This window comes from Clostridium sp. UBA7339 (genome assembly GCF_002470865.1).
Classification (GTDB): Bacteria; Bacillota; Clostridia; order Clostridiales; family Clostridiaceae; genus Clostridium_J; species Clostridium_J sulfidigenes.
In genome coordinates, this window is sequence record NZ_DKPI01000012.1 from 392,479 (window position 1) to 489,505 (window position 97,027).

At 29.8% G+C, this 97,027-nt stretch carries 92 protein-coding genes and 1 pseudogene (1 of these 93 cut by a window edge); 87 read left to right on the forward strand and 6 right to left on the reverse strand.

The features are described from left to right. From thrC to B2S02_RS13700, 12 genes are all read left to right on the forward strand, one after another. Positions 1 to 872, forward strand: partial view of a threonine synthase gene (thrC, locus tag B2S02_RS13645; protein ID WP_346846568.1) — the 3' portion only. The gene continues 367 nt to the left of window position 1, outside the view; 872 of the gene's 1,239 nt are visible here — the last part of the coding sequence; its start codon lies beyond the left edge, outside the window; its stop codon occupies positions 870 to 872. A 43-nt stretch (positions 873 to 915) separates the two neighbouring features. Next, positions 916 to 2,394, forward strand: coding sequence for a pyridoxal-phosphate dependent enzyme (locus B2S02_RS13650; protein WP_346920887.1), 1,479 nt, complete (start codon positions 916 to 918; stop codon positions 2,392 to 2,394). Between the two features lie 153 nt (positions 2,395 to 2,547). Next, positions 2,548 to 5,187 (forward strand): selenium-dependent xanthine dehydrogenase, encoded by a 2,640-nt coding sequence (xdh, locus tag B2S02_RS13655; RefSeq protein WP_346920888.1) that lies wholly within the window; start codon positions 2,548 to 2,550, stop codon positions 5,185 to 5,187. Positions 5,188 to 5,261: 74 nt separating this feature from the next. Beyond that, the gene (guaD, locus tag B2S02_RS13660; RefSeq protein ID WP_346846571.1) at positions 5,262 to 6,542 is read left to right on the forward strand and encodes a guanine deaminase; all 1,281 of its coding nucleotides are present in this window, start codon (positions 5,262 to 5,264) and stop codon (positions 6,540 to 6,542) included. A gap of 57 nt (positions 6,543 to 6,599) precedes the next feature. Next, a complete protein-coding gene (locus B2S02_RS13665) occupies positions 6,600 to 7,184 on the forward strand; it encodes a TetR/AcrR family transcriptional regulator (protein ID WP_346846572.1) in 585 nt (194 codons plus the stop codon). Positions 7,185 to 7,316: 132 nt separating this feature from the next. After that, complete coding sequence (locus B2S02_RS13670; RefSeq protein ID WP_346879194.1) at positions 7,317 to 8,156, forward strand: FAD binding domain-containing protein; 840 nt, start codon at positions 7,317 to 7,319, stop codon at positions 8,154 to 8,156. A 33-nt stretch (positions 8,157 to 8,189) separates the two neighbouring features. Then, a complete protein-coding gene (locus tag B2S02_RS13675) occupies positions 8,190 to 8,657 on the forward strand; it encodes a (2Fe-2S)-binding protein (protein WP_346846574.1) in 468 nt (155 codons plus the stop codon). A gap of 13 nt (positions 8,658 to 8,670) precedes the next feature. Further along, positions 8,671 to 9,918, forward strand: a complete 1,248-nt coding sequence (locus B2S02_RS13680) for a xanthine dehydrogenase family protein molybdopterin-binding subunit (RefSeq protein WP_346920889.1) — start codon at positions 8,671 to 8,673, stop codon at positions 9,916 to 9,918. Between the two features lie 19 nt (positions 9,919 to 9,937). Continuing rightward, a complete protein-coding gene (locus B2S02_RS13685) occupies positions 9,938 to 10,888 on the forward strand; it encodes a xanthine dehydrogenase family protein molybdopterin-binding subunit (protein WP_346846576.1) in 951 nt (316 codons plus the stop codon). Positions 10,889 to 10,995: 107 nt separating this feature from the next. Further along, positions 10,996 to 11,538 carry an ECF transporter S component gene (locus B2S02_RS13690; RefSeq protein WP_346846577.1) on the forward strand — a complete coding sequence of 181 codons (543 nt, stop codon included), beginning with the start codon at positions 10,996 to 10,998 and terminating at the stop codon, positions 11,536 to 11,538. Positions 11,539 to 11,780: 242 nt separating this feature from the next. Beyond that, positions 11,781 to 13,706 (forward strand): ABC-F family ATP-binding cassette domain-containing protein, encoded by a 1,926-nt coding sequence (locus B2S02_RS13695; RefSeq protein WP_346879193.1) that lies wholly within the window; start codon positions 11,781 to 11,783, stop codon positions 13,704 to 13,706. 41 nt (positions 13,707 to 13,747) lie between these two features. Beyond that, entirely contained in the window at positions 13,748 to 16,066 is a 2,319-nt protein-coding gene (locus B2S02_RS13700; protein ID WP_346920890.1) for an ATP-dependent DNA helicase, read from the forward strand. A gap of 84 nt (positions 16,067 to 16,150) precedes the next feature. Here the strand turns inward: B2S02_RS13700 and rbr are convergent, their stop codons facing one another. Next, a complete protein-coding gene (rbr, locus tag B2S02_RS13705) occupies positions 16,151 to 16,690 on the reverse strand; it encodes a rubrerythrin (protein ID WP_035133587.1) in 540 nt (179 codons plus the stop codon). Positions 16,691 to 17,906: 1,216 nt separating this feature from the next. Here rbr and B2S02_RS13710 point away from each other — a divergent pair. The 22 genes from B2S02_RS13710 to B2S02_RS13815 all read left to right on the forward strand — a co-directional run bounded on the left by B2S02_RS13710 (position 17,907) and on the right by B2S02_RS13815 (position 42,368). Continuing rightward, positions 17,907 to 19,013 (forward strand): DegT/DnrJ/EryC1/StrS family aminotransferase, encoded by a 1,107-nt coding sequence (locus tag B2S02_RS13710; protein WP_346879356.1) that lies wholly within the window; start codon positions 17,907 to 17,909, stop codon positions 19,011 to 19,013. A 103-nt stretch (positions 19,014 to 19,116) separates the two neighbouring features. After that, entirely contained in the window at positions 19,117 to 19,713 is a 597-nt protein-coding gene (locus B2S02_RS13715) for a sugar transferase (protein WP_346846580.1), read from the forward strand. A gap of 15 nt (positions 19,714 to 19,728) precedes the next feature. Further along, entirely contained in the window at positions 19,729 to 20,415 is a 687-nt protein-coding gene (locus tag B2S02_RS13720; protein ID WP_346876943.1) for a YveK family protein, read from the forward strand. Continuing rightward, positions 20,415 to 21,143: a CpsD/CapB family tyrosine-protein kinase gene (locus B2S02_RS13725; protein ID WP_346879189.1), complete on the forward strand. Its 729-nt coding sequence runs from the start codon at positions 20,415 to 20,417 to the stop codon at positions 21,141 to 21,143. The genes B2S02_RS13720 and B2S02_RS13725 overlap by 1 nt, the downstream gene beginning before the upstream one ends. A gap of 87 nt (positions 21,144 to 21,230) precedes the next feature. Beyond that, positions 21,231 to 21,908, forward strand: coding sequence for an acetyltransferase (locus tag B2S02_RS13730; RefSeq protein WP_346846583.1), 678 nt, complete (start codon positions 21,231 to 21,233; stop codon positions 21,906 to 21,908). Further along, a complete protein-coding gene (locus B2S02_RS13735) occupies positions 21,874 to 23,022 on the forward strand; it encodes a glycosyltransferase family 4 protein (RefSeq protein WP_346879187.1) in 1,149 nt (382 codons plus the stop codon). The genes B2S02_RS13730 and B2S02_RS13735 overlap by 35 nt, the downstream gene beginning before the upstream one ends. A 65-nt stretch (positions 23,023 to 23,087) precedes the next feature. Further along, the gene (locus B2S02_RS13740; protein WP_346920891.1) at positions 23,088 to 24,194 is read left to right on the forward strand and encodes a glycosyltransferase family 4 protein; all 1,107 of its coding nucleotides are present in this window, start codon (positions 23,088 to 23,090) and stop codon (positions 24,192 to 24,194) included. 57 nt (positions 24,195 to 24,251) lie between these two features. Beyond that, entirely contained in the window at positions 24,252 to 25,148 is an 897-nt protein-coding gene (locus tag B2S02_RS13745) for a glycosyltransferase family A protein (protein WP_346846586.1), read from the forward strand. Between the two features lie 13 nt (positions 25,149 to 25,161). After that, a complete protein-coding gene (locus B2S02_RS13750) occupies positions 25,162 to 26,247 on the forward strand; it encodes an EpsG family protein (protein WP_346846587.1) in 1,086 nt (361 codons plus the stop codon). A 20-nt stretch (positions 26,248 to 26,267) separates the two neighbouring features. Next, positions 26,268 to 27,428, forward strand: coding sequence for a glycosyltransferase family 1 protein (locus B2S02_RS13755; protein WP_346846588.1), 1,161 nt, complete (start codon positions 26,268 to 26,270; stop codon positions 27,426 to 27,428). Continuing rightward, a complete protein-coding gene (locus B2S02_RS13760) occupies positions 27,400 to 28,590 on the forward strand; it encodes a glycosyltransferase (RefSeq protein WP_346876939.1) in 1,191 nt (396 codons plus the stop codon). The genes B2S02_RS13755 and B2S02_RS13760 overlap by 29 nt, the downstream gene beginning before the upstream one ends. An 88-nt stretch (positions 28,591 to 28,678) precedes the next feature. Next, positions 28,679 to 29,791, forward strand: coding sequence for a polysaccharide pyruvyl transferase family protein (locus B2S02_RS13765; protein ID WP_346846590.1), 1,113 nt, complete (start codon positions 28,679 to 28,681; stop codon positions 29,789 to 29,791). A 10-nt stretch (positions 29,792 to 29,801) separates the two neighbouring features. Next, positions 29,802 to 30,992, forward strand: a complete 1,191-nt coding sequence (locus B2S02_RS13770) for a glycosyltransferase (protein ID WP_346876938.1) — start codon at positions 29,802 to 29,804, stop codon at positions 30,990 to 30,992. A 51-nt stretch (positions 30,993 to 31,043) separates the two neighbouring features. Beyond that, entirely contained in the window at positions 31,044 to 32,234 is a 1,191-nt protein-coding gene (locus B2S02_RS13775; RefSeq protein ID WP_346846592.1) for a glycosyltransferase, read from the forward strand. 29 nt (positions 32,235 to 32,263) lie between these two features. Then, positions 32,264 to 33,451 (forward strand): glycosyltransferase, encoded by a 1,188-nt coding sequence (locus tag B2S02_RS13780; RefSeq protein ID WP_346846593.1) that lies wholly within the window; start codon positions 32,264 to 32,266, stop codon positions 33,449 to 33,451. Further along, positions 33,417 to 34,364, forward strand: coding sequence for a glycosyltransferase family 2 protein (locus B2S02_RS13785; RefSeq protein ID WP_346920892.1), 948 nt, complete (start codon positions 33,417 to 33,419; stop codon positions 34,362 to 34,364). Before B2S02_RS13780 ends, B2S02_RS13785 begins: the two co-directional genes overlap by 35 nt. A gap of 10 nt (positions 34,365 to 34,374) precedes the next feature. Next, the gene (locus B2S02_RS13790) at positions 34,375 to 35,178 is read left to right on the forward strand and encodes a glycosyltransferase family 2 protein (RefSeq protein WP_346920893.1); all 804 of its coding nucleotides are present in this window, start codon (positions 34,375 to 34,377) and stop codon (positions 35,176 to 35,178) included. Positions 35,179 to 35,344: 166 nt separating this feature from the next. Continuing rightward, positions 35,345 to 36,166 carry an ABC transporter permease gene (locus B2S02_RS13795; RefSeq protein ID WP_346846596.1) on the forward strand — a complete coding sequence of 274 codons (822 nt, stop codon included), beginning with the start codon at positions 35,345 to 35,347 and terminating at the stop codon, positions 36,164 to 36,166. Positions 36,167 to 36,176: 10 nt separating this feature from the next. After that, a complete protein-coding gene (locus B2S02_RS13800; RefSeq protein WP_346920894.1) occupies positions 36,177 to 37,457 on the forward strand; it encodes a polysaccharide ABC transporter ATP-binding protein in 1,281 nt (426 codons plus the stop codon). A 101-nt stretch (positions 37,458 to 37,558) separates the two neighbouring features. Next, complete coding sequence (locus tag B2S02_RS13805) at positions 37,559 to 38,476, forward strand: phosphodiester glycosidase family protein (RefSeq protein ID WP_346879182.1); 918 nt, start codon at positions 37,559 to 37,561, stop codon at positions 38,474 to 38,476. 183 nt (positions 38,477 to 38,659) lie between these two features. Then, complete coding sequence (locus B2S02_RS13810; protein ID WP_346879181.1) at positions 38,660 to 39,889, forward strand: nucleotidyltransferase family protein; 1,230 nt, start codon at positions 38,660 to 38,662, stop codon at positions 39,887 to 39,889. 91 nt (positions 39,890 to 39,980) lie between these two features. Next, entirely contained in the window at positions 39,981 to 42,368 is a 2,388-nt protein-coding gene (locus B2S02_RS13815) for a right-handed parallel beta-helix repeat-containing protein (RefSeq protein WP_346920895.1), read from the forward strand. Positions 42,369 to 42,419: 51 nt separating this feature from the next. Here B2S02_RS13815 and B2S02_RS13820 read toward each other — a convergent pair whose 3' ends face one another. Further along, the gene (locus B2S02_RS13820) at positions 42,420 to 42,671 is read right to left on the reverse strand and encodes a hypothetical protein (RefSeq protein ID WP_346846601.1); all 252 of its coding nucleotides are present in this window, start codon (positions 42,669 to 42,671) and stop codon (positions 42,420 to 42,422) included. Between the two features lie 311 nt (positions 42,672 to 42,982). On the opposite strand from B2S02_RS13820, the gene B2S02_RS13825 reads away from it, so the two are divergent. The 4 genes from B2S02_RS13825 (at position 42,983) to B2S02_RS13840 (ending at position 45,136) form a co-directional block, all read left to right on the forward strand. Further along, positions 42,983 to 43,213 carry a hypothetical protein gene (locus B2S02_RS13825; protein ID WP_346879179.1) on the forward strand — a complete coding sequence of 77 codons (231 nt, stop codon included), beginning with the start codon at positions 42,983 to 42,985 and terminating at the stop codon, positions 43,211 to 43,213. A gap of 101 nt (positions 43,214 to 43,314) precedes the next feature. Continuing rightward, on the forward strand, positions 43,315 to 44,256 hold the full coding sequence (locus tag B2S02_RS13830; protein ID WP_346920896.1) for a hypothetical protein: 942 nt from the start codon (positions 43,315 to 43,317) through the stop codon (positions 44,254 to 44,256). 105 nt (positions 44,257 to 44,361) lie between these two features. Beyond that, entirely contained in the window at positions 44,362 to 44,688 is a 327-nt protein-coding gene (locus B2S02_RS13835) for a lasso peptide biosynthesis PqqD family chaperone (protein ID WP_346846604.1), read from the forward strand. Next, positions 44,663 to 45,136 carry a lasso peptide biosynthesis B2 protein gene (locus B2S02_RS13840; protein WP_346846605.1) on the forward strand — a complete coding sequence of 158 codons (474 nt, stop codon included), beginning with the start codon at positions 44,663 to 44,665 and terminating at the stop codon, positions 45,134 to 45,136. The genes B2S02_RS13835 and B2S02_RS13840 overlap by 26 nt, the downstream gene beginning before the upstream one ends. Positions 45,137 to 45,197: 61 nt before the next feature. Here the strand turns inward: B2S02_RS13840 and B2S02_RS13845 are convergent, their stop codons facing one another. Then, positions 45,198 to 46,991 (reverse strand): ABC transporter ATP-binding protein, encoded by a 1,794-nt coding sequence (locus tag B2S02_RS13845; protein WP_346846606.1) that lies wholly within the window; start codon positions 46,989 to 46,991, stop codon positions 45,198 to 45,200. Positions 46,992 to 47,227: 236 nt separating this feature from the next. On the opposite strand from B2S02_RS13845, the gene B2S02_RS13850 reads away from it, so the two are divergent. The 27 genes from B2S02_RS13850 to B2S02_RS13980 all read left to right on the forward strand — a co-directional run bounded on the left by B2S02_RS13850 (position 47,228) and on the right by B2S02_RS13980 (position 75,754). Next, positions 47,228 to 47,902 carry a hypothetical protein gene (locus B2S02_RS13850; protein ID WP_346876926.1) on the forward strand — a complete coding sequence of 225 codons (675 nt, stop codon included), beginning with the start codon at positions 47,228 to 47,230 and terminating at the stop codon, positions 47,900 to 47,902. A 19-nt stretch (positions 47,903 to 47,921) separates the two neighbouring features. Beyond that, positions 47,922 to 48,572 carry a zinc dependent phospholipase C family protein gene (locus B2S02_RS13855; protein ID WP_346879177.1) on the forward strand — a complete coding sequence of 217 codons (651 nt, stop codon included), beginning with the start codon at positions 47,922 to 47,924 and terminating at the stop codon, positions 48,570 to 48,572. A 241-nt stretch (positions 48,573 to 48,813) separates the two neighbouring features. Further along, a complete protein-coding gene (locus tag B2S02_RS13860) occupies positions 48,814 to 49,881 on the forward strand; it encodes a nitronate monooxygenase (RefSeq protein ID WP_346846609.1) in 1,068 nt (355 codons plus the stop codon). Positions 49,882 to 50,013: 132 nt separating this feature from the next. Next, positions 50,014 to 51,522 (forward strand): DUF1846 domain-containing protein, encoded by a 1,509-nt coding sequence (locus tag B2S02_RS13865; RefSeq protein ID WP_346846610.1) that lies wholly within the window; start codon positions 50,014 to 50,016, stop codon positions 51,520 to 51,522. Between the two features lie 186 nt (positions 51,523 to 51,708). Next, entirely contained in the window at positions 51,709 to 53,097 is a 1,389-nt protein-coding gene (locus tag B2S02_RS13870; protein WP_346920897.1) for an MATE family efflux transporter, read from the forward strand. Positions 53,098 to 53,250: 153 nt separating this feature from the next. Next, a complete protein-coding gene (locus B2S02_RS13875) occupies positions 53,251 to 54,276 on the forward strand; it encodes an asparaginase (RefSeq protein ID WP_346846612.1) in 1,026 nt (341 codons plus the stop codon). A 111-nt stretch (positions 54,277 to 54,387) separates the two neighbouring features. Further along, on the forward strand, positions 54,388 to 55,158 hold the full coding sequence (locus tag B2S02_RS13880; RefSeq protein WP_346876921.1) for a copper homeostasis protein CutC: 771 nt from the start codon (positions 54,388 to 54,390) through the stop codon (positions 55,156 to 55,158). 150 nt (positions 55,159 to 55,308) lie between these two features. Next, positions 55,309 to 56,112: a polysaccharide deacetylase family protein gene (locus B2S02_RS13885; protein WP_346876920.1), complete on the forward strand. Its 804-nt coding sequence runs from the start codon at positions 55,309 to 55,311 to the stop codon at positions 56,110 to 56,112. A gap of 222 nt (positions 56,113 to 56,334) precedes the next feature. Further along, positions 56,335 to 57,006 (forward strand): GntR family transcriptional regulator, encoded by a 672-nt coding sequence (locus B2S02_RS13890; protein WP_346846615.1) that lies wholly within the window; start codon positions 56,335 to 56,337, stop codon positions 57,004 to 57,006. A 242-nt stretch (positions 57,007 to 57,248) separates the two neighbouring features. Beyond that, the gene (gene citD / locus B2S02_RS13895; RefSeq protein WP_346876919.1) at positions 57,249 to 57,533 is read left to right on the forward strand and encodes a citrate lyase acyl carrier protein; all 285 of its coding nucleotides are present in this window, start codon (positions 57,249 to 57,251) and stop codon (positions 57,531 to 57,533) included. A gap of 12 nt (positions 57,534 to 57,545) precedes the next feature. Then, on the forward strand, positions 57,546 to 58,454 hold the full coding sequence (locus B2S02_RS13900; RefSeq protein ID WP_150842466.1) for an aldolase/citrate lyase family protein: 909 nt from the start codon (positions 57,546 to 57,548) through the stop codon (positions 58,452 to 58,454). After that, the gene (gene citF / locus B2S02_RS13905) at positions 58,447 to 59,997 is read left to right on the forward strand and encodes a citrate lyase subunit alpha (RefSeq protein WP_346920898.1); all 1,551 of its coding nucleotides are present in this window, start codon (positions 58,447 to 58,449) and stop codon (positions 59,995 to 59,997) included. The genes B2S02_RS13900 and citF overlap by 8 nt, the downstream gene beginning before the upstream one ends. 118 nt (positions 59,998 to 60,115) lie before the next feature. After that, a complete protein-coding gene (citS, locus tag B2S02_RS13910; protein WP_346876918.1) occupies positions 60,116 to 61,462 on the forward strand; it encodes a citrate/sodium symporter CitS in 1,347 nt (448 codons plus the stop codon). A gap of 110 nt (positions 61,463 to 61,572) precedes the next feature. After that, on the forward strand, positions 61,573 to 61,776 hold the full coding sequence (locus B2S02_RS13915; RefSeq protein ID WP_150842468.1) for a hypothetical protein: 204 nt from the start codon (positions 61,573 to 61,575) through the stop codon (positions 61,774 to 61,776). Between the two features lie 39 nt (positions 61,777 to 61,815). Further along, positions 61,816 to 62,853: a [citrate (pro-3S)-lyase] ligase gene (citC, locus tag B2S02_RS13920; RefSeq protein WP_346876917.1), complete on the forward strand. Its 1,038-nt coding sequence runs from the start codon at positions 61,816 to 61,818 to the stop codon at positions 62,851 to 62,853. Between the two features lie 123 nt (positions 62,854 to 62,976). Then, positions 62,977 to 64,356: a triphosphoribosyl-dephospho-CoA synthase CitG gene (citG, locus tag B2S02_RS13925; protein WP_346920899.1), complete on the forward strand. Its 1,380-nt coding sequence runs from the start codon at positions 62,977 to 62,979 to the stop codon at positions 64,354 to 64,356. 314 nt (positions 64,357 to 64,670) lie between these two features. Further along, the gene (locus B2S02_RS13930; RefSeq protein WP_346846622.1) at positions 64,671 to 65,147 is read left to right on the forward strand and encodes an NAD(P)H-dependent oxidoreductase subunit E; all 477 of its coding nucleotides are present in this window, start codon (positions 64,671 to 64,673) and stop codon (positions 65,145 to 65,147) included. Between the two features lies 1 nt (position 65,148). After that, positions 65,149 to 67,023 carry an NADH-quinone oxidoreductase subunit NuoF gene (nuoF, locus tag B2S02_RS13935; protein WP_346876915.1) on the forward strand — a complete coding sequence of 625 codons (1,875 nt, stop codon included), beginning with the start codon at positions 65,149 to 65,151 and terminating at the stop codon, positions 67,021 to 67,023. A 4-nt stretch (positions 67,024 to 67,027) separates the two neighbouring features. Next, entirely contained in the window at positions 67,028 to 68,716 is a 1,689-nt protein-coding gene (locus tag B2S02_RS13940) for a [FeFe] hydrogenase, group A (protein WP_346846624.1), read from the forward strand. 5 nt (positions 68,717 to 68,721) lie between these two features. Continuing rightward, positions 68,722 to 68,970 carry a (2Fe-2S) ferredoxin domain-containing protein gene (locus tag B2S02_RS13945; protein ID WP_035133546.1) on the forward strand — a complete coding sequence of 83 codons (249 nt, stop codon included), beginning with the start codon at positions 68,722 to 68,724 and terminating at the stop codon, positions 68,968 to 68,970. Between the two features lie 230 nt (positions 68,971 to 69,200). Next, entirely contained in the window at positions 69,201 to 69,623 is a 423-nt protein-coding gene (locus B2S02_RS13950) for a hypothetical protein (protein ID WP_346846625.1), read from the forward strand. A 117-nt stretch (positions 69,624 to 69,740) separates the two neighbouring features. Next, complete coding sequence (htpG, locus tag B2S02_RS13955; protein WP_346846626.1) at positions 69,741 to 71,606, forward strand: molecular chaperone HtpG; 1,866 nt, start codon at positions 69,741 to 69,743, stop codon at positions 71,604 to 71,606. A 117-nt stretch (positions 71,607 to 71,723) separates the two neighbouring features. Continuing rightward, complete coding sequence (locus B2S02_RS13960; RefSeq protein WP_346846627.1) at positions 71,724 to 72,380, forward strand: response regulator transcription factor; 657 nt, start codon at positions 71,724 to 71,726, stop codon at positions 72,378 to 72,380. Continuing rightward, entirely contained in the window at positions 72,380 to 73,819 is a 1,440-nt protein-coding gene (locus B2S02_RS13965) for a HAMP domain-containing sensor histidine kinase (RefSeq protein WP_346846628.1), read from the forward strand. The genes B2S02_RS13960 and B2S02_RS13965 overlap by 1 nt, the downstream gene beginning before the upstream one ends. 117 nt (positions 73,820 to 73,936) lie before the next feature. Next, positions 73,937 to 74,347 carry a hypothetical protein gene (locus B2S02_RS13970; protein ID WP_346846629.1) on the forward strand — a complete coding sequence of 137 codons (411 nt, stop codon included), beginning with the start codon at positions 73,937 to 73,939 and terminating at the stop codon, positions 74,345 to 74,347. Between the two features lie 153 nt (positions 74,348 to 74,500). Then, positions 74,501 to 75,244 carry an NAD(P)H-dependent oxidoreductase gene (locus B2S02_RS13975; RefSeq protein ID WP_346846630.1) on the forward strand — a complete coding sequence of 248 codons (744 nt, stop codon included), beginning with the start codon at positions 74,501 to 74,503 and terminating at the stop codon, positions 75,242 to 75,244. A 159-nt stretch (positions 75,245 to 75,403) separates the two neighbouring features. After that, positions 75,404 to 75,754, forward strand: coding sequence for a hypothetical protein (locus B2S02_RS13980; protein ID WP_346846631.1), 351 nt, complete (start codon positions 75,404 to 75,406; stop codon positions 75,752 to 75,754). A 121-nt stretch (positions 75,755 to 75,875) separates the two neighbouring features. Here B2S02_RS13980 and B2S02_RS13985 read toward each other — a convergent pair whose 3' ends face one another. Beyond that, positions 75,876 to 78,032: a C25 family cysteine peptidase gene (locus tag B2S02_RS13985; protein ID WP_346920900.1), complete on the reverse strand. Its 2,157-nt coding sequence runs from the start codon at positions 78,030 to 78,032 to the stop codon at positions 75,876 to 75,878. A 720-nt stretch (positions 78,033 to 78,752) separates the two neighbouring features. On the opposite strand from B2S02_RS13985, the gene B2S02_RS13990 reads away from it, so the two are divergent. From B2S02_RS13990 to B2S02_RS14000, 3 genes are all read left to right on the forward strand, one after another. Then, positions 78,753 to 79,574, forward strand: a complete 822-nt coding sequence (locus B2S02_RS13990; RefSeq protein ID WP_346920901.1) for a GNAT family N-acetyltransferase — start codon at positions 78,753 to 78,755, stop codon at positions 79,572 to 79,574. Between the two features lie 102 nt (positions 79,575 to 79,676). After that, complete coding sequence (locus B2S02_RS13995) at positions 79,677 to 80,180, forward strand: flavodoxin family protein (protein ID WP_346846634.1); 504 nt, start codon at positions 79,677 to 79,679, stop codon at positions 80,178 to 80,180. Beyond that, positions 80,177 to 80,815 (forward strand): hypothetical protein, encoded by a 639-nt coding sequence (locus B2S02_RS14000; protein ID WP_346876913.1) that lies wholly within the window; start codon positions 80,177 to 80,179, stop codon positions 80,813 to 80,815. Before B2S02_RS13995 ends, B2S02_RS14000 begins: the two co-directional genes overlap by 4 nt. A gap of 183 nt (positions 80,816 to 80,998) precedes the next feature. Here B2S02_RS14000 and B2S02_RS14005 read toward each other — a convergent pair whose 3' ends face one another. After that, a complete protein-coding gene (locus B2S02_RS14005) occupies positions 80,999 to 81,466 on the reverse strand; it encodes a VOC family protein (RefSeq protein ID WP_346920902.1) in 468 nt (155 codons plus the stop codon). A gap of 125 nt (positions 81,467 to 81,591) precedes the next feature. Between B2S02_RS14005 and B2S02_RS14010 the strand changes: the two genes are divergently transcribed. After that, on the forward strand, positions 81,592 to 81,744 hold the full coding sequence (locus tag B2S02_RS14010; protein WP_167402807.1) for a hypothetical protein: 153 nt from the start codon (positions 81,592 to 81,594) through the stop codon (positions 81,742 to 81,744). Positions 81,745 to 81,865: 121 nt separating this feature from the next. Here the strand turns inward: B2S02_RS14010 and B2S02_RS14015 are convergent, their stop codons facing one another. Then, entirely contained in the window at positions 81,866 to 82,219 is a 354-nt protein-coding gene (locus tag B2S02_RS14015) for a hypothetical protein (RefSeq protein WP_346920903.1), read from the reverse strand. A 346-nt stretch (positions 82,220 to 82,565) separates the two neighbouring features. Here B2S02_RS14015 and B2S02_RS14020 point away from each other — a divergent pair, with 346 nt between their 5' ends. The 18 genes and pseudogenes from B2S02_RS14020 to B2S02_RS14105 all read left to right on the forward strand — a co-directional run. Beyond that, entirely contained in the window at positions 82,566 to 83,198 is a 633-nt protein-coding gene (locus tag B2S02_RS14020) for an HD domain-containing protein (RefSeq protein ID WP_346920904.1), read from the forward strand. A gap of 116 nt (positions 83,199 to 83,314) precedes the next feature. Then, entirely contained in the window at positions 83,315 to 84,088 is a 774-nt protein-coding gene (locus tag B2S02_RS14025) for an MBL fold metallo-hydrolase (protein ID WP_346920905.1), read from the forward strand. A 326-nt stretch (positions 84,089 to 84,414) separates the two neighbouring features. Further along, entirely contained in the window at positions 84,415 to 84,588 is a 174-nt protein-coding gene (locus tag B2S02_RS14030) for a hypothetical protein (protein WP_346885953.1), read from the forward strand. A 20-nt stretch (positions 84,589 to 84,608) separates the two neighbouring features. Further along, complete coding sequence (locus B2S02_RS14035) at positions 84,609 to 85,085, forward strand: NUDIX hydrolase (protein ID WP_346920906.1); 477 nt, start codon at positions 84,609 to 84,611, stop codon at positions 85,083 to 85,085. A 68-nt stretch (positions 85,086 to 85,153) separates the two neighbouring features. Continuing rightward, entirely contained in the window at positions 85,154 to 85,969 is an 816-nt protein-coding gene (locus B2S02_RS14040) for a class I SAM-dependent methyltransferase (RefSeq protein ID WP_346920907.1), read from the forward strand. 155 nt (positions 85,970 to 86,124) lie between these two features. Further along, a complete protein-coding gene (locus tag B2S02_RS14045) occupies positions 86,125 to 87,369 on the forward strand; it encodes an SEC-C metal-binding domain-containing protein (RefSeq protein ID WP_346920908.1) in 1,245 nt (414 codons plus the stop codon). Between the two features lie 326 nt (positions 87,370 to 87,695). After that, positions 87,696 to 88,529, forward strand: a complete 834-nt coding sequence (locus B2S02_RS14050) for a GNAT family N-acetyltransferase (protein WP_346920909.1) — start codon at positions 87,696 to 87,698, stop codon at positions 88,527 to 88,529. 101 nt (positions 88,530 to 88,630) lie between these two features. Further along, complete coding sequence (locus B2S02_RS14055) at positions 88,631 to 89,365, forward strand: MBL fold metallo-hydrolase (protein WP_346920910.1); 735 nt, start codon at positions 88,631 to 88,633, stop codon at positions 89,363 to 89,365. 92 nt (positions 89,366 to 89,457) lie between these two features. Further along, positions 89,458 to 89,925: a hypothetical protein gene (locus B2S02_RS14060; protein ID WP_346920911.1), complete on the forward strand. Its 468-nt coding sequence runs from the start codon at positions 89,458 to 89,460 to the stop codon at positions 89,923 to 89,925. Positions 89,926 to 90,199: 274 nt separating this feature from the next. Continuing rightward, positions 90,200 to 90,988 (forward strand): helix-turn-helix domain-containing protein, encoded by a 789-nt coding sequence (locus B2S02_RS14065; protein WP_346920912.1) that lies wholly within the window; start codon positions 90,200 to 90,202, stop codon positions 90,986 to 90,988. A gap of 119 nt (positions 90,989 to 91,107) precedes the next feature. Next, a complete protein-coding gene (locus B2S02_RS14070; RefSeq protein ID WP_346920913.1) occupies positions 91,108 to 91,635 on the forward strand; it encodes a GNAT family N-acetyltransferase in 528 nt (175 codons plus the stop codon). A gap of 54 nt (positions 91,636 to 91,689) precedes the next feature. Further along, a complete protein-coding gene (locus B2S02_RS14075; RefSeq protein ID WP_346920914.1) occupies positions 91,690 to 92,034 on the forward strand; it encodes a DUF1801 domain-containing protein in 345 nt (114 codons plus the stop codon). A gap of 56 nt (positions 92,035 to 92,090) precedes the next feature. After that, positions 92,091 to 92,993 carry a 4Fe-4S double cluster binding domain-containing protein gene (locus tag B2S02_RS14080; RefSeq protein WP_346920915.1) on the forward strand — a complete coding sequence of 301 codons (903 nt, stop codon included), beginning with the start codon at positions 92,091 to 92,093 and terminating at the stop codon, positions 92,991 to 92,993. Between the two features lie 143 nt (positions 92,994 to 93,136). Then, positions 93,137 to 94,183 carry an NUDIX domain-containing protein gene (locus B2S02_RS14085; protein WP_346920916.1) on the forward strand — a complete coding sequence of 349 codons (1,047 nt, stop codon included), beginning with the start codon at positions 93,137 to 93,139 and terminating at the stop codon, positions 94,181 to 94,183. Then, positions 94,164 to 94,802, forward strand: coding sequence for a nucleoside deaminase (locus B2S02_RS14090; RefSeq protein WP_346920917.1), 639 nt, complete (start codon positions 94,164 to 94,166; stop codon positions 94,800 to 94,802). Before B2S02_RS14085 ends, B2S02_RS14090 begins: the two co-directional genes overlap by 20 nt. A gap of 245 nt (positions 94,803 to 95,047) precedes the next feature. Next, entirely contained in the window at positions 95,048 to 95,509 is a 462-nt protein-coding gene (locus B2S02_RS14095; protein ID WP_346879163.1) for a GNAT family N-acetyltransferase, read from the forward strand. Between the two features lie 70 nt (positions 95,510 to 95,579). After that, a complete protein-coding gene (locus B2S02_RS14100) occupies positions 95,580 to 96,062 on the forward strand; it encodes a GNAT family N-acetyltransferase (RefSeq protein ID WP_346920918.1) in 483 nt (160 codons plus the stop codon). Between the two features lie 410 nt (positions 96,063 to 96,472). Next, a pseudogene (locus B2S02_RS14105) lies at positions 96,473 to 97,027 on the forward strand (hypothetical protein); the annotation flags it as partial.

Here is a 97,027-nt window from a genome sequence, read left to right on the forward strand (position 1 = left end):
AAGCAATAGAACTAAAAAAAGGTATTATGTGTGCAGCATCTACAGGCAATGCAGCTTCTTCTCTTTCAGGATTTGCAGCTTGTATGGGAATAAAAAACTATATATTTGTTCCTAAAAACATTCCAGAGGCAAAACTAACGCAGCTTCTAGTATTTGGAAGTGATGTAATTTTAGTAGATGGTGATTATGATGTAGCATTTGGATTTTGTTTAGAAGCTGTGAATCATTTTGGTTGGTATAACAGAAGTTGTGCCATAAATCCTTACTTAGCAGAAGGGAAAAAAACTGCTGCTTTTGAAATATGCGAGCAATTAAACTTTAAGGTGCCAGACAAAGTAATTATGTCTGTGGGGGATGGATGTTCCATATCTAGTGTATGGAAAGGGTTTAAGGAATTTTATGAACTAGGTTTAATAGATCGGCTTCCAACAATGGTATCAGTACAAGCAGAAGGAGCTAATCCAGTTAATAGAGCTTATAGAAATGGAATAAGAGCATTTAGTTATATACCACCAGTAACTATTGCAGATAGTATATCTGTAGGAATTCCGAGAAATGGATATAAAGCTTTAAATGCTCTTGAGGAAAGCAATGGGATTGCTATTGATGTCAGTGATGAAGAAATTTTAAGTGCAATAACAACCTTAGCAAGGCAGACTGGAGTATTTGGGGAACCAGCAGGAGTAACTAGTTTTGCTGGACTTAAAAAATTAGTTGAACTAGACCAAATAAGAGAAGATGAAACGGTGATTATTGTAGTTTCTGGTAGTGGACTTAAGGATATAAAATCAGCTCAACAGGCAGTTAATAAACCAGAATTAATAAAGCCGGATATGAATAAATTAATTGAATATCTAAAATATTTGTCTTGAATTATAAGTAATTCCTTTATAAAGATTTTGAGGAGGATATAAAATGCATAAATTAATAGATTTAGAAGTTAATGAGGATCAAATTCTAAAAACAGCAGAGAGTGCAAAAGAGAGAAATATAATTATTCCTACTATTGCTCAAATGAAGGATCCAAATAAAATACCACAAGAGATTAAAAATAAACTTGCCGAAACTGGCCTTTGGGATATTGATCCAATCAACTTATTTAGAATATCTTGGTATAATCAGCCAATTAAAGAAGGCGGTTTATATAACACATTACCCAATTATATAGAAATACCACAAGAAATATCAGGAGTTAAAGCTAGGATTTTTGCTATGTCAGGAAAGTTTTTTCCTATAGGAGCTCATAAAGTTGGAGCAAGTTATGCTTGTCTTGTACCAAGACTAGTAACAGGGCAATTTGATCCAAAGTTTCATGAAGCTGTTTGGCCATCAACTGGAAATTACTGCCGAGGAGGGGCTTATAACTCAACATTACTAGGGTGTAAATCAATTGCTATTCTACCTGAGAATATGAGTAAAGAGCGTTTTAATTGGCTTAAGAGCATAGCTGGAGAAGTAATCGCAACTCCAGGATGTGAAAGTAATGTCAAAGAGATCTATGATAAGACTTGGGAACTCAGAAGAACTAGAGATAATGTTGTTATATTTAATCAATTTGGCGAACTTGGAAATCATCTTTGGCATTATGAAGTAACTGGTAATGCCATGGTTTCCATAATAGAACATGAAAAAGGCGATAATGGAAAAGTGGCTGGTATTTGCTTGACTTCAGGTTCAGCAGGTACCTTAGGAAGCGGAGATTTCATTAAAGATAAATATCCAGGAGCTAAACTTGCAGTTGGTGAAGCCCTTCAATGTCCAACACTTTTAAATAATGGTTTTGGTGATCATAGAATTGAAGGTATAGGAGATAAGCATGTACCTTGGATTCACAATGTAAAAAATACAGATATGGTTATCGCGATAGATGACGATGATAGCGTAACTATGTTTAGACTATTTAATGAACCAGTTGGTCGACAATATTTAAGATCCATTGGAGTATCAGAAGAAGTCATAGAAAAACTTAGTTGGGTAGGTATTTCTGGAGCAGCCAATATAATATCTGCAATAAAATTTGCAAAGTACTATGAGCTTGACGAAAATGATATGGTATTAACTGTTCTTACAGACTCAGCAGAAATGTATCAGTCTAGACTTGAAGAAATGAGAAAAGATAGAGGGCATAAATATGAAGAAAAGGATGCTATGGTTGATTATAACAGAAGTATTATAGGTATAAGAACAGATTCTATGGAAGAACTAACTTATGCGGCTAAGAAGAGAATTCATAATTTGAAATATTATACATGGATAGAACAACAGCAATATGAATTAAATGAATTAAATGCTCAATGGTATGACTATGATAATTATTGGGGAAGACTTCATAAAATGGCACCAGAATTAGATAAATTAATAGAGAAATTTAATGAAAAAGTTAAAAACTTATAAGAAATAAAAGTAAATTTTATATCCTTGTAATCAAGCATACATTATAATTTAAATATGCTAGGACCCTGAGTTTATATTATATTTGATGGGTCCTATTCAGCTATATAATATGTTGGTGAATTTATATATTAGTAAATCATTGGGAGGAAATTTATGTATGAGTTTGTGCTAAACGGAAAAAATATTTCATTTAAAGAAAATATGAACTTGCTTGAATACTTAAGGGAAGAAGCAAATTTAACATCAGTTAAAAATGGGTGTGGAGAAGGTGCTTGTGGAGCTTGTATGGTTTTAATAAATGGAGTTCAAGGAAGGGCGTGCATAAATACTCTTGGAAAAATTAATGGTAAAGAAGTACAAACTGTTGAGGGTTTATCAGAATTCGAAAAACAAGTATTTTCATGGTCTTTTTCAAAGGTTGGTGCAGTTCAGTGTGGATTTTGTATTCCAGGCATGGTGATTAGTGCTAAGGGATTATTTAATAGAAATCTAAATCCATCTAAAGAGGAGATAAAAGCTGCTATTAAAGGAAATGTATGCAGATGCACAGGATATGTAAAGATAATAGAAGCAATTGAATTAGCAGCACAAATTTTTCGGCAGGGAAAACTAAATTTTGATTTAGAACGAAACGGTTCTATAGGAAAATCGTTAACAAGAATTGATGCTATGGATAAAATTTTGGGAACTGCTATATATGTTGATGATATGAAGGTTGATGGGCTTGTATATGGTTCCGCATTAAGAACAGAATATCCAAGAGCACTGGTTAAAAAAATTAATATAGATAAAGCTCTAAATCATCCTAATGTTATAACCATATTAACAGCAAAGGATATACCTGGGAATAGATATATTGGACATATTTCAAAGGATTGGCCAGCTTTAATAGCAGTGGGAGAAGAAACTAGATACGTGGGAGATGCTATAGCACTAGTGGCTGCAAAATCAAAAAAGGCTTTAACGGAAATTTTACAGCTTATAGAAGTAGAATATGAAGAGATTGTACCACTAACGAAACCTGAAGTGGCTATGAGATATGATGCTCCAAAAATTCATCCTGAAGGAAATATATATAGAAATGAAAGAGTTATAAGAGGTAATATTGAGGATGCATTAAAAAACTCTAAATATATAGTTACTAATTCTTATTCAACTCCATTCACAGAGCATGCTTTTTTGGAGCCGGAAAGTGCTTTGTCAATGCCGGATGGAGATGGAGTGCTAGTTTATACTGGCTCCCAAGGAATTTATGATGAGCAAAGAGAAATATCAGAACTATTAGGGCTGCCTAAGAAAAAAATAAGGTGTATTAGTAAATATGTTGGAGGTGGCTTTGGTGGAAAAGAGGATATGAGTGTTCAACATCATGCAGCTTTACTAGCATATATTATAAAAATGCCTGTGAAGATTACTTTAAGTAGGAAAGAAAGCATAATAATTCACCCCAAAAGACATGCTATGGAAATTGAAGTAACTACAGCATGTGATGAAGAAGGAAAATTAACAGCTTTTATAGCTAATATAGTTGCCGATACTGGAGCATATGCATCTTTAGGAGGACCAGTATTACAAAGGGCATGTACCCATGCTGCAGGGCCATACAGATGTGATAATGTTGATATCACTGGCACAGCAGTTTATACTAATAATCCACCTGCAGGAGCTTTTAGAGGATTTGGGGTAACTCAATCTGTATTTGCAGGGGAGTGTAATTTAAATCTTTTAGCTGAAAAGGTTGGTATATCAAGCTGGGAAATTAGATATAGAAATGCTGTAGAACCAGGAGATATACTTCCTAATGGTCAGATAGCTGATTCAGGTACAGCAATTAAAGAAACGTTACTAGCTGTAAAAGATAAATATTATGACAATGAAATTGTAGGAATTGCTTGCTGTATGAAAAATAGTGGAATAGGAGTTGGACTTCCTGATATAGGTAGGTGTAACCTAGTCATAAAAGATGGAGTTATTAATGTGAGAACTAGTGCAGCTTGTATAGGGCAAGGCATAGGTACTATAATGACACAGATAATTTGTGAAATTACTGGATTATCACCCAATAAAGTTGCAATAGGTTTTCCTGATACCTTTGATTCACCTAATTCAGGAACAACTACAGCTTCAAGACAGACATTGTTTACAGGAGAGGCTGTTAGGATTGCCACGATGAAGTTTATGGAAGAAGTGATGAAGCAATATAGTGAAGAAAAATTAATAAACTATGCAAAAGAAAGTTGCATAGATCGTAGTATCATTAGAAAATGGCTCTTAAATAATACAGATAAGGTTCTGAATTTTTTAAATGATAGAGAATTTTATGGAGAATACAGGGGAATAACAGACCCGATAAATTCTCCAAAGGAAAATCCTGTTAGTCATGTAGCCTATGGGTATGCAACACAGCTTGCAATACTTGATAAAAATGGTAAACTTAAAGAGATAGTTGCTGCTCATGATGTAGGAAGAGCAATCAATCCTATAAACGTGGAAGGACAAATTGAGGGGGGAGTTGTTATGAGTTTAGGATATGCTTTAACAGAGGATTATCCACTTAATAATTGCATACCTATAGCTAAATTTGGAACTTTAGGTTTATTTAGAGCTCCAGCAGTTCCTAAGATATTACCTATAATAATAGAAAAGAATACTAGTGATTTAGCCTATGGGGCAAAAGGGATAGGAGAAATAACATCTATCCCAACAGCGCCGGCAATTCAAGGAGCTTACTATATGCTAGATCATAAATTCCGAACTAATTTACCTCTAGAAGATACATTTTATAAGAAATAAGAAGAAAAAGAGTTCACTAGGTAGAAAGATTAAATTATAGTTTGAATATGATAATTTAATTAAGGAGGAATGTGATGAGCCAGATTAAAGCAATAAAAGGAAACATTATTTTTACCAAAAACTTTGGAGAATATGAAATAATCGAAAATGGGTATGTGGTACTAGTGAATAAGATAATAAAGGGAGTATATGAAGTATTACCAGAAGAACTTAAAAACGCATTAGTAACAGATTATGGAGATAAATTAATTATTCCTGGTTTTGTTGATTTGCACCTTCATGGACCTCAATTTCCTAATTTAGGGTTAGGATTAGACAAGGAATTAATGCCATGGTTAGAGACATATACTTTTCCAGAGGAAGAAAAGTATTGGGATACAACCTATGCAAAAGATGTATACACTAGTTTAGCAAGAGAACTTTGGAAAAATGGAACTACTAGAAGTTGTATATTTGCCACAGTACATCTAGATTCAACAAAGCTCTTAATGGATATCTTAAACCATTCAGGTCTCGGTGCTTATGTAGGAAAGGTAAATATGGATAGAAATTGTCCGGAATTTTTAAGAGAAGATTCAGTGAAATCTATTGAAGATACGGAAAACTTTATAAATGCATATGGGGATAAGTATGAACGTGTAAAACCAATTATAACTCCTAGATTTGTCCCAACTTGTACTACGAAATTATTAAGAGGATTAGGTGACTTAGCTGAAAAATATAAAATACCAGTACAGTCACACTTAAGTGAAAATAAAGATGAAATAGAATTTGTAAAATCCTTGCATCCAGAGTATAAAAATTATGCCAGTATTTATAAAGATGCAGGGCTTCTTGGTAACCAACCAACAATTATGGCTCACTGCGTATTACTTGAAGATGAAGAAATAGAAATGCTTAGGCAGAATAAAGTGTTTGTAGCTCATAGTCCAAATTCAAACTCCAATTTAGCAAGTGGTATAGCTCCAATTAGAAAATTTATAACTGAAGGAATACCAATTGGACTTGCTTCTGACATATCAGGAGGACATAGCTTGTCTATGTGCAACGTAATAGTAGACAGTGCACAAGCATCAAACATTAAATGGCTTGAAAGTGGAAAAAAAGAAGCACCACTAAATACAGCTGAATTGTTTTATTTAGCAACTAAGGGAAGTGGAAGTTTCTTTGGAAAGGTTGGTAGTTTTGAAAAAGATTACGAATTTGATGCATTAATTATAGATGATAGTTCATTAAAAAGTTTCAAAAAACTATCAATACAAGAAAGATTACAAAAATTTATTTACACAGGAAATCCTAAAAATATCATTAAAAGGTATGTGGCTGGAAAAGTTATAGATGAGCCATATATGTAAATTAAAAACTATATACTTTTAGATGAAATTAGGGTTAAGTGAGAAAGAAGGTTAATCATGGAAAAAGATGTGGATAAGAGGATACTTAAAGCGGCACTTGAAGTAGTATCTAAGGAAAAAATTAGTGGAACTCGTATGCATATAATTGCTAAGGAGGCTAATATGAGCCAAGCTAACCTACACTATCACTTCTCTACTAAGAATGATATTATGGTAGCATTACTTAATAGCATACAAGAGGAGTTTTCTAAGGGTCGTAAGAACTATATAGATACTGAAGCTAAAACTGTTACTGAAAATATTCAAGGGTTCTTTGAACAGAAAAAAGATGATATTTTAATAAATAAAAAGATGGAATATGCCCAAATTGATTATTGGGTTCAAGGAACTGTAAATGAAGAGATAAGGATTATATTTCAAAATACCTTTAATATCTGGAGAAAGAGTATAGAAGAGACTTTTTCTAAAGAAGAACAAGAAGGAATTGATGATAAAACTATGAGAAATATTCCTTTTGTAATGGTATCCTTAATGTTAGGGGCTTCATTACAGTACTTAATCGACGAAGGGAAATTTGATTTAGATGATTATTTTCAAGTTGCAGAAGAGATGATATTAACGGCATGCAACAAAACAAAATAAAATAATGTCATTACAGTAAAATAAGTCTTCTATATATTTAATATAGAAGATTTTTTTAAAAATTATATGTAATAAATTTGAATAAAATGAATAAATTGAATAAATATATATGAATGGGGGTATAGCGTAAAAGTGTTGAAAATTTACAGTCCTAAAACTATAGAAGAAGTTAAAGAATATATGAAAGATCATTCTAATCTTAAACTGTTAGCTGGGGGAACAGACTTAGTTCTAGACTTTAAAAGAAATAAAGTAAAGTGCGAATCCATAGTTTCCTTAGAAAAAATTTCAGATTTGAAAAAAATAGTAGATGATAAGGATGAAATATATATTGGTGCTATGGTGACTTTTAGTGATTTAATTGAAAATAATATTATAAAGGATTACTGTAATTTACTTTTAAATTGTAGTATGTCTATGGGATCACCACAAATTAGAAATGTAGCCACTGTTGGAGGTAACATTGCTAATGGAGGATCAGCAGCTGATATAATACCTTGTATAATTAGTTTAGGAGGAATATTACTTATAGAATCAGAAGAAGCAATAAGAAGAGTAAGTTGCGAAGAATATTTTGAAAATTATAAAGAAGAGAGATTAAAAGAAAATGAAATATTAACTCATATTATTATACCTAAAACACAAAACATAAGTGGCTATTACAAGTTAGGTAAAAGAAATTCTTTAGCCATTTCAAGAGTAAGTGCTGCTGTAAATTTAGAAATAAAAAAAGATAGGATTTGTGCTATAAATATATGTCTTGGAGCAGTTGGAAGATATCCCTTTAGGGCTAAAGAGTTAGAAGAAAGGTCTTTGGGAAAAGATATTAAATGGCTATATTCTGAAGAAGCTTTAGAATATTTAGAAAGTATTGTAGAGAAAAGCATTGAGGGTAGGAAAACTATGCCTTTTAAAAGGGAGGCAATTAAAGGTGTATTTAAAAGAGCCTTAGATAACGCTTTACAGCAGTAGATATAATTTTGAATTATAGAAAAGAGGTATGTTGTGGTAGAAGTAAATATAAAAATAAATGGAATTGAATATAAAAGAAATATAAATAGTATGATGAGACTAATAGATTTTATAAGGGACGAAATTAAGCTAAAAGGAACAAAGGAAGGGTGTGGAGAAGGAGAGTGTGGTGCTTGCACTGTTATTCTAGATGGTAAAATCGTGAATTCTTGCCTTTTACTAGCTGCAACTTTAGATGGTTGCGAAATAATTACTATAGAAGGTATTAGTAATAACGGAATACATCCCATTCAAGAAGCTTTTATGGAGGTAGGAGCAGTTCAATGCGGATATTGTACTCCAGGAATGATACTAAGTGCTAAAGCTATACTAGATAAAAACATAGATGCAACTGAAGAGGAAATAAGGGAAAGTATTTCAGGAAACCTTTGCAGGTGTACAGGTTATGACAAAATAGTTCAAGGCATAATTTTAGCTCAAAGCAAGTTGAAAAATAATTAGAGGAGAGGTTGCAATGGAGTCTGTTGGAAGAGGACTTATAAGGCCAGATGTATACAATAAAGTACTAGGTAAATCGATTTATCCTGACGATTTAGAATTTGAAGGTATGTTATATGCTGGAGTAAAAAGAAGTACAATTCCCTATGGAAAAGTTAAAAATATAAATATGGAAGAAATAAGATCCATGGAATATGTGGAAATGGTCATAGATTATACTATGATACCAGGAGCTATAAGTCATGGTGTTGTATTTAAGGATATTCCTACTCTTGTAAAAGATATAATTAAAAGAGTAGGGGATCCCATAATTATAATAGTTGCTAAAAATAAGGAAGCTTTAAAAGACGCTTTAAATAATGTGAAAATAGAGTATGAAGAGTTTAAGGGTATTTTTAATATTGAGGATGCTTTAAAAGAAGATGCTCCAATTTTAGGTGAAGTAAGTAATTTACTTTATGATTTAAAGATAAAAAAAGGGAATATTGATGATGGATTTGAGGAAGCTAAATATATAGTAGAGAACTGGTATAATACTCCTATGGTAGAACATGCTTTTCTACAGCCTGAGGCATCTGTAAGCAGAGTTGATGAAGAGGGAGTGGTAGAAGTATATGTTGCAACTCAATATCCACATTATGATAGAGAAGAGGTAGCTAGGTGCTTAAATATTGAGGAAGAAAAGGTTAGAATTAGAAATATGACTATTGGTGGAGCCTTTGGAGGTAGAGAAGATATTAATCCACAATGTCACGCGGCAATTGCAGCTTATTTGACTGAAAAACCAGTTAAGGTAGTTTATGATAGAGAAGAATCTACTATATCCCATAGTAAAAGACACCCTATGAAAATTTTTTTAAAAACAGGGGTGAGAGAAGATGGTAAACTTTGTGCGTTAAAAGCTAGAATCTATGGAGATACTGGTGCATATGCTTCATGGGGGATAAATGTATTAAGAAAGGCCGCAGTACATGCTACCGGTCCATATAATATACAAAATGTAGATATAAGAGCCATGGCTGTATATACCAATAATCCATATAGTGGGGCAATGAGAGGATTTGGAGCAACACAATGTCCTATTGCTACAGAAAGTCAGATGGATATGTTAGCTGAAAAGATTGGGATTCACCCACTAAAATTTAGATATATAAATGCTTTTAAAGTAGGAGATAAAACTGCTACAGGTCAAGTGTTAAAATCAAGTGTAGGTCTTAAAAAATGTATAGAAAAGCTTGCAGACCTTGATGGAGTAGAAATTTAAAAGAAGGTGTGAAATTGATATGAAGAACCGTGGTGTAGGGTATGCTACTATATTTTATGGTACTGGGTATGGAAATGGGTTTCCTGATGAATCAAGAGCAACGGCAGAACTTAGGGAAGATGGTGAAATTGTAGTATATGTGGAAGTTTCAGATGTAGGTTCTGGTGGTATAAGTGTGATGTGGCAAATTGCTACAGAAACACTAAATACAGATAAAAATCTAATTAAAGTAATGTATGATAACACTAGCTTTGTAAAAGATAGTGGTACTGCAGCAGCAAGTAGACAAACTTACAATACAGGAAATGCTGTATATGATGCTTGTAAAAAACTTAGAAGTAATTTAAATAAAGGTTTAAGTAGATCAAACGATAACTGTATTCATAAAGAAGAAATAAAGCTCCTTTATAAGCAAATGAAAGAAAAGGGAATTCCGATAAAGACAGAAGGTTATTTTAAAGCAGAAACTTCACAAATTGATATGGAAACTGGTGAAGGTAATCCTTATTGGCCTTATACCTTTGGAGCACAAAAAGTTACTATTGAAGTAGATGATGAAACTGGCAAGGTTGACATAATTGAAGTTATAGCTGTAAATGACGCAGGAAAAATAATAAATCCAGCTTCCGCAGAAGGTCAGGCACAAGGCGGAGTTGCCATGGGAATAGGTTATGCACTTATGGAAGAAATAGAAATAGAAAACGGTTCTATAAAAAATAGAAATTTTTCAAATTATATAATACCAACCAGTAAAGATGTACCACATATAGATACTTATTTTGTGGAGGAATTTGAGGAATCAGGTCCTTATGGAGCTAAAGGAATTGGAGAGCCTGTAATGATACCTACAGCTCCAGCTATATTAAATGCCATATATGATGCAGTAGGAGTTAGAATGTATAGCATACCTGTAATATGTGATAAGTTATTATTAGCGTTAAAAGAAAAAAAAGGTCAAATTTATAACTGATTTAAATAGAAAGTATCCATTGTTTTTTTATAATGGATACTTTCTATTTACAACTGTAACTTTATGATATATACTAATGTATATACAGTACAGGTAGGAGGATAAAAATGAAAACAAATCTAAAAAAGATGGTAATTAGTTCATTATTAATAGCTATGTCTATTATAATACCAGTAATATTTGGGCCTTTTCTTAAGGTATATATACCACCATTCTCTGCAACTTTGGCATCACACGTACCTATGTTTATTGCTATGTTCTTAGGACCTTTTGAGGCTGCAGTAGTTGGAATTGGTTCAGTGGTAGGTTTTTTATTTGCTATAGGAGATCCAATTGTAGCAATGAGAGCATCATCTCATATAGTAGTAGGATACATTGGAGCTAAAATGATTGTGAAAAAAATGTCTTATGGTAAAGTTGTAGCTTTTACAGCACCAATACATGGAATTTTTGAAGGATTAGTAGTACTTATATTTACAGGCAATATAGTTTTATCAATTGTTGTAACAGGAATAGGAACTATAATTCATCACGTTATAGATGGTTTAATTTCTCTTCCAATTATTAGAATAATACAAAAAGGATTAGGAATTAATTTATCTACTATAGGTGAAAAAAAGAAAGAAGAGCCTGAAGATGTAGCGGTATAACACATTTCTTATAGTTTTATTTTATGAAAGTTATATTTTTTAGGATAAATTTGATTAGAAATATAGTATAAAGTTCCTATAAATATTAAATATTAAGTAAAAACCTTTAGATAATAATAGTATCTAAAGGTTTTTATTTCTTTCTCGATTAGGTATAATGTCCATAGGAAAGGTTTTATAAATAGAAGATATTATAAAAAAAATAAATAATTAAACATAGCTAAGAATAGAGGATGATACATATGAATTTAATAACACTTGAAAATATATATAAGAGTTATAGTGAAAAACCATTATTAACAGATGTTAAACTAACCATAACATCAGAAGATAAAGTTGGAATAATTGGTGTAAATGGAGCTGGAAAGTCTACATTATTAAAAATAATTGCAGGAATAGAACAAGAGGATTCTGGTACAATTACAAAGATGAATGGACTGAACATATCTTATTTACCTCAACATATTGAGTTTAATCCAGAGGATAGGATTATGGATCATGTTTTTAATGGTGCCGGGGAAATAATGGAAGTACTAAGAGAGTATGAACATGTATTAGAAGAACTAAAAACCAATAGTGATAATTCAAAGCTGCAACAACAGTTATTTAAGCTTACTAGTAAAATTGACGCATTAGGAGGTTGGCAAATAGAAAGTGAGGCAAAAGCATTACTAACAAAGTTAGGTATAACGGATTTTGATGCTAAAATGGGAAAGCTTTCTGGAGGGCAAAGAAAGAGAGTAGGGCTTTGTAATGTGCTAATAACTCCTTGTGATCTTTTAATATTGGATGAACCTACTAACCACATGGATAATGAAATAATTGATTATATGGAGGAGCTATTACAAAAAAGAAAAGGTGGGGTTATAATGATAACCCACGATAGATACTTCTTAGATAGAATTACTAATAGGATCTTTGAACTAGATAGGGGAGAACTTTATTCTTATCAAGGAAATTATTCTGTATTTTTAGAGAAAAAAGCAGAGAGAATGCAGCTTTTTGAAGCGCTTGAGAGTAAAAGACAAAATCTTTACAGAAAAGAGTTAGCGTGGATAAAAAGAGGAGCTAAGGCGAGATCTACTAAGCAAAAGGCAAGGATTGATAGGTTTGAAGAGTTAAAAGAAACATCCTATAAGATAGATGAAGATAGAATGGAATTAAATACAGCTGGTTCAAGGTTAGGAAAGAAGATATTAGAGCTTGATAATATAAGCAAGGACTTTGGAGACAAGGTAATTATAAAGGATTTTAGTCATATCTTTACTAAGGAAGAGAGAGTAGGAGTTATAGGGAATAATGGTATGGGTAAATCTACTTTATTGAATATTATAAGTGGAAGATTAAGCCCTGATAAGGGAGAAGTTACACAAGGTGAAACTGTTAAGATAGGATATTTTACCCAAGAAAATATAGAATTAGATGGAACTATGAGAGTTATCGAGTATATTAAAGAAATAGCTGAGTATATAACTACAAATGATGGAAGTAAAATTACTGCTTCTCAAATGTTAGAGAACTTTTTATTTGATGGAACCATGCAGCATAGTTTTATATCTAAATTGTCTGGTGGAGAGAAGAGAAGATTATATCTTTTAAGAATACTAATGGAAGCACCTAATGTATTATTTTTAGATGAGCCAACCAATGACTTAGATATTCAGACTTTAACAATTCTGGAAGACTATTTGGATAGATTTAATGGTACGGTAATAGCCATATCCCACGATAGATACTTCCTAGATAGAATTGCCAATAGGATTTTTAGCTTTGAAGGACAAGGAAAGATTTTAGAGCTTGTAGGAAATTATAGTGATTATAAAGAGTATAGGGATATAAAGGCTGAAGAAGAAGTTGCTACATCAAGTACTAACAAAGAAAAGAAATATGATGAAAATAAAAATCGTAAAGAAAAGCCAACTAAATTAAAATTTACATTTAAAGAGCAAAAAGAATTTGATACCATAGATGATGAAATTGAAAAAAAAGAGGAAGATATTGCCACAGTAGAGACAGAGATAAACCAGTGTGGAAGTGATTTTGTAAAGTTACAACAGTTACTGGAAGATCAAAATAGATTAAAAGATGAATTGAATTTTTTATTAGAAAGATGGGAATATCTAAATGAAATTTTTGAAGAGATGGAAACCCAGAAACAAAATAAGTAAGTACTAGGTTTAATCATGGATATACCTTTTAGGAGAAGAATATGATAGAAAATAATATGAGAATATCTGTTAGAAATTTAATAGAATTTATTTATAGACAAGGGGATATTGATGATAGAATAGGGGGTATTGGATCAGCTCAAGAGGGGACTAGACTTCATAAAGTCATACAAAAGGAACTTAAAGAGCAATGTGATGAATCAGAAGAGAAGATCTATATTAATGAGATGTATCTATCAAGAGAGTTATGCTATAAGGAAATAAATATTATTTTAGAAGGGAGAGCCGACGGTGTTATTATTAGTTCACAGAAAGGTAGTAACACTAGAGTTAAAATAATAGAGATAAAGACTACCATGAAGGACTTACTTACACTTGAAGAAAATGAAAACTTTCTTCACTGGGCCCAAGGAAAACTATATGGGCATATCTATTGTGAAGAAGAAAACCTAAGTGAAATAGATATAGATCTTATATATTGTCACAGAGAAAGTTTGCATACAAAGACCTTTTCAAAAACTTTTTTAAGGGAAAAACTAAAGGAATTTTTCAATGAAGTGATGGGCAGGTATACAAGGTGGATTCATCTTCAGAGTAGTTGGATAGAACTAAGAAATAACTCTATTGAAAAGTTAGATTTTCCTTTTAAAAATTATAGGAAGGGTCAAAGGGAACTAGCTATAAATATATATAGAACTATTAAAGAGAAAAAAGATATTTACATTGAAGCACCTACGGGGACAGGAAAAACTATTTCAACAATTTTTCCTGCAATAAAGTCTTTTACTATAAATAATTCAGCTAAGCTTATATATCTTACAGCAAAAAATATTACTAAAGGAGTGGCTGAAAATACCTTAGGCATATTAAGAGACTCTGGTATGAGGCTTAGAACATTAACTATTACTGCAAAAGATAAGATTTGTTTTCTAGAGGAAAGAATATGTAATGGCGATGCCTGTGAATATGCAAAGGGACATTTTGATCGAGTTAATGACGCCATATTAGATATGATAGAAAACAATGAAGTTTTTAATCAACAGATTATTGAGGAGTACAGCAGGCAATTTAAGGTATGCCCTTTTGAACTTTCCTTAGATTTAATTGCTTGGTGTGATTTTATAATAGGTGATTATAACTATTTCTTTGATCCTAAAGCTATGATAAAGAGAATGGCATTTGATGATACACCATATATATTTCTTATTGATGAGGCACATAATTTAGTAGACCGTGGAAGAGAAATGTATTCTGCTGAGATAAAAGAAAGTGATTTGAAAGAATTAAAAAAAGAATTTAAATATAAGAATAAAAAACTAATAGGTATAATAAATAAAATAATTAAGAAACTAAAGGAATATACAATAGGTGAAAAGGGTAATATAGTAATAGATGAAGGACCCGGAGAAATGCTAGTTCTTTTCAGGCTTTTTGCAACAGAAGGTGAAAATTATTTAAAAGAACACATTGGTGAAACCATAGATGAAATATTTTTAAATGTATATTTTTCTTTCTTAGATTTTATTAGAATTGGAGAGTTATTTTCAGAGGATTTTGTACTATACTGTAATAATGAAGATATGGATATCCGGATAAAAATATTCTGTTTAAACCCAAGTAATGTGATAAAACAGTGTATAAAAGGTAATATAAGTAATATATTTTTTTCAGCCACTCTGTCTCCAATGAATTATTTTAAAAATCTACTAGGTGGAGATGATAAAAGTTATAGCATAAAACTTCAGTCTCCCTTTCCACCAGAAAATAGAAATTTGATTCTAAAATATGACATTGATACTAGATACAAGTACAGAGAGAAAAGTTATTACCCAATCTGTAAATATATCAATGAAACTCTAAATAATTATGAGGGAAACTTTTTAGTGTTTTTTCCTTCCTATGAATATATGACAAAAGTATATGAAGTTTACTGTAAGAATTTTAGTGAACATAATATATACTTACAAGAAAGTGTTATGACAGAGGAAGAAAGAGAAGAATTCTTGGAAAGATTTTCTTTGATGGATGTAGATAAAAATAGTAAGGAGAGAACTATAGGTTTTGTAGTTCTAGGAGGAGTATTTTCAGAAGGAATAGATTTAATTGGGGATAGACTTAAGGGAGCGATTATAGTGGGAGTTGGATTACCTAAAATATCCTTTGAAAGAAAATTAATAGAAGAATATTTTAACGAAATAGGGGAACCGGGATTTCACTATGCGTATACATTTCCAGGAATGAACAAAGTTATACAGGCTATGGGAAGGGTTATTAGAACTGAAGAAGATAAGGGTACCATAATGCTTTTAGATAAGAGGTATAGAAGTGAAATATATCAAAAGTTAATGCCTATAGAATAAGACTTTAATATAGAATAAAACATATTAAATAAGGGTATCGAATCTAGAATTAATTCTTGATTCAATACCCTTGTTATTTTAATATTAATAGTTTTTAGCTAATAATTGGAAGTAGCTTTGAGGATGTGCACAAACAGGACATGCATTTGGTGCTTTTTCTCCTTCATAGATGAATCCGCAATTAGCACATTGCCATACCACTTTTTCTTCTTTTTCAAATACTTTTCCGTCTTCAATATTTTTTAATAAAGCTAAATATCTTTCTTCATGCTCTTTTTCAATTTTACCTACACCTTCAAATAAGTTTGCAATTTTATCAAAGCCTTCTTCTCTAGCTTCTTTTGCAAAAGTAGCATACATATCAGTCCACTCATAGTTTTCACCAGCAGCTGCATCTTTAAGGTTTTCCATAGTATCACCTATGCCATCATGAAGAAGCTTGAACCATATTTTTGCATGTTCTTTTTCATTATTTGCAGTTTCAGTGAAAAGAGCAGCAATTTGCTCATATCCTTCCTTTTTAGCTTTTGAAGCATAAAAAGTATATTTATTTCTAGCTTGAGATTCTCCTGCGAATGCTGTTGCTAAATTAGCTTCTGTTTTAGTTCCTTTTAGATTTCCCATCTTTATTCCCCACTTTCTTATTCTATAACATTACCATTAAAAGTAAGTTATTATTTAATAATTATTATTATCTAACAATTTAAATATAGTGTACCATATAAAAAATGGAATGTAAATAATTATAAACAAATATTAACATTTATTTATAATTTCCATAATATTTACACTTATATATTATCATTATGAAATTATATATGAATTTTAACAATAGTTAAATGGTACAATTCTAATGAAAATCTCATACTATACAGAGAATCTATATGTATAGCTTAATAAAATTATAGATTAAAATGATTTATAGTTATTAATAGAGGAAATGTAGAGGTTACTAACATTATACTAGTTGATAAAGTGGATAAAAGATTAGAATTAGTTCCAGAGTGATAGAATATCATTGTCTAATTTTACTTTTTTCAAAATAAGAAAATCTCTGAAACCCTTGAGGCCACAACAAATAGTTAACTATTTATATAGTTTCCTATTAACATATATAAATAGTTTAATATATATCTATTTGTTATATGAAAATATAAATTCTCTCCAAATTCTATCACTTTCATTAAACATAGAGCCTAAAACTAAAGTAGAGAGTAGTGCAACAAATAAATTTTATTAGAGTGTGTCATAGCAATGCTAGGCACACTCTTTTACTATATACTAAAACTTTTATTCAATATTATAAAAGTTTTATTGTAACTTTAGGGTGAAAGAAGAATTTTATTATTAAAATAATTAGTTATATAAAGTAGAAGTATGTATAAATAAGTGCATATACATACAAATAAAGTATCATGCAAAAAGGCATTGTTATTTCCTAGGATAAAAAGACGAAGAAAACTAAATGAAACAAATGTAAAAAAGTGGTAATATTGTAATGTAGAACTATATGTTAATTATTTATACAAAAATAGTGGATTTAATATATAAACAAAAATTTTAATCAGATTTTATAATAATAAAACTTAATATTGATTCGTGGTTAGGGATTTTAATATAAAAGTTTTAAGGAAAAGGAAAGAGTTTTTTACATATTATCCCATGAAAGGAGGCGAAGTATATAGTGGAAAATATGAAAAGTAACAAGGATATTATTCAATCAATAAAGTTCAACAAAATAGATGAAAGTAAAGAAATTTTAGAATTAGCAGAGCAAAATAGGTTTAGTGAAATAATTAATGAAGATAGCAGGAGGAAAATATACCTTTCATCGCCACATATGGGTGAGGAAGAAATTAAGTACGTACTTGAGGCTTTTGATACTAATTGGATAGCACCAATGGGTCCTAATGTAGAGAATTTTGAGAATGAGATAGCAAACTATGTAAAAGTAAAAAGAGGCTTGGCACTAAGCTCTGGAACTTCAGCAATTCATATGGCATTGAAGCTATTAGATGTAAAAAATAATGATTTAGTTTTTTGTTCATCATTAACTTTTGTAGCAAGTTGTAACCCAATAATATATGAAAGAGCTGTTCCAGTATTTATTGATTCAGAACCTGAAAGTTTTAATATGTCTCCCAAAGCATTAAAAAGAGCTTTTGAATATTATGAAGAAAAAAATATGAAGCCTAAAGCGGTAATTGTAGTTCATTTATATGGTCAAAGTGCAGATATGGACGAAATAATAAAAATTTGCAACTTTTATGATGTGCCTATTGTAGAAGATGCTGCAGAATCATTAGGTGCAACTTATAAGGGTAAGCAAACTGGAACCATGGGTGAATTTGGAGTATTCTCTTTTAATGGAAATAAGATAATAACTACTTCTGCTGGTGGAATGCTTGTATCAAATAATATGAATGCCATAGAGAAAGCAAGATTTTGGGCCACTCAAGCTAGAGACAAGGCTAGATATTATCAACATTCAGAGCTTGGATATAACTATAGAATGAGTAATATTTTAGCAGGAATAGGTAGAGGTCAACTTAAAATATTGAATCAACGAATAGCTAAGAAAAAAAGTATTTTTAAATTTTATGATAGAAATTTTAGGAATATTCCGTGGATTGATATGGAAGAAATTTGTGACTATGGAACATCAAATTATTGGCTTAGTGTGATGACTTTATCTAAAGGATGCAAAATTAAACCTATAGATATAATAAAAGCTTTAGAAAAAGAAAATATAGAATCTAGACATGTTTGGAAGCCTATCCACCTTCAACCTTATTATAAAGGATTTAGTTTTTTTAATCACAATGATGTAGGTATAAGTGTATGTGAAGATATATTTGAAAGAGGAATTTGTCTTCCATCAGATACAAAAATGACAATTGAAGATCAACAAAGGGTAATAGATGCTATAAAAAGATTATTTAAATAAAGTTTGGAATTATAAGTAATTTATACTTGGTTAATATAAAATTTAAAAAATAAATTTACATTTAAAAAGACAGAGATAAAATTTAAGAAAGTTCGAGGAGAATATGTTTATAAAAAGAATATTTGATGTTGCTATTTCAATATTAGGACTTATTATTTTATTACCTATGTTAATTATTATAGCACTGATAATAAAGATTAAATTAGGAAAACCAATTTTTTTTATACAAGAGAGGGTAGGAAAAAGGAATAAGATTTTTAAAATGATTAAGTTTAGAACAATGAAAGATATAAAGGATGAAAATGGGAAGGTATTACCAGATGAAAAGAGGCACACAACAATAGGAAAAACACTGAGGGCATTAAGCCTTGATGAAATACCAGAGCTTATAAATGTTATAAAAGGAGATATGAGTTTAGTAGGACCAAGACCTCTTTTAAAAGAGTATTTAAGTTTATACTCACAAGAGCAGTTAAAAAGGCATCAGGTTCTACCAGGAATTACGGGGTGGGCACAAATTAATGGTAGAAATGCTATATCATGGACAGAAAAATTTAAATTAGACATATGGTACGTGTGTAACTGGTCCCTACTTTTAGATTTGAAAATTTTATTTTTAACCATATATAAAGTTATTAAAAAAGATGGAATAAACCAAGATGATAATATTACCATGGAATACTTTAATGGAAGCAATTAAAGGAGGATGAAATTTATGGATGAAAAATTGATAAATTTTGATGAAATAGTATATTTACTAAAGAAAAAAATTTGGATTTTAATATTAATTACTGGAGCTATATCATGTTTAGGTGGTTATAAAGCTTCATTAATGACTACAAGTTATCAAGCTACAGCGAAAATTTACGTTGGTAGAGGAAATAATCTAATGGACTATTATTCTCAGAATGAAATTCAATATTACAATGAATTTATGAATACCTTTAATGAAATAATTAGGGTAGATGATTTTTTAAATGAAACATTGAAAAAATATAAAATTAACAAGTCGTCTTGGGAAGTGAAAAATTCATTAGGGTTTTCTGCATCAGAGAATACACCTATATTTACAGTAACATATAATACTAATGATATGGAGGGAGCAGAACAGGTACTAACAGCTATATGTGAAGAGTTTAATGAGCAAGCAAAAACTATAATTCCAGATGCTAAGCCGAGAATTATAGATAGTAGTAAAGTATATCCCATAGTACCTAATAAAAAGAAGCTAATGCTTATGTACTTCGGAGTTGGTGTAATATTTTCTTTGGGATTAATATTTTTTATAGATTATCTTGATGACACTATTAAGAGTAACTCTAGATTAGAAAAAGTTTTGCCAGTACCAGTATTAGGAAATATACCTAAGCACGAAAAAGGATTTAAGGGAGGAAGAGAGTAATGTTTATATACAATAAAATGCCACATTCTATATCTGCTGAATCTTATAAATCCATACGCACAAGTTTAAAATATTCATCTGTTGATAAAGCAATAAAGACCATTGTAATAACTAGTTCAGTACCAGGAGAGGGGAAATCAACAATTGCTGGTAATTTAGCACTTTGTTTAAGTGAAAGTGGAAATAAAGTTTTAATTATAGATTGTGATCTTAGAAGACCATCTTTACATAAAAAATTTAGGCTTTCTAATTTAAAGGGAATTACGGATTGTTTAATTGATAAAGATAATTTAAAAGAATCTATACAAGAATTTACTTCTGACCTATCAGTAATATCATCAGGTACTATTCCTCCTAATCCTGCAGAAATTTTAGGTTCGAAAACTTTTGAAGGATTTTTAAAAAATATAGGAAGTATCTATGACTATATAATATTAGATACTCCACCGTTACTAGCTGTTACTGATGCCAGCATTCTTGCAGGTAAAGCAGATGCAACAATTATAGTGGTGAAGTACGGTAAAACTAGAGAAAAAGATATTAATTTAGCATATAAAGAATTAAAAAAGGTAAATGCAAATGTAGTTGGAAGTATACTGAATAGTTGCGACATAAAGAGAACAGATTCTTATTATAAATATTATACTAAAGAAAAAAAGAGTTTTCTTAGTATAAAATCAAGAAGAAGAAATTATGAAAAATATAAAACAAAAAAAGTTAATGCTTAAAATATCAAATTAAACATATTAATCTTTGACTTTAAAAATCAATTGTCATAGATTTGTTTTATTAAATGTGAAAAAGAGGAAGTTGCTATGAAAAAAGTTATCATTATAGGAGCAGGAGGAGTTGGAAGAGAAGTTGCATTAATAATAAATCAAATTAATAATTTTAAACCAACTTGGAATATAATTGGATTCCTAGATGATAATCCAACAAATTTAGGGAAAACTTTAAACGGACATAGAATTATAGGAAATGTTGAGTTATTAAATTACATTAGTAAAGACATATATGTTGTTGTAGCTATATCAAACTATAGAGTAAAGAAAGAAATAGTTTCAAAGTTAGAGGGAAAGTTTAAATTCGCAACTTTAATTCATCCAAGAGTATCCATACATGATTTTATGACTGTGGGACATGGGACAATAATATATGAAGGAGCAATTTTAACAACAGATATTAAAATCGGAGAACATGTAATAATAAGTCCTAAATGTGGTATTGGTCATGATTCTATTATAAAAGATTATGTATCCTTGTTATGGAACGTAAATATTTCAGGAGGAGATATTATTGAAGAAGGAGTACTTATGGGATCCTGCTCTACGGTAATTCAAAATTTAAAAATAGGAAAGGGAGCAATAATAGGAGCTGGCTCTGTAGTAGTAAAGGATATCCCAGCTTATAGTACTGCTGTAGGAGTTCCTGCAAGGGTCATAAGGGAAGAGGAAGTTTATGAAAAAGATATTATATATAACAACAGTAAGTAGAACAATTAATGCATTTTTAATTCCACATATAGAAATGTTAATAGATAAAGGATATGTTGTTGATTGCGCATGCTTTATAGATAAACCTATAGACAAGAGATTAATATCCAAAGGAGTTAAAGTATACAATGTACCATTTTGTAGAAAACCTTTAAGTTTAAGAAATTTTAAAGCTTTTTGGAGATTAAGATTTATACAAAAGATAAATAAATATGATGTTGTCCATGTTCATACACCTATAGCAGCATTATACGGAAGAATATTAAAACTTTGGTTTCCTAAAATAAAAATTATATATACAGCTCATGGCTATCACTTTTATAAAGGTGCACCTAAGATAGCATGGTGTATGTTTTATCCTATGGAGAAGCTTATGGCTAGATTTACAGATGTAATAATAAATATTAATAATGAAGACTATGAAATAACTAAAAATAAGTTAAAGCCTAAAATGTGTTACTTAGTTAATGGAGTAGGTATAAATATAGAGGATATTAGACGGACTGAACTAAAGGCAGAAGTGCTTAATATAAAGAAGCTCTCTTTTGATAAAGATGATTTTATAATACTTATGATAGCAGAATTAAATCATAATAAAAACCAACTTCAGCTTATAAAGGCGTTGGAACTTATAAAAGATAAGTATCCAAAGATTAAGGCAATTAGTGTAGGAGAAGGAAATAAGCTAAAAGAGTTAAAAGAGGAAATAGTAAAAAGGGGAATAGAAGAAAATATAAGTTTTTTAGGTTATAGAGAAAACATAAATGAGCTTATAAAAATTTCAGATATAGGGATATTACTCTCCTATAGAGAAGGGTTGCCTAAAAGTATAATGGAGTTTATGTCACATAGGAAAAAAGTTATAGGTACTAATATAAGAGGAATAAGAGATCTTATAGAAAATGAAAGTATAGGTAAGCTAGTAGAAGTGGGAGATTATGAAGCTACTGCAAGAGCTATAGAGGAATATTATCTAGAAGGAGATAGAAGCTTTAATACACCTAAGGAAATAGAGAAATATGATTTAAATAATGTAATAAGTGAGTTGGAGTATATATATGATACTTTAGATTTACAAGACTACTATTTGCCTGAAAAAAATATAAATTTATAAAGCATAACTTATTACTAGAATTTAATAAGTAGCAATGAAAATATATATTGAAGGGATGTAAAAATATGAAAAGGTGTCTTCATATATTACCAATGAATAAGCTAAGTGGAGCTGAAAAAATGGTGCTGCTAATTTGTAAGAATTTAACTAATTATGAGTCGATAGTCCTATGTGGTGGGGACAAGCTTAAAAAAAGTTTTGAGGATAATAATATAAATAGCTATTCCTTAAGTTTTTCTAAGAAGCATATTTTAAAAAATATAAAGTATCTTAAAAATATTATAAGGGATAATGATATAAAAATAGTCCATGCTCATGATAATAATGCTTCAATACATGCTTATTTAGTAAAGAGTATATATGGAGTAGATATAAAGGTAATATCACATATTCATAGTTGCTATCCATGGATAAATAGTAATGGATTAAATAGTAGTATTGATAAGTTATTAAGGCCAAAATATGATTACAATATTACTTGTGGTAAGGTTGTATATGATTTTTATAAAGAAAATACAAATTATCTTAATAGGGAAAAAATATCTATATTATCTAATGCTATGGATGTAGAAGAAATAATAAATTTTAAAAGTAATAAAAGGGCGTGGATAGCTACAAAATATATCATTCCACAGAATGGAAAAGTAATAGGATTTGTGGGTAGATTAGATGAAGAAAAGGGACTTATACCTTTTATAAAAGAATTTGATAAATATAAGGAAAAATTTATAGATACAAAAATTTTCATAATTGGAAGCGGAACACAAGAAGAAGAAATTAGGTCTATGGTAAAAAAATTAGAATTGGGTGAGTTTTTTATATTTACAGGATTCGAAGAAAATGTATATGATTTTTTCCCTATTATAGATGTGTTTTTTCTACCTTCACTTTACGAAGGTCTTCCAATGGTAATACTGGAAGCTATGGCATTTGGAATACCTGTTGTAGCAATGGATGTAGGAAGTATAAGTGAAGTTATAAACTCTCATAGAGGAAGGCTCATAAAGCCAGGAGATTATAGAAGTTTTATGGAAGAATTAAGAAATTTGAAAGAGGATAAACAATTAAGAATTGATCTTGGGAAAAATGGACGTGAATTTATAAAAACCAACTATAATATAAAAAACTACTGTAAGAAAATTGAAAAAATCTATGATAGTATTAGTAAGTGATTTATTTGAAAATAAAAGCAGATATATAAAAAGCATGATTTAGGATGGAGGATATTAATGAAACCAATTTTAACAGTTTTTACGCCAACTTATAATAGAAAAGAACTCATATATAAGTGTTATGAAAGTTTGAGAAGACAGACAAATAAAAATTTCAAATGGTTGGTAATAGATGATGGATCAACAGATGATACTAAAGAGCTGATTATAAATTGGAAAGAGGAAGCAGACTTTCAAATAGATTATATATATAAAAAAAATGGCGGTATGCATAGTGCTCATAATACTGCCTATGAAAATATTGATACAGAACTAAATATATGTATAGATTCAGATGATTATATGACAGATGATGGAGTAGAAAAAATTCTAAAGGCTTGGGAAGAAAGAAAGGCAGAAAATATAGCAGGAATTGCAGCTCTTGATTTATATGAAACTGGTGAGATAATAGGAACAAAGTTTTCAGAAGGATTAAGGGAAGCTACTTTATTTGATATATATCATAAATATGGTATTAAAGGAGATAAAAAACTTATATATAGGACTGAGCTTACAAAAAAATATCCATATCCAGAGTTTGAAGATGAGAAATATGTAGGACTAGCTTATAAGTGTCATAAACTAGATGAGAAGTACAAACTAGCTTTAGTTAATGAACCTGTTTGTATTGTAGAATACATGGAAGATGGGTCTACTAAGAATATGCTTAGACAATACAGAAATAATCCTAAGGGATGGTGCTTCTATAGAATAGAAAACTTAAAGATACCTAATACATCTTTATTATACAGATTTAAAGAATGTGTCCATTATGTATCTAGTAGTTTAATTGTAAAGGATAAGAATTTTTTAAGTGAGGTTCCATACAAAGGGATTATGTTAGCAGCTATTCCTCTGGGATGTATTTTATATAGTTATATAATCTTTAGAACTAGAGATATAAGAAACTTATAGAAAGGAGAAAAAAATGGGAATATATTATGCTACCTTAGCTTCAACTTTTATATTATCATTGCTTGCTAGAATGGCTAATGATAAAAAGTACAAGCTTATAGCTATATTTTGGATTTCTCTTGTAGTTTCGGTTTTAGTATTATTTTCAGGGCTAAGGTCTGGTATTGGAGATACAGGTATGTATAAGCACACCTATAATCTTTTAGTAGAAAATCCTAGTTTTTCTAAAGCTAATGGAGACTATGGTTTTGTCCTATTAAATTTAATTTTAATTCAATTTTCCAATAATCCACAAACTATTGTATTTGTAGTAGCTCTAATAACTCAACTATGTAATGTCTATGTATTAAACAAGTACAGGGGTTATATAGAACTAGAGATATTTATGTATATAGCAGCAGGTTATTTTACAGTTACCATGAATGGACTGAGACAGTGTTTAGCAGCAGCTCTTTTATTTCTATGCGTAAAGTTTATTATAGATGGTAGCTTTAAAAAATACTTATTAAGTGTACTTATAATTTCAACTATTCATCAATCAGCTCTATTTATGATTCCGATATATTTTATAGCAAGATTAAAACCTTGGTCAAAGAAAATATACATGATAATTGGAATTGCTGTATTAGGACTTCTTTTTTATGAGGTGCTAAGCAGTTACTTGTTTAAGATTATAGAAAATACTAATTATGGGTATTATTCAGATTTTGACGAAGGAGGATCAAGTATAATGAGAACCTTTGTAAACATGGTTCCAATTATATTTGCATATTTAAAAAGGAATGAACTAAAAGAAAAGTGGCCACAGAGTAATGTATTTGTTAATATGGCTCTTTTAAATTGCATATTTGTAGCCTTTGGTATGTCAAATTGGATATTTAATAGGTTTTCATTATATTTACAATTATACAACTTTATACTATTGCCGTATATAATACAGAATTGTCTAGAGGGTAAGCAAAGACGAACAATATATTTAGCATTCATAGTGTGTTATCTAATATTCTTTTATAGAGAGCAAGTAATAGGACTTAATATGCAATATAAGAGTGTTTTAGATATAAAATCTATTTTCTATTATACTCCCAATCATAGATGAAAAGTAAGGAGAGATGAGAAATGAAAAGAAATAAGGTGCTTCATATTGTAGGTGGAATGGACGTGGGTGGTACCGAAACTATGCTTATGAATTTATATAGAAAGGTTTATAAGGAGATTCAATTTGACTTTGTTTCTTATTACCATAAGGAAGGCTATTATGATGAAGAAATTAGAAAATTAGGTGGAAGAATAATAAAGTTAGATCCTCCAAGTGAAGTAGGTGTGATAAAATCCGTAATAAATTTAATGAAGATTATAAAGAATGATGATGAGTATAGTGCTGTTCATGCTCATACTTTATTTAATTGTGGAGTTGGAGTATTGGCTGCAAAACTAGTTGGAGTAAAGGTAAGGATATCTCATGCCCATACTACTAAGGATTGTAGTAAAAGTCTAATAAAAAGATTATACATATCCATAATGAAGGGATTAATAAAGGGGTTTTCCACAAACTTTTTGTCATGTAGCGATGCAGCAGGTAAGTATTTATTTGGATACAGTACACTTAAAGATGATAGATACTGTAAATTACCTAATTATATTGATTATGAAAGATTTATTAATAATGAAGGTAGTAGCTATATAAGAAAAAAATTAGGAATAAACAATGATGATATTTTAATTGGAAATGTAGGAAGATTTATTCGTGTGAAAAATCATAATTTTCTAATTAATTTAATGTCAAACTTAGTGAGAATAAATCCTAAATTTAAATGCATTTTAATTGGTGATGGAGACTTAAGGGGGCCTATAGAAGAAAAAATTAAAAAATTAAACTTAGAGAATAACATACATCTGTTAGGTATTAGAGATGATGTGAATAACATACTTAAGGAAATAGATTTATTTATATTACCATCCACCTATGAGGGATTAGGCCTTGTACTTTTAGAGGCACAAGCTTCAGGAGTACCATGTTTAACATCTACAGCTATTCAGCCGGAAGCAGATTTACATCTAGATCTACTTAAGAGATTGAATCTTGAAGCAGGTATAGAAATTTGGAGTAATACAGTAATGAAAATGTTAGAACAATCCAAGGTTGATAAGATGTTAATAAAAAGAACATTTGAGTTTCATGGATATAGAATTGAGGACGTTAAAGGTAAACTATATAAATTATATGGAATAGAATTAGAAGGGAATAAATATGAAAAATGTGCTAATAGCATCCTTTGATATGGAAGTTGGGGGAGTAGAGAGAAGTCTTATAAATATTTTAGAAAGCTTTGATTATAACAATTATAATGTAGATTTGATGTTATATAGACATAAAGGAGATTTTATGAAGTTATTAAGGGGCAAATTTAACATTTTAGATGAGATAGAAGAATACACCACCTTTCGAAAATCTATATTAGAGATATTTAAGGATAAAAAAATTAGTTTAGGATTAGCACGTATTAAAGCTAGAATGGATGCTTCTAAATATGCTAAGAAAAATAGTTTAGAAGAATCTGGGCATGTACAGATGCAGAGGATGTGGCAATTTTCATTGAAATATTTACCTTGTTTAAATAAAGAGTATGATGTAGCTATAAGCTACCTATGGCCACATTATTTTGTAGCTAATAAGGTAAAGGCTAAGAAAAAGATAGCCTGGATTCATACGGATTATTCCTGTATTGATACTGATGTTATAGAGGATATAGAGCTTTGGAATAAATTTGATTCTATAGTAGCTGTATCGGAAGAATGTAAAAATTCCTTTTTAAAGAAATATAACAAACTAAAAAATAAGGTGGTGGTAATGGAGAATATTGTATCTCCAGAGTTTATAAGATTCATGGCTGAAGAAGAAGTGGAAGATGATATAAGTAAAGGAAAAGGCTTTAAGCTTCTATCAGTAGCTAGATTGTCAATGGCAAAGGGAATAGATAATGGAGTTAGAGCTTTAAGAACATTGCATGATAAAGGGTTTACAGATATAAAGTGGTATGTAGTTGGGTATGGGGGAGATGAGGAGATGATAAGAAAGTTAATAAAAGAGAATCATCTTGAGAAAGATTTTATAATACTAGGAAAAAAAATCAATCCATATCCCTATATGAAAGGTTGTGATTTATATGTACAGCCATCAAGGTATGAAGGACGAGCTGTAACTGTTACTGAGGCTCAAATACTAGGAAAGGCTGTAATCATTACTAACTATCCTACGGCTAAAAGTCAGTTAAGAGATGGAGTTGATGGATTAATATGTGATAAATCAGTAGAAGGAATAGCTTCTGGAATAGAAAATATTTACAATGACAGACGTTTAAAAAAGGAAATGGAAGAGTGTTGTGGAAAGAGTAACTATAGTAATATGGAAGAATTAGGAAAAATATATAAGCTATTTTAAGAAAGGGAGAAGATATGGAACCGTTAGTAAGTAGTTTACTCAAAAGAAAAATATGATTTACTATAAATAAAAGATAAGGAATAAAATTATGAAAGTGTGTACAATAACTTGTCATGATGTATATAATCATGGAGCTTCACTACAAGCATATGCATTAATAGAATATTTAAAGCAGATTGGAAATGATGTGGAAATTATTGATTATAAGCCAGATTATTTAAGTGGACATTATAAAATAATTTCAATAGATAACCCTAAGTGGAACAAAAATTATATAACAAAACTTACTTATATAATTTTAAAATTACCATTTAAATTAGAAGCATTGAAAAGGAAGAAAGCCTTTGACACTTTTAAAAATAAATTTATGTCATTATCAAAATATAGATATACATCTAATATACAACTAATAAATAATATTCCTAAAGCAGATGTTTATTTATGTGGAAGTGATCAAATATGGAATTGTTTACGAGATAATGGAAAAGATCCTGCTTTTTATCTCGATTTTGTACCAGATTCTAAAATAAGAGCTTCCTATGCAGCAAGTTTTGCGACAGAAACTATTGATAATAAATACAAAAATTTTGTAAGAGAAAATCTACTAAAATTAGATAGAATATCGGTGAGAGAAAAAAGTGGTAAAAAAATCATTAATGAATTAGAGTTAAAAAAAGTAGAAGTGGTAGTTGATCCTGTATTTTTATTAGATAGAAAAATATGGGATGATATTGGTAATACAGAATTTAAAGATAAATATGTATTAGTTTATGATTTTGATAATAATCCTATTATAAAGAAATTAGCATTGGAAATTTCACATTATAGAAGATGTAAGATATATACTATAAATCACTATAGAGGGTCATATGAGGATAAAAACTTCAAATTCAGTGGACCAGAAACTTTCATATCTTTAGTGAGAAATGCAGAATTTGTAATATCAAACTCGTTTCATGCAGTGGCATTTTCTTTAATATATAAGAAACCTATGGCAATTGTTAGAAGGTTAGAGAATATAAATACAAGGATGAGAGATTTGTTAATTGATTTTAATTTAGAACATAGATATATTGAAAATGACTATATTTTGGATAAATTGTTAGAGGATATAGATTATGCTAAAGTGGATAAAATTTTAAAAGCAAAAATTATTTCTTCAAAAAATTATATAAATGAAGTTTTATCTATCAAAAAGTAGGTGATTAATAGTGAAAAAAGATATATTATTTGTAATTAATTCCTTATCAATCGGAGGTTCAGAAAAAAGTTTAGTTTCTCTTTTAAATGTAATTGATTATTCAAAGTATAGAGTAGATTTGTTAATGCTAAAAAAGGGAGAATCATTAGACAAATATATTCCAAATAAAGTTAATATATTAGATATTCCCAATTTTTATTTATACTTAAACAATGAAAATTACGATAAAACAATAGTTAAGGGATTATTATACAGAATGTGTCGTATAAAATCCTCTATAGATATACGATTAAATAAATTAAAGAGTAAAAAAACTAAAAACAATCAACAAATATTTTATATAAATCAAAAAAATATATTAAAAAGGATTGAAAAGAAATATGATATAGCAATTGCCTTTGCACAAGGATTTCCAACTTATTTTGTGGTAGATAAGATAGATGCAAATAAGAAAATAGCTTGGATAAATTGTGATTACAAAGCTACTACTTATAATAAAGAGTTAGATAAAATGTTTTATGATAAAATTGACAAAATAGTTGCAGTTTCTGAGGCATCAAAAGATTCAATTATAAATGTAAACAAAAATTATACAAATAAAATAGTAGTAATTAAAGATATAGTTAATCCGGATATAATTGTAAATATGGCAACAGAAAAAATTAAAGAAATTGATTCTAATGAAGTGAATATATTAACTGTAGGCAGATTAGTAATAGGATATAAGGGATATGATGTAGCAATAAAAACTGCTAATTTACTAAGAAGTAGTGGTTATAGGTTTAAATGGTATGTTATTGGAGATGGACAAGATAAAGCGAAATTGCAAGATTTAGTTAAAGTATATGACCTTGAAAAATATTTTATATTATTAGGATCTCGTGATAACCCATATCCTTACATGAAAATGTGTGATATATACGTTCAACCATCAAGAAATGAGGGTTTTGGATTAACTGTTATTGAAGCAAAAATCTTGAAAAAACCAATTGTATGTACTAATTTTAATACTTCTAATGAATTAATTAAAAATGAGCAAGATGGTTTAATTGTAGAACAAGATGAAGGACAACTATTAAATGGGATAAAAAAATATTTAGATGACCACAGTTTCAGAGATAAGATCCTTAGAAATCTTAAATCAGAAAGCTATTATAATACAATGAATGAAATATATAAAATTTATGAATTGTTTAAATAGTAACTAAAATATATGAAGTAAGAAATATATTACTATTGTGGATGTGATTAAATGTATAAAATAATATTTATGGTTATTAATATGAACATAGGTGGTACAGAAAAAGCGCTGCTATCGATGATAAGAGAAATGGATAGAACTAAATGGGATATTACTATTCTTATGTTAGAGGAATATGGCGGATTTTTAAATAAAATACCAGACTGGGTTAGTGTTAAGTATGTATATGAATATAAGAGTTTAAAATCATATTTTAATGAGTCACCTTTATCTGTGTTAAAGAAAAATGTAACAGAACATAAATATTTAGAGAGTATCATTATTGCCATCTTATATTTCATCACTAAAATTACTGGGAATCTTAGCTACTATTATAGGTATATCTTTAAAAATATAAAAGCTTTAGATAAAAACTATGATATTGCAGTAGCTTATGCAGGACCTATGGACTTTATAACATATTTTGTAGCAAATAAAATAAACTCAGAAAAAAAAGTACAATGGATACACTTTGATATAGAAAAAATACATTTTAACAAAAGATTAGCATCTAAGCTATATAAAAGTTTTGATAAAATTTTTGTGGTATCCAAAGATGGGTTAGGTAAATTTATAAAGAGTTTTCCTAAGGTAATGGATAAGACCCAAGTATTTTATAATATTCTAGATCATGAGAAGATTAATAGGTTTGCTGATAATGGAGCTTCTTTTAAAGATGATTTTCACGGAATTAGGATTCTTACAGTAGGAAGATTAAGCAAAGAAAAAGGACAAGATTTAACTATACCTGTTTTAGCAAGATTAAAAAGTGAAGGGTATAAAGTACGTTGGTATTGTGTTGGAGAAGGTGGAGCTAAAAGTGAGTATGAGACAATGATAAATAAATTTAAAATTGAAAAAGATTATGTACTATTAGGATCAAGATTAAATCCTTATCCATATATGAAAGATTGTGATATATATGTACAATCATCAAGACATGAAGGATACTGTATAACTTTAGCTGAAGCTAGGTGCTTTAATAATCCAATTATAACAACTAATTTTACTGGAGCCACTGAGCAAATAATTAATGAAGAAAATGGAATTATAGTTAGTGAAGATGCTGATTCCATATATTTAGGGGTTAAAAAGCTATTAGACAATAATGACTTATATGAGGCAATTAGAAACAACCTTAGTAGTAAGATTATAAATACAACAGCAGAAATTGAAAAAATTAGTAGAGTAATTATGAACTGAAAAATGATAGAAGGATAGGAGTAATGCCAGTGAAAAAAGTTCTATTTATGTTAAGCAGTATGAATATTGGTGGAGTTGAAAAGTCCTTGCTTTCACTATTATCAGTTATACCAAAGGATAAATATAATGTTACAATCTTACTCCTTGAGAAAAAAGGCGGTTTTCTAGAATATCTTCCACAGTGGGTAAAAGTAGAAGAAACTAATTGGTTTCAAGATATTAAACCAATTCTTATGGATTCACCTTATGAGACTATAAAAAGTTATATTAAGAAGAGAAAATATCATAAAATTCTTGGATTTTTTTATTCATATTTTAAGAGTAAAAAATCAAATGATAGATATATATATTATAAAAACATACTAAAAAGCATTCCAATGAATATGAAAGAATATGATGCAGCAATAGCCTATGCAGGTCCAACTGAGATAATAGATGCTTATATAACACATAAAATTAAAGCAAAACTAAAAATCTCCTGGGTACATTTTGATATTTCACATCATGAGATAAATAAAAAATTATATACAAAGTTATATGAAAGATTTAATAAGATATTTGTAGTGTCTAAGAATGGAGAGAGAATATTAAATAAGCAGTTTCCAGTTACATCTACTAAATCACAGGTGTTTAACAATTTAGTTTCACATGAATTAATTAAAGACATGGCTCAAGAAAAAATAGATTTTGACAATGGTTTTAAAGGTATAAGAATTTTGACTATAGGAAGATTATCTAAAGAAAAGGGGCAAGATTTGGCAATAAGCGTATTAGATAAATTGAAAAAACAAGGGTATAAAGTAAGATGGTATTGTGTTGGAGAAGGTAATGATAGAGATGAATATGAGAGGCTTATAGAAAATCTTAATCTGAGAAACGATTTTATTTTATTAGGAGAAACTATAAATCCTTATCCCTACATAAAGGCTTCAGATATCTATGTTCAGCCTTCAAGACATGAAGGCTACGGTATAACCATAGCAGAGGCAAAATGTTTAAACAAGCCAATAGTTATTACAAATTTTATTGGATCTAATGAACAGATTGAGGATGGACAGAATGGTTTAATTGCTGAGTGTACTTTAGATAAAATATGCGATAAAATTAAATTTCTTATCGATAATCCAAAAGTTAGTGAGAATTTTTCAAAAGCTTTATCTAGGGAGAAGATAGATACAACATGTGAAGTTAGTAAACTATGTAACTATATTAATTGAAAGGAAAAATAATATGAATCCTAAAATAAGTATAATAGTGCCTGTATATAATGTTGAAAAATATATTCATAAATGTGTTGATTCCATATTAAATCAAACTTTTAAGGAATTTGAACTTATTCTTATAGATGATGGATCAACAGATAGTTCTGGTAAAATGTGTGATGAATATGGTGAATTAGATGAAAGGGTTATAGTGATTCATAAAGAAAATGGAGGACAGTCAACAGCAAGAAACGCAGGTATAAATATTGCAAGAGGTGAGTATATAGGATTTGTTGATAGTGATGATTGGATAGAGGTTGATATGTATAAGATTCTTTATGAAACATGTGTATATAATGATGCTGATATGTGTTTAACTGGTGTAAATGAGGTAGATGAAGGTGGAATTGTAAGATATAAGTATATTCCTAAAGATATAATTTTTAGTGACATTTTAAAAAGAGCACATCCATGGAATAAATTATTTAGAAGAGAGCTATTTTTAAATAATAACTTATTATTTTATGAAGGCAAGTATTATGAAGATTTAGAGTTAATACCTAAGTTATTTTTAAAGTCTAGTAAAGTGAGTGTGGCAAAGCATATAGGGTATAATTATTTGATTAGGTCAGATTCAACAACTGGTAGTAAAAATGAGAAGATATTAGATTTACTTTGGGGATATATTAGAATAAAAGATTACATTATACAAGAAGATTTAAGTATTGATTATAGATATGAGTTTGATAATGGGGTAATATATTTAAAAAGTTTTTATATAGATATACTCTATAGGTATCCTGTAAAATTCTTGTTGAAGAATTTTACAAAAATAAAAAAAAGTCTAAGAAAACTAACTGTTTTTAATTATAAAGATATATTTAAATTTATAATAAATTATATTAGGTTTAAATTTAATAGTTTATAGGTGGGTGTGTATGTGTAAAATAAGTATCATAGTACCAGTATACAAAGTAGAAAAATATATTAATAGATGTATTAATTCAATTCTTAATCAAAAATTTAAAGATTTTGAACTAATACTTGTAGATGATGGTTCACCAGATAATTGTGGTAAAATATGCGATGATTATGCTACAAAGGATAAAAGAATAAGAGTTATACACAAAAATAATGAAGGAGTTTCTTCAGCAAGAAATTCAAGGTTAGATATAGCAAAGGGTGAATACATAGGATTTGTAGATAGTGATGAGTACATACATCCAAATATGTATGATATATTATATAATACTATAATTGATTATCAGGCTGATATTGCATTTTGTGACTATGATATGGTGAATAATAAGAGCATAGAAAAATATGAAATTCCTAAAATATTAAATATAAATAAATTTAATAATGTTGAAGCATTAAATGAGATGCATAAGGAGAATGGAGTTAAGTTTGTTACAGCTTGGAATAAGTTATATCATAAAAACATATTTGAAAATATAAGATATCCTTATGGTAAAATACATGAAGATGAATTTGTAATTCATAAAATATTATTTAATAGTAAAAATACTGTATATATTAACTATCCCTTGTATTATTATTATCAAAATGAAGAGGGAATTACAAATGGTAAATTTACATTAAAAAATTTTGATGCAGCATATGCATATAAAGATAGAATAAAATTCTTTAAAGAAATAAGAAATATTAACTTATATAATAAAGCTCAGTATACATTTGTTTTAAGTTTTTTAATTGCTATAAAAAAGCGTTTAATCTATTGAATATGGATAATACACATATAAAAACATATAAAAAATTATTTGCGTCAGAATTATTATATTTATTAAAATGTCCTTTATTTAGCTTTAAAGAAAAATGTATGTGGGTACTATTTTGTATAAATTCAAATTTGTATAATAAGTACTTACAATTAAAGGGGGAAATACTATGAATGAGGTAATTTTAATAACAGGTAAACCATCTCATAAAAAGAGATTGAAAGAACTGTGGAAATATAGAGAAGTTATAACATTTTTATCATGGAAGGATATTATAGTTAGATATAAACAAACTGCACTAGGGGTACTCTGGGCTATTTTTCAGCCAATATTTTCAATGATAATCATGACATTTGTATTTGGAGGATTAGCAAATATGCCCTCAGAGAATGGGGTTCCTTACGCAATTATGGTGTATTCAGCGCTTTTACCATGGAATTTTTTTTCTGCAGCATTCAATGGTGTATCTAATAGTCTAGTTAATAATGGTCATATGATTAAAAAAATATACTTTCCAAGGCTTACATTACCTATATCTTCTGTGGTTACAGCGTTTATAGATTTTGTTATTTCATTATTAGTTTTATTAATTATAATGATTTTCACTGGATACTTACCTCCAATAAAAATATTATTATTTCCATGTTTTATTATTTTAGCTTTCACAATAGCCTTAGGATTTGGCTTATTTTTTTCTGCACTTAATGTAAAATATAGGGATATAAAATATATAATACCAGTAATATTGCAATTTGGTATGTATTTGTCTCCAGTTGCATATACAAGTTCAGTGATACCAACCAATCTAAGATTAATATATTCCATTAATCCATTAGTTGGAGTGATTGAAGGGTTTAGATGGTGCATTATGCCATCAGCAAGGATATATGTTCCAGCATTAATTTTTTCAATTGTTATTTCATTAATAGGATTAACATTAGGAGTAAAATTTTTTATAAAGTTTGAAGATACTTTTGCTGATGTAATTTAGGAGGATTTATATGGTTCAGGAAGTTTTGAGGGTTGAAGGGATTGGTAAAAAGTATAGGTTGTTATCTAATCAAGATAAAAGTGATACTTTTATCGCTGTTCTTTTAAACTCTATTAAAGGAGCATTTAGTAAGAAGAATAAAATGTCATCTGGTAATGAATTTTGGGCATTGAAAGATATTAATTTTACCGTTAATAGAGGTGAAAGAATTGGAATAATTGGGCATAATGGAGCTGGAAAATCTACTATTTTAAAAGTTTTTTCTAGAATTACACTTCCAACGGAGGGAGAAATTAAAATAAAAGGTAGGATTTCTTCTCTCTTAGAAATTGGAACAGGATTCAATCAAGAATTAACAGGAAGAGAAAATATTTATTTAAATGGGTCTATCTTAGGCATGAAAAAAAAGGAGATAGAGGCTAAGTTTAAGGATATAGTAGAATTTTCAGAAATAGGTGAATTTCTTGATACACCAGTAAAAAGATATTCAAGTGGAATGCATGTAAAGCTTGCATTTGCAGTAGCAGCTCACCTTGATCCAGATATTCTCATAGTTGATGAAGTATTAGCGGTAGGGGACATGAGATTTCAAGAAAAATGTCTAGGAAAGATGGAGGATATAGCAGATGGGGGAAGAACAATACTTTATGTAAGCCATAGTATGAGGACAATACAACAGCTTTGTAGTAGGGTAATAGTTTTAGACCATGGAAAAATTATCTTTGATGGTGATGTAGATGATGGAATAAAAGTTTATATGAATAATAATTTTAATACTACCTCACTAATGAATCTTGAAAACCAAAAAAGGCAATCACATATTATGCAAAGTGCAACTATTATAAGTACGCAAATACTAAATAATAAAGATTGTATATTTACTTCTAAAGAATCTATTACCTTTAAAATGAAATGGAAAGCTGGTAAAGATTTGTTTAATTTAAGACTGAGAGTTGAAGTCTTATTTTCAGATAATACACCAGTTGGTGTAAGCTATTCCAAGCCTTTTGTAAATGCAAAATCAGGCATCATGTATGATGATATATTTAATTTGGATATAAGTACACTAGCTCCAGGAAAATATAGTGCTATATTATTATTAACACAAATGAATCAATATGGTTCATATACCGACGTTGATAGAGTAGAAAGAGCATTGAATTTTGAAATTATACCTGAAGAAAGTGAAATAGAGAAAGTAGCATGGACTCATCGTTGGTGGGGTCATGTATCATTACCAGAGGTTAAGAAAGTTAGCAATACAAATGAAAAAATAACTAAAATAATATAAACAAAAGGACTAATTAGTTTTAAATTAATTGGTCCTTTTGTTTATAATTAACAATAATTGCACATATTTATATTAGTATAAGTATTACAAGGGGAGATATTATGAATGAGAGGAACTCAAAATTATTAAGTAATCTAGATGTTGGAAAGATTATCACAATAATATTATCTGCTATTTTAATAGGGATATTACTATTTTTAGTTGCTAGTTTATATAATTATACTCCATTAAATAGTGAAGTTATTTCTCAGGTAGAGCTTGATGAATTTCCATCTGATACATATGTTAAAATAGATAATGAAACAGGGATTAGGAAGTATGGGTCACCTACAATGATGATCATCATTGAACCTATAGTAAAAGTTAACCCAAACCTTAGATGTTGGATTACAACAGTAAAGATAAAAAATCAAAGTCAGCTTAATTCTGCTTTTTCAGGAGACATTTTTTCCTTAAATATAAAAGAGAAAACATCTTCTATAGCCAACAGGCATAATGCTATTCTTGCTATTAATGGTGCAGCTTGTGGATTTAATACATCAGGATATGTAATAAGAGATGGTGTAGTATACAGAGGTACTGATTTAGATTGTGCTCCATTGGTTATAGATAAGGAAGGAAACTTTAAAATATATGAGTATGGAAAGAAGAATGCAGAAGAATTATTGAGTTTGGGTGCAAGGCATACCTATGACTTTGGTCCAGATCTAATTAAAGATGGTAACATTGTTGATTATGGAGATACATGGTATAAGGAAGATATGCAACCACGCACAGCTATTGGTCAAAAAGGATCATTAGAATATGTAATAATTGTGGTTGATGGAAGAAGTATTAGGTCCAAGGGGATGAGTTGTTATGATTTAGCAATTGAATTTCAAAAGTTAGGTTGCAACCTTGCATATAACTTAGATGGAGGAGGCTCATCTACATTATATTTTAATGGTGAAGTTATAAATGAACCTTCAGATTTTAATGGAGAGAGAAATATTTCAGATATATTATATTTCATAAATTAAATTTAGAGTTATTCAACTAAGGTTGGGTAACTTTTTTAGAGGGAAATATCTAACCATGAAGAATAAAGGTGTTCACATAATTGTAAATATGTTACAATTGTTGTGTAATACATATATTAACATAAATTCAAAGTAAAGGTGAATTATAAAGAACGTAAATTTAATATAGTTAGGAGTGTAATTATGGACAATACACAGAGTGAATTCATAGAATTATTGTCTCATTCAATCAGGGGGAAAATAACATATAGATTATATAATAACGTTAATTGGGATAAAATATTAACTATAGCCCAATTACATAAAGTGGAGGGAATAATTTATTCATCTTTAAGTGAAAAAGATATGATATCACAGCTAGATTGTGAATTGCTAAAAAAGCTTCAGATATCAGTATTTCATACTGGAACAAAACAACTGAGAAATATATATAATTTAGCTAAAATATTTAGTAGGTTTAATGACGAAGAAATTCCTGTAATTGTATTAAAGGGACTAGTGGTAAGGAATTTTTATCCTCACCCAGAACAAAGGGATATGAATGATGCAGATATATTAGTTCATAAAGAAGATTTGAAAAAAGTTAAATGTATTTTATTAGACTTGGGTTATAGCCAATTAGAGGATCATGCTTCATCTCATCATATAGTATTTTATCATTATACTTTTCCTATTATAGAAGTACACTGGCATATTGTTAAGAGAGATGGATTTAGTATTGATCTTGATAAATTTGAAGAAGATGTATGGAATAATTCTATAAAAATTAATGTAGGTAACTCAGAAGTAAAATCTCTTTGCTATGAAGATTTAGCTTTACACCTATGTATGCATATGGCATCTCATTTAGCTGCCAATGGATTTGGGTTAAGACAGCTTTGTGACTTAGTATTATTAGTAGAAAATAAGGGAAATGAAATTTCATGGATAAGTTTCTTAGACAAATCCAAGAAATATGGTTTTGAAAAGTTTAACGTTATAATTTTTTTATTATGTAATAGATTATTTCACATGAAAGTTCCTAATGAATTAATAAATATTAAATTGGATCAAGTAAAATATATTAATTTGCTCATAGATGAAATTTTAAAGGGTGGAGTTTATGGAAAAAAGGACGTGGTAAATGCCTTCGGTAATCAAATTGCTTTTAACTATGAATGTAAAGATAATAATGCCACTTTAGGAGCCATAAAGAGATACATACGTTTTATGTTTCCTAGGGTAGAATATATGTCATATAAATATAATTACGCAAAGATATGTAAAATATTAATCCCTATAGCATGGTTTCACCACTTAATAGCAGGTTTGTTTAGAAAAGAATATTCCTTTATTGAAAAGAGTAAGTTTATAATAAGGGGAGCTTCTATTTCTGTAAAGAAAAATAAATTACTGAAATGGATGGAATTATAGGGTATAGAATTATATCACTAATCCCAATAATTGAATATTATATTATAGGACAAGTCTATAGTATAAATTAAAGTCCAAAGGGAGAAAAGATATGAGTAGTACAGTTACTATAGAATATAGAGATAATGAGACTAAGGCATTAATATACTCCAAAGATATTTATGAAAATGTAAAGACGGGATTATATATATACAAAGCTAAAGATATTAATGGATATACTCCAATAAAAGGCACTATCTTTTTATTTGTGATTTTCTTCATAAAAAATTATACTATAACATTTTATTATAATAAGAAGGATATACCAGAGCCTATTTATGGATGTATAGAAATTAACTATATAAATATTGATACAAATGAAAAATTAATACCTTCTATTAATATAGAGAATATTGATATGGGAGAATATAATTATGAAGCAAAGTCAATAGAAGGTTATGATCTAATTACCGAGAGTAAAGTAAAAGTAATATTAACTATAGAAAATCCCAATGTAGTTATAGATTTCAAGTATAGAAAGAAGGAAAGTACTGAGTATATTATTGATTTGAAATATTTTAATATTAAAAACGATGGAACTTCACCTATAGAAACATCTAAAGGTATTAATAAAGCCTTAGAATTCATGTCATCATCACTAAAGTATAAAAAGATAATCTTTCCAAAGGGTATTTATTTAATAGATGAAAATAATCCAATAGTAATTAAATTAAAAGATATAACTATAGATTTAAATGGTTCTACTCTAAAAATTAACAGTAATGCACTAGAAAGATATTCTATTGTTAGCTTTGAAGATGGAGCAGAAAACCTTATATTTACCAATGGAATTTTAGAAGGAGATAAAGAAACCCATGATTATATTACAGTACCAGGAACTCATGAGTGGGGATGTGGATTAGTAGTAAATGGTGGTTTAGATTGTATTATAGATAATATTTCAGTGATCAATGTACCAGGTTATGGCGTTGCTACTAATAGCGGTAACAATAAAAATAGGTATAATACTGTTTATGTAAAAGATTTTCAGATTGGAGATATAAATCTAAAAGGAGAAATTATTGAAAGTAACATTGTTTCTAGGACTAAAGCTTATAACATTTCAGCTTGTAACGGGAAATTTGAGTTTGGATATACTTTAGGATATCAAGGGTATCCTTATATAAAGCAACCCCAATATATATCTTATTTCTATGATAAAAATAATCAGTTTATTTCTTCAGAGAAGTGCCTTCAGTTTAGAAAGGTTATTATACCAGAAGGAGCAGTCTATGTGAGATTTGTATTTCCACAGATAGATATAGCTAGTAATTTAGGCTATGTAGGTTGGATTAGTAATTTTGAGCCGCCTACTAATATGATTTTAAGGAATTGCAACATTTCAAATAATAGAAGTTTAGGAATTGCATTTTGTGGAGGTCAGCAATGGACTATAGAAAATAATATTTTTGAAAATAATGGAGGTCAAGCACCTGGTTATGCTATTGACTTTGAAGATGGATGGGATCTAATGCAGGATATTAAAGTTGAAAATAATAAATTTATGGGGAATAAATCAGGAGATATAGTTACTTGCGCAGGAGATAATATTATATTTGAAGGAAATGAATTTACAGGAATGGTATATATGTGGGGAAGAACAACTAATTATAAATTTATTAAAAATATATTTAAATCTAATTCTGTAATCTATGAATATTCATCTAAAATTGAAAGTAAAGAAAATCAGTTTATAAATAGTAATTTAAGATTGCAACCAAGAAATACTATAGTGACTGAAAGACCTTATGTTTATGGAGAAACTTTTATAAATAGCAGTATTGATAGAATGACTGAGGAAGATATAATTTTTAATTCAATAGTTACTAGTGATGGAACTATAAATGTGAGAATTGTTGGAAATTTAAAAGATTGCAGTTTGAAAATGAAACAATGCTATTTAAGTGCTGAACTTAATAGTTGTATTATTGAAGATAGCGTTTTAACAGTACTATTAAATGCTTCAATGAATGGATGTATCATTTCCAAATCTATAGTAAGAACCCATGGAAATACAGGAACTATTATTTTGAATAAATGCAAGATAATAGATTGTAACCTTCTTACCCAAACATGGGGAAGTTCAACAGTATTAGAGATTGAGAATAATATTATAGAAATGAGTTCTTCATCTGATGATTTCATAAAGCTGTCAGCAGGAAAAATGAAAAACCTTATATTTAATAATAATGAAGTTAATAATAGCAGTAGTAATTCTGTTTTAAATATGTTTGATACTACCTATAGTAATCCCAACGGAAAAGTTACCTTAAGAGAAAACGTATTTAACCAAAACTCATCTCCGTATATTTTTAGCGGAACTACCATAAAGAAAGGATTATTTGAATTTAATGATATTCGAAATACTATAAATGGAAACGCAAAAATTCTAAATCCAATATATTTTAATAATGAATATTTTGTAATTTATACCGAATAAATAAATATAGATAAGAAGGCATAGGCTTTCTTATCTATATTTATGTTTAACTTATGATGTTGGAATTTGAGGATCTGGAGGAGTTGGTTGAATTTTTTTTGTACATTTTCCATATCCAGTACAAAGATCTAAGCTAAGTAGTTCATAATATTTACAATCTCTTTCCCAAGTTAATGGACAATTATTGCCTGCACCAGCAGGATTTTTACATGCACCTATAAGTGGGTTCCAAAATGTGGGGTTTGTATCTTTAGTCTCAGTAACACTTAAATTTGTTAATTCTGGTTTGTTCCAAGTTTTCATCTTTTCACCTCCCTACTATAATATGTTACTATAAGAGTAAATAAATGTAAATTAATTATATAAATAATTATGATGGATATTAAAGAATAATGCTAGTTTTGTTAATTTAAAAGTAATAGTTTATTAAATACATTATATAAAGTAATTAGAAAAAAGCATGTAATGAATAACAGATTTCATGCAAAGATTTTTATCAAATATAGGTTTAAATAATAAACTCATCTATTGAATCTTAAACAATAAGATGGTAAAATTATACACATAAAACAATATGTGTATATAGATGATATTTAAATAGAAGGAGGAAAAAAATGAAAAGAGAGTGGAAGAAACCAATATTATTACAATTAGCTGCTAGTGATACAAATGAAACTGAATATATTGATTTTTGTAATTGGCAAGAACCAATGAGTATTAAATTTAATAATGAAGATTACACTAATCCTAATATTCAACCTGCTGATCATCCAGATTGGGTGTGGTGTTACAAGCACAATAGATGGCATCCTAAAAATCATGGAAGTGCACCAAAACAATCATAATTTTTGTCCAAGATACCTATATCAAAATAAAGCTTGATATAGGTGTCTTGATTTAAGGAAATATTAGAAACATAGAATGCCAGAAAGGATTTAATGAAAGTATGTATATAGATAAAAAGTATTTCTATAGAGTATATGGACTTAATATAGATTCCAATATAGAAATTCTAGAATTCCCTAAAAGAAATGAAGATTTTATAGATAAAGACATTGTAACTATATTATATGGACAAACTCCCAATAACATTTTAGAAGAAATTAAAGAGGGAAAAAGTATTCACGTAACAAAGGATCATGTTTGGTTTCATATAGACCATGTGGCTACTTATTGTATTGAAAATGGAAATACTGTGATAGTAGATCCCTGTGAGAATTGTGATAAAAGTCTTATGAAAGTTTATATAATGGGAAGTGTCTTAGGGTTTCTCCTACTTCAAAGGGAGTCAACAGCTATTCATGGAGGCACCGTTGTCATAAATGGAAAGGCTATTATATTTACAGGAGAAAGGGGGGCTGGAAAGTCGACATTGACTACAGCACTTGTAAAAAAAGGCTATGATTTTGTAGCAGATGATGTAGCTGCATTAAGTTTTGATAATAAAATAGTCATTGAACCAGGCTTTCCTTACCATAAACTATGCTTTGATGCTTTAGAGAATATGTGTTATGTTAAAGAATCTTATCCTTGCTTTCATGTTGATGGAAAGATAAAGTATATAGTTCCAGATTTTCATGGGTTTTCTAAAGAAAAGTTTCCACTAACAGCAATTTGTGAGCTTGATATGGGTGGGGTTGATAATGTAAGAGTGGAAGAGATAAGGGGAGTAGAAAAGCTTAATAAGATTATTAAAAATATATATAGAAATGAATATATAGGATCTATGGAAGGTATGACTCCTAAGTATTTCAAAAACTGTATAGAGATCGCTCAAAAAGCTAAGTTTTATAGAATTACAAGGCCTAGGGATAAGTACACGGTGGATGATCAAATAGAAATTATTGAGGAGATATTTAAAGAGAAAAAAGGGTTTAGGGATATGTAAATTTTTAAGTTAATTCATATTAATAATTGGAGTTATAGTTACATTTATAAATAGCATAATATTATATGGGTTAAATTTATAATTATATTTGAGAGGATGAGAGAGATGGAGATTAAAGAACTTAAAGTTAAATCTGCTGAAATTAATGAAAACATGGAGATGACACTAAATTCTAAGATTACAAGAAACTCTGATATTGATGCTACAGATTTAGATGGTGAAGTGGTTATGATGAATTTAGAAAAAGGTCAATATTTTATGATGAACCAGGTTGGAAGTAGAATATGGGAGATTATTAAAGAGCCTTCTACTGTTAATAATATTATTAATACATTGCTTGGAGAGTTTCAGGTTGAAAAGAGTCAGTGTAAAGAAAATGTAGTAGAATTTTTAGGAAAACTTAAAAATGCAGAGCTTATCAGTATTAACTAGAAAGATTAGAACCTTTGCTATTTTAGATTGGAGTATTAAGTTGAAATTTCTAGAAGCTTATATATATACAGGAATATATAGGACTTTAATAATCTTTGTACCTTTTAATAAACTTAGGAAGAGATTGGGTAATGTAAAAGAAGAGTCGCCTGATGAGGTAGATATAAATTCATATAGAATAGCGCGAGACATAAAGTGGGCAGTTATTAGTGCTTCACGATATACGCCATGGGAAAGTAAGTGCCTTATTAAAGCTCTTACTGCACAAAGAATGATGAGAGGAAAGGGAATACCAACTACAATTTATCTAGGGGTTAAAAAGAATGAAAAAAATGAGATGGTAGCACATGCATGGACACGGTGTGGGTCTTACTTTATTACAGGTGGAGAGAATAGAAGTGGATATGCAGTGGTAGCTAAATTTTCAACTTTGGGATGGAAAAGATGAATTAGTGTAACATATGAGTAAAGCCACCAATGAAATCCTAAAAATTTCATTGGTGGCTTATTTATTGATTTACTGCAGTTTCTAGTATAACTTTATTCTCAATCTCTTTCAGCGTTCCTTTTTCAAGTTTTAAAATTCTATCACAGATAGGTAATGCAGAAGGTCTATGGGTTATTATAATACAGGTTGGTTTATGTTCTAGTTCTTTTACTGATTTAAGGACATTGAGTTCTGTATCAACATCTAAAGATGAAGTTACCTCATCTAGGATTAAAATTGGTCTTTTTCTTAGTAGAGCTCTTGCTATAGCTAGCCTTTGAGCTTGACCTTCTGAAACTCCACTACCTTTTTCACCTATTAAGGTATGAAAGTTATCTTCTAATTTGTTTATAAACTTCAATGCATAGGCTGCTTTTGCGGCTTCTTCAATGTCATCTGAATTAGCATCATCTTTACCGTAGCGAAGATTATCCTCTATGGTTCCAGAAAAGAGAGTGTTTCCTTGAGGCACATAAGAAATAAGTTCCCTATGATTTCTATTTAAAACTATTTCATCACTGTTTCTTATGTTATAGCTTCCTAGGGTAATTTCTCCTTCATCACAGTGAATAAGCGATAGTAAAAGTCTTATTAAGGTTGTTTTACCTTCTCCAGAGGGACCAATTAAGGCTACAATTTCTCCAGGAGCTATGTTAAAGGTTACATTATTTATTACAGGGTTTCCTTCCCTATAACTAAAGGATACATTTTTAAACTTAATATAGGGAGACTTAAATGACTCGGGAATACTTGGAACATTGACATCTTCAAGAGAGATTTCTTCAATCTCCATAAGTCTTTCAGTAGCTGAGATACACCCTATAAGGGCTGGAAAAGTGTTAGCAAGTCCAGAAATAGGACCTTGAATATTGCTGTAGAGTTGTATCATAGCGGTAAAAGTACCATATGTTCCCAATCCCTTTGAAATGTTTAAAGCCCCCCAACAAAATATAGAGAAATAAGCAATGGTAGAACAAAATCCCATGGACATCCCTGAAAGAACACTAAGTTTAGTATTTCTCATAGCTAACTCATATTTTTTTTTTTGTATTAGATGGAGTTTATCTACATTAAATTTTTCCATACAAAAGGTTTTAACTATCATTAAGTTTTGAATAGATTCTTGAATGAAAGAGCGATATTTTATATCCTCTTCTTGTATTTCTTTATATAGTTTTTTTAGTTTTCTACCAAAGGAACGACTAATTAAAAGCAATATAGGACCTACTATCACTGCTACAATTGCTACGGATGGAGCAAAATAAATAAGAGTAGAAAAGGAAGCTATAAAAGTTACTAGCAGAGATATAATGCTAGGAATAGTACCTAATATTGTTGAAGATATTGTCCCTACATCCGATGTGATTCTAGTAAGCAAGCTAACACTGTGAAATTTTGATTGTTCAATCCATTCACTATAGGTAAGATGTTTATAAAGCTTACTTTGCATACCTTGATTGAGTCTAGTAGATGCCCTAGTACTCATAAATGAGGTAATAGGAGATATGAGCATTCTTCCAAACATTATAGTGGCCATTACAATGAGCCATTGAATAACCGTTGAAGTTTTACCACTAATAGCAGCATCTATAAGAGATTTTGATATTATAGCATTATAAACTCCAATTAAAGATAATGCAGAATTGATTATTATTGTAGAAATAAAAAAAGGAACAATAGGTTTACATTGAGAACTAACCCATTTCATTTTTGCAAAGAGATTTCTAAAATCTTCTTTTGACTCCAATTTTATATATTTATTTAATTTACTTATTCTAATGTATTTAAGATATATGTCCTTTATTGAATTGTTCATATAGTCCTCCTATAGACTTTATTTAATATTAAAGAATTAAATATACTTCAATGAAATAACATGTAAAATATGAATATAAATGTAATAATATGGTAACATAACTAAGCTAGATTTTCAACTTATAAAAAGTTTCTGAAAAATGAAAATTTATTGTAGATAAATGGAATTGAAAACGTTATAATATTTATTAAATAACAAATTTTAAAAGATACAGTAGAAAAGGGGAGAATAATCAAATGAAATTAGGGGATTACTTATGGGGAGGTTTATTACTTTTATGGGCTGCAGTTTTAGTAGTTCCAACAACTAGAGAAGTATTTATGGCTATGACACAAGCATATCCATATATAAGTGGCTTTTTTAAATTCTTTGTTTTAGCTACCATGGGAGACATGTTGGGAGCTAGAATTTTACATGGACAGTGGCAAAAGACTAAAGGATTAATTTTTAAAGCAATTATATGGGGAATAATTGGAATGATGATAACTTTAGCCTTTACACTATATTCAGAAGGAGTGTTAGCTGCACAAGATATAGGCAGATTACCTTTCCATGGCTCAAAGTTTGGACATGCATTTTTAACAAGTGCTATGATGAATATTACTTTTGCACCTTTTATGTTTTTATTTCATAAGTTTTGTGATTTATATATTGATGTTAAATATAGAGGGATGAAAAAGGTAACTATAAATGATTTGGTTAAAGAAATTGATTTTAATATGCTCATAGGGTTTAGTATGTTAAAAACAATTCCATTTTTCTGGATTCCATGTCATACCCTTGTATTTTTAATGCCACCACAGTATAGAGTAGTTGCTTCGGCTTTCTTATCAATAGCTTTAGGTCTTATGATGGCTATAGCCAAAAAGTCTAAAAAAACTATAGTTAATGAACAAGAAGTCGTAGGATAGTACAAGAAGGAGGGGTTTAATGGCAACTTGGATAGCTCATCTTAGAATTGCAGAAAACATATTGAAGAATATGGATGATTTAGATTCTATAGCATTTATACTTGGAAATGTTGGTCCAGATTCTGGAGTTCCGAATGAAGATTGGAGTAGCTTCAATCCACCAAAAAAAATTACTCATTGGATTAATGAAGAAAATAATATAGATGCAGAGAGGTTTTTTGATAGGTATCTAAAAAATAATTTGATGGAATACTCAAAATATTCTTATGTCCTTGGATATTATATACACTTGCTTACAGATATTGAATGGTCTAAGTTTTTCAATGAAAAAAAGAAAAATGCTTTATATAATAAAAAATTAAAAGAGGATGCAAGTTTTATTTGGACCATAAAAAAGGATTGGTATGGATTAGATTTTTTATATTTAGAAAAAAATCCTAATTTTATTTTTCATACTATATTCAAAAATATAGACGAGGTACCGGATTATATAGATTATTTTCCTAAAGGGGCTTTAATGAAGCAAGTTAAGTATATAACAGAATATTATTTAGGAGATAATGAAGAAACTAAGGAGAATTTTATATATCTTAATGAAGAGGAAATGGATAAGTTTATAGATGATACTTCTAAAAAGATAAATGGTATTTTAAAAGGTAAAATTCAATAAATAAAGAAAAATATTAAGAATAAGAGCTATACATATGATTTTATGTTATAGTTCTTTTATTTTTGTATTCCTTTATAAATATAATAGTAGATTTTTTATGAAGAATGAGTTAATTATATATATATTCCACTAGGATACTTATTGCATCAATTATTAAAATGGCTTATAATAAAATAAACTTTGATTATCAAAGTATTTGAAATTCAAAGTAAAATATCTTAATTTGAAAGGTAGTGTTTTTATGAATATAAAAGGTCTTAAGATAGGAAATATATTTGTACCTATGCCTATAATTCAAGGTGGAATGGGGATAGGAGTTTCTAGATCAAAACTAGCATCAGCAGTGACTAATGAAGGAGGAATCGGAGTTATATCTGCAGCACAAGTAGGATATGATGAAGAGGACTTTGAAAGTAATAATTTAGCTGCAAACATTAGAGCTTTAAAAAAACAAATTTTATTAGCAAAAAAAGCTACTGATGGAGGAGTTATTGGAGTTAATATAATGGTCGCTATGAATAATTATAAAGAGCATGTTAAGGCAGCCATAGAAGGGGGTGCGGATATTATAATCTCAGGAGCTGGAATACCAATGGAATTACCAAAGTTAATCAAAGGTTTTTCAGTAAAAATTGCACCAATAGTATCTTCTTTAAAGTCAGCCAAAGTTATTTTGAAGCTTTGGGATAGACATGATAAAGTAGCCCCTGACATGGTTATAGTTGAAGGACCAAGAGCAGGAGGACATTTAGGATTTAAAAAAGAAAATATAAATATGACTGAAGAAGCCTTTGATAAAGAAGTAGTAGATATAATTAATGAAACTAAAATTTATGGAGAAAAGTATAATAAGGAAATTCCAGTAGTAGTGGCTGGAGGTATATACGATGGAAAAGATATAGCTAAATACCTAAAACTAGGTGCAGATGGAGTTCAAATGGCAACTAGATTTGTAGCAACAGTAGAATGTGATGCATCAGAAAATTTTAAGAAGGCTTATGTTGATTCAAAAGAAGATGATATAGTTATAGTAGATAGTCCTGTAGGGTTACCAGGAAGAGCTATATGTAATCCATTTGTAGAGAATACTTTTAAAGGGAAATTGAAAGTGGAAAAATGCTATAGATGTATATCTCACTGTAATCCAAAAGAAACTCCTTATTGCATTAGTGAAGCACTAATAAATGGTGTTAAGGGAAATATGGATGAAGCTTTAGTATTTTGTGGAGACAATGCCCATAGGATAAAAAGTATAGTTACAGTAAAGGAATTAATGGAGGAGTTAAAAGCAGAAATTTTAAATGCATAAAATCCAGAAATAAATCATAAACATCAAATTTAGAATTAACAAAAAAATTAAAAATTTTTAATTTAGGTTTTACTAATGATGAAAATATGTAATAATAATATGTATGTTTTATTATTAGGATGAGGTGTAAAGATGAAAATTGGATTTGATCATGAAAAATATCTGGAAGAACAATCAAAATATATTTTAGAGAGAGTAAATAATTATGATAAGCTTTATCTAGAATTTGGAGGAAAACTATTATTTGATATGCATGCTAAAAGAGTTTTGCCAGGCTTTGATGAAAATGCAAAAATAAAGTTACTTCATAAGCTTAGAGAAAAGGCAGAAATAATTATCTGTGTATATGCTGGTGATATTGAAAGAAATAAGATAAGAGGCGATTTTGGAATTACATACGACATGGATGTACTAAGATTAATTGATGATCTTAGAGGATATGATTTACAGGTAAATAGTGTGGTTATAACTCGTTATAGTGGTCAACCAGCTACTAATATCTTTATAAATAAATTGGAACGTAGAGGTATTAAAGTTTATAAGCATGAAGCTATTAAAGGTTATCCTACAGAGGTTGAAACTATCGTAAGCGACGAGGGCTATGGAAGGAATCCATATATAGAAACTACTAAGCCAATAGTAGTAGTAACAGCACCAGGACCAGGAAGCGGGAAATTGGCTACTTGTTTAAATCAATTATACCATGAGAATAAAAGAGGAAATGCTGTTGGATATTCTAAATTCGAAACTTTCCCTGTATGGAATGTGCCTTTGAAACATTCTTTAAATATTGCCTATGAAGCAGCTACTGTTGATCTTAAAGATGTAAATATGATAGACTCTTTTCACTTTGATGCATACAATGAGGTTGCAGTAAACTATAATAGAGACATTGAGATGTTCCCAGTTATAAAGAGGATTATTGAGAAGATAACTGGAAAAGAATCTATATATAAATCACCAACAGATATGGGAGTTAATAGAGTAGGATTTGGAATTACTGATGATGAAGTTGTTAAGGAAGCTTCTATACAGGAGATAATTAGAAGATACTTTAAAACTAGTGTTGAATATAAAAAAGGATATGTAGATGCAGAGGTTTTTCAAAGAATTAAAATAATTATGGAAAGTTTAAATCTTAAACCAGAGGATAGAAAAGTAGTCATTCCTGCTAGAGAATATTCTAGTAAGCTTAAATTAGAAGCAAACAAAAATGATGCCTGCCCTGTAGTAGCTCTAGAACTTGAAGATGGTACTGTTTTAACAGGTAGAAGTTCAGAGCTAATGGATGCATCTTCAGCAGCTATTTTAAATGCAGTAAAGTACCTAGCTAACATATCTGATGAGATTCATTTAATTTCACCAGTGGTATTAGAACCTATAAAAAGTTTGAAAACCAATGCTTTAGGAAGTAATAATACATCTTTAAATTCAGAAGAAATACTGATTGCCCTTAGCATTTGTGCTGCTACTAATCCTATGGCTCAAGTTGCTTTAGAAAAACTTATAAAGCTTAAAGGGTGTCAAGCTCACTCTACTACTATTCTAAGTACTGGTGACGAGCAAATATTTAGAAAACTGGGAATAGATGTTACTTGTGATGCTGAGTATCCTTCACAAAATTTATTTTATAATATGTAAAATAGTATAAATAAAAATAAATGAACAGTGTATATGATGATGAATTTAAAATCATGAAATATACACTGTTTTATTTAGAAAAAAATATATTTCGACATCCTAAGCTTTTTATAGAAATTTATAGTATCTATGGTATATAATATATATAGTAGTAATAACAAATTTAAATGTGATTTAGGAGGGAACATGGTTAAGAATAAAAGAAATTTTATTTTAAATGATAACTTATACAAAGTAATAGTTGTCTTAGCAATTCCTATTATGATAAATAATTTAATACAAACACTATATAATTTAGTTGATGGATTATGGGTAAGTAAAATTGGATCAGTAGAATTTGCAGCTACAGGGTTTGTTTGGCCAGTTAATTTTTTATTTATATCTATCGGAATGGGCTTATCTATAGCAGGTACATCTATCATTTCTCAGTTTATAGGAGCTGATAAATATGAAGAGGCTAATAAGTATGCAAGTCAGCTTTTGGTAGTATCTTTTTTATCTTCAATACTATTTGCTATAGTAGGATATATAATATCTCCCTTTGTTGTAAGAGTAATGGGGGGTACAGGGGAACTCGCAAGAAATAGTATAATATATCTAAGAATTACCTTCTTAGATATGCCTTTTATGTTTTTATTTTTTAACTTTAACTCCATAATGAATGCAGAGGGAAATACAGTATTTCCAACTGTCCTTAGTGCAATTAGTGCGGTTCTTAATATGATTTTAGACCCAATATTTATATTTACATTTAATATGGGAATCGCAGGAGCAGCTATAGCAACTCTATTGTCAAAGGCTGTTTTAGCAATAGCTGGAATTTATGTATTGATGAGAAGATCATCTAAGGTAAAACCTTCTTTTAAGAACTTTAGATTTGATAGAGAAATAATTAAGAAAATCATATCAGTTGCCCTTCCATCATCTATTGGACAATCTGGTTCAGCCTTAGGATTTATGGCTTTAAATGGTTTTATAGTATCCTATGGCACAGCTACACTAGCAGCTTTTGCTATGGTAAATAGAATTACATCTCTTGTAATTCAACCAGCCATGGGAATAGGAGCAGCCCTTACGTCTATTATAGGTCAAAATCTAGGGTGTAACCAACTTAAAAGAGCGAAGGAAGCCTTTGTAAAAGCCATAAAGCTTACCATCGGTTTTTCTGTTTTAGGGTTAATTGTATTATTAGCTTTTGATAAACAAATCATAGGTTTCTTTATGCAGTCTAAGGATGACATGATGGTAATTTTAGAGGGGATAACATATTTGCAATATATAGCATGGTCTATGCCACTTATGGGTATATTCAGTGTATTGCAAGGGGTATTTCAGGGATCGGGTCATACTAAATATTCTATGGAGATGGAAGTGGGAAGACTTTGGTTTGTGAGACTTCCTATGATATTACTATTCAAGAATTTTACAAATATAGGTTCTGTAGGCATATGGTTTTCTATGAGTTTTAGCAATCTTATAATATGTATTTTTGGATATATAATGTATCGCAAAGGAGCCTGGGAGAAAAATATAATTCATCATAAGGATTGTATAGAATTGAAAGAGGCAAAATAAAGGAATCTATGGGATGAAATCAGAATTAATGTTAAAATATACACATGGGATAAATAATTATCCTATGTGTATTTAATATATATTATTGTTTTATACTTGTCTATATTATTGATAGTGTTTTAGAAGTTAATCACTTTCATAAAATTTTGTGCATTGAGCACAGCGAAAGGAATGAATGTTATTATGGATGAGATTTTAATTGAAGAATATAGGGGAGAACTTTTAGAATGTGTACATAGAGGATATATATGTTGTGTAAATGAAGATGGACAGGTTGTTTACTCTATAGGTGATCCTGGATTTGTAACTTTTATGAGATCATCAGCAAAACCAATACAAGCTATTCCATTAATAAAGAGAGGCATTGATACAAAGTATAATCTTAGTAATAAAGAAATTACAGTTATGACAGGCTCTCATAGGGCAGAACCATTTCATGTTACGGCATTAGAATCTATAATGGATAAAGTCAAGATAGATGAAGATGAACTTATATGTTTACCTACATATCCATTATCAATGAATGCTAAAGAAGAAATACTAAGAAATGGTGGAGAAAAGAGACGAATTTATCACAACTGTTCAGGAAAACATATGGGAATTTTAACTTTATGCACTGATATGAACTGTGATAAAAGGGAATATTGGAATATTAATAGCCCAGCACAACAGGAAATTCTTTCCCACATTTCAATGATATCTGGATATCCAAGAGAACAGATAAAAGTTGGTACAGATGGATGTGGAGTTCCTGTATTTGCAATGCCTATGAAAAATTTAGCTATGGCTTATATGAAGATGGCATGTCCTGACACTATTGGGGATGAGTTAACACGAGATGCTGTAATAAAGCTTACTAAACTAATGAATGAAAATTATGAGATGGTTTCCGGTACTGATTTAATATGTTCATTACTTTTAATGGATGATAATATAGTTGCAAAGGGTGGAGCAAAAGGAGTATATTGTTTTGGACTTAGAGATGAAAGACTTGGATTTTCAATTAAGATAATAGACGGATCAGAGGAAGAATGGCCGCTAATTGTAGCGTCTATATTAGAGCAGATTAATTATAAAAATAAAGATACTATAGATAGACTAAAAAGGGTATTTCCAAGGGTTATTGTTAATGATAATAATAAAGAAGTAGGAGAAAGTATTGTAAGATTTAAGCTATAGCAGATCAACCTATTTTTAATATTAAGTTTACTTAGATAGTTATATATTAATATGTAATTATTTGCAGGAAGTATATTACATATTAAAAGGTTGAGATGGAGGTAATTAATAATGAAAGAAAATGTTTTAGTAGAGATATGTTGTGGTTCACTAGAAGATGTTATAATAGCTAAAAAAGCTGGAGCCCATAGGGTAGAGTTAAATTCAAATATGTTTTTGGGGGGAATAACCCCATCAATAGGTACTATTGAAGAAGCTAAGAAATTAGTAGATATTCCTATTATGGTAATGATAAGACCGAGAGGAGCTGGATTTTGTTATTCTGAATATGAAATTAAAACCATGGAACGAGATATGAAAGCAGCAATTAAAGCTGGTGCTGATGGTATAGTATTTGGAGCATTACGGGAAGATGGTACTCTTGATGTAGAATTATGCAAAAGATTTATGGATATTATAGGAGATAGAGAAGCTGTATTCCATCGTGCCTTTGATGTAGTGAAAGATCCCTTTAAAGTATTGGATACTTTAGTTGATTTAGGTGTAAAAAGAATTCTTACTAAGGGACAAAAAAATACAATAGAAGATGGAGCAGAACTTTTAAAAGAGTTGATAAAGTATAGTAAGGGAAAAATTGAAATACTTCCAGGGGGGGTAAGACCTCATAATGTAAAATGGATGATCGAAACTTTGAAGTTTAATCAGCTTCATGTAGCCTCTTTTACTAGAAGAAAAGATCATTCAACCCAATGCAATCCAAAAGTTTACTTTGGAAGTCCTCTAAATCCAAAAGAGATTGACTATGATATAGCTAATTACGAATATTTAAAAGAAATGTGTGAGAATATAAAAACTATTACTAAAGCTAATTGTATAAAATAGATAAAAATTATTTTTAACAAAGGTTGTTTCATGTTAAATTTGAGACAACCTCTTTTTGTTAATTTAACCTTTAAAATAATAGTATATCTTTATAAATAAGAGCACAATATATATTAAGATAATTAACTATTTATATAAGGAGGATTAGTAATGAAGAAATTAAAATATTCTTCTGTGGTTGTACTTATACTTATATGTATATTTTGTACTTTCAATTTAGCATTAGCTGAAGACAATAGGGAATGTACTGACAAGGAATACTTAAAAAAAATAGTATATCTAACTTTTGATGATGGACCTACCAATAATACTTTAAAGATACTGAAGATTTTAGAAGAAGAAAATGTTAAAGCTACATTTTTTGTTATAGGAGAGCTAGCTAAAGAAAATTCTGATATATTAAAGCAAGTTGAAGGACAAGGGCATGAAATATGTATACACACTTATAATCATAAGAACTGCATCTATTCAAGTAAGGAAGAATATTTAGAAGATTATGACAAAGCTAATAAAGCTATCACAGATGTCCTTGGTCATGAACCTTCAAAATTCATGAGAATGCCTGGAGGGTCTAGCACTACCATTGGAGATAAGGGAACTGTTAGAGCTATTAGAAATGAATTATGTGATGAGGGATTGTACTATGTGGATTGGAATATATCTATTGAGGATGCTCTTTCTACAAATGTGCCTGTAGAAAAACTTTTATCTACCTTTAAAAAGGAGCTTAAAAAAACTTTTATAGATCCCAATACTGCTATAGTACTCATGCACGATGGGGCCTCAAATTCTACAACACCTAAGGCGCTTCCTTATATAATAAAATATTTTAAGGATAATGACTACGAATTTAAGAATTTTGGAGATATATCTGAGGAAGAATTATCTCACCTTTTGAATCAAAGACAGATTAATAAATATAATCAACCAAAGCAAACGGATACTTCAAATTAAGAATCTAATCCTTTAAAAATAATAATTACTTTATATGCATAAGTATTATACTTGATTTAATTTGACAAAGGGTTAAAGGTATGTAATATTTATGTATATAATTAATATTTTTGTATAGTTAAAATATTAATTGGAATGATTTTATTTGTAATGAAAATTTATAATTAAAATAAAGTATGTGTAGTATAGTCACAAATTATTTTATTAAGGATGTAGATATTTATGAGTAGTATTTTAAAGAATTTAGATGATGGAAAAGAAAAATCTATAAGAGAAATAGTTCTTAAAGATCTTCGAACAGCTATATTTACAGGAGATATAAACCCGGGAGATAGATTGATAGAAAATAATATTGCTACAGCTATGGGGGTCAGTAGAACCCCAGTTAGAGAGGCACTAAGACAGTTAGAAAGTGAAGGCTTGGCTGTGAATATCCCTAGAAAAGGCACTATAGTCAAGGGGATTTGTATTGAGGATGCTATAGAGATATATGATATTCGCGAAGTTTTAGAGGGCCTTGCAGTAAGGGGAGCATGTATGCATATTTCTCGAATTGAAATAAGAGAATTGAGAGAAATCATAGAAAATATGAAAAAACTTATTGATACTAATGAAGAAAAGGAATATGTAGAAGTTCACAATAGATTTAATAAAATAATTTTAGATGCTTGTCATAATAAAAGGCTAATATCACAAATGGAATATATATATGAATACTTACAGAGCCTAAGAAAGATTAGTTTAATGACAAAAGAAAGGAAATTAGATGCACTTAAAGAGCATATAGAAATTGTAGATGCTATAGAAGCTGGAGATGAGCAACTTGCTGAAGAAAGAGCAAGAGATCATGTTACGCGTGCTAAAAAATCTTTTCAAAATGCAGTGGTTAAATAGTAGTTTATAAACCATTACCTATAAAACATAAAGAATTGTTAATACTAAAACTGTATTAACAATTCTTTTTTTTATGCTTTGTAGCAAGGTTGAAATTACGAAAATTTTTAAAAAAATATTTAATTTTCTATTGATTTTTATAAATTAATTGTATACACTATAAACAAGATGTATACAAAAAGTATTTAAAGTATGAAAAGGGATACAAAACTATTGAATATTTTTAATCAGGAGGCGTAAATATGGAACTTAAAACAGTAGCTAGTGCTGGCACATTGGAATCCAGTGATATTCAAATTATAATTGAACCTTCAACTGCTGGAATAGAAATTACTCTAGAAAGTACTGTTAAAGCACAATTTGGAGAGGAAATAGAAGCAGTTATCAAAGAAACTCTTAAATCCTTGGGGGTAGAAAGTGCAAAGGTGTTTGCTAATGATAAAGGTGCAATCAACCCTGTAATAAAAAGTAGAGTTCAGACTGCAGTTCATAGATCAGCTGAAAACAAGGAATATAAATGGGTGTAAGGGGAGATTAAGATGAAACTAAGACGTTCGATGCTATTTGTTCCTGGAAATAATCCAGGAATCATAAGAGATGTACACATATACAAACCTGATTCAGTAATGTTTGACTTAGAAGATGCAATTGCTATATCAGAAAAGGATTCTGCAAGATTTTTAGTTCACAATATGTTAAAAAATCTAGGAGATTACTATAAAGAACTGGGTATAGAAACGGTGGTTCGTATCAATGGTTTAGATACAGAATTTTGGCAAGAAGATTTAGCAGCAATAGTTACAGGTGGGGTTGAAGTTGTAAGAATTCCTAAAACTGAAACTGTAGAAGATGTTATGACTGTAGATAGAGAAATAGAAAAAATAGAGAAGGCTTGTGGAAGAGAAATTGGTTCAACAAAGATAATGGTAGCCATTGAATCGGCTTTAGGAGTTATGCATGCCTTTGAAATAGCAAAATCTCCAACTAAAAGGTTAATAGGTATGGCTTTAAGTGGTGAGGATTTTGTAACTAGTATGAAGACAACGAGAACTCCAGAGGGAGATGAGCTTTATGTGGCAAGAGGAATGATTGCTATGGCAGGAAGAGCTTGTGGACTTGAAGTGTTAGATACCGTTTATTCAGATGTAAATAACGATGAAGGATTCCTAAAAGAAGCTAATCTTATTAAGAGAATGGGATTCGGCGGTAAGTCATTAATTCACCCAAGACAAGTGGAGCTTATACACAGTGTATATACTCCTAGTGAAAAAGAAATAGTTAAAGCTAAAAAGATAGTCGATGCTACAGCAGAAGCTTTACGTGAAAATAAGGGAGTATTTACTGTAGACGGTAAAATGGTAGATAAACCAATTATAGAGAGAGCTCAAAGAGTTTTAGAACTTGCTAAAGCAGCGGGGGTTTTAGTTGGAGGTGAAGATAATGAATAATAGAATAAGCAAAGAATTATTAAATAGCATACCGGGATATGAGAATAGAAAGGTTTATGAAACTCCCTTTATTAATCAACCAAAGGGAACTATGGTTGAAAGAGATGGTGAAAATTTAAAAGAGCAAGTAAAGAGAACTAAAGTAGTAGAATCTATAAGAGTTGCTATAGAAAAATGTGAAATTAAAGATGGGATGACTATTTCTTTCCATCATCACTTTAGAGCTGGAGATAAGCTTTTAATGATGGTAGTAGATACATTGGCAGAAATGGGTATTAAAAATTTAAGAGTAGCATCAAGTTCTTTAACAAGTGCTCATGATGGACTTGTAGCACATATAGAAAATGGTGTTGTAAATAGAATTGAAAGCAGTGGTCTTAGAGGAAAACTTGCAGCTGCAATATCTGAAGGAATTTTAGATAAGCATCCAGCAGTTATTCGTTCTCATGGTGGAAGAGCTAGGGCTATTGTAGAAGGAGATTTGAAAATAGATGTAGCATTTATAGCAGCTCCATCTGCTGACTGCATGGGAAATGCCAACGGTGTAAAAGGAAAATCCATATGTGGATCTTTGGGTTATGCAAAGGTAGATGCAGAGTATGCTAATAAGGTAGTTGTAGTAACAGATACTTTAGTTGATTATCCCAACTTCCCACAGAGCATTCCACAAACTAAAGTTGACTATGTAGTTGTAGTTGATGAAATTGGTGATTCAAAGGGGATAATGTCTGGAGCAACTAGATTTACATCAAATCCTAAAGAGCTTTTAATGGCAAAAAGAGTACTTGATGTAATGCTTGCATCTGGAAGATTTGTAGATGGATTTTCTATGCAAACAGGTAGTGGTGGAGCATCTCTAGCAGTTACTCGTTTTGTTAAAGAAGAATTAAAGAAAAGAGATATTAAATTAAGTTATGCCCTAGGTGGAATTACAGGACCTATGGTAGATCTTTTAGAAGAGGGACTTTGTGATACACTATTTGATGTCCAATGCTTTGATTTAAAGGCTGCAGAGTCCATTGGAAAAAATGAAAAACATATAGAAGTTAGTGCAGATTTTTATGCTAATCCATTTAATAAATCAGCTGCAGTTAACAAATTAGATTTTGTTGTCCTAAGTGCATTAGAAATAGATACTGATTTTAATGTTAATGTTATTTCTGGCTCTGATGGAGTTATTAGAGCAGCATCAGGTGGACATAGTGACACAGCAGCTAATGCTGAAATATCAATTTTAGTAGCACCTCTTACAAGAGGAAGAATTGCAACTATAATTGAAAAAGTAACTACTATTGTTACTCCAGGTAGTACAGTAGATGTAGTTGTTACAGATTATGGTGTAACTGTAAATCCAAGAAGACAAGATTTAATCAACAAGTTTAAGAAGGCAGGCCTTCCATTAATAACTATGGAAGAATTAAGAAAAATTGCTGTTAAGCTAATAGGAGTTCCTAAGGAATTAGAGTTTTCTGATGATGTAGTAGCAGTAATAGAATACAGAGATGGAAGTATTATAGACGTAGTTAAAAAGCTTAAAAAGTAAGCTAGATATTATCTTTGATTTGAAAGGTTTAAACAAATAACTTGTTAACCCTATTAGGACTTACTAAAAGTAAGGCCTAGTAATGAAATTATACAATTTAATTTTAGGAGGATTAATTATGCCAGAAAATCTTATTGAAGAAAAAAAAGGTCCCTTTAAAGTATACGGCATGCCGTGGTACATTTTTGCAGGAGTTGCAGTAGTAGTTTTCTTTGCAGCAATCAAAGGTTTTTTACCTAAAAACTCTGTAGGTGCCTTTGCACTATTATACTCAGTAGGTATCCTATTTGCTATGATTGGAGATAGGATTCCAATATGGAAAGAGTATGTTGGAGGAGGTCCAATTCTTGCTTTCCTAGGATCTGCAGCGTTGGTTTACTATGGGATAATACCAGAAGCAAGTGTTGAAGCTGTAAAAATATTCATGGATACCGCAGATTTCTTAGACTTATTTATAGCAGTACTTATAACAGGATCAATATTATCAGTTAATAGGAAGCTACTTATGAAAGCTTTCCTTGGATATATTCCAGCAATATTGGGTGGAGTAATTGCAGCATTTGTATTAGGAGCTTTAGGTGGAGCTATATTTGGTATTCCTATGTCAGAAATAGCTACTAAGTATGTACTTCCAATAATGGGTGGTGGTACTGGAGCAGGAGCAATTCCAATGAGTGAAATTTACTCAAGTGTTACTGGTGGGGATCCAGCAGCATGGTTATCCTTTGCTCTATCAATTCTTACAATAGCTAATATTATAGCTATAATAGCAGCGTCAGTATTAAATAAATTGGGTGAAACTAAAGCTGGAGCTAAATTTAATGGACATGGTGAATTAATAAGAAATGCAGAAGATATATCTAAATTAGAAGAAACTAGAGTAGTTAAAGTTACAGCTAGAGAAGTTGCAGCAGGACTAATTCTTGCCTGTGCATTTTATGTACTTGGAAATATTTTATCAAAAACTTTAATTATACCGGAATTTACGTTAATGGGAATCAATGTTAAAATTGATATTCATAGATTTGCGTGGATGGTTATTTTAGTAGCTATAGCTAATGTAGCTAATATAATTCCATTAGAATTAAAAGAAGGAGCTAAAAAGCTTCAAGGATTTTTCTCTAAACAATTCTTACTAGTAGTAATGGTTGGAGTTGGTATAGCTATGACAGATCTTGGAGAGCTTATAGCAGCATTCAATATAGCTAACGTTGTTATAGCAGGCCTAATAGTCTTAGGAGCAATTCTTGGATCGGGAATTGTAGGATGGTTAGTAGGATTCTACCCAATAGAGACAGCAATTTCAGCTGGATTATGTATGGCAAACCGTGGAGGTTCAGGAGACGTTGCGGTTCTTACAGCAGCAAAACGTATGGATTTAATGTCCTTTGCACAAATTTCTTCTCGTCTTGGTGGAGGAATAATGCTGATATTAGCAAGTATAGCCTTTGGTATGTTCTTCTAAAATCAGATTTTGAAAATAAATATAAAAAGAGTGTTGCTGTCAACACTCTTTTTATATTATGATACAATGTAAGTATCCTATAGTTATAAACTTATAATGGAGTGAAAGATATGAGTAAAAAGAAAAATAGAAAAACAAATAAAGAAATTTTACAAGAAGCTCATGCAGAAGGAATGTTTAGTGAAGCAGAAGAAATATCTAAAGGAAAAAAGAAATATGAATTTAAAAGTGGATTTGATGCTGTGTTTTCAGTAATTATTGTAATTATTGCATTACTAATAATATCCTTTGTAAGAAGATACTTTAACTTATAAAATTAAGATAGGATGTAATTTATTAAATGAGGTGAAGAAATGTATTATAACACTCAAAAAATAAATCTTAATTCTAAAATAGAAGTAAATAGGGTTGAGGAATTTTTAAGGGGATTTGCCCTTAAATATGAAGATGTAGATTATACTTTAATAATAGAGGAAGAGGGAGAAATAATAGCTACCTGTTCTAAGAAAAATAATATCGTTAAATGTTTTGCCGTAAGCGAGGAGCATCAAGGTCAAGGTATATCAAATATACTTATTACTGATATTACTAATAAACTCTTTGAAGAAGACATATACCATAACTTTATTTTTACAAAGCCTTCGAATAATTTTCTGTTTCAAGGACTTGGATATAAGGTAATTGTTGATACGGATAAAGTTAGTTTATTGGAAGCTGGAAATAAAAATATCCATAGTGAGTTGAAAAATATAAAGAAGAGTTATGAATTAAAGGAAGAAGAGCAATATGCTGCGTTAATTATGAACTGTAATCCTTTTACATTAGGACATAAATATATAGTTAAGAAAGCAGCTATGGATAATAAAAATGTTATAATTTTTGTGGTAGAAGAAGAGAAGTCCTCATTTCCATTCCAAGTTAGATTTCAACTAATAAAAGATGGAGTTAAGGAATTTAATAATGTAACTGTAATACCTGGTGGGAATTATATTATATCATCAGCTACTTTTCCAAATTATTTTTTAAGAAAAGATGACGACATTTTAAAAGAATATACTAAAATAGATGGAAACGTCTTTGGAAAATATTTTTGTAAGGAACTAAATATAACTAAAAGATATGTAGGAAGTGAACCTTACTGCAATGTTACCAATACTTATAATGAAACTTTAAGAGAAGTATTGCCTAAGTACGGTGTGGAAGTTGAAATTATAGAGAGATGCGAGATAGAAAATAAAGCTATAAGTGCGTCTAGAGTTAGAGAATTACTTAAAGAAGATAGACTAGAAGAAGTAAGGGAGTTAGTCCCATTAACTACCTATGAATTTTTAACAAGCAGCCTAGGGAAAGATATTATAGAGAAGCTTAAACTTAGAGATTTGCCTCATTAAAATAATAAATATTTCCTATGACAAAAATTGAAGGCTAATTAATAGACAATATAAACATTTAATTTTATCATAGTAAGGAAGGGGAAAAGTGATAGGATAATTATTGCCTATCCTTACATTAATATGGACTATACAGAAATAGATGAATTTTTAAATCATAGAGAAAAGAGAGTATTATATCAAGAACAACTTCTGAGAAATACATCTGGTGGAGTTACTCTTGCCACTGTAAGAGTAAACTATCCTGGTATAAAAAAATCTAATTATATTACAGATAGAATTGCCAAGATAGTTTGTGAGGATATATATTTATTTCATAATAAAAATATAATTTGTAAAGAAATCTATAAGAATAAAGAAGGAGTTATAGGTCATTTCATTTTTAATACTGATAACATTGAAGTAAAAAAGCAACTTATATATATGGAAGAAAATCATATATTAGGCAGATGTGTAGACATAGATGTATATTATCTTGATGATAGTGATCCATTGATGCCGTCCTTGCGTGGAGTATCTAGAAGTGACATAGGCCTAGAACCTAGAAAATGTTTTTTATGTGAAGAAGAAGCTAGAATATGTTCTAGAAGTCAAAAGCATAGTATAGAGAGGATAAAAGAGTATTTTATTAGTAAGTATGAAGAATATACCTGCTATGTAGATAAAAGAGATAGATTGTCCTATGAGATATCTCAACTAGCCCTTAAATCAATGATTACAGAGGTATCAACTATGCCTTCTTATGGATTAGTTTCACCTGTTACAAAGGGGTCTCATAAAGATATGGATTACTATACATTTTTAGAGAGTTGTTTTGCCATAGCACCATTTATAAAGGAAATGGTAGAAGCGGGATATAGCTATGAAACTCCAAAAAATATTTTTAAAGCTATTAGAACTATTGGAATAAAATGTGAAGAGACTATGTTTAAAGTTACTAAAGGTATAAATACCCATAAAGGTATGATATTTTTAATAGGAGTAGTGGCTACTGCGCTAGGTAAAGCTCTATATGAGAAAATATCCTTCAATAAAGTTCAAATTATACTAAAGAATATGTGTGAAAATATATTGGATGATTTTAAAGATTTGCATAAAAAGAAAGACTTAACTCATGGAGAGGCTTTATATTTAAAATATGGCTTTGTTGGAATTAGAGGAGAAATTAAAAAAGGTCTTGAAAATATTTTCCAGGAAATAATACCCAAACATAAAAATTCTAATCTAAAAGGAAATGATTTGTATTCTGAAACATTGCTTATGTTGATTAGTAAAGTAGAAGATAGTACCATTGTGCATAGACAAAATATAGAAAAACTTCGTGAAGTTCAAAGACGTGCCTATGAAATTTTAAACTTGGGGGGCTTCAATAGCGAAGAAGGAATTAAAGCAGCCCATGACTTTGAAAAGCAGTGTATAGACGAAAATGTGAGTCCGGGAGGATCAGCGGACTTATTGGCATTAGTTATATTTTTGACAGAGTCTGAAAGGTTCTTTTCATAAACTTTAACTCGTTACAGATGTAAATTTTTAAAGTAGATATATTTAATTAACACAGGATGTTAAATATATCTACTTTATTTTATAATTTTTTCAAAAATACCTATGGAATATAGAGAATATATAATAATCATATATAGAAATTAATGTAAAATTAAAGTAAATATAAAAAATGCAGGAATAATAGTTTACATATTTAATATAATATATAGAAATTAATTAAAAAAATAATTATTTTTATGTATTGAAATATTTGAAAATTCAGTATAAAATGTAATAGTGATAATAATTTAACAAGCATTGTAGGGGGGAAAACAATGAATACATCCTTTAATTATGAAGAACTAGATGTTATATTAAAAAATCATGGATATAACCCTAGTAGTATAATTGCAATATTACAAGATACTCAGGAGATATATAGATATCTTCCAGAGGAAATATTTCCATATTTCTCTAAAAAATTAGGTATTAGCGAAGCAAAAATTTACAGCGTAGCTACATTCTATGAAAACTTTTCTTTAGAACCTAAAGGGAAATATGTAATAAAAATATGTGATGGAACAGCATGTCACGTAAGAAAATCTATACCAATATTAGAGAAGCTAAGAAGTGAATTGAATCTTTCAGAAAACAAAGTTACTACAGATGATTTAATGTTTACTGTGGAAACGGTTTCATGTCTTGGAGCCTGTGGTTTAGCACCAGCACTAACTGTTAATGACAAGGTTTATGGGGCTATTACTCCTGAGAAGGCAATAGAACTTTTAAATATGCTTAAGGAGGACAAATAATATGCTTCTTAATAGAGAGGATTTAATTAATATAAGAAATACCTATAAAGAAAGCTTTCACAACGAAAAGGTAAAAATTCTTGTATGTGGAGGTACTGGTTGTATAGCAGGTGGTTCATTAGAAATATACGATGAGTTTGTAAGACTAATGAAGGAAAAAGATATAAGATGCGAGGTTAAATTAGAAAAAGAATCTCATGAAAAATCTGTTGGAATTAAAAAAAGTGGTTGCCATGGATTCTGTGAGATGGGACCTCTAGTAAGAATTGAACCATGGGGATATTTATACATAAAGGTTAAGCCACAGGATTGTGAAGAAATTATAGATAAGACTATTGTTTTAGGTCAATGTGTAGATAGATTGGCTTATGAAAAGGATGGTAAGGTTTACAGAACTCAAGATGAAATACCTTTCTATAAAAAACAAACTAGATTGGCATTAGAACATTGTGGTCATATTGATTCTACATCTATAGAAGAATATTTTGCTATAGGTGGATACTCTGCTTTAGAAAAAGTACTATTTGATATGACTTCGGATGAAATTATAAAAGAAATCGATGATTCAAATTTAAGAGGCCGTGGTGGCGGTGGTTTCCCAACTGGCCGCAAGTGGGGTCAAGTAAAACGTCAACCTGAGGGTGAGAAGTACATTGTATGCAATGGTGATGAGGGAGATCCAGGTGCATTTATGGATAGAAGCATAATGGAAGGAGACCCACATAGAGTTATAGAGGGAATGATGATTGCAGCAGTAGCCTGTGGAGCACAGGAAGGATATATATATGTACGTGCAGAATATCCTCTTGCTGTTAGCAGATTAAAGAATGCTATAGAAGAAGCTAAAAAGTATGGAATATTAGGTGAGAACATTCTTGGTACAGGTTTTAGTATGGATATAAAAATCAATAAAGGAGCAGGTGCTTTTGTATGTGGAGAAGGAAGTGCACTAACAGCTTCTATTGAAGGAAAAAGGGGTATGCCTAGAGTTAAGCCACCAAGAACTGTAGAACAAGGATTGTTTGGAAAACCAACAGTGCTTAATAACGTAGAAACCTTTGCTAATGTACCTATAGTAATTGAAAATGGAGCAGATTGGTATAAAACCATGGGTCCAGAGAAGAATAATGGAACAAAAGCTTTTGCATTAACAGGAAACATCGAAAATACAGGACTTATTGAAGTTCCAATGGGTACAACCTTAAGAGAAATAATATTTGATATCGGTGGAGGAATAAGAGGAGGAGCAGAATTTAAAGCTGTACAAATTGGAGGTCCTTCAGGTGGTTGTTTAACAAAAGAACATTTAGATTTACCACTAGATTTTGATTCTTTAAAGAAAGCCGGAGCTATGATAGGTTCTGGTGGGCTAGTTGTAATGGATGAAAATACTTGTATGGTAGAAGTCGCTAGATTCTTTATGAACTTTACTCAAAATGAGTCTTGTGGTAAGTGTATACCATGCCGTGAAGGTACTAAGAGAATGCTTGAAATATTAGAGAGAATTGTAGCAGGTAAAGGTGAAATTGAAGATATTGATTTATTACTAGAACTTGCAGATACAATATCTTCTACAGCTTTATGTGGATTAGGAAAAACTGCAGCATTCCCAGTAGTAAGTACAATAAAGAATTTCCGTAGTGAGTATGAAGCGCATATTATTGATAAGAAATGTCCAACCAAGACATGTCAAAAACTTAAGACTATCTATATAGATGCAGACCTTTGCAAGGGTTGTTCAAAATGTTCAAGAATTTGTCCAGTAGGTGCCATTTCAGGTAAGGTTAAAGAACCTTTTGTAATTGATAAAAATAAATGTATTAAATGTGGTGCCTGTATTGAAGCTTGTGCCTTTAAAGCTATAAAGGAGGATTAATAGAATGAATGAACAATTTATGATTATAGATGACATCCCAGTGGAAATAAAGGGAGAAAAAAATATTTTAGAGGTTATTAGAAAAGCAGGAATAGATTTACCAACTTTATGCTACTACTCAGAGCTTTCTGTATATGGAGCTTGCCGTATGTGTATGGTAGAAAATAAGTGGGGTGGAATTGAAGCTGCATGTTCTACACCACCAAAAGCTGGTATGGAGATATATACTAATACACCTAGATTAAGAAAATATAGAAAGAATATATTAGAATTATTACTTTCAAATCATTGTAGAGATTGTACTACATGTGAGAAAAATGGACATTGTAAACTACAGGAGTTAGCACATCGATTTGGGATAAGACAAGTAAGATTTGACAATACAGCAGAAAAAAGCGAATTAGATACATCATCTTTATGTATAGTAAGAGATAAGAGTAAATGCATACTTTGTGGTGACTGTGTAAGAATGTGTAATGAAATTCAAAATGTAGGTGCCATTGACTTTATAAAAAGAGGAGCAGAGATGAGTGTAGGTACAGTTTTTGACAAACCTATAGCAGAATCAAACTGTGTAGGTTGTGGTCAGTGTGCAGCAGTATGTCCTACAGGAGCTATAGTAGTAAAAGATGATACACAAAAACTATGGAAAGATTTAAGTGATAAAAATACTAAGGTAGTAGTGCAAATAGCTCCAGCAGTAAGAGTTGGAATAAGTGAGGAGCTTGGACAAAAAGATGGAGAAAATGTAATGGGTAAAATCGTTGGAGCTTTAAAGAGAATGGGCTTTGATGAAGTATTTGATACATCTACTGGAGCTGATCTTACAGTACTGGAAGAAACAGGAGAATTTATTTCAAGATTAGAAAATAATGAAAGACTTCCGTTATTTACTTCTTGTTGTCCAGCTTGGGTTAACTATGTAGAAAGAACTTACCCAGAGATGATGAGTAATATCTCAACATGTAAATCTCCTATGCAGATGTTTGGTTCTGTTTTAAAAGAGCACTATAGTCATTCTAGTAAAAGAATAGTTAATGTAGCAATAATGCCTTGTACAGCTAAGAAATTTGAAGCTGATAGAGATGAATTTAAAGTTGATGGAGTTAAGGATGTAGATTATGTTATAACTACTCAAGAGCTTATAGCTATGATAAAGGAAGCCGGAATTGTATTTTCAGAGATAGAACCAGAAGCTGTAGACATGCCATTTGGTGTTAGTAGTGGAGCGGGAGTTATATTTGGAGTTACAGGTGGAGTTACAGAGGCTGTTTTAAGAAGAGTTTTAGATGACAAATCTGTATCTACACTAAGAACTATAGCATTTAATGGAGTAAGGGGAATGTCTGGTGTAAAGGAAACTAGTATTACAGTAAATGACAAGGAATTGAAAATTGCTGTAGTTAGTGGTCTTAAAAACGCTGATGACCTAGTGAAAAAGATAAAATCAGGAGAAGCACATTATGATTTTATTGAAGTAATGGCTTGCCCAGGTGGATGTGTAGGTGGAGCAGGACAACCATTTACTATGTTTGAAGGAAAGCAAAAACGTGGAGAAGGTTTATATGCAGCAGATAAGATGAGTAGCCTTAAACGTTCAGAAGAAAATCCAGTAATGATGTCTCTTTATTCAGGATTATTAAAGGGAAAAGTTCATAAGTTATTACATGTGAATTATAATAGAGGGGAGTAAACGCTGTGGTAAACTTAAGTGTTTGTATAGGTAGCGCCTGTCATGTAAAGGGATCTTATAATGTTATAAATGCTTTTCAACAGAGCATTGAAGAATATAATCTATCTGATAAAGTAGACTTAAAGGCAGTATTTTGTTTAGGTCATTGTTCTGATGCTGTATCTGTAAAAATTGATGACGGAGAAGTATTCAGTGTATCAGGCTTAACGGCAAAGAGTTTCTTTAAAAAAGAAGTATTACCAAGAGTAAAATAAGGTAATAAAACAAGCTAAATGTTAAATTAATATTGAGCCTACACTTATAATAAAGTGTAGGTTCAATATTTTGTAAGTTTTAGTGAGCTATTTTGAGAAGAAGCTCTATTTACTAATAGTAAATAAGTATAACTTCTAAAAAATCTCTGCAGTTGTTAATTAAAATCTATATATGTGATATAATGATGTGCATGTAAAACTTAAGAATTAATTAACAGGAGCTGATATAAATGTATGTATTATTTGGTGAAAATGTAATTCATAATGATGAGATGAAAGAAATAATAGAAAGTAAAACTGATTTTAAAGTAATTAAGGATATGACAAAGGGAACTAAAAGAGAAGATGTTCATGCCTTTTGCTTAAGTGTGAAAATCTCAATCTTAAATGAGATTATAGAAGAAGAATATGATGATTTTAATTTAAGTGAAATGGAAGAGGACGACATTTTTGATGAATATCTCAGTTTAGCAGAAGAGATGGCCTTAGATATGGAAGAGTTTATTCCAGAGGAAGCTATTATAGATGCAAAGGCCTATAAATGGGATCAATCAGATAAAGATATAAAAATTATTGTTATCATTGGAAATGACCAATTAGAAGAAAGAAAATTGAGAGATATAATGAAAAGATTACTAACTCAAGCAGAGTAAATGTGATATTTTTACAAAAAATTCACAATATATTCTTTATTTTATATAGAATTAGGTATAAAATATTTTATACGGTTGAGTATAAAATTTTATTATTTTTGTTTGGAGGAGATATATATGCTTAAAGAGAATGGAAACATTTCAATTCACACTGAAAATATAATGCCGATTATAAAAAAATGGCTATACTCTGATAAGGATATATTTATAAGGGAACTTATCAGTAATGGTTGCGACGCTATTAATAAATTAGAAAGACTAGTGACCTTTGGAGAAGCAACTGTGGAGAAGTCTAAATACGAAGTTACTGTATCCTTAAATAAAGATGAAAAAACTATAAAGTTTATAGATAACGGTATAGGAATGACTTCAGAGGAAGTAAAAAAATATATTAACCAAGTAGCTTTCTCAGGAGCTGAGGAGTTTTTATCTAAATATAAAGATAAGATTGATGAAGGAAAAGGCATAATTGGCCATTTCGGATTAGGGTTTTATTCAGCTTTTATGGTATCAGAAAAAGTTGAAATTGATACTTTATCTTATAAGGAGGGCGAAGAAGCTGTTAAGTGGATTTGTGAAGGCGGTACAGAATATGAAATTGAATCTTCTGAAAGAACTTCTAGAGGAACAACTGTTACTCTTTATATAAGTGAAGATAGCAATGAATTCTTAGATTATTATAAATTAAGGCAAATTATAAAAAAACATTGTAACTTCTTCCCTGTTGAGATTTATCTAATAGATGAGAATGAGAAAAAAGATGATAAGGATTCAGAGAAGGATATAGAAAAAACTCCTTTAAATGATACAAAACCATTATGGATGAAAGCTCCAAAGGATTGTACAGATGAAGAGTATAAAGAGTTCTATAGAAAAGTCTTCAATGAATATAATGATCCGCTATTTTGGATTCATATGAATGTAGACTATCCATTTAATTTAAAAGGGATATTGTACTTCCCTAAATTAAAACATGAATTTGAAGCTACAGAAGGAGAAGTGAAACTTTATAATAAGCAAGTTTTTGTGGCAGATAACATAAAAGAAGTTATTCCTGAGTTTTTACTTTTATTAAAGGGTGTTATTGATTGCGAAGACATTCCTTTAAATGTATCAAGAAGTTTTCTACAAAAGGACAGTAATGTATCAAAGGTTTCTAGACACATTGTAAATAAGGTAGCTGATAAACTTACATCTCTATTTAAAAATCATAGAGATGAGTACAATGACTTTTGGAAAGATATAAATATTTTTATTAAATATGGTTGTCTAAGAGATGAAAAATTCTATGACAAGGTTAAAGATATACTAATTTTCAAAACTACTAATGGAGACCATGTAACATTAAAACAATATCTAGAAAACAATAAGGAAAATCATGATAAAAAAGTTATTTATGTTAATGATGAAAAGCAACAGTCTCAATATATTAAAATGCTAAAAGACAATAACTTAGAAGCTGTGATTTTAAATACCACACTAGACAGTCATTTTATTACTTTAATGGAGAGTAAAGAGGAAGGAGTACAATTTAGTAGAATTGACTCTGACTTAACAGAAATATTAAAGGCTGATGCAATAGATGAAAGTCCTGAAGAGAACAAGGCTATAGAAGAGATATTTAAGAATTCTATAAATAAGGAACAACTAAAAATCTCTATAGAGCCTATTAAAACAGAGGAAGTTCCTGCTATGATTACTCTATCAGAACAGTCTAGAAGAATGGCTGAAATGAGTGCGATGTTTGGAGGAGGGGATATGTCAATGTTCCCTAAAGAAGAGACTTTAGTTGTAAATAGTTCAAATCCATTAATTAAAAAATTATTTAATTTATCTAAAGATGAAAATAAAAAAGACTTGGTTAATGATATTTGTAACCATGTGTATGACTTAGCTATGATAAGTCATGGACAATTAGGTGCTGATGAAATGTCTGATTTCATAAAAAGAAGCAATGATTTACTTGGAAGATTAATTAACTAGAGGTACCTAATAATTGTAATGATGAAGTGTATGTCCTAAAATAATTTGGGGACATACACTTTATTTTATACTATAATGGTATAAAATAAAAATGATATATTATATTAGGAGGTTTCAATGAAAATTTTAGTTGCTGATGATGATGAGAGAATTTTAAGACTTATTGCGGATTATTTAACTTTTAATAAATTTGAAGTAGTTACTGCAAAAGATGGTAAACTTGCTTTAGAGAACTTTGATGATACCATTGATTTAGTAATTTTAGATGTTATGATGCCTATTTATGATGGATGGATTGTATGTAAAGAGATTAGAAAGATATCAGAAGTACCTATAATTATATTAACGGCTAAAGATAGTGATTTAGATGAACTTTTTGCCTTTGATATAGGAGTGGACGACTATGTATCTAAACCATTTAACATAGCCCTATTACTTGCTAGAGTTAATAGACTTTTAAAAAGTAAAATTATTAAGGCGGGAAGCATTGTATTTAAAGGGATTGAAGTAAACGAAGAAAGTCACATGGTAAAAATAGACGGTAAGGAGAAAGAACTAAATCCGAAAGAATATGAACTATTGCTTTACTTTGTAAAAAATGTAAATAAAGTAATAAGTAGAGAAACGCTACTAAGAGTTATATGGGATGAAGATTACTTTGGTGATACTAGAACTGTAGATACTCATATAAGTCGGTTGAGAAATAAATTGGAAGATTATAATAAGTATCTAAAGACCATAAGGGGTTTTGGATATAAGTTTGGAGAAGTATGATGAAATCAATTAAATTAAAGTTATTTTCTGGTATAGTTCTCATATTCAGTATTTTTATCTTAGGGATTGCAACCTATGGAGTCACATATAAAGACTTTTTTCAAAGGGAAAAGTTAATGGAAATGAATGAAGTAATTGAAGAAATTAAAAACTATATAGATAAAGATTATGATAATAGAGTTGATGGGAAGTTAGAAGGACTTTCAGAGAAGTATAGTGTTCAAATAGATATAAAAGATGCACTAACATCAGAGAGCAGATTTTCTAGCCATAAAATGGGTAAAAATAATATGATGAATGGGCAGCATAGGTTTGAAGTTATAGAATTTATAGGTGAAAAAGAAGGAGTAAGTGAAACCATAACTCTTGATAGATCTACAGGTGTAGAGTTCTTAACTGCTGTAGGAAAAAATGTATATACTTACGAAATAACTGTTAAAACACCAATTACTGTTATTGATGATGCAGTAAATAAATCTATGAAGCTTTTATTTATGATAATGGTACCTGTTGGATTTATAGCACTTTTTATAACAGCATTATTTTCAAGACAATTTACTATGCCAGTAATAGAAATAACTAAAAAAACTAGAAAAATAGAAGAGCTAAGCTTTTGTGAGGATTTAAATATAAAGAGTATTGATGAAATAGGAATACTAGCTAAAAGTGTTAATAATTTATCCCATAAAATAGAAGAAACCTTAAAAAATCTAAAAGAAAAGAATTTAGAGTTAGAGACTATGATGAATAATGAAAAGAAAAATCAATTAGCTCGAAGGGAATTTGTGTCATCTGTATCTCATGAACTAAAAAGCCCTATAACTGTTATTTCAGGTTATATTCAAGCACTTCAAGAAGGTTTTATATCTTCAGAAGAGGATAGAAAATATTATTTAGATGTAATAGGTGGAGAAACAGAAAGATTAGGTATCATAGTCAATGATCTTTTAGATTTATATAAGCTAGAATCAAATACCTTTAAATTAAATAAAAAAGAAGTAAATATAAATAGTTTGATAAAAAAAACTCTAGAGAAAAATAAATTTAGATTCGAAGAAATGAACATAAATCTTAACTTTACGGAAGGTGAAAATATTACTATTATAGTGGATGAAGTTAGATTAGAGCAAGCAGTACAAAATTATATTAATAATGCCCTTAGCCATGTAGATGAAAATAAAATAATAGATATTAATCTAAAAGTAATTGAAGATAATTTAGTAATCTCTGTGTATAATAGTGGCAGTAACATTGAAGATGATAACCTTACTAGGATTTGGGAAGGGTTTATAAGGGTAGATAAGGTAAGAAACTATAAAGAAAAACGCCTAGGTTTAGGTTTAGCCATAGTGAAACAAATAGTAAATCTTCATGAGGGTACCTATGGGGTAAAGAATAGGAAGCATGGTGTGGAATTTTGGATAAGCTTAAGGTTATAAAAATGTATATTTATTTTAATCTAACTATTAGATTGTTGTAACATTAATGTAACATTCCTTTGTTATTATAAAGGTGTAAAGAAAATAAAAAATAATTAATGAAGGGAAGGATTTAATATGAAAAAATCAATGATAGCTTTAGCACTAGTAGGAGTAATTACCGCTTCGGGAGCAACTATGGCCTTTGCGGAGGAAAATTTAGGAGGAGCTTTTAGAAATGGTGGAGCTACACAGGTTCAAAGCTTAGTAGAAGAAGGAAAGACTTTAGAAGATGCAAAGAAAATTATGCTACAAGAGAAATATGAAAGAGTAGATGCTGCGGTAGAAAGAGGAACAATAACTGCAGAAAGAGGAGAAGAAATTAAAGCTGAAATGGCTGAAAATAGTGCTACTTGTGATGGGACTAGCATGAATAGAGAAAACAAGGAAGGCTATGGACTTAATCAAGGCTTAGGTAATGGTGCAGGTCAAGGTAGAGGAGCTGGCCAAGGAAAAGGTGCTGGTAGAGGAAATTGTATAAATAACTAAATTTATTATTTAGGTAGATAATATTATAGGAAGGATAGATATATTTATATAAGTATATCTACCTTCCTTTTTTCTATAATATTTCTTTACATTAGTTTGGATAGTTATGGTAAAATATTGTATATATACTACGACTATGAAGGAGATAATAATATGAAATGTGTAGTTATTCATGGTAGCCCAAGAAGAGGAAATACGTGGAATGTATTAACTCTAGTAAAGGAAGAAATGAGAAAAAGTTTAGACATAGAGTTTATTGATATTGAGCTAAGAAAAGAAAATCTTCCCCTATGTATAGGATGTTTTAATTGCATTTATAAGGGCGAAGATAAATGTCCTCACAAAGATATTATGAGTAAAATTATGAAAGAAATTAAAGAAGCAGAAGCACTAATAATTACTTCTCCTGTATACTCTATGCAAATAAGTGGATTACTAAAAAACTTTATAGATCATATGTCTTACAATTTCCATAGACCAAGTTTATTTACAAAGAAGGCTTTAATAATAACCACCACAGCTGGCGCAGGTCATAAGGATGCTGCAAACTATGTGAGAAGTGTTTTAAACTACTGGGGATTTAATCATGTTCAAACTTTACCAATTGCTTATAGAAGTAGGGAACTTACAGAGAAAAATAAAAAAAAGGTATTAGAGTGTGGAAAAAAATTTAGTGAGGAATTAAAATCTAAAAAGATTCATAAACCTTCCTTAAAATCAGTAGTTATGTTTAACCTTTGGAAAGCCATGTCAAAGGAGAAATATGAAGAAGGAAGTGCAGACTATGATTACTGGCATAGTGAAGATATGAGTAAAGGTGTATTCTCACCTAAAGTTCCTATTGGTATATTAAAAAAATTAATGGGAACAATTATTTATGGGTTAATGAATAAATAAGGTATGTATAAATATATAAAAAGTGGAAAATAATATATGAAAGATATAAGAATTTAGCTTGAACTATAACATGATAAGTACTATAATATGAATACATTATTTAATAATGTATTCATATTATAGTTATTAAATAAAAAATCCGCGGTTGGGGTGATGGTTTTGGATATAGAAATTGAAGATATACTTGTAAAGCTGTTAGAAGGTCAAACAAGACTTGAGACAGAAATTAATGGTGTTAAAAGTGAGATAAAGAAAAATTCAATAAAAATTGAAGCTATAGAAAAAAATATAGATATGATTGTAGAAGTACAAAGTTCACATAGGGAACAAAATGAAAGTTCATTTAAAAGCACAGATTTAATAATAGAAGAGAAGACAGACTTAATTGAGAAATCAATAAAAAACATTTCTAAAAATGTTAAAGAAGTAAAAGAAAGCATAGAAGTATTAAAGGACATGACAGGTAGACATGAAGTAGATATTAACATACTAAAACGAAGGCCGGTATAGATAAAAATTTAATGACTTCATTAATAACCATTTTATTAATTTAAGATAGTTATTTTTTATGGCTAAAATATAGATTAAATACTAAGGGGGTGCTACAAGCACCCCCTTATATATTATAGATTTAGTTAGCTATAGGATAACTTGCATTTAGGTTATATTTTGTAGAAGTACTATGAGCACCATTATATCCAACAACTTTAAGATAGTATGTGCCTAGTGTACGTGCTGAATAAGAAATGGATTCATTTGATGTTGAGCTTTTAGTAGAAGAGGCTACTCTTTTTCCTGATGAGTTATAGAGGTATAAGTCATAGTCATATGGTAGATTTGTTAATGTTGCAGAGATAACACCAGATTTGTTAGTTGTTACTTTATAATAATCAACGTCTGTATTTGAATATATATATGAACTATAATCTACACCACTATTTATAGTATATGCTTGGGAAGTAGAATCGTTTGGTTCATATGGGTCTGCTGGTTCTTCTGGATCTGTAGGGTCTGTTGGATTTGTAGAGTCTGGTAGGATTTGTATAGATGGGTCACCGAATAATGTCCAAGTGTTGAAGGTTAACAAATCACTGCTTGTACCGTTATCTAGCATTCTAGTTTCACCAGAGTAACACAAGCCGCCTAGTGACACCCTACTGTTGTTGCAAAGTAAGTCAATTATTCCGTCTTGACCATTCATAGGAGGTATCCAAGGTTGATTTACTGTTGACATTAATGTTCCTATTGCACCTATTGGGTTTCCGTTACTATTCTTTGAGCGAAGCCAAGTTTCTGCAAAACAAGTACCGCTTTGGAATTTACCACTTACACAAGAAACACTTATAATAAAAGGAAGTTGTCCTGGGTTTTGAAGATTTTTTATATTGGTATTGCTGAAGCCTGTTGTTACCCAGTAATTTTCAGCACCGTGTCCACAATAATTTATTATACCTCTGCCTTGGTTTAGACTATTAGTAACAGAAGAAGCTGATGCACCTGGATCGTATATACTATCCACTTGAGTATAACCTGCATTTAGAAGTTTACTCTTTATACTATCCATTTGTTGTATATCTGTTTCTCCAGAACCTTCATCTGATGCTATACCAACGCCTTTTTTAAACCATGCAGCTGTATTATAACCATTTTGTTCAAACTCAATAGATCTTTGTACTTGAGTTTCAACATCTGCAATACTTTCTGCAGAAAAACGGCCTACATATATGTCAGGATAATCATCTGAACCTGCAACCTTTGTATAAGTAGGATCAGAAACCCCTGTAGAGTAAGTAGGAGAGGATACATGTGCATAGTCACCTACAAGAAGTACATAAGTTAATTCAGGGTGTTGATTGTAATAGTTTTGTATATAGTTTTTTATTTCAGTTGGATTATTAGATGATGATACTGTAGACATATTTACTAATGTAGTGTTTATTCCTCTGGAGTTTTTCCAATTAATAAAGGAATTCATAGCACTACTAAACTGATCATAGGATATGATAAGCATAGAGCCTGTCTCTGAAGGATTATTCATTAAACGATGAGTAGGAGTTTTTAAATTACTGTAGTTAATAAATGTGTTTGAATAAGCAGGTTCGAAATCAGAAGTGGTTTTATTAGACCTTGAAGTGGTAAGTGAATTTACTGATGATTTACCATCTGTTATTATTTCTACAGTTACAGATTTATAAACTCTTAAAGTTTCATTTTTAGGTTTATATTGAAATGCATTTAGTGTAATAGTTGTCCCTCTTAATTCTCTCATTATGAAAGGTTCACTAAAAGAAACTAATTCTGAAGGATAAAAGTTTTTATTTTTATATTCCTTACCTAACTTATAAGGTATATCTTCAGGATTTTTATCCCTTGTTATAGAACCTTTTGATGGAGCTATAGGGATGTTTTTATAGTCTTTATATTCTGATGATATAACGTTCAACTTAACGTCGGCATCATTTGGTATAACTATATTTCTGCATATGCGAGGAAGTTCAGGAGCCCCTTCTTCAAGAGGTAAGCTAGTACCCTCACAATTAATATTATAGTAAGATTTATTGTTAATGTTTACTAAGTCTTTACTAAAATTATTAATATCAAATTTTACAACTGTATGGTGAGAATCAGACTCTAACACAGTAACACTAACATCTTCAGTGCTATTTGAGTTACCATCATTGTCAAGACTAGAAGTGGTTCTAGTATTAAATACGAAGAAACATTGAGTAACTAAAAATGTCAGTAGAAATAAAAATACTGATAGTTTTGATTTAAACAATTTTTTCATACATTCCCTCCTAAAAATTAGAATTTAATAGAGATAAAATAAATAGAAAATTATCTAAATAGTACATCCCTCCTTTTAAATTATTATAATTGTAACTTATGATATGAAGTGTGTTTTGTCTATATAGATAACAACTAAAATATGAAATTATTAAAGTTGTTTATCTCAAATATAATATTATGAAAAATTATAATTTTAATATGGGGTTTGAAAATTAATTATGTGACAATAGATAAATCATATTATATAAAATTGGATGAATAATTTTTGAAGATGTTTATAAAAGTAGTTCATCACTTTTATGAAAGAATGCATATGGATTTTATGCACAATTATATGTAATAATTAAATGAAAAATTTATGTTATTTATATATTAGAACAAATTTACATAATTGTAAATATGAAATGTGAAATTTCTTTAAAAAGTTAATAATATGGAAACAATTAACAATAGCTTAAATTCAAAATAGTGTATATGATATGCGATATACTGAAAATTTACATAGGTAAGGTGTAACTTTATTGTATGACGAATAATTGTTAGATAAAACGAGATAACTATAAATTTAAATAATACTTTATTAGTATTATATGTTATAATTTCCTTATTAAAGATAATAACTTAAAGAAAAAGTGATAAGTTCATCTAGTAGTAAGAGCATAGTTTATATAATAAAACATTTAGGTGAAAATTAAATTTAAAAAGTGGGGGAACTATGATGTATAAAATTAAAGATAGTAAAAGAAAACATATGGTAGAAGCTTATGACCAAGACAATAACTTAGTAGGGGAAGGTATAATTTCACCTTTTATGGAATCTGATTTATATGAAAGGCCTAGATTAAATATCTACATTGATATTAAAGTAAAGGATGTTATAGATAAAAGGGAGTTAAAAGATCAAATCTTTGATGAAATAATGAAGAAATCACAAGTAATAAGACAAGAAAATAAGGAGCTTGATGTAAGAATCTATCATTGTTGTTTTTCAGACAATAAAGAGAATATAGCATATTATTCTTCTAAAAAAGGCTTTAACCATGATGAAGGAATGCATATTATAAAGAAAAAAATAACTGAGGAGAGTTTCCAGATTACAGATATTGAGGGTATAGACTTTGCTACTCTTGAATTTATAAACGAAGACGAGATAAAACAGTTAGTAGAAAAGCAAAACGAAGTATTTGTTAGAGGCTATTCCATTGAGGATATAAAGGAATTAAGAAGAGAAAATCAATGGTTCAGTATAGCAGCTAAACATAGGGGCGAAATTGTAGGTAATATTATTATTATCGTAAAGGAAGATGGATTAAACAATAAATATGGTTGGGTGGATGATTTATTTGTTTCAAAAGAATGGAGAAAGCAAGGTGTTGGAAAAAATCTGATTATAAGAGCCTTTCAAGAGTTAAAGGATTTAAATATCAAGGAATCAAGACTAGAAGTCTGGAGTGCAAACAAAAGAGCATTGTCAGTTTATAATAGTGTAGGATATGAGTTTCACGAAGAAACAGAATCATCAATTGGGATGTCTCTTTAATGCTATTTTATATGAAATACTTAACTTGTAATGATGATTATTTATATGAGGATACAATAATTGAAAGTTATATTATAAACTATAAGAAAGGAACATTGTAAAATGAAGTTATTGATACATGACTTAGAAAATAAAGAGTTTAAAAAGATATTTCCTAATCAATTAGATGATACAATTATTATTTCAGATGATGGTACAATACATCATTGCATTGGTTGTTTTGGTTGTTGGATAAAAACACCTGGAGCTTGTATAATACGAGATAAATATGGTGATATGGGAGAGTATTTGTCAAAGTGTCAAGAGGTCATTCTTATTAGTAAATGTTGTTATGGTGGATTTAGTCCCTTCGTAAAAAATGTATTAGACCGAAGCATTTCTTATATCCATCCCTATTTTGCAATAAGAAATGGAGAAATGCATCATCGAAGAAGATATAAAAATCATATAGATATGAGAGTTTGGTTTTATGGTGAGAATATAACTGAAAAAGAAAAACAAACTAGTGAAAAATTGGTGAAAGCAAATTCTATTAATTTGGATTGTCATGTTAGTAGTATTTCATTTGTTAATAGCATTGAGAAAATGGAGGATGAGATACTATGAAAATAGCTATTATTAATGGAAGCCCTAAAATTAAAGATAGTGCCTCTGATTGCATCTTACAAGAGTTGAAAGTTTTTTTAAGTAAGCAAGATAATACGATTATAGAATATCACTTTAGAAAGCCACAATTGAGTATAAAGGAAATGGAGAATCTAGTAGAATGTGATGATTTAGTATTTGCGTTTCCTCTATATGTAGATGGAATTCCATCTCATTTGCTAAGTTGTCTTACAAAATTAGAAAATTATTTTCAAGCTGTAAATGAAAAAGAGATTAAAGTTTATTCTTTGGTGAATTGTGGATTTTATGAAGGTCATCAGAATAAATTAGCCATTGAAATTATGGAAAATTGGTGTATAAAAGCAGGACTTCAGTGGGGACAAGGGCTTGGAATTGGTGCAGGCGGCATGCTCCCATCCTTAAAAAATGTACCTATTGGTAATGGACCTAAGAAAGACTTAAAAAAAGCTATAAACCAAATTGCAAACAATATTTTAAAATCTACCTCAGAAGAAAATATATTTATAACAGCAAATTTTCCAAGGGTTGCCTATAAGTTTGCTGCAGAAATGGGATGGAGACAATCTATTAAAGGAAATGGATTAAAGAGGAAGGACTTATTTTTAAGAAAATAATAGTTTTTTTACTTATTTAGAACAGAAATAATGAAATTCTAAATGATATGAAAGAAAATATTAATATTGAATTATTTAAATTTGGAAATAAGAATACCGCTTATTCATTATGAATAATACGGTATTTTTATTTATTGAAGAACCTTTGAAAAAAGCTTAAAATCAACTTAATATAGTCATAATCTACTTTAGGCAAAAGTTCACATAATCAACTGGCACATCCATTCTAATAGCAATTTCCTTAATTGATAAACCATTATTCAAGAATCTTCTGACAACCATGATCATATTTTCACCAACTTCAATAATATGATTGTCAGGGTCGTAAAATCGAACAACACGCTGCCCCCAAGAATGTTCTACTATGGAATGTACATAATTAATATCTGTCATGTTATTAAGCCTTTGAATAAAGCAATCAAAATCATCTTCTTCAAAGTATAATTCTGTGTCATTTCCTCCAAATACAATTTCATTATCTTTTTTGTGAATAAAAGTACACCACGAATCTTTTGTTTGTAATGCAATACCTCCTGTTAAAGTCACATTTGCACCAAAATCCTCAACAACTTTTAAACCAAGCACTTCATAATAAAACAACTTTGATTTTTCTATATCAGAAACCACTATTAATGGACTCGAAAATTTCATTATATTCCTCCTCATATAAGTGACAATTATTATTTACTTTAATTATTATAGTAACTTTTTAACCTATTTTTCATATTGTGTAATTGGCAAGAAAAATTTTTCTTTAATGAAAGGGGGGGATTATCATGTTTAAGGAAAAAACGTATAATAAGAATAATTGTAAAAATTCTAGTTATAAATATAAATGTCAGTGTTATACACATGAATATATAGGTATTGCAAGAATTGTTAAATCACAGCCATACCCAAAACAACCATCATTTTCTTGGAGCTTCTAGCTAAACTAACCAAGTGTAAATATAAATGTGTATAAATTTATATTGAGCTGTCATCCATGACAGCTCTTATTGTTTAATGGCTAAGTGCTAGTTGTTTTCAATAGCTCAATTTTCTAAAAAATTAGATAGTTGTTCCTAATTTCTTCATTGTATAACCTATGATAAATAAATCAATGACTAATCCTAAAATTATAATAACTGTTTTTGAAATTAGTGATAAATGAAAGCTAAGGGATATTTTAATAAATATCAGTGATGTTAATAAGCATATAATTATAAATACACCAATCAAAATAGCAAATTTTTTAATGCCATTTTTTTTTGCATATCCAATAATATCATCAATACTACACAATAGAATGGTTATCATTAATATGGCACTATCCCATTGCTGAATTCCAATAAGTTTAGCTAAAATCCATAAAAATATACCAAATAGGATGATAACATGCTTGCATTTTTTCCATAATTTCATTCTAATTCACTCCTATTCATTAAGAAGGCATAATAATGTGTATATTGATTCAGTTAAATCAATATGCACATTATAACATATTTTCCAATACAGTTCTATTCAGTTTCAAAGATCGAGTTATTGTAACTCATGTAGCAACATTTACATACTATTACCTAAAGATATAACCAAATGGCATATATGATTAGAGTAAATACATAGTTAAAATTAAGAAGGTCGCATTTCAAAATATTGGGTTGGATGTAATAATTTTATTTTAAATTTGCTTTTATTGTCGTATAATCAATTTATAGGTTTATAAGTGGCTGTATTTTTGATGAAAAAGTTTTTACAAGGAGAGATAAGTATGGAATATTGTTATAAAAAAGGTGTACCTACATTAGAAGAAGCAAATATGATTTTAGAAGAGGCTGAAAAACTCAATCCAGGCAAATGGGTGGAGCATTCAATTAATGTAGCTGAAGGAGCAAAACTAATAGCAGAGCAGACAGATGATTTAGATCCTGAATTAGCATATATTTTAGGGCTATTGCATGATATAGGAAGAAGAGAAGGAATGTACGGTATGAGGCATGGTGTAGATGGATATAATTATGCAGTTAAGAAAGGATATGATTTAGTAGCTAGAACTTGTATAAGCCATACTGGATTTAAATATAATAATGAGGTTGTTATTGTAGGTAGATGGGATGGTACAATTGAAGAATATAATTTTGCCAAGGAGTTTTTATCACGTACAGAGGAGACTGATTATGATAAATTAATAAAATTATGTGATTATTTAGCACTACCAAGTGGATTCGTTTTAATTGAGAAAAGGCTTGTAGAGATGGCATTAAGAGGAGGAGTTAACGAATATACAATTCCAAGGTGGAAGTCAACTTTTGAAATTAAAAAATATTTTGAGGAAAAAATCAGAAGATCAATTTACAGTTTGTTACCTAATATAAAAGAAAATACATTTGATTCAATCCTATAGAGTATTCTAACTTTGCTAAAAAAGCTTGGATTGAATTTTTAAATAGGATAAAGAGTTGCGATTTTATGATGATAATATTGAGCTTAGTTTAATATACTAATGGGAGGTATAACTTAATGGCTATTAAAACAGATTGGTTTACAGTTGATTTACTAGATGATACTACGTATTGTATAAGTGAATATAAGCATTGGGAAGAAACACATTATTATTTATTAATTGGAAATGATAAATGTGTTTTAATTGATACAGGACTTGGTATTGCAAATATAAAAAATATAATTGATCAAATAACAGATTTACCCATAGAGGTGATTTCGACTCATATTCATTGGGATCACATAGGTGGCCATAAATATTTCTCAAAATATGGGGTGCATGAAAATGAAGAAGATTGGATATCGAAAAAATTTCCAATTCCTCTTCAAGTAGTAAATAATAATTTAATGAAATATCCTTGTGATTTCCCATGTGATTTTAATATAGACAATTATGAAATATTTCAAGGAAATCCAAGTTTTCTTTTAAGGGATGGTGAAAAGATTCATATTGGAGAAAGAAAATTAACAGTAATTTATACACCTGGACATTCTCCTGGACATATGTGTTTTTACGAGGAGAAAAGAGGATATTTATTTTCAGGTGACTTGATTTACAAAGGAACTTTAGACGCCTCTTATCCTACAACAAATCCTACTGATTTCATGCAATCAGTTCAAAAAATTAGTACTCTAGATATTAAAAAAATTTTTCCAGGGCACCACAGTTTAGATATTAGTATTAATTTAGTTGATGAAATTAATCAAGGATTCTCTAAAATTAAGAAAGAAGGTTGTCTGCATCAAGACGCTGGAGTCTTTGAATTTGAGAATTTTGCAATTCATATTTGAGCAGACTTATTGTATACAACTATAAATATAAGAAGCATAATCTACTCTATATACACTTATGTTATAAAATAATTTCTGCAATATAATATATAAAACTAAAGAATGTATTTGGATTTTCATTAAAATGGGAAAACATGTATATAGAAAACTATTAAAATATATAACTATTTAAATAGTTGCTTTATTCATGCGGGTTTTGGGAGGTTTTCATGTTTTAGTAGGAAGATTTAACGAAGTAAGAATTTTTTATTTTATGTTTACTTTTATTGGTCTACAATTAATTTATGGGTTATAATGTATTATATAGTATATAAAGGAGGATAAACGTGCTATATATAGTCTATGGTTTTATAGGATTATTAGTATACTATTTTGTTACAGTGATATCTGGTGGAGATTCTGGAATAGGGATATTAGCTGCAATAATAATAGTATGCACAATAATTATTATAGAAAAACTTAATGATATAAAAACGAAACTAGATGAGAAAGATAAATAAATTTTAATTGGAGGCTTAAAATGGATTGTGGATTTGAAAAAGAAGATGGATGGTTTAGATATAGAGCAGCAGCGATTATAATAGAAAATGGACAAGTACTTTTTGCTAAAAATGAAGTAGATGATTATTATTACTCCGTTGGGGGAGGTGTACATCTTGGAGAAAAGGCAGAAGATGCAGTAAGAAGAGAGGTTTTTGAAGAAACAGGTATAGAATATGAGGTTGAAAGATTAGCCTTTATTCATGAGAACTTTTTTAATGGTACTGGATCATTAGAAGGGTTAAAATGTCATGAAATAACCTTTTACTTTTTAATGAAGCCAAGAGGAAGTCAAGAACTCAATAGCAATAGTTATTCCCTAGGTGGTCGTGAATATATGCATTGGCTACCTATTGAAAAATTGAGGGATTATTTAGCTTTTCCTAGCTTCTTTGCAGAGAAACTAACATGTATTAGTGATACTGTTGAACATATTGTCACATATGAAAGCATTTAATTTAATATTATTTAGGATATATGGAGTTATTAGTACATATATAGTGAATATTAAGGAGGTTAAATGTAATGAATAAAATAGAACCCTATAAAGGTATTGCTGATATATACGAAGAGATAAGACCTTCTTACCCAGAAAAATTAATTCAAGATGTAATCTCAAAGACTGATTTAAAATTCAATGATAGGCTACTTGAAATTGGATCAGGAACTGGAAAAGCAACTATACAATTTGCAGATAAAGGCTTTAGAGTTCATGGAATAGAATTAGGGGAAGATATGGCAGAAATACTAAGAGATAAGTGCAGAGACTACCCAAATGTTTCAGTTGATGTAGTATCTTTTGAGGAATGGAATTGTCCTAATAATGAAAAATATGACATGATTTTTTGTGCTCAGGCATTTCATTGGCTAGATAAAAATATTAAATATAAAAAATGTCATGAACTTTTAAAGGAGAATGGCTATCTTGTTTTATTTTGGTATAATCCATGTGATGATGAATTTCCTAGAACAAAAGAAATTGAAAGAAAGGTTGAAAGTATTGTTAAAAAGTACATTTCTAATTACTTTACTGACAATAGAAAACTTGAAAGACGTGTACATGATGGAATATCAACCAATGATGAAAGAAAGGCAGAAATAGAAGCATCTGAGTTGTTTGATTTAGTTGAAAAAATAGAATATACACAAGAAGTAAGAAATAATTCAAGGCAGTATTTAAAGGCTACAAAATCAATGCCAGCATTTGCTTCTATTATTGATGGATTAGATGAGGAAATCATTAAAAAGATGGATAGTGAAATTGAAGAGGTTATAAATAATAATGAAGGATATGTAAGTGGGTTCTTTAAGTTTTCTTTGTATATAACTAGGAAAAGATGACTTAATATTATAACATAAGACAATGATATTAAAAGTATCATTGTCTTATGTTATAATTTATTAAATAAGGAATTAACTATTTTACTTCAATAGAAATTAATAAATAATTATAGTACAATAGTTTTTGAAACATAAAGATAAATCAGGAGGGAACAATGAAAGAAAAATCTTATTTCTGTGAAAAACAAGTTACGGATGAAACTACTAATGAAACAAACATCCTAGAACAAGAAGCTAATGACTTAAAGAATGAAAAATATTTAGAAGATGTAGATACTGAAATTGCAGGGTTAGTAGATGAAATTATCCTTAAAAGAATTCAAAGGACAGCTAAGAGTGCATTGAAAAGAGAGTGTTCTAAAGATTTAAAGGAACTTCTAAAAGTGGAAACCAAGGATACTTTAAAAGAGATAATGAATGAATTAAACATTGAATATAAGTCAGCTGATAAAAAAGATGATTTGATTGATAAAATTGCCATTAATTATGAAGATGCAATCTTAAAAGTATTGAAATATGTAGATAGTGATTGTTATATTTCTTTACAAAAAATACTAAAAAATAATGGAATTATTCCTATAAGTGGACATATGGATGAGTCCGAAAACTCTATATTTATGCAAGAAATGGGAATGTTATATATTGCTGAAAGTGATGATAAATTATATCTTTGTGCACCAGAGCAGTTTCTTAAAGTTATACCGCAAATAGACAAGAAGTCTATAGAGAAGAATGATGAAATAATAAAGTTATTTAGAGGTATGCTTTACTATTATGGTGGGATCGCTGCAAAAGAATTTATGGAAAGATTACCTGAGGATGCAAAGATAGATTTACCCTTAGAAGAAGTAGAGAAAATTTTAGCTATGGGAGAAAAAACTTGTGCTGAGTATATCTATGAAGATAGTTTTGGGTTAAATGGTTTTTTATGTGATATACAGGAGTTGGAAGCTCTAAAATTACAAGGATTAACAGATGACTACAAACAACTTACAAAAACAGAGTTGCTTAAGGCTAGTAGAAGAGATTACATAGGTGATAAAAATAACTATAAAAAATTTATAAAAGTTATTAAGGATAACTATGATATACCAGGAGATGGTATAGAACAATTACTGGAGTTTACATATGAAACATATCAATTAGAAGGTAAAGAAGAACTAATTAAGAAGGCTCTTGATCATCTATCTGTACCAGAATTTTTGGAAAGTGAAATAATTAATGCAATAGATGATGTTTGTAGGAAAATCCCAGCTTGGAAATATAATGGGTATACAGAAGCAGAGAAAAATAATTCTAATAGAGTTAACATAGAAAAGGTAAGAGTTGGAAGAAACGATCCTTGCCCATGTGGTAGTGGTAAAAAGTATAAAAAATGCTGTGAATCTAAGGGATTATAACTTGGTTAGGAAAGTCTTAGTTTTATAAAGTTTAATTTAATAGTAAACATAAGTAAATAAACTTCAGAGGAGATAATGCTCTTCTGAAGTTTATTTTTGTTTAAATTTGTTTGATTTGCGCATAAGATAAATAGATATCCATGTAAAATAAAGTATAACTTTATAAAAAGAGGAATATTAAAGTTTTTAGCGTATATATAAAAGATGGTAAAAAGATGCTATTAAAATAAAGGAATTATTGGGATTTAAATGAAGAATAGCAGAATAGAAATGGATATATAGTAGCAATATCTTTATGATAAATGTTTTAGGGGAGGTATTTAGTTATGAACTTATGTATTAAAGAGTATAAGTATGAATATAAAGATGAAGTAAATGAGCTTATTTCAGATGATGATTTTGTAAGAAACGATGTAATTAGCTGCTTAAATAGATGGCCTCAGTATGGGAGCATTGTTGTAGTTGAATCTGAAGTAGTTGGTGTAGGTGTATTTACTGGAGTAAGTAAAAAGACTAGTATGACTTTTTATGTGAAACCAGCAAAAAGAAAAAAAGGTATTGGAACTGCCTTGTTAAAGCACTTAGAGGATACAATGAGAAATGTTGGAATCGAGGAAATAGTTTGTGATTTTAGAGTTAATGATGTTGAAAAAACATTTTTGTATAAGAATGGATATAACTATTGGTTTAAATCTAATTTTATGACTTATAATGGCAGCAAATTGGCGGTAGATAACGATGAAATTATAAATTATGAAGATAAGTATTATCATGAATGTCAAAAAGTTTTCAGTGAAGCATTTCATAAAATGCGTTTATCTGTGGGTCTAGATTCTACATTGAGCCTTCCAAGTGATGAAGAGAGAAATCAGTATAAAGAAAATGAAGGAAATATATTTCTGCTTCGTAAAAATGATGAAATAGTAGCAGCTGTTAGACTTGAAGCTAATGAAATAGATTCACTTGCAGTAGGAGTAGAGAATCAGCATAAAGGGTATGGAAAAACATTGTTAAGCTATGCTGTTAATAGATTGTTAGATAAAGGATATACAACAGTAGCACTTTGGGTAGTTGAAGGAAATTCAGCAAGGTTTTTATATGAAAAGGTAGGTTTTATAAAAGAACGTGCACATGAATTTGCTGTTAAAGGTATAAAGTAGAAAAGAGCGTAATTTATAATTAATCTATTAAATTTTATTTGAAATTACTATTATAAAAAGTTGGTTAAAATAATTATATTAAAATAGTATGGAGGAAAAATATGAAACTATCTAATAAATGTTATTGTTTAACAGGTTTATCTCATGCTGATTGTTTTTCTGTTAATGCAGGGTTTATTATAGGAGAAAAGGAGACTGTTATTATTGATTCTGGATTTAATAAAGAGTCAGCTCAAACTATTTTAGGATACGCTAACGCGGTTGCTCCAGAGAATAAAGTATCTTATCTTATTAACTTAGAAGGTCATTATGATCATATATTTGGTAGTTCTTTTTTCAAATCTAAAGGAGTAAAAATATCAGCCCGTGAGGGAGTAAGTCTAAAACAAGAGGAGATAGATAGTTATATAGAGGAATGCAATAATGAAATTACAATTGAAAGAAGAAGAAAAAATAAAGAAGCTTATTTATATTTTGAAGGGGTTAAGTCTTTTGAAACAGATATAAAAATTAAGGGAGATACAGAATTAGAAATTGAAGGTGTTAATCTTAAAATATATATAGCCAATGGGCATACAGATAAGAATATAATGGTCTATGAACCAATGGAAAAGGTTATATATGTTGCCGATACTATATATTCTGATTTTTTACCTACATTAGCTTTTGGAAATAAAGAATTATGGATTGATTGGCTAAAAACATTAGAATTAATTGAAGATTTAAAACCTGAAATTCTTGTTCCTGGACATGGACGAATACTATATGGAGAAGAAATATATGAGGAAATATCAAGGCATAGAGAAATAATACTTAATAGAATAAATAATCAGTAGAATATAAAGTTTTAGATAGATTTAAAAATGGATAAAGAAAAAACAATATAAGTAAAAATTTGTTAAAAAATAATGTTTGGAGAAGATATATTATGGATAGTTGGAAAAGTGATAGAATTGGTTCTGCAGAAAGAGGTGAAAATCCTACAGTAATGGTAAGAATGAAAAGTGGCTTTGCTGTTATAGGAGATAATCAATTTCTGCCTGGATATTGTGTTCTTCTTGGATATCCGAGAGCGAGTTCATTAAATGAATTATCTCTAGAAGAAAGAACTCAATATTTAACTGATATGACATTAATAGGAGACGCCATTATAAAAGCATGTAATCCATTAAGAATTAATTACTCTATTTTGATGAATTTAGATCACTATTTACATGCGCATATTGAAGCTCGTTATGATTGGGAACCTGAAGAGAATAAGTGCAGACCATCTTATTTTTATCCAAAGGAACAAAGATATGGTAGTCAGTATGAATATTCAGATGAAAAATATGGTGATTTAAAAACAAATATAACAGAGAATTTATTGGAATTAATGAAGATGGCTGGTTACTAAATACTTATAATAATTAATTTTAAAATAGAAAAAAATTTATTAATATATGGATATATATGAGTAATATTTAAGGTATGTAAAAATCTATTTAACTGTACGCAAGGGAATTGTACTATCTAACCATTAAATGGCATTTATATCTAAATATCAATATACTATGCGCGTGCTCCACTTAACTAAAAGGAGAGCACAATATCCGAACAAAATTATGCATAAAATGTCAAGAATGATAAATTGTATTTTAGTATGATAAGAATTGTAGGGAGGTGAGAATGTGGACTGGATAGTGAGTATTCAAAACACAATTGACTATATTGAAGATAACATTGAGTCAGAACTAAATGCTGGTATATTAGCTGCAAAGATATACACATCAAGTTTTAATTTTCAACGTATATTTGCAATATTGTGTGATTGCACCCTAGGAGAGTATATCAGAAACCGTAGACTGACATTAGCTGGGTATGAACTTTTGAGGGAAGAAAGCAGTATTTTAGATATTGCCATAAAGTATGGTTATCAAACTAATGAGAGTTTTACAAGAGCATTCTCCAGATTTCATGGGATAACTCCATCCATAGCAAGAAAGAAGAGGAGTAATTTAAAAACATTCTCCCGTATATCTGTAAAATCAAATTTATCAGGAGGAAAAGTAATTATGAGTGATTTTAGTGAAAGAGGCTATGTTGTAAAAGAAACAGGAGCGGTATATTACACCCAAGATATAGATAAAACGTTAAAATGGTTTAAAGAAGTACTTGGATGGTATGGACAAATTGATGCAAGAGATGAAGATGGCATTGGTACTTATGGTTGTGTAAGCAACATACCTATAGAAATAGAAGTGTTGCATATTGCGCCCTTCACAGGAATTCATATGTTTAAGGGAGATGCACTTTCAATAATGGTTGGATTCATGCTTGTGCAAGGTATAGAACAATTATATGAATTTGTCAAGAAGAATGGATGGAATCAAATAACAGAGATTGTAACGGAGCCATGGGGAGGAAAAACCTGTGAGGTTACCACCATTGATGGTAGTATACTTAAATTTTTTGAGTAACGGGGATTAATTTTTGTGAAATGAATATAATGCAAGGTTGTGTTAATTCGCAATCTTTCCATTTTGATAATTAAAAAGAAATTTAATAGAGAAGTTATGTTGATTGGAGGACTACATATATGGATATAGTTTTTGAACTAGGACAAGCTGATGATTTTGATGAGTTAGAACAGCTTTATAACGATTTAAATGACCATTTAGCAGAAGGAGTAAACTATCCAGGATGGATAAAAGGGATATATCCTGTGAGGCAAAATGCAATTGATGGAGTTAAACATGGAAATCTCTATGTAGCAAAATATAATAATAAAATAGTTGGTTCTATTATTTTAAGCCATGAGCCTGAATCTGCATATTATAATGCAGAATGGGGATTTAAGTCTGATTATTCAGATGTTTTTGTAGTATATACATTTGTAGTACATCCAAAGTTTTTGAAATGTGGTGTAGGTAAAGCGTTAATGGATTTTGCTATTGAGCATAGTATTAAGTCACAGGTTAAATCAATTAGATTGGATGTCTATGAAGGTAATATACCTGCAATTAAACTATATGAGAAATGTGGTTTTAAATATATTGATACTGTTGACTTAGGGCTTGGAAACTATGGGTTGAATTGGTTTAGATTATATGAAAAATTACTTTGACAGTGTGAGTATACTCTATAGTTAAATTATTAAGTATAAAAGTGGGAGGAAATTATGGGGATTAAATGTAAAGAAGTTTCAGATTATTTTGCTAGTTATGGAGTGGAAAAAGAAAAACGATTGGAGTCTATTAGAAATATAATTCATGATATAGTTCCTGATATAAAAGAAAAAATGTGGACTAAAGTTCCATGTTTCTATATAGATAGAACAACTATTGTTATTCGTGTATTCAATGATCATATAAATATTTTTGTAGATAAAGTATTTCAATATAAAGATGAGTTATTAGAATATAAAATTACACCAAAAGGCGCACTACAAGTATTTGATAATCAGGTAATACCATTTGAAACTATATCAAAGATATTTAGGGCTTGTTTCGCAAGTGTGTATTAGAAAACTGCTTGTTGTCATTTTGTTGTTACAATGATATTAGAAAAGAGGGGATTTCTTTGAAAAAGAAAATGGAAAATATCGCTATTGAACATGGTGGTAGATTAAAGGTTATTCCAATAGAGCATTTAAAAGAATTAAAGCATATTATTAATGACTTTAAGGGGCAAGTAGAGCTTAATAATTTTCAAAGGTGGATTGTAAACGAAATGTACCAATATGATGTGACTGAAGAAGATTTCAAGGTGAATTCTATTATTCTTATCGCAGTCCACCATCCCTTCTATGCTAAAGTTAACTTTATAAAAGATGGGGAAAAGAAAACTTTTTTAAGTCTAGTAACTGCCAATTTCAATAAGGTGGAAAAATATTTGAAAGATTTTTTAAGAGAAGATGATTTTTCTCTTAAGATAGCAAATAATCTTCCATTAAAAAGGTTAGGGGTTCATAGTGGTCTAGCAAAGTATGGGCGTAATAATATTACTTATGTTGATGATTTGGGAAGCAACTTTTCATATGTAGCATATTTTTCAAATATGAAATGTGAGGAAGATACCTGGGGAGAAGTAAGAAATGCTGATGTTTGCACCAAATGTAATCTTTGTTTAGTTAATTGTCCAACTAATGCCATTCTCGAAGATAGATTTTTAATAAATAATCAAAGATGTTTATCTTGCATCAATGAATCTTCAGGTGAATTTCCTGATTGGATTCCTATAACTGCCCATCACACCTTATATGATTGTTTGGCTTGTCAGCATATTTGTCCAATGAATTCGGAGCAAAAAGAGAAAATTATTGAGGATATATTTTTTACAGAAGAAGAGACCAATATGTTATTAGAAGGGAAATCCATTGATTCTTTTCCAGCGGGCTTTAAATCGAAAGTGTATAAGCTAGGAATTGATCAATGGTATGAAGCAATTCCAAGAAATTTGAAAGTTTTATTTGATAATATGTAATACTGGTAATATTGAAACTGTGGAGTAAAATTATATAAAAAGAGAAATATAAGTTTTTTAGCAAATATATAATTGCATGGTTTAAATTATAACAAGATAATAAAAGTATATCTGAAATATAAATTAAGAACTGGAGGATTAAAATGGATGCTAAGAAGACGTTAGTTATTGCAATAGCAGCAGTATCAGGTGGTGGAAAGACTACTGTTACAACAGTATTAAATAAAAAATTACATAATTCTAAAGCATTATACTTTGATGATTATGAATTTAATGGTCCTGAAGATATATGTGAGTGGGTTGAGAGAGGTTCAGATTATAATGAATGGAACTTGACACCTTTAATTAATGATTTAAATTCCTTACTTTCTAATTCTATAGAATCATTAGACTACATAATACTTGATTATCCATTTGCTTACAAACACAATGAAATGAGTAAATATATAGATTTGACAGTATTTATTGATACATCTCTGGATATTGCCATGGCTAGGCGTATACTGAGAGATTTTAAAGAATTTTCTTTTGAGAGTATAAGGGAATATTTAGATGTTTATTTATCACGTGGAAGATTAGGTTATTTAGAAGCATTGAATTCAATTAAACCAAACTCTGATTTTGTAATAGATGGGTCCTTACCAGTAGAGGCTATAGTAAGTCAGATTCTTGAAATAATCAATAGGAGGAGCAAATTTGAGAATATGAATTACGTAGAATACATACGTGATAGAGTTGGACATGATGCAATAAACTTAACAGGGGTAAATATTTTAATAATCAACAAAAACAATCAAATTTTGCTTCAAAGAAGGGGAACATTTCCATATAAGTGGGGACTAGTTGGAGGAATTACAGAATTAGGAGAATCCCTTGAAGAAACTGCCATTAGAGAAGCAAAGGAAGAAACCGGATTAGATATTAAGGGGCTAAGGCTACTAGGGACTACATCAGGAGAAAAATGCTATATGGACTTACCTAATGGCGATAAAGCATACTTTATAACTGTTGGATATTTTACTAAAAGTTTTAGTGGAGTGTTAAATATAGATGATTTTGAAACTAAGGAATTGAAATTTTTTAGTTATGAACAATTACCTGACAATATACCAAATAGTCATAGGGTAATGATAGATAAATATTATAATAATTTTGAAGGGGGAGATTTAAATGTGGATGGATTTAGATAATATTTGGCAAGAGGCTTTTTCATTGGCTTGGGAATCTTTTAAAAGAAATACTATTCCTATAGGAGCTGTTATAGTTAATGAAGAGGGTAATATCATATCAAGAGGAAGAAATAGAATCTTTGATTATTCTAGTAACAATCCATTGGTAGGAAGTAATATGGCTCATGCTGAAATGACTGCTATGATAAATTTAAAAGAAAAGGAACATCCCAATATAAAGAAATATACCTTATATACAACTATGGAACCTTGTCCTATGTGTTTTGGGACCATGGTGATGATGGGAATAAGAAATTTGAGGTATGCAGCAAGGGATGGTTTTGCTGGTGCAACGGAATTAAATTATAATATGGATTATATAAAAAGCAAAAAAATATTTATATATAAAGAAGATGATGAATTAGAGTTATTTCATATTTGTCTACAATCTGCTTATGAGTATTCAAGAAATCATAAGAGATTAGAAGAAGTATTGAACTCATGGAGAACCTATTGTAGAGAAGGTGTTTTGCTGGGAAAACAACTGTATGATGAAGGTTATTTTTTAGAAGCTATAAAGCAAAGGAAGGAAATTGGACAAATATATGATGAAGTAATACTTAGATTTAACAATATTTAATATTATTGGAGGAGCACCTTAATGAATCAAGATATATTGTTTAAAACTAATGACTTTGTTTTTAGTTATCGAGTTGCAGAAGTATTAACATTAAATAATTCAAAGGAAATAAAGCATTTTATTTATCGTTAAGAAGTATAGATTACGATTATAGTCTATAGTTAAATTTTATTAGAAATTTCTATGGTAGGATAGTAGTTTATTACTAAGAAGCTGTTCATGGGAAGAAAGAGTGGAGGTATAAAATGGCTGAAGTTATTGTACATGAAATGCAATATTATGGTGAAAAAGTGAATTCGGACATAGATGTAGTTAATTATAGTGATGAATATTACAATGATTACCGAAGCATTTGTTGTGATTGTTTTCGTAGTTTGAGTATAGCTACAAATCTAGATCCAGATTCATTTTATACTAGAGAGGAAATGATAAAAAAGAATTCTTCTGTTTTTATTTTGTTTATAAAAAAAGAAATGATAGGTTCTGTTGAAATAAATGAAAATGTTATAGACCATTTGTTTGTGAACGAAAAGTATCAAAATCAAGGATATGGAAAGAAATTATTATTTTTTGCTATTAATTATTTACAAAAATCTGGAGTCAAGCAAATTATTTTATATGTTGCAGATTTGAATAGTAAAGCTACTGAATTGTATTTGAATAATGGATTTAAGTGCATAAATACAATAAAAGATGATTGGGGATAATGAGCTCAAACTACAGATAAATTAAATCAATTTCTAATTTAGCAGACAAGGATAAAGAGGGGAGATTTTTATGAGTTCGCAAGTAAGAGAAGCAATTAGAAGCGATTATATTGAAATCAATAATCTTGTTAAAGAAGTACATAATTTACATGTTGAAAATAGACCGGATGTCTATGTGAATACTGATACTCCTTTGATAAAAGAAGATTTTTATGAGTTATTAAGCACCAGTGACACAAAGGTATTTGTAGTAGAAGATCTTAAGAATAAGGAGTTGGTAGCATATAGCATAGTGAAAATTATGTACCATAGAAGTATTCAGATACTTAGACCAATGACATTTGCTTATATAGATGATTTTTGTGTTAAAGCTAGTAAGCAAAAGAATGGTGTTGGAAGATTGCTTTTTGATTATGTTGTAAATTATGCAAAATCAGGAGGAGCTTTATCTTTACAGTTGATTGTATGGGAGTTTAATAAAGATGCTATTAAATTCTATGAATCATTGGGAATGTCAGTAAGAAATAGAAGAATGGAATTAAACTTGAGTTAATATAAATGTAAAAAATATAATTTAAAGATAGGTACTGAGGGAAATAAATCCCCTAGTACCTTATTGTTTTTTATGAACATTTATTATTAGAGGTGAGTATAATAATAATGAATCTAATAGAAATAAAATTTCATATAGATAATAGGGGGAAATCATTTATGTCAGAATATTATAATGGTGAAAACATCAATCAAATAAATTATACAAACCAAGGTTTAAATGTAGACAATAGTGATTATAGTAATGATTCAAGCTATTGCCCAGAGTATCAATATAATTGCTCACAATGTCCTTATTACAACCAATGTCAACAACAGTGTTGCTGCTGTATTGGTCCAACAGGACCACAAGGTCCAAGAGGATGCATTGGACCGCAAGGCCCAACAGGACCACAAGGTCCAAGAGGATGCATGGGATCGCAAGGGCCAACAGGACCACAAGGTCCAAGAGGATGCATTGGACCGCAAGGCCCAACAGGACCACAAGGTCCAAGAGGATGCATGGGACCACAAGGTCCAACAGGCCCACAAGGCCCAAGAGGTTACATGGGATTACAAGGCCCAACAGGACCACAAGGAGCAACAGGTGCGACAGGTGCACAAGGACCAACAGGTCCAATAGGAGCAACAGGTTCAACTGGAGCTCAAGGACCAACAGGCCCACAAGGTCCAAGAGGTTACATGGGATTACAAGGACCAACAGGCCCACAAGGAGCAACAGGAGCAACGGGAGCAACAGGAGCAACAGGAGCTCAAGGACCAACAGGCCCACAAGGAGCAACAGGAGCAACAGGAGCGACAGGAACAACAGGAGCAACAGGAGCAGCTGGAGCAACAGGAGCAACAGGAGCTCAAGGCCCAACGGGGCCACAAGGTCCAATAGGCCCAACAGGCCCACAAGGAGCAATGGGAGCAACGGGTGCGACAGGAGCTCAAGGCCCAACAGGCCCACAAGGAGCAACAGGA

Coding starts and splice junctions, on each gene's coding strand:
- htpG (WP_346846626.1), top strand. CDS start 69,741: ATGCTTAAAGAGAATGGAAACATTTCAATTCACACTGAAAATATAATG.
- xdh (WP_346920888.1), top strand. CDS start 2,548: ATGTATGAGTTTGTGCTAAACGGAAAAAATATTTCATTTAAAGAAAAT.
- citG (WP_346920899.1), top strand. CDS start 62,977: ATGGACTATACAGAAATAGATGAATTTTTAAATCATAGAGAAAAGAGA.
- B2S02_RS14085 (WP_346920916.1), top strand. CDS start 93,137: ATGGATGCTAAGAAGACGTTAGTTATTGCAATAGCAGCAGTATCAGGT.
- B2S02_RS14015 (WP_346920903.1), bottom strand. CDS start 82,219: ATGAAATTATGGAAAAAATGCAAGCATGTTATCATCCTATTTGGTATA.
- B2S02_RS13795 (WP_346846596.1), top strand. CDS start 35,345: ATGAATGAGGTAATTTTAATAACAGGTAAACCATCTCATAAAAAGAGA.
- B2S02_RS13885 (WP_346876920.1), top strand. CDS start 55,309: ATGAAGAAATTAAAATATTCTTCTGTGGTTGTACTTATACTTATATGT.
- B2S02_RS13700 (WP_346920890.1), top strand. CDS start 13,748: ATGATAGAAAATAATATGAGAATATCTGTTAGAAATTTAATAGAATTT.
- B2S02_RS13915 (WP_150842468.1), top strand. CDS start 61,573: ATGAGTAAAAAGAAAAATAGAAAAACAAATAAAGAAATTTTACAAGAA.
- B2S02_RS13695 (WP_346879193.1), top strand. CDS start 11,781: ATGAATTTAATAACACTTGAAAATATATATAAGAGTTATAGTGAAAAA.
- B2S02_RS13870 (WP_346920897.1), top strand. CDS start 51,709: ATGGTTAAGAATAAAAGAAATTTTATTTTAAATGATAACTTATACAAA.
- B2S02_RS13805 (WP_346879182.1), top strand. CDS start 37,559: ATGAATGAGAGGAACTCAAAATTATTAAGTAATCTAGATGTTGGAAAG.
- B2S02_RS14060 (WP_346920911.1), top strand. CDS start 89,458: ATGGATAGTTGGAAAAGTGATAGAATTGGTTCTGCAGAAAGAGGTGAA.
- B2S02_RS13860 (WP_346846609.1), top strand. CDS start 48,814: ATGAATATAAAAGGTCTTAAGATAGGAAATATATTTGTACCTATGCCT.
- B2S02_RS13745 (WP_346846586.1), top strand. CDS start 24,252: ATGAAACCAATTTTAACAGTTTTTACGCCAACTTATAATAGAAAAGAA.
- B2S02_RS14050 (WP_346920909.1), top strand. CDS start 87,696: ATGAACTTATGTATTAAAGAGTATAAGTATGAATATAAAGATGAAGTA.
- B2S02_RS13900 (WP_150842466.1), top strand. CDS start 57,546: ATGAAACTAAGACGTTCGATGCTATTTGTTCCTGGAAATAATCCAGGA.
- B2S02_RS13710 (WP_346879356.1), top strand. CDS start 17,907: ATGGGTGAGGAAGAAATTAAGTACGTACTTGAGGCTTTTGATACTAAT.
- B2S02_RS13690 (WP_346846577.1), top strand. CDS start 10,996: ATGAAAACAAATCTAAAAAAGATGGTAATTAGTTCATTATTAATAGCT.
- B2S02_RS13965 (WP_346846628.1), top strand. CDS start 72,380: ATGAAATCAATTAAATTAAAGTTATTTTCTGGTATAGTTCTCATATTC.
- B2S02_RS14040 (WP_346920907.1), top strand. CDS start 85,154: ATGAATAAAATAGAACCCTATAAAGGTATTGCTGATATATACGAAGAG.
- B2S02_RS13800 (WP_346920894.1), top strand. CDS start 36,177: ATGGTTCAGGAAGTTTTGAGGGTTGAAGGGATTGGTAAAAAGTATAGG.
- B2S02_RS14070 (WP_346920913.1), top strand. CDS start 91,108: ATGGATATAGTTTTTGAACTAGGACAAGCTGATGATTTTGATGAGTTA.
- B2S02_RS14010 (WP_167402807.1), top strand. CDS start 81,592: ATGTTTAAGGAAAAAACGTATAATAAGAATAATTGTAAAAATTCTAGT.
- B2S02_RS13760 (WP_346876939.1), top strand. CDS start 27,400: ATGAAAAATGTGCTAATAGCATCCTTTGATATGGAAGTTGGGGGAGTA.
- B2S02_RS13825 (WP_346879179.1), top strand. CDS start 42,983: ATGAAAAGAGAGTGGAAGAAACCAATATTATTACAATTAGCTGCTAGT.
- citD (WP_346876919.1), top strand. CDS start 57,249: ATGGAACTTAAAACAGTAGCTAGTGCTGGCACATTGGAATCCAGTGAT.
- B2S02_RS13960 (WP_346846627.1), top strand. CDS start 71,724: ATGAAAATTTTAGTTGCTGATGATGATGAGAGAATTTTAAGACTTATT.
- B2S02_RS14090 (WP_346920917.1), top strand. CDS start 94,164: ATGTGGATGGATTTAGATAATATTTGGCAAGAGGCTTTTTCATTGGCT.
- B2S02_RS13845 (WP_346846606.1), bottom strand. CDS start 46,991: ATGAACAATTCAATAAAGGACATATATCTTAAATACATTAGAATAAGT.
- B2S02_RS13755 (WP_346846588.1), top strand. CDS start 26,268: ATGAAAAGAAATAAGGTGCTTCATATTGTAGGTGGAATGGACGTGGGT.
- B2S02_RS14095 (WP_346879163.1), top strand. CDS start 95,048: ATGGCTGAAGTTATTGTACATGAAATGCAATATTATGGTGAAAAAGTG.
- B2S02_RS13850 (WP_346876926.1), top strand. CDS start 47,228: ATGAAATTAGGGGATTACTTATGGGGAGGTTTATTACTTTTATGGGCT.
- citC (WP_346876917.1), top strand. CDS start 61,816: ATGTATTATAACACTCAAAAAATAAATCTTAATTCTAAAATAGAAGTA.
- B2S02_RS13975 (WP_346846630.1), top strand. CDS start 74,501: ATGAAATGTGTAGTTATTCATGGTAGCCCAAGAAGAGGAAATACGTGG.
- rbr (WP_035133587.1), bottom strand. CDS start 16,690: ATGGGAAATCTAAAAGGAACTAAAACAGAAGCTAATTTAGCAACAGCA.
- nuoF (WP_346876915.1), top strand. CDS start 65,149: ATGCTTCTTAATAGAGAGGATTTAATTAATATAAGAAATACCTATAAA.
- B2S02_RS13835 (WP_346846604.1), top strand. CDS start 44,362: ATGGAGATTAAAGAACTTAAAGTTAAATCTGCTGAAATTAATGAAAAC.
- B2S02_RS13855 (WP_346879177.1), top strand. CDS start 47,922: ATGGCAACTTGGATAGCTCATCTTAGAATTGCAGAAAACATATTGAAG.
- B2S02_RS14075 (WP_346920914.1), top strand. CDS start 91,690: ATGGGGATTAAATGTAAAGAAGTTTCAGATTATTTTGCTAGTTATGGA.
- B2S02_RS13775 (WP_346846592.1), top strand. CDS start 31,044: ATGTATAAAATAATATTTATGGTTATTAATATGAACATAGGTGGTACA.
- B2S02_RS14035 (WP_346920906.1), top strand. CDS start 84,609: ATGGATTGTGGATTTGAAAAAGAAGATGGATGGTTTAGATATAGAGCA.
- B2S02_RS13865 (WP_346846610.1), top strand. CDS start 50,014: ATGAAAATTGGATTTGATCATGAAAAATATCTGGAAGAACAATCAAAA.
- B2S02_RS13840 (WP_346846605.1), top strand. CDS start 44,663: ATGCAGAGCTTATCAGTATTAACTAGAAAGATTAGAACCTTTGCTATT.
- B2S02_RS13815 (WP_346920895.1), top strand. CDS start 39,981: ATGAGTAGTACAGTTACTATAGAATATAGAGATAATGAGACTAAGGCA.
- B2S02_RS13765 (WP_346846590.1), top strand. CDS start 28,679: ATGAAAGTGTGTACAATAACTTGTCATGATGTATATAATCATGGAGCT.
- B2S02_RS13665 (WP_346846572.1), top strand. CDS start 6,600: ATGGAAAAAGATGTGGATAAGAGGATACTTAAAGCGGCACTTGAAGTA.
- B2S02_RS14045 (WP_346920908.1), top strand. CDS start 86,125: ATGAAAGAAAAATCTTATTTCTGTGAAAAACAAGTTACGGATGAAACT.
- B2S02_RS14025 (WP_346920905.1), top strand. CDS start 83,315: ATGGCTATTAAAACAGATTGGTTTACAGTTGATTTACTAGATGATACT.
- B2S02_RS13820 (WP_346846601.1), bottom strand. CDS start 42,671: ATGAAAACTTGGAACAAACCAGAATTAACAAATTTAAGTGTTACTGAG.
- B2S02_RS13735 (WP_346879187.1), top strand. CDS start 21,874: ATGAAAAAGATATTATATATAACAACAGTAAGTAGAACAATTAATGCA.
- B2S02_RS13985 (WP_346920900.1), bottom strand. CDS start 78,032: ATGAAAAAATTGTTTAAATCAAAACTATCAGTATTTTTATTTCTACTG.
- B2S02_RS13680 (WP_346920889.1), top strand. CDS start 8,671: ATGGAGTCTGTTGGAAGAGGACTTATAAGGCCAGATGTATACAATAAA.
- B2S02_RS13720 (WP_346876943.1), top strand. CDS start 19,729: ATGGATGAAAAATTGATAAATTTTGATGAAATAGTATATTTACTAAAG.
- B2S02_RS13685 (WP_346846576.1), top strand. CDS start 9,938: ATGAAGAACCGTGGTGTAGGGTATGCTACTATATTTTATGGTACTGGG.
- B2S02_RS13940 (WP_346846624.1), top strand. CDS start 67,028: ATGAATGAACAATTTATGATTATAGATGACATCCCAGTGGAAATAAAG.
- B2S02_RS13790 (WP_346920893.1), top strand. CDS start 34,375: ATGTGTAAAATAAGTATCATAGTACCAGTATACAAAGTAGAAAAATAT.
- B2S02_RS14055 (WP_346920910.1), top strand. CDS start 88,631: ATGAAACTATCTAATAAATGTTATTGTTTAACAGGTTTATCTCATGCT.
- B2S02_RS13730 (WP_346846583.1), top strand. CDS start 21,231: ATGAAAAAAGTTATCATTATAGGAGCAGGAGGAGTTGGAAGAGAAGTT.
- B2S02_RS13950 (WP_346846625.1), top strand. CDS start 69,201: ATGTATGTATTATTTGGTGAAAATGTAATTCATAATGATGAGATGAAA.
- B2S02_RS13750 (WP_346846587.1), top strand. CDS start 25,162: ATGGGAATATATTATGCTACCTTAGCTTCAACTTTTATATTATCATTG.
- B2S02_RS13830 (WP_346920896.1), top strand. CDS start 43,315: ATGTATATAGATAAAAAGTATTTCTATAGAGTATATGGACTTAATATA.
- B2S02_RS13650 (WP_346920887.1), top strand. CDS start 916: ATGCATAAATTAATAGATTTAGAAGTTAATGAGGATCAAATTCTAAAA.
- B2S02_RS13715 (WP_346846580.1), top strand. CDS start 19,117: ATGTTTATAAAAAGAATATTTGATGTTGCTATTTCAATATTAGGACTT.
- citS (WP_346876918.1), top strand. CDS start 60,116: ATGCCAGAAAATCTTATTGAAGAAAAAAAAGGTCCCTTTAAAGTATAC.
- B2S02_RS14020 (WP_346920904.1), top strand. CDS start 82,566: ATGGAATATTGTTATAAAAAAGGTGTACCTACATTAGAAGAAGCAAAT.
- B2S02_RS13995 (WP_346846634.1), top strand. CDS start 79,677: ATGAAGTTATTGATACATGACTTAGAAAATAAAGAGTTTAAAAAGATA.
- B2S02_RS13725 (WP_346879189.1), top strand. CDS start 20,415: ATGTTTATATACAATAAAATGCCACATTCTATATCTGCTGAATCTTAT.
- B2S02_RS13810 (WP_346879181.1), top strand. CDS start 38,660: ATGGACAATACACAGAGTGAATTCATAGAATTATTGTCTCATTCAATC.
- B2S02_RS13930 (WP_346846622.1), top strand. CDS start 64,671: ATGAATACATCCTTTAATTATGAAGAACTAGATGTTATATTAAAAAAT.
- B2S02_RS13990 (WP_346920901.1), top strand. CDS start 78,753: ATGTATAAAATTAAAGATAGTAAAAGAAAACATATGGTAGAAGCTTAT.
- B2S02_RS14100 (WP_346920918.1), top strand. CDS start 95,580: ATGAGTTCGCAAGTAAGAGAAGCAATTAGAAGCGATTATATTGAAATC.
- B2S02_RS13970 (WP_346846629.1), top strand. CDS start 73,937: ATGAAAAAATCAATGATAGCTTTAGCACTAGTAGGAGTAATTACCGCT.
- B2S02_RS14005 (WP_346920902.1), bottom strand. CDS start 81,466: ATGAAATTTTCGAGTCCATTAATAGTGGTTTCTGATATAGAAAAATCA.
- guaD (WP_346846571.1), top strand. CDS start 5,262: ATGAGCCAGATTAAAGCAATAAAAGGAAACATTATTTTTACCAAAAAC.
- B2S02_RS13880 (WP_346876921.1), top strand. CDS start 54,388: ATGAAAGAAAATGTTTTAGTAGAGATATGTTGTGGTTCACTAGAAGAT.
- citF (WP_346920898.1), top strand. CDS start 58,447: ATGAATAATAGAATAAGCAAAGAATTATTAAATAGCATACCGGGATAT.
- B2S02_RS13740 (WP_346920891.1), top strand. CDS start 23,088: ATGAAAAGGTGTCTTCATATATTACCAATGAATAAGCTAAGTGGAGCT.
- B2S02_RS14000 (WP_346876913.1), top strand. CDS start 80,177: ATGAAAATAGCTATTATTAATGGAAGCCCTAAAATTAAAGATAGTGCC.
- B2S02_RS13890 (WP_346846615.1), top strand. CDS start 56,335: ATGAGTAGTATTTTAAAGAATTTAGATGATGGAAAAGAAAAATCTATA.